This is a genomic window from Burkholderia sp. WTPI3 (assembly GCF_021483755.1).
Classification (GTDB): Bacteria; Pseudomonadota; Gammaproteobacteria; order Burkholderiales; family Burkholderiaceae; genus Burkholderia.
In genome coordinates this window covers 1-114,161 of the sequence record NZ_JAGIXF010000007.1, presented here as the reverse complement: position 1 = coordinate 114,161, position 114,161 = coordinate 1, and the positions used below count along the sequence as shown (strand labels likewise).

Annotated in this window: 103 protein-coding genes, 4 tRNA genes, 3 rRNA genes and 4 pseudogenes; 69 read left to right on the top strand and 45 right to left on the bottom strand. The window is 63.7% G+C overall.

Annotation, left to right across the window (positions count from 1 at the left end):
* Positions 1-93 precede the first annotated feature (93 nt).
* From tpiA to J7024_RS06270, 24 genes are all read left to right on the top strand, one after another.
* Positions 94-849: a triose-phosphate isomerase gene (gene tpiA, locus J7024_RS06385; protein WP_124827571.1), complete on the top strand. Its 756-nt coding sequence runs from the start codon at positions 94-96 to the stop codon at positions 847-849.
* Positions 850-921: 72 nt separating this feature from the next.
* On the top strand, positions 922-1,299 hold the full coding sequence (gene secG, locus J7024_RS06380) for a preprotein translocase subunit SecG (RefSeq protein WP_124827570.1): 378 nt from the start codon (positions 922-924) through the stop codon (positions 1,297-1,299).
* A gap of 111 nt (positions 1,300-1,410) precedes the next feature.
* Positions 1,411-1,495 (top strand) — tRNA-Leu (locus J7024_RS06375).
* Positions 1,496-1,650: 155 nt separating this feature from the next.
* Positions 1,651-2,010, top strand: a complete 360-nt coding sequence (locus tag J7024_RS06370) for an NADH-quinone oxidoreductase subunit A (RefSeq protein WP_096507621.1) — start codon at positions 1,651-1,653, stop codon at positions 2,008-2,010.
* Positions 2,011-2,072: 62 nt separating this feature from the next.
* Positions 2,073-2,552 carry a NuoB/complex I 20 kDa subunit family protein gene (locus J7024_RS06365; RefSeq protein WP_004186402.1) on the top strand — a complete coding sequence of 160 codons (480 nt, stop codon included), beginning with the start codon at positions 2,073-2,075 and terminating at the stop codon, positions 2,550-2,552.
* A 22-nt stretch (positions 2,553-2,574) separates the two neighbouring features.
* Entirely contained in the window at positions 2,575-3,177 is a 603-nt protein-coding gene (locus J7024_RS06360) for an NADH-quinone oxidoreductase subunit C (protein WP_124827569.1), read from the top strand.
* Positions 3,178-3,186: 9 nt separating this feature from the next.
* Positions 3,187-4,440: an NADH-quinone oxidoreductase subunit D gene (locus tag J7024_RS06355; protein ID WP_124827568.1), complete on the top strand. Its 1,254-nt coding sequence runs from the start codon at positions 3,187-3,189 to the stop codon at positions 4,438-4,440.
* Between the two features lie 168 nt (positions 4,441-4,608).
* Positions 4,609-5,094: an NADH-quinone oxidoreductase subunit NuoE gene (gene nuoE, locus J7024_RS06350; protein WP_096507617.1), complete on the top strand. Its 486-nt coding sequence runs from the start codon at positions 4,609-4,611 to the stop codon at positions 5,092-5,094.
* Complete coding sequence (gene nuoF / locus J7024_RS06345; protein WP_096507616.1) at positions 5,091-6,401, top strand: NADH-quinone oxidoreductase subunit NuoF; 1,311 nt, start codon at positions 5,091-5,093, stop codon at positions 6,399-6,401. Before nuoE ends, nuoF begins: the two co-directional genes overlap by 4 nt.
* 85 nt (positions 6,402-6,486) lie before the next feature.
* Positions 6,487-8,817 carry an NADH-quinone oxidoreductase subunit NuoG gene (gene nuoG, locus J7024_RS06340; protein ID WP_124827567.1) on the top strand — a complete coding sequence of 777 codons (2,331 nt, stop codon included), beginning with the start codon at positions 6,487-6,489 and terminating at the stop codon, positions 8,815-8,817.
* Positions 8,818-9,885 (top strand): NADH-quinone oxidoreductase subunit NuoH, encoded by a 1,068-nt coding sequence (nuoH, locus tag J7024_RS06335; protein WP_096507614.1) that lies wholly within the window; start codon positions 8,818-8,820, stop codon positions 9,883-9,885. It abuts the gene before it with no gap.
* A gap of 15 nt (positions 9,886-9,900) precedes the next feature.
* Positions 9,901-10,389, top strand: coding sequence for an NADH-quinone oxidoreductase subunit NuoI (nuoI, locus tag J7024_RS06330; protein WP_006398806.1), 489 nt, complete (start codon positions 9,901-9,903; stop codon positions 10,387-10,389).
* Between the two features lie 113 nt (positions 10,390-10,502).
* Positions 10,503-11,153, top strand: coding sequence for an NADH-quinone oxidoreductase subunit J (locus tag J7024_RS06325; RefSeq protein WP_096507613.1), 651 nt, complete (start codon positions 10,503-10,505; stop codon positions 11,151-11,153).
* A 19-nt stretch (positions 11,154-11,172) separates the two neighbouring features.
* A complete protein-coding gene (gene nuoK / locus J7024_RS06320) occupies positions 11,173-11,478 on the top strand; it encodes an NADH-quinone oxidoreductase subunit NuoK (RefSeq protein WP_004185739.1) in 306 nt (101 codons plus the stop codon).
* A gap of 17 nt (positions 11,479-11,495) precedes the next feature.
* Positions 11,496-13,550 carry an NADH-quinone oxidoreductase subunit L gene (nuoL, locus tag J7024_RS06315; RefSeq protein WP_124827566.1) on the top strand — a complete coding sequence of 685 codons (2,055 nt, stop codon included), beginning with the start codon at positions 11,496-11,498 and terminating at the stop codon, positions 13,548-13,550.
* 15 nt (positions 13,551-13,565) lie between these two features.
* Entirely contained in the window at positions 13,566-15,056 is a 1,491-nt protein-coding gene (locus J7024_RS06310; RefSeq protein ID WP_124827565.1) for an NADH-quinone oxidoreductase subunit M, read from the top strand.
* A gap of 36 nt (positions 15,057-15,092) precedes the next feature.
* A complete protein-coding gene (gene nuoN, locus J7024_RS06305; protein ID WP_175751225.1) occupies positions 15,093-16,547 on the top strand; it encodes an NADH-quinone oxidoreductase subunit NuoN in 1,455 nt (484 codons plus the stop codon).
* Entirely contained in the window at positions 16,547-16,843 is a 297-nt protein-coding gene (locus J7024_RS06300) for a DUF2818 family protein (RefSeq protein ID WP_124827564.1), read from the top strand. The genes nuoN and J7024_RS06300 overlap by 1 nt, the downstream gene beginning before the upstream one ends.
* Before the next feature lie 43 nt (positions 16,844-16,886).
* The gene (locus J7024_RS06295) at positions 16,887-17,477 is read left to right on the top strand and encodes an NUDIX domain-containing protein (RefSeq protein WP_124827563.1); all 591 of its coding nucleotides are present in this window, start codon (positions 16,887-16,889) and stop codon (positions 17,475-17,477) included.
* 135 nt (positions 17,478-17,612) lie between these two features.
* Positions 17,613-18,035: a DUF1178 family protein gene (locus J7024_RS06290; protein ID WP_124827562.1), complete on the top strand. Its 423-nt coding sequence runs from the start codon at positions 17,613-17,615 to the stop codon at positions 18,033-18,035.
* 54 nt (positions 18,036-18,089) lie between these two features.
* Positions 18,090-19,286: an acyl-CoA dehydrogenase family protein gene (locus J7024_RS06285; RefSeq protein ID WP_124827561.1), complete on the top strand. Its 1,197-nt coding sequence runs from the start codon at positions 18,090-18,092 to the stop codon at positions 19,284-19,286.
* A gap of 66 nt (positions 19,287-19,352) precedes the next feature.
* Positions 19,353-20,486: an acyl-CoA dehydrogenase family protein gene (locus tag J7024_RS06280; protein ID WP_199568480.1), complete on the top strand. Its 1,134-nt coding sequence runs from the start codon at positions 19,353-19,355 to the stop codon at positions 20,484-20,486.
* A 34-nt stretch (positions 20,487-20,520) separates the two neighbouring features.
* Positions 20,521-20,982 carry a MaoC family dehydratase gene (locus J7024_RS06275; protein ID WP_124827559.1) on the top strand — a complete coding sequence of 154 codons (462 nt, stop codon included), beginning with the start codon at positions 20,521-20,523 and terminating at the stop codon, positions 20,980-20,982.
* A complete protein-coding gene (locus tag J7024_RS06270) occupies positions 20,979-21,455 on the top strand; it encodes a MaoC family dehydratase (protein WP_124827558.1) in 477 nt (158 codons plus the stop codon). The genes J7024_RS06275 and J7024_RS06270 overlap by 4 nt, the downstream gene beginning before the upstream one ends.
* 51 nt (positions 21,456-21,506) lie before the next feature.
* Here the strand turns inward: J7024_RS06270 and J7024_RS06265 are convergent, their stop codons facing one another.
* The gene (locus J7024_RS06265) at positions 21,507-22,199 is read right to left on the bottom strand and encodes a glutathione binding-like protein (protein ID WP_124827557.1); all 693 of its coding nucleotides are present in this window, start codon (positions 22,197-22,199) and stop codon (positions 21,507-21,509) included.
* A 162-nt stretch (positions 22,200-22,361) separates the two neighbouring features.
* Complete coding sequence (locus J7024_RS06260) at positions 22,362-23,153, bottom strand: oxepin-CoA hydrolase, alternative type (RefSeq protein WP_175751207.1); 792 nt, start codon at positions 23,151-23,153, stop codon at positions 22,362-22,364.
* A 210-nt stretch (positions 23,154-23,363) separates the two neighbouring features.
* Between J7024_RS06260 and J7024_RS06255 the strand changes: the two genes are divergently transcribed.
* Positions 23,364-24,020 carry a glutathione S-transferase gene (locus J7024_RS06255; protein WP_175761466.1) on the top strand — a complete coding sequence of 219 codons (657 nt, stop codon included), beginning with the start codon at positions 23,364-23,366 and terminating at the stop codon, positions 24,018-24,020.
* A 30-nt stretch (positions 24,021-24,050) separates the two neighbouring features.
* Here the strand turns inward: J7024_RS06255 and J7024_RS06250 are convergent, their stop codons facing one another.
* Both J7024_RS06250 and J7024_RS06245 read right to left on the bottom strand, forming a co-directional pair.
* Positions 24,051-25,223, bottom strand: coding sequence for a pyridoxal phosphate-dependent aminotransferase (locus J7024_RS06250; RefSeq protein WP_124827554.1), 1,173 nt, complete (start codon positions 25,221-25,223; stop codon positions 24,051-24,053).
* A gap of 32 nt (positions 25,224-25,255) precedes the next feature.
* A complete protein-coding gene (locus J7024_RS06245; protein ID WP_175751206.1) occupies positions 25,256-25,753 on the bottom strand; it encodes a putative toxin-antitoxin system toxin component, PIN family in 498 nt (165 codons plus the stop codon).
* A 57-nt stretch (positions 25,754-25,810) separates the two neighbouring features.
* Between J7024_RS06245 and yaaA the strand changes: the two genes are divergently transcribed.
* Positions 25,811-26,593 (top strand): peroxide stress protein YaaA, encoded by a 783-nt coding sequence (gene yaaA, locus J7024_RS06240; RefSeq protein ID WP_124827552.1) that lies wholly within the window; start codon positions 25,811-25,813, stop codon positions 26,591-26,593.
* Positions 26,594-26,681: 88 nt separating this feature from the next.
* The gene (locus J7024_RS06235) at positions 26,682-27,836 is read left to right on the top strand and encodes a M14 family metallopeptidase (RefSeq protein ID WP_124827551.1); all 1,155 of its coding nucleotides are present in this window, start codon (positions 26,682-26,684) and stop codon (positions 27,834-27,836) included.
* Between the two features lie 83 nt (positions 27,837-27,919).
* Here the strand turns inward: J7024_RS06235 and J7024_RS06230 are convergent, their stop codons facing one another.
* The 4 genes from J7024_RS06230 to J7024_RS06215 form a co-directional block, all read right to left on the bottom strand.
* Entirely contained in the window at positions 27,920-28,564 is a 645-nt protein-coding gene (locus J7024_RS06230; protein WP_124827550.1) for a BspC domain-containing protein, read from the bottom strand.
* Between the two features lie 139 nt (positions 28,565-28,703).
* On the bottom strand, positions 28,704-29,378 hold the full coding sequence (locus tag J7024_RS06225) for an energy-coupling factor ABC transporter permease (protein WP_124827549.1): 675 nt from the start codon (positions 29,376-29,378) through the stop codon (positions 28,704-28,706).
* Positions 29,379-29,448: 70 nt separating this feature from the next.
* Positions 29,449-30,285, bottom strand: a complete 837-nt coding sequence (locus J7024_RS06220; protein WP_124827548.1) for a response regulator transcription factor — start codon at positions 30,283-30,285, stop codon at positions 29,449-29,451.
* A gap of 210 nt (positions 30,286-30,495) precedes the next feature.
* Positions 30,496-31,713 (bottom strand): DUF2863 family protein, encoded by a 1,218-nt coding sequence (locus tag J7024_RS06215; RefSeq protein ID WP_124827547.1) that lies wholly within the window; start codon positions 31,711-31,713, stop codon positions 30,496-30,498.
* Between the two features lie 562 nt (positions 31,714-32,275).
* Between J7024_RS06215 and J7024_RS06210 the strand changes: the two genes are divergently transcribed.
* The 8 genes from J7024_RS06210 (at position 32,276) to J7024_RS06175 (ending at position 38,988) form a co-directional block, all read left to right on the top strand.
* A 16S ribosomal RNA gene (locus J7024_RS06210) occupies positions 32,276-33,808 on the top strand.
* A gap of 62 nt (positions 33,809-33,870) precedes the next feature.
* A tRNA-Ile gene (locus tag J7024_RS06205) sits at positions 33,871-33,947 on the top strand.
* Positions 33,948-33,988: 41 nt separating this feature from the next.
* A tRNA-Ala gene (locus J7024_RS06200) sits at positions 33,989-34,064 on the top strand.
* Between the two features lie 289 nt (positions 34,065-34,353).
* Positions 34,354-37,235: ribosomal RNA gene (locus J7024_RS06195) — 23S ribosomal RNA — on the top strand.
* Between the two features lie 154 nt (positions 37,236-37,389).
* Positions 37,390-37,502 (top strand): 5S ribosomal RNA (gene rrf / locus J7024_RS06190).
* Together the 16S, 23S and 5S rRNA genes with 2 tRNA genes alongside form the textbook arrangement of a ribosomal RNA operon.
* 237 nt (positions 37,503-37,739) lie before the next feature.
* Positions 37,740-38,144 carry a Cu(I)-responsive transcriptional regulator gene (gene cueR, locus J7024_RS06185; RefSeq protein ID WP_124831023.1) on the top strand — a complete coding sequence of 135 codons (405 nt, stop codon included), beginning with the start codon at positions 37,740-37,742 and terminating at the stop codon, positions 38,142-38,144.
* A gap of 215 nt (positions 38,145-38,359) precedes the next feature.
* Positions 38,360-38,506, top strand: coding sequence for a DUF3563 family protein (locus J7024_RS06180; RefSeq protein WP_006478295.1), 147 nt, complete (start codon positions 38,360-38,362; stop codon positions 38,504-38,506).
* A 113-nt stretch (positions 38,507-38,619) separates the two neighbouring features.
* On the top strand, positions 38,620-38,988 hold the full coding sequence (locus J7024_RS06175; protein ID WP_124831026.1) for a hypothetical protein: 369 nt from the start codon (positions 38,620-38,622) through the stop codon (positions 38,986-38,988).
* 15 nt (positions 38,989-39,003) lie between these two features.
* On the opposite strand, the gene J7024_RS06170 is transcribed toward J7024_RS06175, so the two are convergent.
* Positions 39,004-39,849, bottom strand: a complete 846-nt coding sequence (locus J7024_RS06170) for a 23S rRNA (adenine(2030)-N(6))-methyltransferase RlmJ (protein ID WP_124831024.1) — start codon at positions 39,847-39,849, stop codon at positions 39,004-39,006.
* 112 nt (positions 39,850-39,961) lie between these two features.
* Entirely contained in the window at positions 39,962-40,933 is a 972-nt protein-coding gene (locus tag J7024_RS06165) for a potassium channel beta subunit family protein (protein ID WP_124831025.1), read from the bottom strand.
* A 161-nt stretch (positions 40,934-41,094) separates the two neighbouring features.
* Here J7024_RS06165 and J7024_RS06160 point away from each other — a divergent pair, with 161 nt between their 5' ends.
* Positions 41,095-41,883: a 3-hydroxybutyrate dehydrogenase gene (locus J7024_RS06160; RefSeq protein ID WP_121859176.1), complete on the top strand. Its 789-nt coding sequence runs from the start codon at positions 41,095-41,097 to the stop codon at positions 41,881-41,883.
* 102 nt (positions 41,884-41,985) lie between these two features.
* Here the strand turns inward: J7024_RS06160 and J7024_RS06155 are convergent, their stop codons facing one another.
* Positions 41,986-43,185 carry an amino acid aminotransferase gene (locus tag J7024_RS06155; protein WP_175762540.1) on the bottom strand — a complete coding sequence of 400 codons (1,200 nt, stop codon included), beginning with the start codon at positions 43,183-43,185 and terminating at the stop codon, positions 41,986-41,988.
* A gap of 249 nt (positions 43,186-43,434) precedes the next feature.
* Here J7024_RS06155 and uvrB point away from each other — a divergent pair, with 249 nt between their 5' ends.
* The 5 genes from uvrB to J7024_RS06130 all read left to right on the top strand — a co-directional run bounded on the left by uvrB (position 43,435) and on the right by J7024_RS06130 (position 48,979).
* Positions 43,435-45,525 carry an excinuclease ABC subunit UvrB gene (gene uvrB, locus J7024_RS06150; protein ID WP_175752657.1) on the top strand — a complete coding sequence of 697 codons (2,091 nt, stop codon included), beginning with the start codon at positions 43,435-43,437 and terminating at the stop codon, positions 45,523-45,525.
* A 219-nt stretch (positions 45,526-45,744) separates the two neighbouring features.
* The gene (locus J7024_RS06145; RefSeq protein WP_124830827.1) at positions 45,745-46,296 is read left to right on the top strand and encodes an iron transporter; all 552 of its coding nucleotides are present in this window, start codon (positions 45,745-45,747) and stop codon (positions 46,294-46,296) included.
* A gap of 55 nt (positions 46,297-46,351) precedes the next feature.
* Positions 46,352-46,684: a cupredoxin domain-containing protein gene (locus tag J7024_RS06140; RefSeq protein ID WP_124830828.1), complete on the top strand. Its 333-nt coding sequence runs from the start codon at positions 46,352-46,354 to the stop codon at positions 46,682-46,684.
* Between the two features lie 58 nt (positions 46,685-46,742).
* Positions 46,743-47,585, top strand: a complete 843-nt coding sequence (locus J7024_RS06135) for an FTR1 family iron permease (protein ID WP_175752655.1) — start codon at positions 46,743-46,745, stop codon at positions 47,583-47,585.
* Entirely contained in the window at positions 47,582-48,979 is a 1,398-nt protein-coding gene (locus J7024_RS06130; protein ID WP_124830830.1) for a 4Fe-4S binding protein, read from the top strand. The genes J7024_RS06135 and J7024_RS06130 overlap by 4 nt, the downstream gene beginning before the upstream one ends.
* Positions 48,980-49,301: 322 nt before the next feature.
* Here the strand turns inward: J7024_RS06130 and hemP are convergent, their stop codons facing one another.
* The 3 genes from hemP to J7024_RS06115 all read right to left on the bottom strand — a co-directional run bounded on the left by hemP (position 49,302) and on the right by J7024_RS06115 (position 51,139).
* Positions 49,302-49,547, bottom strand: a complete 246-nt coding sequence (hemP, locus tag J7024_RS06125; protein WP_096508968.1) for a hemin uptake protein HemP — start codon at positions 49,545-49,547, stop codon at positions 49,302-49,304.
* A 138-nt stretch (positions 49,548-49,685) separates the two neighbouring features.
* Positions 49,686-50,168: an SRPBCC family protein gene (locus J7024_RS06120; RefSeq protein WP_121859184.1), complete on the bottom strand. Its 483-nt coding sequence runs from the start codon at positions 50,166-50,168 to the stop codon at positions 49,686-49,688.
* Between the two features lie 98 nt (positions 50,169-50,266).
* Positions 50,267-51,139, bottom strand: coding sequence for a pirin family protein (locus tag J7024_RS06115; RefSeq protein WP_124830832.1), 873 nt, complete (start codon positions 51,137-51,139; stop codon positions 50,267-50,269).
* A gap of 122 nt (positions 51,140-51,261) precedes the next feature.
* On the opposite strand from J7024_RS06115, the gene J7024_RS06110 reads away from it, so the two are divergent.
* Entirely contained in the window at positions 51,262-52,239 is a 978-nt protein-coding gene (locus tag J7024_RS06110; protein ID WP_124830833.1) for a LysR family transcriptional regulator, read from the top strand.
* A gap of 396 nt (positions 52,240-52,635) precedes the next feature.
* Here J7024_RS06110 and J7024_RS06105 read toward each other — a convergent pair whose 3' ends face one another.
* The 9 genes from J7024_RS06105 to J7024_RS06065 form a co-directional block, all read right to left on the bottom strand.
* Complete coding sequence (locus J7024_RS06105; RefSeq protein WP_124830834.1) at positions 52,636-53,064, bottom strand: ExbD/TolR family protein; 429 nt, start codon at positions 53,062-53,064, stop codon at positions 52,636-52,638.
* Between the two features lie 12 nt (positions 53,065-53,076).
* Positions 53,077-53,808, bottom strand: coding sequence for a MotA/TolQ/ExbB proton channel family protein (locus tag J7024_RS06100; protein ID WP_124830835.1), 732 nt, complete (start codon positions 53,806-53,808; stop codon positions 53,077-53,079).
* Between the two features lie 36 nt (positions 53,809-53,844).
* Positions 53,845-54,573 (bottom strand): energy transducer TonB, encoded by a 729-nt coding sequence (locus J7024_RS06095; protein ID WP_124830836.1) that lies wholly within the window; start codon positions 54,571-54,573, stop codon positions 53,845-53,847.
* A gap of 218 nt (positions 54,574-54,791) precedes the next feature.
* A complete protein-coding gene (locus J7024_RS06090) occupies positions 54,792-55,028 on the bottom strand; it encodes a (2Fe-2S)-binding protein (protein WP_011885486.1) in 237 nt (78 codons plus the stop codon).
* Positions 55,029-55,178: 150 nt separating this feature from the next.
* On the bottom strand, positions 55,179-56,042 hold the full coding sequence (murI, locus tag J7024_RS06085) for a glutamate racemase (protein WP_390680709.1): 864 nt from the start codon (positions 56,040-56,042) through the stop codon (positions 55,179-55,181).
* 37 nt (positions 56,043-56,079) lie between these two features.
* A complete protein-coding gene (gene bfr, locus J7024_RS06080) occupies positions 56,080-56,556 on the bottom strand; it encodes a bacterioferritin (RefSeq protein ID WP_011352652.1) in 477 nt (158 codons plus the stop codon).
* Positions 56,557-56,749: 193 nt separating this feature from the next.
* Entirely contained in the window at positions 56,750-58,273 is a 1,524-nt protein-coding gene (locus tag J7024_RS06075; RefSeq protein ID WP_011657442.1) for a fumarate hydratase, read from the bottom strand.
* A 43-nt stretch (positions 58,274-58,316) separates the two neighbouring features.
* Positions 58,317-58,832: a TIGR00645 family protein gene (locus tag J7024_RS06070; RefSeq protein WP_234744862.1), complete on the bottom strand. Its 516-nt coding sequence runs from the start codon at positions 58,830-58,832 to the stop codon at positions 58,317-58,319.
* Positions 58,833-59,007: 175 nt separating this feature from the next.
* Positions 59,008-59,925: a DMT family transporter gene (locus J7024_RS06065; RefSeq protein WP_124830838.1), complete on the bottom strand. Its 918-nt coding sequence runs from the start codon at positions 59,923-59,925 to the stop codon at positions 59,008-59,010.
* A gap of 347 nt (positions 59,926-60,272) precedes the next feature.
* On the opposite strand from J7024_RS06065, the gene acs reads away from it, so the two are divergent.
* The 3 genes from acs to J7024_RS06050 all read left to right on the top strand — a co-directional run bounded on the left by acs (position 60,273) and on the right by J7024_RS06050 (position 64,701).
* A complete protein-coding gene (gene acs / locus J7024_RS06060; RefSeq protein ID WP_234744861.1) occupies positions 60,273-62,255 on the top strand; it encodes an acetate--CoA ligase in 1,983 nt (660 codons plus the stop codon).
* A gap of 76 nt (positions 62,256-62,331) precedes the next feature.
* Positions 62,332-62,682 carry a DUF4212 domain-containing protein gene (locus J7024_RS06055; protein ID WP_124830840.1) on the top strand — a complete coding sequence of 117 codons (351 nt, stop codon included), beginning with the start codon at positions 62,332-62,334 and terminating at the stop codon, positions 62,680-62,682.
* A gap of 3 nt (positions 62,683-62,685) precedes the next feature.
* Positions 62,686-64,701, top strand: a complete 2,016-nt coding sequence (locus J7024_RS06050; protein ID WP_124830841.1) for a sodium:solute symporter family protein — start codon at positions 62,686-62,688, stop codon at positions 64,699-64,701.
* 219 nt (positions 64,702-64,920) lie between these two features.
* Here J7024_RS06050 and J7024_RS06045 read toward each other — a convergent pair.
* From J7024_RS06045 to J7024_RS06000, 10 genes and pseudogenes are all read right to left on the bottom strand, one after another.
* A pseudogene (locus J7024_RS06045) lies at positions 64,921-65,139 on the bottom strand (integrase core domain-containing protein); the annotation flags it as partial.
* Positions 65,114-65,248, bottom strand: a pseudogene (locus J7024_RS06040) (transposase); the annotation flags it as partial. The pseudogenes J7024_RS06045 and J7024_RS06040, both read right to left, overlap by 26 nt.
* A gap of 1,422 nt (positions 65,249-66,670) precedes the next feature.
* Positions 66,671-68,980: a UvrD-helicase domain-containing protein gene (locus tag J7024_RS06035; protein WP_234744860.1), complete on the bottom strand. Its 2,310-nt coding sequence runs from the start codon at positions 68,978-68,980 to the stop codon at positions 66,671-66,673.
* A complete protein-coding gene (locus J7024_RS06030; RefSeq protein ID WP_234744859.1) occupies positions 68,977-69,813 on the bottom strand; it encodes a hypothetical protein in 837 nt (278 codons plus the stop codon). The genes J7024_RS06035 and J7024_RS06030 overlap by 4 nt, the downstream gene beginning before the upstream one ends.
* Before the next feature lie 165 nt (positions 69,814-69,978).
* Entirely contained in the window at positions 69,979-70,851 is an 873-nt protein-coding gene (locus J7024_RS06025; protein ID WP_234744858.1) for a hypothetical protein, read from the bottom strand.
* A 479-nt stretch (positions 70,852-71,330) separates the two neighbouring features.
* On the bottom strand, positions 71,331-72,170 hold the full coding sequence (gene mobV / locus J7024_RS06020) for a MobV family relaxase (RefSeq protein ID WP_234744857.1): 840 nt from the start codon (positions 72,168-72,170) through the stop codon (positions 71,331-71,333).
* 299 nt (positions 72,171-72,469) lie between these two features.
* Positions 72,470-72,658 carry a hypothetical protein gene (locus J7024_RS06015; RefSeq protein WP_234744856.1) on the bottom strand — a complete coding sequence of 63 codons (189 nt, stop codon included), beginning with the start codon at positions 72,656-72,658 and terminating at the stop codon, positions 72,470-72,472.
* 450 nt (positions 72,659-73,108) lie between these two features.
* A complete protein-coding gene (locus J7024_RS06010) occupies positions 73,109-75,025 on the bottom strand; it encodes a DUF6538 domain-containing protein (RefSeq protein WP_234744855.1) in 1,917 nt (638 codons plus the stop codon).
* Positions 75,026-75,088: 63 nt separating this feature from the next.
* A tRNA-Ser gene (locus J7024_RS06005) sits at positions 75,089-75,179 on the bottom strand.
* A 114-nt stretch (positions 75,180-75,293) separates the two neighbouring features.
* Positions 75,294-75,827 (bottom strand): annotated as a pseudogene (locus tag J7024_RS06000) (TonB-dependent receptor domain-containing protein); the annotation flags it as partial.
* A 359-nt stretch (positions 75,828-76,186) separates the two neighbouring features.
* Here J7024_RS06000 and J7024_RS05995 point away from each other — a divergent pair.
* From J7024_RS05995 to J7024_RS05970, 6 genes are all read left to right on the top strand, one after another.
* A complete protein-coding gene (locus tag J7024_RS05995) occupies positions 76,187-77,275 on the top strand; it encodes a toxic anion resistance protein (protein WP_124830715.1) in 1,089 nt (362 codons plus the stop codon).
* A gap of 10 nt (positions 77,276-77,285) precedes the next feature.
* Positions 77,286-78,023: a VWA domain-containing protein gene (locus tag J7024_RS05990; protein ID WP_175752307.1), complete on the top strand. Its 738-nt coding sequence runs from the start codon at positions 77,286-77,288 to the stop codon at positions 78,021-78,023.
* A gap of 44 nt (positions 78,024-78,067) precedes the next feature.
* The gene (locus tag J7024_RS05985; protein ID WP_124830713.1) at positions 78,068-79,084 is read left to right on the top strand and encodes a DUF475 domain-containing protein; all 1,017 of its coding nucleotides are present in this window, start codon (positions 78,068-78,070) and stop codon (positions 79,082-79,084) included.
* A gap of 90 nt (positions 79,085-79,174) precedes the next feature.
* Positions 79,175-79,831 (top strand): TerD family protein, encoded by a 657-nt coding sequence (locus tag J7024_RS05980; protein WP_124830712.1) that lies wholly within the window; start codon positions 79,175-79,177, stop codon positions 79,829-79,831.
* 51 nt (positions 79,832-79,882) lie between these two features.
* Positions 79,883-80,749, top strand: coding sequence for a hypothetical protein (locus J7024_RS05975; protein ID WP_175752309.1), 867 nt, complete (start codon positions 79,883-79,885; stop codon positions 80,747-80,749).
* Between the two features lie 137 nt (positions 80,750-80,886).
* A complete protein-coding gene (locus tag J7024_RS05970) occupies positions 80,887-81,507 on the top strand; it encodes an HAD family hydrolase (RefSeq protein WP_124830709.1) in 621 nt (206 codons plus the stop codon).
* A 30-nt stretch (positions 81,508-81,537) separates the two neighbouring features.
* On the opposite strand, the gene J7024_RS05965 is transcribed toward J7024_RS05970, so the two are convergent.
* Positions 81,538-82,650, bottom strand: a complete 1,113-nt coding sequence (locus J7024_RS05965) for a fatty acid desaturase (RefSeq protein WP_124830708.1) — start codon at positions 82,648-82,650, stop codon at positions 81,538-81,540.
* 226 nt (positions 82,651-82,876) lie between these two features.
* On the opposite strand from J7024_RS05965, the gene J7024_RS05960 reads away from it, so the two are divergent.
* Positions 82,877-83,914 (top strand): AraC family transcriptional regulator, encoded by a 1,038-nt coding sequence (locus J7024_RS05960; protein ID WP_124830707.1) that lies wholly within the window; start codon positions 82,877-82,879, stop codon positions 83,912-83,914.
* A gap of 67 nt (positions 83,915-83,981) precedes the next feature.
* On the opposite strand, the gene J7024_RS05955 is transcribed toward J7024_RS05960, so the two are convergent.
* From J7024_RS05955 to cysD, 5 genes and pseudogenes are all read right to left on the bottom strand, one after another.
* Positions 83,982-85,031, bottom strand: coding sequence for a lactonase family protein (locus J7024_RS05955; RefSeq protein WP_124830706.1), 1,050 nt, complete (start codon positions 85,029-85,031; stop codon positions 83,982-83,984).
* Positions 85,018-85,356, bottom strand: a pseudogene (locus tag J7024_RS05950) (MFS transporter); the annotation flags it as partial. The gene J7024_RS05955 and the pseudogene J7024_RS05950, both read right to left, overlap by 14 nt.
* Positions 85,357-85,758: 402 nt before the next feature.
* Positions 85,759-86,946 (bottom strand): helix-turn-helix transcriptional regulator, encoded by a 1,188-nt coding sequence (locus J7024_RS05945; RefSeq protein WP_175762317.1) that lies wholly within the window; start codon positions 86,944-86,946, stop codon positions 85,759-85,761.
* 121 nt (positions 86,947-87,067) lie between these two features.
* A complete protein-coding gene (gene cysN / locus J7024_RS05940) occupies positions 87,068-88,939 on the bottom strand; it encodes a sulfate adenylyltransferase subunit CysN (RefSeq protein WP_124830717.1) in 1,872 nt (623 codons plus the stop codon).
* Between the two features lie 59 nt (positions 88,940-88,998).
* Complete coding sequence (gene cysD, locus J7024_RS05935) at positions 88,999-89,964, bottom strand: sulfate adenylyltransferase subunit CysD (protein ID WP_265096072.1); 966 nt, start codon at positions 89,962-89,964, stop codon at positions 88,999-89,001.
* Between the two features lie 143 nt (positions 89,965-90,107).
* Between cysD and J7024_RS05930 the strand changes: the two genes are divergently transcribed.
* Genes J7024_RS05930 through J7024_RS05915 form a run of 4 tightly spaced genes read left to right on the top strand, consistent with a single transcriptional unit; the run spans position 90,108 to position 94,236 of the window.
* Positions 90,108-91,217, top strand: a complete 1,110-nt coding sequence (locus J7024_RS05930; protein ID WP_234744854.1) for a DUF1214 domain-containing protein — start codon at positions 90,108-90,110, stop codon at positions 91,215-91,217.
* Entirely contained in the window at positions 91,214-92,407 is a 1,194-nt protein-coding gene (locus tag J7024_RS05925; protein WP_234744853.1) for a sulfotransferase family protein, read from the top strand. Before J7024_RS05930 ends, J7024_RS05925 begins: the two co-directional genes overlap by 4 nt.
* 39 nt (positions 92,408-92,446) lie before the next feature.
* Positions 92,447-93,238, top strand: a complete 792-nt coding sequence (locus tag J7024_RS05920) for an SDR family oxidoreductase (RefSeq protein ID WP_124830701.1) — start codon at positions 92,447-92,449, stop codon at positions 93,236-93,238.
* 17 nt (positions 93,239-93,255) lie between these two features.
* Positions 93,256-94,236 carry an acetyltransferase gene (locus tag J7024_RS05915; protein WP_124830700.1) on the top strand — a complete coding sequence of 327 codons (981 nt, stop codon included), beginning with the start codon at positions 93,256-93,258 and terminating at the stop codon, positions 94,234-94,236.
* A gap of 65 nt (positions 94,237-94,301) precedes the next feature.
* Here J7024_RS05915 and J7024_RS05910 read toward each other — a convergent pair whose 3' ends face one another.
* The gene (locus J7024_RS05910; RefSeq protein WP_124830699.1) at positions 94,302-94,754 is read right to left on the bottom strand and encodes a nuclear transport factor 2 family protein; all 453 of its coding nucleotides are present in this window, start codon (positions 94,752-94,754) and stop codon (positions 94,302-94,304) included.
* 13 nt (positions 94,755-94,767) lie between these two features.
* The gene (locus tag J7024_RS05905; RefSeq protein WP_124830698.1) at positions 94,768-95,247 is read right to left on the bottom strand and encodes an SRPBCC domain-containing protein; all 480 of its coding nucleotides are present in this window, start codon (positions 95,245-95,247) and stop codon (positions 94,768-94,770) included.
* Between the two features lie 347 nt (positions 95,248-95,594).
* On the opposite strand from J7024_RS05905, the gene J7024_RS05900 reads away from it, so the two are divergent.
* The gene (locus J7024_RS05900; protein WP_124830697.1) at positions 95,595-97,073 is read left to right on the top strand and encodes a cryptochrome/photolyase family protein; all 1,479 of its coding nucleotides are present in this window, start codon (positions 95,595-95,597) and stop codon (positions 97,071-97,073) included.
* Between the two features lie 50 nt (positions 97,074-97,123).
* Here the strand turns inward: J7024_RS05900 and J7024_RS37110 are convergent, their stop codons facing one another.
* The 3 genes from J7024_RS37110 to J7024_RS05890 form a co-directional block, all read right to left on the bottom strand.
* Positions 97,124-97,246 carry a hypothetical protein gene (locus J7024_RS37110; RefSeq protein WP_260435143.1) on the bottom strand — a complete coding sequence of 41 codons (123 nt, stop codon included), beginning with the start codon at positions 97,244-97,246 and terminating at the stop codon, positions 97,124-97,126.
* Entirely contained in the window at positions 97,237-98,469 is a 1,233-nt protein-coding gene (locus tag J7024_RS05895) for an MFS transporter (protein WP_234744852.1), read from the bottom strand. The genes J7024_RS37110 and J7024_RS05895 overlap by 10 nt, the downstream gene beginning before the upstream one ends.
* Positions 98,470-98,753: 284 nt before the next feature.
* Positions 98,754-99,695, bottom strand: coding sequence for a LysR substrate-binding domain-containing protein (locus J7024_RS05890; RefSeq protein ID WP_124830696.1), 942 nt, complete (start codon positions 99,693-99,695; stop codon positions 98,754-98,756).
* Positions 99,696-99,815: 120 nt separating this feature from the next.
* Here J7024_RS05890 and J7024_RS05885 point away from each other — a divergent pair, with 120 nt between their 5' ends.
* Entirely contained in the window at positions 99,816-100,871 is a 1,056-nt protein-coding gene (locus tag J7024_RS05885; RefSeq protein WP_124830695.1) for an alpha/beta hydrolase family protein, read from the top strand.
* Between the two features lie 172 nt (positions 100,872-101,043).
* Positions 101,044-101,796 carry a 4'-phosphopantetheinyl transferase family protein gene (locus tag J7024_RS05880; protein WP_124830694.1) on the top strand — a complete coding sequence of 251 codons (753 nt, stop codon included), beginning with the start codon at positions 101,044-101,046 and terminating at the stop codon, positions 101,794-101,796.
* Positions 101,797-101,817: 21 nt separating this feature from the next.
* Here the strand turns inward: J7024_RS05880 and J7024_RS05875 are convergent, their stop codons facing one another.
* Positions 101,818-102,738 carry a glutamate/aspartate ABC transporter substrate-binding protein gene (locus J7024_RS05875; protein ID WP_124830693.1) on the bottom strand — a complete coding sequence of 307 codons (921 nt, stop codon included), beginning with the start codon at positions 102,736-102,738 and terminating at the stop codon, positions 101,818-101,820.
* Between the two features lie 226 nt (positions 102,739-102,964).
* Between J7024_RS05875 and hutH the strand changes: the two genes are divergently transcribed.
* The 10 genes from hutH to J7024_RS05825 all read left to right on the top strand — a co-directional run.
* The gene (gene hutH, locus J7024_RS05870; protein WP_124830692.1) at positions 102,965-104,488 is read left to right on the top strand and encodes a histidine ammonia-lyase; all 1,524 of its coding nucleotides are present in this window, start codon (positions 102,965-102,967) and stop codon (positions 104,486-104,488) included.
* Positions 104,489-104,492: 4 nt separating this feature from the next.
* Positions 104,493-105,188 (top strand): histidine utilization repressor, encoded by a 696-nt coding sequence (gene hutC, locus J7024_RS05865; RefSeq protein WP_124830691.1) that lies wholly within the window; start codon positions 104,493-104,495, stop codon positions 105,186-105,188.
* A gap of 39 nt (positions 105,189-105,227) precedes the next feature.
* Positions 105,228-106,916 carry a urocanate hydratase gene (gene hutU, locus J7024_RS05860; RefSeq protein ID WP_124830690.1) on the top strand — a complete coding sequence of 563 codons (1,689 nt, stop codon included), beginning with the start codon at positions 105,228-105,230 and terminating at the stop codon, positions 106,914-106,916.
* A 2-nt stretch (positions 106,917-106,918) separates the two neighbouring features.
* Positions 106,919-107,530, top strand: coding sequence for a HutD/Ves family protein (locus tag J7024_RS05855; RefSeq protein WP_124830689.1), 612 nt, complete (start codon positions 106,919-106,921; stop codon positions 107,528-107,530).
* Positions 107,531-107,534: 4 nt separating this feature from the next.
* A complete protein-coding gene (gene hutI / locus J7024_RS05850) occupies positions 107,535-108,758 on the top strand; it encodes an imidazolonepropionase (protein WP_124830688.1) in 1,224 nt (407 codons plus the stop codon).
* Between the two features lie 23 nt (positions 108,759-108,781).
* Positions 108,782-110,158, top strand: coding sequence for a formimidoylglutamate deiminase (locus tag J7024_RS05845; RefSeq protein ID WP_124830687.1), 1,377 nt, complete (start codon positions 108,782-108,784; stop codon positions 110,156-110,158).
* A gap of 60 nt (positions 110,159-110,218) precedes the next feature.
* Positions 110,219-111,016, top strand: coding sequence for an N-formylglutamate deformylase (gene hutG / locus J7024_RS05840; RefSeq protein ID WP_175752321.1), 798 nt, complete (start codon positions 110,219-110,221; stop codon positions 111,014-111,016).
* 723 nt (positions 111,017-111,739) lie between these two features.
* Positions 111,740-112,546, top strand: a complete 807-nt coding sequence (locus J7024_RS05835; RefSeq protein ID WP_175752323.1) for a gamma-glutamyl-gamma-aminobutyrate hydrolase family protein — start codon at positions 111,740-111,742, stop codon at positions 112,544-112,546.
* A 12-nt stretch (positions 112,547-112,558) separates the two neighbouring features.
* Positions 112,559-113,896 (top strand): glutamine synthetase family protein, encoded by a 1,338-nt coding sequence (locus J7024_RS05830; RefSeq protein WP_124830683.1) that lies wholly within the window; start codon positions 112,559-112,561, stop codon positions 113,894-113,896.
* A gap of 28 nt (positions 113,897-113,924) precedes the next feature.
* The coding region (locus tag J7024_RS05825) for an aminotransferase class III-fold pyridoxal phosphate-dependent enzyme (RefSeq protein ID WP_234744851.1) at positions 113,925-114,161 on the top strand (237 nt) is incomplete at its 3' end.

The window sequence follows — 114,161 nt, the reverse complement described above, 5'->3', positions numbered from 1 at the left end:
GCGCGCAGTAAAATCGCGGGTTTGCTTCGCCAGATCAAACCTGACGGCCGGTTACCGGCGCGTTAATGACAAGATAGTGACGAGACAGACACGATGTCGAAACAAAGAACGAAGCGAGTGATCGGTAACTGGAAGATGCACGGCCGACTGGCCGGCAACCAGGCATTGCTGAAGGAAGTGGTGCAGGGTGCGGGCGCGGTGGCGGCTGAAACGTCGATCGGCGTGTGCGTGCCGTTCCCTTACCTCGCGCAGGTTCAGGCGCAACTCGGCGATGGCCGTGTCGCGTTCGGCGCGCAGGACGTGTCCGCGCACGAGCAGGGCGCGTTCACGGGTGAAGTGGCGGCCGCCATGGTTGCGGAGTTCGGCGCGCATTATGCGATCGTCGGTCACTCGGAGCGTCGTGCGTATCACGGCGAACGCAACGAGACGGTTGCAGCAAAGACGCAGCGCGCGCTTGCGGCAGGCCTCACGCCCGTCGTGTGCGTCGGCGAAACGCTCGACGAGCGCGAGGCGGGTGCGACCGAGCAGGTGGTCGGTGCGCAGCTCGACGCCGTGCTGGCCGTGCTGACGGCTGACGAAGCGGCACGCATCGTCGTCGCGTACGAGCCGGTCTGGGCGATCGGCACGGGCAAGAGCGCGACGTCGGCGCAGGCGCAGGACGTACACGCATTCCTGCGTGCACGTCTCGCGACGAAGGGTGCGGCGGACGTGTCCGTGCTGTACGGCGGCAGCGTGAAGCCGGACAACGCGGAAGAGCTGTTCGCACAGCCGGACATCGACGGCGGCCTGATCGGCGGTGCGTCGCTGAAGGCTGAAGATTTCCTGGCGATCTGCCGGGCTGCACGTTGAGCGGCTCGGGGTCGAATTGAACCATGATGGTGGCCGGTCGGTCCGGTCGCCTGATCCAATCGGGTGGGTGTGATGCTGTTATTCAAGACGCTGATTATTGTCGTGCAGGTACTGTCTGCACTCGGTGTGATTGGTCTCGTGCTGCTCCAGCACGGCAAGGGCGCCGACATGGGTGCCGCATTCGGCAGCGGTGCGTCGGGCAGCCTGTTCGGTGCGACGGGCTCGGCGAACTTCCTGTCGCGCACGACGGCCGTGCTGGCGACGGTCTTCTTCGTTGCGACGCTCACGCTGACGTATCTCGGCTCGTACAAGTCGACGCCGTCGGCTGGCGTGCTGGGCGGGGTCGCGGCCGCACCCGCCTCGGCGCCTGTTGCGTCGGCGCCGGCTGTTGCCGCGTCCGCTGCTACGGCTTCGGCCGCGAGCGCGCCGGGCCAGGACGTCCCGAAATAAAAAACTGAAATATTTGCCGTTGTGCGTTGAACAATTTTGAAAGTCAGGTTAGAATTTAATTCTTGAAGCGATTCGCGGGAAACAGGCAGTACGACCCGAGTTGCATGCAGTGCCGACGTGGTGAAATTGGTAGACACGCTATCTTGAGGGGGTAGTGGCGAAAGCTGTGCGAGTTCGAGTCTCGCCGTCGGCACCAAAGTTACTCAATGCCAGCCGCTTCCGAGTGGCTGGCATTTTTCATTTCTGGGGCGTGTCTTGCGATTGTCTTGTGATTGCATGCACTCCGAAATGATTCCTTTCGCCGGAAGTGGTATTCTCCGGACGCTCAGAACTAACCGATAGAGGATTGCCTTGAACCTCGCAGCCTATTACCCCGTCTTGTTGTTCCTCCTCGTGGGCACTGGTTTAGGTATAGCGCTGATCAGCATCGGCAAGCTTCTTGGTCCCAACAAGCCGGACGTCGAGAAGAACGCACCGTACGAGTGCGGCTTCGAAGCCTTTGAAGACGCCCGGATGAAATTCGACGTCCGGTACTACCTCGTCGCCATCCTGTTCATCATCTTCGATCTCGAAACCGCATTTCTGTTTCCGTGGGGCGTCGCGCTGCGGGACATCGGCTGGCCTGGTTTCATCGCAATGATGATTTTCCTGCTCGAATTCCTGTTGGGCTTTGCCTACATCTGGAAGAAGGGCGGCCTCGACTGGGAGTGATGGGCTAATCGCCGGTTTGCATGGGCGGCCACGCTGGGTCGCCCGTCTGGAGTGGAAAGCAAATGAGTATCGAAGGGGTCTTGAAGGAAGGGTTTGTCACCACGACGGCTGACAAGCTGATCAACTGGACGCGTACCGGCTCGCTGTGGCCGATGACGTTCGGGCTCGCGTGTTGCGCCGTCGAGATGATGCATGCGGGCGCGGCCCGTTATGACCTGGACCGGTTCGGTGTCGTGTTCCGTCCGAGCCCGCGTCAGTCCGACGTGATGATCGTTGCCGGCACGCTCTGCAACAAGATGGCGCCGGCGCTGCGTCGCGTGTATGACCAGATGGCCGAGCCGCGCTGGGTGATCTCGATGGGGTCGTGTGCGAATGGCGGCGGCTACTACCACTACTCGTACTCGGTGGTCCGCGGCTGTGACAGGATCGTGCCGGTCGACGTCTACGTGCCGGGCTGTCCGCCCACCGCCGAGGCGCTCGTCTACGGCGTGATCCAGCTTCAGGCGAAGATCCGCCGCACCAGCACCATCGCCCGTCAATAAAGCCCCCGAGCGTCCCCTCAATATGGCAAGCAAAATCGAGACCCTCAAGGCAAACCTCGAAGCCGCGCTCGGCGCGCGCGTGGTGAGCCTCACCGAAGCGATCGGTGAACTGACGCTCGTCGTGAAGGCGAGCGATTACCTCGAAGTCGCAAAGACGCTGCGCGACGATCCGAAGCTCCGTTTCGAGCAGCTGATCGACCTCTGCGGCGTGGACTACCAGACCTACGGCGACGGCGCCTACGACGGCCCGCGTTTTGCTGCCGTGTCGCAGCTGCTGTCGGTCACGAACAATTGGCGCCTGCGCCTTCGCGTATTCGCGCCGGACGACGATCTGCCGATCCTGGCATCGGTCGTCGACATCTGGACCTCCGCAAACTGGTACGAGCGCGAAGCGTTCGACCTGTACGGCCTGGTGTTCGAAGGGCACCCCGATCTGCGCCGCATCCTTACCGACTACGGTTTCATCGGTCACCCGTTCCGCAAGGACTTTCCGGTATCGGGCTACGTCGAAATGCGCTACGACCCGGAAGAGAAGCGGGTGGTCTACCAGCCGGTGACGATCGAGCCGCGTGAAATCACGCCGCGCGTGATCCGCGAGGATCGCTATGGCGGTCTGAAACATTAAGGGGGCGTCATGGCAGAAATCAAGAACTACACCCTCAACTTCGGCCCGCAACACCCGGCAGCGCACGGTGTGCTGCGCTTGGTGCTCGAGCTCGACGGCGAAGTCATCCAGCGCGCCGATCCGCACATCGGCCTGCTGCATCGCGCGACTGAAAAGCTCGCGGAAAACAAGACTTTCATCCAGTCCGTGCCGTACATGGACCGTCTCGACTACGTGTCGATGATGATCAACGAGCACGGTTACGTGCTCGCGATCGAACGTCTGCTCGGTATCGACGTGCCGGAGCGTGCGCAGTACATCCGTGTGCTGTTCGACGAGATCACGCGCGTGCTGAACCATCTGATGTGGATCGGTGCTCACGGACTCGACGTCGGCGCGATGGCGGTGTTCCTGTACGCATTCCGCGAGCGCGAAGACCTGATGGACGTGTACGAAGCGGTGTCCGGCGCACGGATGCACGCGGCGTACTATCGTCCGGGCGGCGTCTACCGCGATCTGCCTGACGCAATGCCGCAATACAAGGCGTCGAAGATCCGCAACGAGAAGGCGCTCGCGAAGATGAACGAAGCGCGCAGTGGCTCGGTGCTCGACTTCATCGACGACTTCTTCACGCGCTTCCCGAAGTGCATCGACGAATACGAAACACTGCTGACCGACAACCGGATCTGGAAACAGCGTCTGGTCGGGATCGGTGTCGTCAGCCCGGAACGTGCGCTGCAGATGGGCATGACCGGACCGATGCTGCGCGGCTCGGGTATCGCGTGGGACCTGCGCAAGAAGCAGCCGTACGAAGTGTACGATCGCATGGACTTCGACGTGCCGGTCGGCGTGAACGGCGATTGTTACGACCGCTATCTGGTGCGCGTCGAAGAAATGCGCCAGTCTGTCCGTATCGCGAAACAGTGTATTGAGTGGCTCCGCAAGAATCCGGGCCCGGTGATGACCGACAATCACAAGATTGCGCCGCCGTCGCGCGTCGGCATGAAGACCAACATGGAAGACTTGATTCACCACTTCAAGCTCTTCACCGAAGGTTTTCACGTGCCGGAAGGCGAAGCGTACGCGGCAGTCGAGCATCCGAAGGGCGAATTCGGCATCTACCTCGTGTCGGATGGTGCCAACAAGCCGTATCGCCTCAAGATTCGCGCACCGGGCTTCGCGCATCTCGCGTCGCTCGACGAAATGGCGCGCGGTCACATGATTGCCGACGCCGTCACGATCATCGGTACGCAGGACATCGTGTTCGGCGAAATCGATCGCTAATGGTTGCGCCGCCTGCGCGAGCGGGCGGCGAGCAGTAAGTCACACGCGATGCGCGCTGAACCGGCGCGGCTTCGCAAGCTGTCAACAGTGAGCGCCAGGTCTGCCGTGCATGCACCGCAGTGCGGCAGGTTGTTCGTTCGGTAGGAATTGAAAGAGTCGTGTCTGAAAATGATCTCAGCTGAAGGCCTGAAAGAAATCGATCGAGCGTTGACGAAGTATCCCGCCGATCAGAAACAGTCCGCCGTGATGTCGGCGTTGGCCGTTGCTCAGGAAGAGCACGGCTGGCTGTCGCCCGAACTGATGCAGTTCGTCGCGAACTATCTCGGCATGCCGGCCGTCGCGGTGCAGGAGGTCGCGACGTTCTACACGATGTACGAGCTCAAACCGGTCGGCAAGCACAAGATCACGCTCTGCACGAACCTCCCGTGCCAGCTGGGCCCGCACGGTGGCGCCGAAGCGACGGCCGACTACCTGAAACAGAAGCTGGGCATCGACTTTGGCGAGACCACGCCCGATGGCAAGTTCACGCTGAAGGAAGGTGAATGCATGGGCTCGTGCGGCGATGCACCGGTGCTGTTGGTGAACAATCACAGAATGTGCAGCTTCATGAGCCGCGAGAAGATCGACCAGCTGCTTGAGGAGCTTTCGAAATGACGTCCCTCCACGACCGTCACATCAAACCGCTGATCCTCGCTGGTCTGAACGGCGAGAACTGGCACCTCGAAGACTACGTTGCGCGCGGCGGCTACAAGCAGCTGCGCCGCATTCTCGAAGAAAAGATCACTCCCGAGCAGGTCATTGCCGACGTGAAGGCGTCGGGCCTGCGCGGCCGTGGCGGTGCAGGCTTCCCGACCGGCCTGAAGTGGAGCTTCATGCCGCGTCAGTTCCCGGGGCAGAAGTATCTCGTCTGCAACTCGGACGAAGGCGAGCCGGGCACGTTCAAGGATCGCGACATCCTGCGCTGGAACCCGCATGCGCTGATCGAAGGCATGGCCATCGGCGCGTACGCGATGGGCATCACCGTCGGCTACAACTATATCCACGGCGAAATCTTCGAAGTGTATCGACGCTTCGAGGCGGCGCTCGAGGAAGCGCGCGCAGCGGGCTTCCTCGGCGACAACATCATGGGCTCGGAATTCTCGTTCCAGCTGCACGCGCACCACGGTTACGGCGCGTACATCTGCGGCGAGGAAACGGCGCTGCTCGAGTCGCTCGAAGGCAAGAAGGGCCAGCCGCGCTTCAAGCCGCCGTTCCCGGCGAGCTTCGGCGTGTACGGCAAGCCGACCACGATCAACAACACCGAGACGTTCGCCGCGGTGCCGTTCCTGCTGTCCATCGGGCCGCAGAATTACCTCGAGATCGGCAAGCCGAACAACGGCGGCACGAAGATCTTCTCGGTCTCGGGCGATGTCGAGCGTCCGGGCAACTACGAAGTGCCGCTCGGCACGCCGTTCGCGACGCTGATGGAGCTCGCCGGCGGGATGCGCGGCGGCCGCAAGATCAAGGCCGTGATTCCGGGCGGCTCGTCGGCGCCGGTGATTCCGGGCGAGATGATGATGCAGACCGATCTCGATTACGACTCGATCGCGAAGGCGGGCTCGATGCTCGGTTCCGGCGCGGTGATCGTGATGGACGAGACGCGCTGCATGGTGCGTTCGCTGCTGCGTCTGTCGTACTTCTACTACGAGGAATCGTGCGGCCAGTGCACGCCGTGCCGTGAAGGCACCGGCTGGTTGTATCGCGTCGTGAATCGTATCGAGCACGGCGAAGGTCGCCAGGAAGATCTGGACCTGCTGAATTCGGTTGCGGAGAACATCATGGGCCGCACGATCTGCGCGCTCGGCGACGCAGCGGCGATGCCGGTGCGCGGGATGCTCAAGCACTACTGGGACGAATTCGCATACCACGTCGAGCACAAGCATTGCATGGTCGGCGGTCACGCACACGCGGCAGCGGCCTGAAGCGAAGCACCGGGTTGCGGAATTTGAGCGCACGGTCGGGCCAAGGCGCGAGCGGGCGAAAATAGGTTAAGGACCATTCACCATCATGGTTGAACTTGAAATAGACGGCAAGAAGGTCGAGGTGCCCGAAGGCAGCATGGTGATCCAGGCTGCACACAAGGCTGATACGTACATTCCTCACTTCTGCTATCACAAGAAACTGTCGGTTGCGGCCAACTGCCGGATGTGTCTTGTCGAAGTCGAGAAGATGCCGAAGGCCGTGCCTGCCTGCGCGACGCCCGTGTCGGCCGGCATGATCGTTCGCACGCAGTCCGAGAAGGCCGTGAAGGGTCAGCAGGCGGTGATGGAATTCCTCCTCATCAACCACCCGCTCGACTGCCCGATTTGCGATCAGGGCGGTGAATGCCAACTGCAGGATCTGGCGGTCGGCTACGGCAAGTCGTCGTCGCGCTACTCGGAAGAAAAGCGCGTGGTGTTCCACAAGAACGTCGGCCCGCTGATCTCGATGGAAGAAATGTCGCGTTGCATCCACTGCACGCGCTGCGTCCGCTTCGGCCAGGAAATCGCCGGCGTGATGGAGCTCGGCATGCTGGGCCGCGGCGAACACTCGGAAATCACGACGTTCGTCGGCAAGACGGTCGACTCCGAGTTGTCGGGCAACATGATCGACCTGTGCCCGGTCGGCGCGCTGACCAGCAAGCCGTTCCGCTACAGTGCCCGTACGTGGGAACTGTCGCGTCGCAAGTCGGTGAGCTCGCACGACTCCGTCGGCGCGAACCTCGTTGTGCAGGTGAAGAACAACCGCGTGATGCGCGTGCTGCCGTTCGAGAACGAAGCAATCAACGAATGCTGGATCTCGGACAAGGATCGTTTCTCGTACGAAGGCCTGAACAGTGAGGAGCGCCTGACCAGGCCGATGCTGAAGCAGGGCGGCCAGTGGATCGAAACCGACTGGCAGACTGCGCTCGAATATGTCGCGAAGGGGCTGCAGGGTATCGCCGCGGATCACGGCGCGAATGCGCTGGCGATGCTCGCAAGCGCGCACAGCACCGCCGAAGAGCTGTTCCTCGTGAAGCAGCTCGCCAACGAACTGAAGACGCCGAACGTCGACTTCCGTCTGCGTCAGCAGGACTTCTCGGCGCCGGTCCAGGGCGCACCATGGCTCGGCATGCCGATCGCCGACCTGTCGAACGTGGATGCCGCGTTCATCGTCGGTTCGTTCCTGCGCCGCGATCATCCGCTGTTCGCCGCACGCCTGCGTCAGGCCGCGAAGAACGGCGCGAAGCTGCATTTCCTGCATGCGACCGCCGACGACTCGTTGATCCGTACCGCGAAGCGCATCGTCGCCGCACCGTCGGCATGGCTCGACGAACTGGCAGGCATCGCTGCAGCCGTTGCGCAACTGCGCGGCGTCGCGCTGCCCGACACGCTCGCGGGCGTCACGGCATCGCCGGCCGCCCAGGCTGTCGCTCAGTCGCTCGCGAACGGCGAACGCCGCGCAGTGCTGCTCGGCAACGTGGCCGTCCGTCATCCGGAATTCTCGAAGCTGCACGCCGTGGCACAGTGGATCGCCGAGAACACCGGCGCCACGTTCGGCTTCCTGACGGAAGCGGCGAACACGGTCGGCGCGCACGTCGTCAACGCACTGCCGGGCGAAGGCGGCCTGAACGCACGCGAAGCGTTCGCGCAGCCGCGCAAGGGCTACGTGCTGCTGAACGTCGAACCGGAATTCGACACGGCCGATCCGGCGCAGGCGCTTGCCGCGCTGAACCAGGCTGAGATGGTTGTCGTGATGTCGCCGTTCAAGCACGGCCTCGATTACGCGGACGTCTTGCTGCCGATCGCTCCGTTCACGGAAACGGCCGGTACGTACGTGAATGCCGAAGGCTCGGTGCAGAGCTTCAACGGCGTCGTGCGCCCGCTCGGCGACACGCGTCCGGCGTGGAAGGTGCTGCGCGTGCTCGGCAGTCTCCTCGACCTGCCGAACTTCGAATACGAGACCGCGGAAGACGTGCGTGTCGCGGCGCTCGGCGACGCAGGTGTCGCGAGCCGTCTGTCGAACAAGACGTCAATTGCGCCAGTGCGCGTTGCGGCGAATGCCGCGAACGGCAGCTTCGAGCGCCTCGCCGACGTGCCGATCTATCATGCCGACGCACTCGTGCGCCGCGCAGGTGCACTGCACCTGACGGCTGCCGCGAAGGCGGCGAACGTCGCAGCCCTGCCGGCCGCGCTGTTCGACAAGCTGGGCTTGAAGGAAGGCGACGCGGTGCGCGTGCGCCAAGGCGAGCGTGCGGTGCAGTTGCCGGCCGTGCGCGACGCGAATCTTGCGGAGACGGTCGTTCGCGTGTCGGCGGCAACGCCTGCCGGCGCAGCGCTCGGCAGCCTGTTCGGTGAACTGGTGGTGGAGAAGGCGTAAATGAGCTTGTTCGATACGATCAACGCGGGCGGGGCCCAGCTTCTCGGCTTCGCGTGGCCGACGGTGTGGGCACTCGTGCGCATCCTCGTCGTCGCCGTCGTCATCCTGCTGTGCGTCGCGTACCTGATTCTGTGGGAACGCAAGCTGATCGGCTGGATGCACGTGCGTCTCGGCCCGAACCGCGTCGGCCCCGGCGGCTTGTTGCAGCCGATCGCTGACGTGCTGAAGCTGCTGCTGAAGGAAGTCATTCAGCCGAGCGCCGCCAGCCGCTGGCTCTATCTGGTCGCGCCGATCATGACCGTCGTGCCGGCGTTTGCCGTGTGGGCAGTGATCCCGTTCCAGGCCGAAGCCGTGCTCGCGAATGTGAACGCCGGCCTGCTGTATGCGATGGCGATCTCGTCGATCGGCGTGTACGCGGTGATTCTCGCCGGCTGGGCGTCGAACTCGAAGTACGCGTTCCTCGGTGCGATGCGTGCGGCAGCCCAGATGGTTTCGTACGAAATCTCGATGGGCTTCGCACTGGTGCTCGTGCTGATGACGGCCGGCAGCCTGAACCTGTCGGAAATCGTCGGCTCGCAACAGCACGGCTTCTTCGCCGGTCACGGTGTGAACTTCCTGTCGTGGAACTGGCTGCCGCTGCTGCCGGCGTTCGTCGTCTACTTCGTGTCGGGCATCGCCGAAACGAACCGTCACCCGTTCGACGTGGTGGAAGGCGAGTCGGAAATCGTCGCGGGTCACATGATCGATTACTCGGGTATGGCGTTCGCGCTGTTCTTCCTCGCCGAGTACATCAACATGATCGTGATCTCGGCGCTGGCCGCGACGCTGTTCCTCGGCGGCTGGGATGCACCGTTCGAGTTCCTGTCGTTCATTCCGGGCATCTTCTGGCTGGTGCTGAAGGTATTCGCGCTGCTGTCGGTGTTCATCTGGGTTCGCGCGACGTTCCCGCGCTACCGTTACGACCAGATCATGCGCCTGGGCTGGAAGGTGTTCCTGCCCGTCACGGTGATCTGGGTGGTCGTGGTCGGCTTCTGGATGATGTCGCCGCTCAACATCTGGGTGAAGTAAAGATCGGACGAAATCATGACGGCAATCCAACACTTCTTTAAGACCTTCTTCCTGACGGAGCTGCTGAAGGGGCTCGCGCTGACCGGCCGTTACACGTTCCGGCGCAAGTTCACCGTGCAGTTCCCGGAAGAGAAGACCCCGATTTCGCCGCGTTTCCGCGGGCTGCATGCACTGCGCCGCTACGAGAACGGCGAAGAGCGCTGCATCGCGTGCAAGCTCTGCGAGGCCGTGTGCCCCGCCCTGGCGATCACGATCGAATCGGAAACGCGCGCGGACAATACGCGTCGCACGACGCGCTACGACATCGACCTGACGAAGTGCATCTTCTGCGGTTTCTGCGAAGAGAGCTGCCCGGTCGATTCGATCGTCGAGACGCAGATTCTCGAGTACCACGGCGAAAAGCGCGGCGACCTGTATTTCACGAAGGAAATGCTGCTCGCAGTGGGCGATCGTTACGAGAAGGACATCGCAGCGGCGAAGGCTGCCGACGCGCCGTATCGTTGATTGTGTTTGCAGTGCCGGCCCGGCATCAACGGGCCAGCCGCCGCGACGGGGGCGGCACGCGAGAGCGTTCCGCAAGCCGCGCCTGACTATGGCCTAACGATGAACCGGTAATCATGGAATTCACGACCGTACTGTTCTACATCTTCGCGCTGCTCCTGGTGGTATCAGGGCTGAAGGTGATCACTTCGCGCAACCCGGTGGCGTCTGCGCTTTTCCTTGTGCTGGCGTTCTTCAACGCCGCCGCGATCTGGATGTTGCTGGAAGCGGAGTTCCTTGCGATCCTGCTGGTGCTGGTGTACGTGGGCGCGGTGATGGTGCTGTTCCTGTTCGTCGTGATGATGCTGGACATCAACGTCGATTACCTGCGTCGCGACTTCAAGCGCTTCGTGCCGATGGCAACGGTGGTCGGCGCGATCATCGTGGTCGAGACCGCGCTGATCCTGTGGCGCGGCTACGGCGACACGCACTCGGCGCATGCGATGGCGACGGGCGCGATGGCCGACTGGTCGAACACGCGACTGATCGGCAAGGTGATCTATACCGACTACATCTTCGCGTTTGAAATCGCCGGCCTCGTGCTGCTGGTCGCGATCATTGCCGCGATCGGGCTGACCGAGCGCAAGGGCAAGGACAGCAAGCGCCAGCGCGTGTCGGATCAGGTCAAGGTGCGTCGCGCCGACCGCGTGCGCCTCGTGAAGATGGAAGCGGAAAAGCCGCAGCCGGAAACGGCGCAGAGCGAAGCCGGTACGAGCACCAACGGCTAAGCGGAGGAAAAAGAAAATCATGTTGACTCTTGCTCACTACCTCGTGCTCGGCGCGATCCTCTTTGCGATCGCGATCGTCGGGATCTTTCTCAACCGCCGCAACATCATCATCATCCTGATGGCGATCGAACTGATGCTGCTGGCGGTGAACACCAACTTCGTCGCGTTTTCTCACTACCTCGGCGATGTACACGGCCAGATCTTCGTGTTCTTCGTGCTGACCGTCGCAGCAGCGGAAGCGGCGATCGGTCTCGCGATTCTGGTGACCCTGTTCCGTAAGCTCGACACGATCAATGTCGAGGATCTCGATCAGCTCAAGGGCTAATTTCAGGTAACGCTGTTATGTCAACGACACTCAATGAAAACCTGCTGCTGGCGATTCCGCTCGCTCCGCTGGCCGGCTCGCTGATTGCGGGCCTGTTCGGGAACGCTGTAGGGCGTAAGGGCGCACACCGGATCACGATCCTCGGCGTATTGATCGCGTTTCTGCTGTCGGCGAAAGTCTTCCTCGACGTGATGGGGGGCGCGAGCTTCAACGCGACCGTCTATCAGTGGATGAACGTTGGTTCGCTGAAACTTGAAATCGGTTTCCTCGTCGATTCGCTGACCGCGATGATGATGGTCGTCGTGACCTTCGTCTCGCTGATGGTGCACATCTACACGATCGGCTACATGTCGGAAGAAGACGGCTACCAGCGCTTCTTCTCGTACATCTCGCTGTTCACGTTCTCGATGCTGATGCTCGTGATGAGCAACAACTTCCTGCAGCTGTTCTTCGGCTGGGAAGCGGTGGGTCTGGTGTCGTACCTGCTGATCGGCTTCTACTTCACGCGTGAAAGCGCGATCTACGCGAACATGAAGGCGTTCCTCGTGAACCGCGTGGGCGACTTCGGCTTCCTGCTGGGCATCGGCCTGCTGCTCGCGTTCGCGGGTTCGATGAACTACGGCGAAGTGTTCGCGAAGCGCGCGGAGCTCGCGAGCCTGCACTTCCCGGGCACCGACTGGGGCCTGCTGACCGTCGCCTGTATCTGCCTGTTCATCGGCGCGATGGGCAAGTCGGCACAGTTCCCGCTGCACGTGTGGCTGCCCGACTCGATGGAAGGCCCGACCCCGATCTCCGCGCTGATTCACGCGGCGACGATGGTGACGGCCGGCATCTTCATGGTGTCGCGCATGTCGCCGCTGTTCGAACTGTCGGACGCCGCGCTGTCGTTCATCACGGTGATCGGTGCGATCACGGCGCTGTTCATGGGCTTCCTCGGCATCGTGCAGAACGACATCAAGCGTGTCGTCGCGTACTCGACGCTGTCGCAGCTCGGTTACATGACGGTTGCGCTCGGCGTGTCGGCTTACCCGGTCGCCGTGTTCCACCTGATGACGCACGCGTTCTTCAAGGCGCTGCTGTTCCTTGGAGCCGGTTCGGTGATCATCGGCATGCACCACGACCAGGACATGCGCAATATGGGCGGTCTGCGCAAGTACATGCCGATCACGTGGATCACGTCGCTCGTCGGTTCGCTGGCGCTGATCGGTACGCCGTTCTTCTCGGGCTTTTACTCGAAGGACTCGATCATCGACGCGGTGAAGCTGTCGCACCTGCCGGGTTCGGGCTTCGCGTACTTCGCAGTGGTCGCGAGCGTGTTCGTCACGGCGCTGTACTCGTTCCGCATGTACTTCCTGGTGTTCCACGGAGAAGAGCGTTTCCGCAAGCCGAAGCATCCGGAATCGCCGATGGGCATGGCGGCCGCACACGGTCACGACGATCACGGCCATGGCCACGGTCATGACGACCACGCGCACGAGCCGCACGAGACCCCGTGGGTCGTGTGGGTGCCGCTGGTCCTGCTGGCGATCCCGTCGGTGATCATTGGTGCGATCGCGGTCGGCCCGATGCTGTTCGGCGATTTCTTCCAGCACGGCGTCGCGTTCGACAAGGTGATCTTCATCGGCGCGAACCATCCGGCACTGGCCGAAATGGCCGAGGAGTTCCACGGCTGGGTGGGCATGGGCCTGCACTCGGTGTCGGGCCTGCCGGTGTGGCTGGCGCTCGCCGGTGTGGTTGTCGCGTGGTTCCTGTATCTGAAGCGTCCGGAGCTGCCGGCGTCGATCCGCCGCGCGTTCGGCCCGATCTACACGCTGCTCGACAACAAGTACTACATGGACAAGATCAACGAGGTGGTGTTCGCCCGTGGTTCGGTGGCGATCGGCCGGGGCCTGTGGAAGGAGGGTGACGTCGTGGTGATCGACGGCCTCGTGAACGGCAGCGCCCGGTTCATCGGCTGGTTCGCCAGCGTGATCCGCTTCCTGCAATCCGGTTACATCTACCACTACGCGTTCGCCATGATCATCGGCATGCTGGGGCTCCTGACCCTGTTTGTGACGCTGGGCGGCAAATAAGACGGGGGACAACTAATGCACGCTTTTCCGATTCTCAGTACCGCGATCTGGCTGCCGATCGTTTTCGGCCTCCTCGTGCTCGTGGTGGGTAACGACAGAAAGCCGGGGGCGGCCCGCTGGGTCGCTCTGATCGGTTCGCTGCTCGGGCTCGCGGTCACGATTCCGCTGATCACGGGCTTCGACTCGAGCACGGCAGCGCTGCAGTTCGTCGAGCATTCGACCTGGATCGAACGCTTCGACATCTCGTATCACCTGGGGGTCGACGGCCTGTCGATGTGGTTCGTGGTGCTGACCGCGCTGATCACGGTAATCGTCGTGATCGCCGCGTGGGAAGTAATCACCGAGAACGTCGCGCAGTACCTCGCGGCGTTCCTGATCCTCTCGGGGATCATGATCGGCGTGTTCTCGTCGGCCGACGGCCTGCTGTTCTACGTTTTCTTCGAAGCGACCCTGATTCCGATGTACATCATCATCGGTGTGTGGGGCGGTCCGAATCGCGTGTACGCGGCATTCAAGTTCTTCCTGTACACGCTGGCCGGTTCGCTGCTGATGCTGGTCGCGCTGATTTACCTGTACACGCATACGCATTCGTTCGACCTCGCGACGTGGCAGGACGCGAAGATCGCAATGACGCCGCAGATCCTGCTGTTCATTGCATTCTTCCTCGCGTTCGCGGTGAAGGTGCCGATGTGGCCGGTGCACACGTGGCTGCCGGACGCGCACGTGGAAGCGCCGACGGGCGGCTCGGTCGTGCTGGCAGCGATCATGCTGAAGCTCGGCGCGTACGGTTTCCTGCGCTTCTCGCTGCCGATCACGCCTGACGCAAGCCACTTCCTGGCGCCGGTCGTGATCACGCTGTCGCTGATCGCGGTGATCTACATCGGCCTCGTCGCGATGGTGCAGGCCGACATGAAGAAGCTGGTCGCGTATTCGTCGATCGCGCACATGGGCTTCGTCACGCTCGGTTTCTTCATCTTCAATCAGCTCGGCGTCGAAGGCGCGATCATCCAGATGATCTCGCACGGCTTCGTGTCGGGTGCGATGTTCCTGTGTATCGGCGTGCTGTACGACCGCCTGCATTCGCGCCAGATCGCCGACTATGGCGGCGTCGTGAACGTGATGCCGAAGTTCGCGGCGTTCGCGATGTTGTTCTCGATGGCCAACTGCGGCCTGCCGGGCACCTCGGGTTTCGTCGGCGAGTTCATGGTGATTCTCGCAGCCGTCCAGTACAACTTCTGGATCGCGTTCGGCGCAGCGTTCACGCTGATCCTCGGCGCCGCCTACACGCTGTGGATGTACAAGCGCGTGTACTTCGGCGCGGTTGCGAACGATCACGTTGCCAAACTGAAGGACATCGGCAGTCGCGAGTTCCTGATGCTGGCCGTGCTTGCCGCGTTCACGCTGTTGATGGGCCTGTATCCGAAGCCTTTCACCGACGTGATGCACGTTTCCGTGGAAAACCTCCTCTCCCACGTCGCGCAGTCTAAGCTGCCGCTGGCGCAGTAATCGCGAGCGGAGGAAATCAAAATCATGAATGCTCCTATGAATGTCCTGTTGCCTGACGCGCTGGTGATGGTCGCCATCGTCGTCGCATGGCTGAACGACACCTTTACGGGTGCCGCTGGCCGCCGCCTCACCTATCTGATCGCGGTGGTTTCGTCGGTCGTCGCCGGCGTATGGTTCGCCGTGCAGGCGCTGGATCCGCAGCAGTACTACTTCTTCTCGCGGATGGTCGTCGTCGACTCGTTCGCGAGCATGATGAAGGCCGTCGTGTCGATCGGCTTCGCGGTCACGCTCGTCTATTCGCGCAAGTACCTCGAAGACCGTGACATGTTCCGCGGCGACGTGTTCCTGCTCGGCATGTTCTCGCTGCTCGGTCAGTTGGTGATGGTGTCGGGCAACAACTTCCTGACGCTGTACCTCGGCCTCGAACTGATGTCGCTGTCGCTGTACGCGATCATCGCGCTGCGTCCCGATGCAGCTCAGTCGAGCGAAGCCGCGATGAAGTACTACGTGCTGGGCGCGCTCGCGTCGGGCTTCGTGCTGTACGGCATCTCGATGCTCTACGGCGCGACCGGCTCGCTCGAGCTGGGCGAGGTGTACAAGGCGGTTGGCGGCAACACCGACGCTGCCGTGCTGATGTTCGGCGTGATCTTCATCGTCGCCGGTATCGCGTTCAAGCTCGGCGCCGTGCCGTTCCACATGTGGGTACCGGACGTCTACCAGGGCGCACCGACCGCGATGACGCTGTTCGTCGGCGGCGGCCCGAAGGTTGCCGCGTTTGCGTGGGGCCTGCGTTTCCTGGTGATGGGCCTGCTGCCGCTCGCACAGAACTGGCAGACCGCGCTCGTGATCCTCGCCGCGCTGTCGCTGATCGTCGGTAACATCACCGGTATCGTCCAGCGCAACGTCAAGCGGATGCTCGCGTACTCGGCGATCTCGAACATGGGCTTCGTGCTGCTCGGCCTGCTCGCAGGCATCGTGAAGGGCGACGCGGCCGCACCGGCGAGCGCGTACAGCTCGGCGATGTTCTACGCGATCGTCTACCTGATCACGACGCTCGGCTCGTTCGGCGTGGTGATGCTGCTCGCACGCCGCGATTTCGAAGCGGACACGATCGACGACTTCAAGGGCCTCAACAAGCGCAGCCCGGTGTTCGCGTTCGTGATGATGGTCATGATGTTCTCGCTGGCCGGCATTCCGCCGACCGTCGGCTTCTACGCGAAGCTCGCGGTGCTCGAGGCGACCGTCAACGCAGGTCTGACGTGGCTGGCCGTGCTGGCCGTGATCACGTCGCTGTTCGGCGCGTTCTACTACCTGCGTATCGTCAAGCTGATGTACTTCGATGCACCGCAGGACACGGCTCCGATCACCGGCGACTTCTGCAAGCGCACGCTGCTCGTGGTGAACGGCCTTGCGGTCGTCGTGCTCGGTCTGATCCCGAGCCCGCTGCTGACGGCCTGCCTGCAGGCGATCCGTCACACGCTGCCGCTGTAATGTCGGCAGCCGGCTGGTTCATTGTGCTGTTGGCGTTCGTATGCGCCAACGTGCCGTTCCTGAACCAACGCATCTTCGCCGTCGTGCCGACCGGCGCGACGAAGAAGAGCGCGTGGGTTCGGATCGGCGAGCTGATCGTGCTGTATTTCGTCGTCGGCGCACTCGGCTTCTGGCTCGAGTCGCGCGCCGGCAACCGCTTCGAACAAGGCTGGCAGTTTTACGCGATCACGTTCAGTCTGTTCGTCGTGTTCGCGTTCCCCGGCTTCACGTTCCAGTATCTAGTCAAACGACGCTGACGGGCCTTCGGCCGTCGCGTGCCCATTTCCCCGGAGCAACCCGATGGCCGAACTTCCCAATCACGATGCCGTACTGACCGAAACCTGCCTCGAGAGCGAGGCGATTTTCGAAGGCTCGTTCCTCAAGCTCAAGCGCGATACCGTCCGCCTGCCGGACGGCAAGCAAGCCACGCGCGAATACGTCCAGCACCCTGGCGCGGTGATGGTGATCCCGCTGTTCGACGACGGCCGCGTGCTGATGGAAAGCCAGTATCGCTATCCGATCGGCAAGGTCATGGCCGAATTTCCGGCCGGCAAGCTCGATCCGAACGAAGGTGCGCTCGCCTGTGCGGTGCGCGAGCTGCGTGAAGAAACAGGCTACACGGCACGCGAATACGTGTTCCTGGCCCGGATTCACCCGATCATTTCCTACTCGACCGAATTCATCGACCTGTACCTCGCACGTGGGCTGACCGCCGGCGAGCGTAAGCTCGACGAAGGCGAATTTCTCGAAACCTTCACGGCGACGCAGGCCGACCTGCAAGAATGGGTGCGCACCGGCCAGATCACCGACGTGAAGACGATCATCGGCACGATGTGGCTCGACAAGGTGCTGTCCGGCACGTGGCCGCTAGGCCCGGTCCAGACGCCCTGACGGCACGTCAGCGGCGGGCAGGGCGCCGCGTTACAATCGTGTGACGCGGCCGCTTCCGGTCGCGCGATTCTAGTTTAGCACGATCGTTCACAAAAGCGCTTTTTGCGCTACACTCGTCACACGCCCCGATTCAGCATGAAGGTCCTCGATTTACAGTGCCCGCACGGTCATCGGTTCGAAGGCTGGTTCGCTTCCGCCGATGAATTCGAAGCGCAGTTGTCTCGCAAGCTGGTCGAATGCCCGGTGTGCGGGACGACCGAGATCAACCGGATGCCGTCGGCGCCGCGCCTGAACCTGTCGGGCGCGACGCAGACCAAGCCGGCCGATCCGCGTGCGCTCCAGGCGCAGGCGATGCGCGCGCTGCGCGAGGTGCTGGAGAAGACCGAGAACGTGGGCGAGCGCTTCGCCGAGGAAGCGCGGCGCATCCATTACAACGAGGCGCCCGCGCGCAGCATTCGTGGCGTCACGACGCCGGAGGATGCGCAATCCCTCGCAGAAGAAGGCATCGAAGTGATGCCGTTGCCGATTCCTGCCGCGCTGAAAGAACCGCTGCAATGACATACGCAGCGTGTCCTCGCCGGGCCGGACGGCCGCGGCGAGGAGACACTGCGCATGGATCTGGATTATTCCCCCGCCGACGACGCATTCCGCGTTGACGTCCGCGCCTGGCTCGAGGCGAATCTGCCTCACGCACTGCGCGCCAAAGTACTCGATCACAAACGACTCGGCCGCGAGGACTTCGCGAGCTGGCACCGAATTCTCGGCCAGCGCGGCTGGTCCGCGCCTGCCTGGCCGACCGAATATGGCGGCCCGGGCTGGAACGCGACGCAGCGGCACATCTGGGACGAGGAGTGCGCGCGCATCGGCGCGCCGACCGTGCTGCCGTTCGGCGTGTCGATGGTCGCACCGGTGCTCATGAAATACGGCAGCGAAGCGCAGAAGCGCCATTATCTGCCGCGCATTCTCGACGGTACCGACTGGTGGTGCCAGGGCTACTCGGAGCCGGGTTCCGGGTCGGACCTTGCGTCGCTGCGCACGCGTGCCGAGCGCCACGGCGACTACTACGTCGTCAACGGTCAGAAGACCTGGACGACGCTCGGCCAGTATGCCGACATGATGTTCTGCCTCGTGCGTACCGACCCGGCGGCGAAGAAACAGGAGGGCATCTCGTTCCTGCTGATCGACATGAAGGCGCCCGGCATCACGGTGCGCCCGATCATCACACTCGACGAGGACCACGAGGTCAACGAGGTGTTCTTCGAGGACGTGAAGGTGCCCGTCGAAAACCTCGTCGGCGACGAAAACCGCGGCTGGACCTACGCGAAATACCTGCTGGGCCACGAGCGTACCGGCATCGCGCGCGTCGGCGCGTCCAAGCGCGAGCTCGTGTTCCTGAAGCGGGTGGCGTCGAACCAGCGCAAGAACGGCAAGCCGTTGCTCGCCGACCCCGTGTTTGCCGCGAAGGTCGCGGCGCTCGAAGTCGAGTTGATGGCGCTCGAGGTGACGGTGCTGCGCGTGGTGAGCCGCGAGACGAGCGGCAAGGGGCCGGGCCCCGAGGCGTCGATGCTGAAGATCAAGGGCACCGAAGTGCAGCAGGCGCTCACCGAATTGATGTTCGAGGCGATCGGTCCGCTTGCCGCACCGTTCGACGTGCCGTTCCTCGAAGGCGAGCGTGAGCACGGCATCGCGGGCGACGACGATGCGGCGCCGCTCGCCGCGTACTACTTCAACTATCGGAAGACCTCGATCTACGGCGGTTCGAACGAGATTCAGAAGAACATCATCGCGCAGATGATTCTGGGGCTGTGAGCCGGCCGCGACGCATGGGGCGAGAGTCGGGCGTCAAAGTGCCGCTCTGGCCAACAGGAGACAACGATGGATTTCAGCTTTACCGATGAGCAGCAGCAATTCGCCGACGCGCTGCGTCGTTATCTCGGCGAGCAATACGGGTTCGACGCACGTCAGGCCATCGTGCGCAGCGATGCGGGTGTGTCGGACGCGCAATGGCACGCGTTTGCGGAACTCGGGTTGACCGCGTTGCCGGTACCGGACGCGCAAGGCGGATTCGGCGGCGGCCCGGTCGACATGCTGGTCGCGATGCAGGAGCTCGGCCGCGCACTCGTCGTCGAGCCGTACTGGGCGACGGCGGTCGGCATCGAGGCGCTGCGAGTCGCGGGTTCCGGCACGGGCGACGACGCAGCGTTGCTGGAGGCTGTCGCGCAAGGGCAGAAGCGGCTGGCGGTCGCGTTCCACGAACCGCGGGCGCGCTACGATCTGTACGAACTCGATACGCACGCACATGAACAGGGCGGCACGTACCGGCTGACCGGCACCAAGTCGGTCGTTCAGCATGGCGCACAGGCGCATGCGTGGATCGTACCCGCGCGCGCCGATGGCGGCGGCATCGGTCTGTTCGTCGTCGAGCGCGATGCAGCGGGCGCGAAGGCGATCGACTACCGGACGATCGACGGGCAGCGCGCCGCGACCATCGAACTGAACGAAACGCCTGCGCGGCTGCTCGCGGGCGGTGCGCGCGATGCGGCCGCACTCGAGCAGATCGCCGACTATGCGACCTTCCTGCTGTGCGCGGAAGCGGTCGGCGCGCTCGACGAACTGAACCGGGCGACAGTCGAATACACGAAGACGCGCGAGCAGTTCGGCGTACCGATCGCGCGTTTCCAGGCACTGCAGCACCGGATGGTCGACATGCTGATCCATGCGGAGCAGGCGCGTTCGCTGACTTACCTGGCCGCGGTGCGCTACGCGGCCAGCGACGCCGATGCACGCCGCAAGGCGGTTTCGGCCGCGAAGGCGCGCGTCGGCGCAGCCGCGCGCTTCGTCGGCCAGCAGGCCGTGCAATTGCACGGCGGCATGGGCGTGACCAACGAAGTTGCCGCCGCGCATCTGTTCAAGCGGCTGTCGATCATCGAGACGACGCTCGGCGACACCGATCATCACCTTGCGCGCATCGCGGCACTGCCGGATTTCGCGCAAGCCGACGCGGCATGACGGCGACGCGCGAGCGCGCCACAGGAGACATACAGTGGGTATCAGTTACGAAGATCTGGCGGTAGGCAGCAACACGGAGATCGGCCGCTACACGTTCGAGGCCGACGACATCAAGGCGTTCGCGCAACGCTACGATCCACAGCCGTTCCACCTCGACGAGGAAGCCGGCAAGGCATCGCCGTTCGGCGGACTGGTCGCGAGCGGCTGGCATACGTGTTCGGTGTTCATGAGCCTGCTCATCAAGAAGCTGGGGCCGGATTCGACCAGCATGGGGTCGCCCGGCATCGACTCGATTCGCTGGCTCAAACCCGTGCGCGCGGGCGATACGATCACGATGTACCAGAAGGTCCACGACAAACGCGTGTCGGCGAGCAAGCCCGATCGCGGCATCGTGTCGACGGAGTGGGTCGGCATCAACGGCGACGGCGAGACCGTGATCACCGTGCATACCAAGGTGATCTTCGGGTTGCGTCATCCGGAAGGGGCGAACGCATGACGGACGTGACATTGCCGTTGATCGCGTCACCCGAGGCGCTGCATGCGCGGGTCGGTGCGGAGCCGCTCGCGAGCGGCTGGGTCGAGATCGACCAGCCGCGCGTGGACCGCTTCGCCGACGCGACGGGCGATCACCAGTGGATTCACGTCGATCCCGAGCGCGCACGCAAAGAGTCGCCGTTTGGCGGTCCGATCGCGCACGGGTTTCTGACGCTGTCGCTGATTCCGGCGCTGATGGTCGACGCGATGCGCTTCGAGCAGACGATGGGCGTGAACTATGGACTGAATCGCGTGCGGTTCCTGAAGCCGGTGCCGGTCGGCACACGCGTGCGTGCGTTGTTCGCGGCGAAGGAAACCTCGGAGGCCGCGCAGGGCGGCGTACAGGTGACGTGGTCGGTGTCGGTGCAGGCCGAGCGTCCCGACGCACCGCTGCTCGTTTGTGCGGCGGAGTTCATCACGCTGCATTACTTCTGACGCACGCGGCGGCATCCACGGATGCCGCCGCGTCGTTCTGCGCGGGTTCGTTCAGTGCTTCGCGTATTGCGTTGCGCCGAACAGCATCTCGCGCGCCTTGTCGTCCTGCAATGCCTTGCGCAACGAGGCGAGCACTTCGACGCCGCGCTGCACGGCCGGTCGCGCGGCGATCGCCTCGTGCCAGCGCTTCACGTTCGGCAGTTCGTCGAGCACGATGCCCTGGTTCTGCCATGAACGCGTCCACGGGAACGTCGCGATGTCCGCAATCGTGTACGCGTCGCCGGCGAGATATTCGGATTCGCCGAGGCGTTTTTCCATGACGTTGTACAGGCGCTTCGCCTCGTTCGTGTAGCGATTGACCGCATATTCGATCTTCTCCGGCGCGTACATGCGGAAGTGGTGCGCTTGTCCGAGCATCGGGCCGACGCCGCCCATCTGGAACATCAGCCATTCGAGTGTCGCGTAGCGCGCGGCCGGATCGGTCGGGAGGAACTTGCCGGTTTTTTCCGCGAGGTAGACGAGGATCGCACCTGATTCGAACAGCGAGATCGGCTTGCCGCCGGGGCCGTCCGGATCGACGATCGCGGGGATCTTGTTGTTCGGGCTGATTTTCAGGAATTCGGGCTTGAACTGGTCGCCGGCGCCGATATCGACCGGATGTGCACGATACGCGAGGCCGGTTTCCTCGAGCATGATGTGTACCTTGTGGCCGTTCGGGGTCGCCCAGCTGTAGACGTCGATCATCGTCAACTCCTTCATGGCATGCGCGAAAACGGCGCCGACAGGGCGCCGTGACAAGCGGACATTAGAGCATGGATCGACGCGGGCCGCAGACGGCGGGAACGCTGGGCCTGCGTGCCGTTGCGGCAGCGTCGACGCCGCTTGAACGGCGTCGACGCTGCCGGATCAGCGTTTGTAGCGAGGCTGACGCTTCTCGAGAAATGCGGTGATGCCTTCGAACGCGTCCGCATGATGCAGCGATGCGACGAAGTGATCGCGCTCGGTGCCGAGATGCGCTTCGAGCGGTTGCGCGGTTGCATCGTCGAGCAGTAACTTGATGCGTGTGAGTGCGTTAGGCGAGATGCCGGCGAGCGAGTCGGCCCACGCGAGCGCGTCGGACAGCGCCGCGCCGGGTAGGGCGAGGCGATTGACGACGCCGAGCGCATGCAGGCGTTCGGCGGCGACCGGCTTCCCCTCGAACAGGATTTCGGCCGCAAGCGCGCGCGGCAACGCGCGGGCGAGGAACCACGAACCGCCGCCATCGGGCGTGAGGCCGACGCGCGCATACGACATCACGAACTTCGCGTCATGCGCGGCAACGATCAAGTCGCAAGCGAGTGCGAGCGAGAAGCCCGCGCCGGCGGCCGCGCCTTCGACCGCTGCGATCACGGGTTTCGTCGATGCGCGGATCGCGCTGATCCACGCGGCGAGCTGATCGATGCTGTCGGCCTGATAGGACGGATCCTTCGAACGGTTGTCGAGCAGCCGGTTCAGGTTGCCGCCTGCGCAAAAGAAACGATCGGCCCCCGTGAGCACGACGGCGTGAATCGCGGGATCGCGCTCGGCGGTAGCGAGCGCTTCGACGCCGGCCGCGTACATGTCGGGATGCAGCGCGTTGCGCGCACCGGGATTGGACAGCGTGAGGACGAGCGTCGATTCGCTCTCGGGCGGACGTGAGGCCAGCAGTTCAGCGCTCATGCGAGTGTGTCTCCATCGGATGGTGCGGCTGCGGCGCCGTGCATTGCGCGCGTGCTGGCGCATGCACATGAGGGTGTTGTGGCAGCGGATGCAATGTTGTCATGACGGACGCGAAACTGCTTTAGACTAGCACGGACGTGCTTTTCAGCGCGACGCATCCCGATGCGGCCGGTATCGCAGCGGCCGCGCTTCGCAACGAAGGAGACTCCGATGCTACAGCTGTGCGGTATTCCGTTGTCCAACTACTACAACAAGGTGAAGTTCGTTTTGCTCGAGCACGACATCCCGTTCGAGGAAGTGACATGCGGTCTGCCGATCAGCGATCCGGCACTGCTCGTCGATTCGCCGCTCGGCAAGATTCCGTTCGTGAAGACCGAAGAGGGCGCGCTGTTCGAATCGCAGGTGATCGTCGAGTATCTGGCTGCGCGGTATCCCGAGAAAGCCATTTTCCCGTCGAGCCCGTTTGCTGCCGCAAAGGTGCGTGAACTCGTCGAGACGCTCGAACTGTATCTCGAATGGACCGCGCGCGAGGTCTATACGGAAGCGTTTTTCGGCGGCAAGGTGAGCGACGGCATGAAGGCGCATGTCGAGAAGCGCCTGCCGCGCGCGATCGATGCGTTCAAGCGGATGGCGCAGTTCTCGCCTTATGTGCTTGGCGATTCGTTCAGCCTTGCCGACATCGCCGCGTCGATTCATCTGCCGGTGATCGGGATGGCGACGAAGGCGATATATGGCCGCGATTTCCTGGTTGACGCGAGTATCGACTGGAAGGCGCACGCGAAGATGGTCGGCGAGCGGCCGGCCGCGCAGCGCGTGGCGGCCGATCGCAAGGTGTATATGGATGCGATGAACGCCGCGCGTTCGTAAGCGCGGCCCGGGGCGGCGCCGCTGCTGGACTTACAGGCGCGCGAGTCGTTCGAGTGCGGACGCGAGCGTGCTTTCCTGCTTGGCGAAGCAGAAGCGTACGACGCCCGATTCGTGCGGCTCGTGATAGAACGCCGACACCGGAATCGCGGCCACGCCGACCTCCGATGTGAGCCACTTCGAGAACTCGGCTTCCGGCAGGTCGCTGATTGCCGAATAGTCGACACACTGGAAATACGTGCCCGGGCACGGCAGCAGCTTGAAGCGCGTGCGCTCGAGACCGGCACGGAAGAAGTCGCGCTTCTTCTGGTAGAAGTCGGGCAGCGTCAGGTACGGCGCCGGGTCGCGCAGATAGTCGGCGAGCCCGATCTGCATCGGCGTGTTCACCGTGAACACGTTGAACTGATGGACCTTGCGAAACTCCGCGGTCAGTGCGGCTGGTGCCGCGACATAGCCGACCTTCCAGCCCGTCACGTGATAGGTCTTCCCGAAACTCGACACGATGAAACTGCGCGCGGCCAGTTCCGGGTAGCGCGCGACGCTCTCGTGCCGCGCGCCGTCATAGACCATGTGCTCGTAGACCTCGTCCGACAGGATCAGTACGTTGGTGCCGCGTACGATCTCCTCGAGCTTGCGCATGTCGGCCTCGCGCCACACGGTGCCGGTGGGGTTGTGCGGCGTGTTGATCATGATCATTCGCGTCCTCGGCGTGATCGCGGCGGCGAGCCGATCGAACGGGATCGCATAGTCGGGCGCTTCGAGCGTGACGAATACCGGTTTGCCGCCCGCGAGTTCGATCGACGGCAGGTAGCTGTCGTAGGTCGGTTCGACGACGATCACTTCGTCGCCCGGATGCACTGCGCACAGGATTGCCGTCAGCAGCGCCTGCGTCGCGCCGGCCGTCACCGTGATCTCGGTGGCCGGATCGTAGCGCCGGCCGTAGACCTGCGCGATCTTGTCCGCGATCGCGTCGCGCAACGGTGCGACCCCGGCCATCGGCGGATACTGGTTGTGGCCGTTGCGCATCGCGGTCGCGACTGCGTCGACTATGCGCGGATCGCAGTCGAAATCGGGGAAGCCCTGGCCGAGATTCACTGCGCCTTTTTCGGCGGCGAGCGCGCTCATGACCGTGAAGATCGTTGTGCCGACGTTTGGCAGGCGAGAGGGGAAAACGGGAGTCGTAGGCATGTCGGAAGGAGCGTTCATCGATACGGTCGCAATCGGTGGCGCCAGGCGCGTCAGGCCGGCGTGGTGGCGTTGGCCGGCGCGGCGTCGAGCGCGCAGGCTTCGGAAAACGGGGCGGGTTGCGCGATCCGGAAGCCGAAGTCGCGTGCGGTGCGCTTCGCGAGCTTGAGCAGCGCGCGGTCCTTCGACACGAGCCATTCGGCCTGTGCGGCGCGCGCAAGCTCGAGGAACTTCTGATCGTCGCGATCCTTGCACTTCGGCAGCGGCGGCGCGTCGGCGTCGACGGGCGGCGGCTCCACGAGGCTCGTCAGGCGGGCGACGGTCGCGAGCGCCGCGGCCTTGTCGATTGCGCGCGATTGGAACTGCGGATAGTCGAGCACGAGTTCGAGTTCGTTCAGGCAGCGGCTGTCGATCACGGCGGCCAGCGTGCCGCATTCGAGTGCCGCCCGGATCGGGCGTGTGGCAGGGTCGTCGAATACGAGTATGTCGATCCAGACGTTCGAGTCGAGTACGACGCGATGTGCGGCGTGTGGGGCGAGGGAGCGGGTCATTCGTTACAATCGGTGGTTTTCGTCTGACCGCAAGGCACGGCGTGCCAGCGAGCCTCTATGATAATCGTTCTCTCTCCAGCCAAATCCCTCGACTACGATACGCCCGCGCACGTGCCGTCTTACACGAAGCCTGCATTCGTCGACGACGCGTCGGAATTGATCGACGGCCTGCGCAAGCTGTCGCCGCAGGACATCGCGACGCTGATGGATATTTCCGATCCGCTCGCACGCCTGAACTTTCAGCGCTACGCGGACTGGTCGCCGGTCTTCACGCCGGCCAATGCGAAGCAGGCGGTGCTCGCATTCAATGGCGACGTGTACGAAGGGTTCGACGCGAAATCGCTGTCGGCCACCGATCTAGATTACGCGCAGCAGCACGTGCGCGTGCTGTCGGGCCTGTACGGGCTGCTGCGTCCGCTCGACCTGCTGCAGCCTTACCGGCTCGAAATGGGTACCCGTTTCGCGAACGCGCGCGGCAAGGATCTATATGCGTTCTGGGGCGACCGGATCACGCACGCGCTTAACGAACAACTCGAGACGCGCACCGGCGCGGCGCGCGTGCTGATCAACTGTGCGTCGACCGAGTACTTCAAGTCGGTCAAGCCGAAACTGCTGGCCGCACCCGTCGTGACGCCGGTATTCGAGGACTGGAAGGGCGGCCGCTACAAGATCATCAGCTTCCACGCGAAACGCGCACGCGGCCTGATGGCGCGCTATATCGTCGAGAATCGCATCGCCGATCCGGCGGCGCTGAAGGATTTCGCGGTGGAAGACTACGCGTTCGATGCCGCCGCATCGAACGATTCGACTTACGTATATCGCCGGCGAGTCGGCGAGTGACCCTGCCGGCCGTTCACGAGACAGCCGGTGCATGCATGTGGCCGGGCAGGCGGCAAACAGTCCGTTCCGGTCGCAACTGGAGAGACAGATGACCCTTTCGATCACCAGCAATTTCGACGCGGGCGCAATCGACGTCGTGTCGTGCGACAGCCCGGACGCGATCCGGCTGCGCGTGCGCGGCGACAGCCGCTCGGAATTTGCGCAGTGGTTCTACTATCGCCTGACGGGCGCGCGCGGCGAGCGGTGCGTGATGTCGTTCGAGAATGCGGCCGAGTGCGCGTATCCGTCCGGATGGCGCAACTACAGCGCGGTCGCGAGCTACGACCGGGTCGACTGGTTCCGCGTGCCGACGACGTTCGACGGCAAGACGATGACCATCGACCACACGCCCGAATTCGACAGCATCTACTACGCATATTTCGAGCCGTATTCGGAAGAGCGTCATGCGGCGTTTCTCGGTGCGGTCCAGCAGTTGCCGCAGGCGAGCGTCGTCGAGCTCGGGCGCACGGTCGAAGGCCGTCCGATGTCGCTGCTGACGCTCGGCACGCCCGAAGTCGACGACGCGCCGAAGAAGAAGGTGTGGATCATCGCGCGCCAGCATCCCGGAGAGACGATGGCCGAGTGGTTCGTCGAAGGGCTCGTCAAGCGCCTGGCCGGATGGGGCGACTGGGCGGGCGATCCGGTGGCGCGCAAGCTCTACGACCGCGCGACGTTCTACATCGTCCCGAACATGAATCCGGACGGTAGCGTGCACGGCAACCTGCGCACCAATGCGGCGGGCGCGAACCTGAACCGCGAGTGGATGGAGCCCGACGCCGAGCGCAGCCCCGAAGTGCTGGCCGTGCGCGATGCGCTCCATGCGATCGGCTGCGACATGTTCTTCGACATCCATGGCGACGAGGATCTGCCGTACGTGTTCGTCGCCGGTTCGGAGATGCTGCCGAGTTTCACCGAGCAGCAGGGCAACGAGCAGACCGCGTTCATCGAAGCGTTCAAGGTCGCGAGCCCGGATTTCCAGACCGAGCATGGTTATGCGGCGAGCAAGTACAAGGAAGATGCGCTCAAGCTTGCATCGAAGTACATCGGTCATCAGTTCGGCTGCCTGTCGCTGACGCTAGAGATGCCGTTCAAGGACAACGCGAACCTGCCCGACGAGCGGGTTGGCTGGAACGGCGAGCGTAGCGCGGCGCTGGGTGCGGCAATGCTGGCGGCGATCCTCGTGCACGTCGAAAAGTTCGCGTAAGCGCGCTTTCGTTGAAATGAAAAAGGTCGGGGCATCGCATGATGCCCCGGCCTTTTTGCTTCTGTCGTTGCCGCTCCGTCGTATCAGGACTTCTTCGCGGTTCTCTTTTTCACGGCTTTCTTCTGGCCGCCTGATTTCTTTGTTGCAACCGCCTTCTTGCCGGTGCGGCCCGTTGCCTTGACCTTACCGCGGTGCGATTTACCCTTGAATTTCTTCGTCGACGACGGGCGTTCAACGTGCGGCTTCAGCGGCGGAACGGGATCGTTCCAGCTGAATGCAAGCATTTGCTGACCCACATAGCCGCAGCGAAATTTCAACGGTGTCGGGTCGCTGCCGTCGCTATGGATGCCGAGGCCATTCACGGTAACGATGTTGTCGACCTTCACGCGCTGCTTGCCCTGATCGAACGAGTCGTTCCACGGCGTGATCGTGGCATTGCCGCTGTCGAATGCGTTCGGTGCGAAGTCGACACGATCGAAGGCCGACGACGTGCTGGCGATGAAGCTGCCGTGCGCCGCACAATCGGCGACGATCGGATCGGCGTGCATGTCGTTGACGAATTTGTTGATCAGTTCGGAGCGCTGGTCGAGGAGGTCGGCGAATACCGGTGCCGGAAGCGCAAGCGACAGGCCCGCGACACAGGCCGCCAGCTTGCCGAGCGCCCGGAAAAACCTGAGCGAGGCAGGAGAGCTGTCCATCTGGTTATTGGTGAGGAGCGAATGAGGCATCGGGCACGTATAGATGCCCGATGGAGAACAGGAGTTCAATCTTAGCGTAAAAAAGATGTGCGGCAGTAGGTGCCGCACTCTGCCGGGCCGCGGGTGATGGGGGCGGCATGCGTTGCCCGCACGGCAACACGAAGCGCATTCACGCGCGCGGACCGCCGAGACGATAGCGTCGAACGTCGAACGTCGTGACCCATGCCGGGCGATATACGGCGATAAGCGCAGTCGCCATGCCGGTGAACCATGCTTCGCCCAGCGCGAGCAGCGCGGTGTTCAGCAGATAGCCGGCGGGAATCACGACGGGCACGCCGTCCGCGAGCGCGAGCTGCACGCCGGCTGCGGCCGCGGCGACCGTGATGATCGCGATGGCCGGCGACAGAAATCCCTGGCCGGTAATGAACGACGCGAGGTTATGCGGCAGCCACGCGATCGCGGCGCGCTGCAGCAACGCGGACACGGCGACCGGTAGCGCGCCGTAGACCAGATAGGTGAGGCCGATGCCTTGCCACGGCGCGTCGAAGACGATCGCGGCAACGGCCGTGACGGCAGCCATCCCGATCAGCGCGAGCGTCCAGTCGAACAGTGTGACGAGCAGCGTCGCGCCGAGCAGATGCATGACGATGCCGTCCTCGAGCCATGCATTCGAGGCCCAGAGAACCGTGATCGCGGTGACAAGCGCGAGCCACACGTGCTGGAGCGTTGCGTCCTGTAGTCGGACGAAGGGACGCTTCCAGATCGCGAGCGCGAGCAGCGCCACGGCGGCGATCCAGCCACCGACGCCAACCCAGAACGGAAGCGGTGTGAAAAGAAAACCCATGTGTTCATATTACTCGTTGAGCATCAAAGGTGGGAATCCGCACATGCCGACCGTCGCAATATCGATACGGCTAGCGTTCGCGCCGAAACCGCGGCGTCGGCTCGGCCGCGAGCGGCAGATCCGGGGCGCCTGCGTTCGCGGCAGGCAACGGGTATGCACGGTTGTTCCGTTGCGCACGCAGCGGAACCGGCCCGCGTTCGCCGATGACGGGCTTGCGCACGCGATCGCGGTTCGCCAGCAATACCTCGAGGTGCGGCGACAGCCAGCCGTTGTAGATCGCAACCGCGGCGGCGCGATTTGCCGCGCCGAGCTGCTGGAAGATGCTGGCGAGGTGGATCTTCACCGTGCCTTCGCTGATGCCGAGCGTACGGGCGATCATCTTGTTGGTACTGCCCATATGAACGAATCGCATGATCTGCGCCTGTCTCGGTGACAGCAGGCCGGTTGGCGGGCGGCGCGGCAGCGATCCGGCGAGCGTCTGGAAATGGGGGGCGTGGCGTGCTGCTGCTGCGGACGGCAACAGGCTGAGCGCGATGGGCGGAATGTAATGACCGCCCAGCATCACCATTTCGAGTGCGCGCACGATCAGGTGCGGCCGGGTCGAGTGCGGGATTACGCCCGCGACGCCGTAGTTGAAGAAGCGCTGGATGGCTTCCGGCGTGGATTCGTCGATCAGCACCGCGGCAGGCGTCGGCGAGCAGGCGCTGCAGAGCGCCTGAAGTTCGCTGAGCCGGCCGACGTCCAGCCAGTCGATCGCAACGAGGTCGAAACGCTGGGTGCGCAGCAGTCGGCGCGCCTGGAAACCGTCGGGCGCATCGTTGATGCTGGCATGACGGTCGATCTGCCGTAGCAGGGCCTTCAGTCCATCACGCCGCTCGGCGTCTGAGTTCAGCACCAGGAACCGCATATTCAACCTCCGTAAGGTAATTCATTGGGCTGCCGTCTGCATGCCGTGGGCCCCGATAATGACAAATACCTTACACGATGTCTGCTTGGCTGAAAGGCTTAGGAAAAGTCTGAAATTTCCGGTGCCGGAAATGCGGACGAGAAAAAAGCCGCTCCGGCTGGAACCGGGAGCGGCTTCGTGCGGGCAGGCGCTGTGGGCCTGCAGTGCGGATCAGTGAAAGTGCGGCTGTGCGGGGGACGCGTCTTCCGGCATTTCCGCGTGGACGATTTCGCCGAGCGGATCGGCGTACAGGGGCACGCCGCAGTCGTCGCAGTACTCGGGTTCGAAGCGGCCCGCGTGCCGGCGGACGTCGGTTACACCGCACTCCTTCAGCAGACTCACGATTTCTTCGAGTGGCCCGTCGATTGGCGCTTCGCCTTCGAGCGTTGCGCTGTCGATCGACACGTCGCCGTTCTCGCGGCCGTAGAGCGGCCACACGACGCCGTAGATCACGTCGTTGCTGGCGCGGCGCGTGAAAGCGACGCGATACTCGTCGATCCTGCGTTCGCCGAAGCCGGCGACCACCGCACGCAGTTCCTGCGGCGCCGCACCAAGTGTGTCGAAAAGATAACGGATGGCCGTTCTGACGGTGTGCGGACGAATGCGTTCGTCTGCATCACGGCAGGCCGAATAGTACGCGTCCGGAAGCAGGCATTCGAACTCGCAGCCGGGGAGGGCAACCGACAGGTTCGGGCCGCCCTGGGCCGTCCATTGCTCGAGGCACTGGCCGCGTTCGATCCGGTCGCCGTGTTCTTCTTCCTGCCAGCGGAACAGTGGCGCGCCGGCCGGTGCAGCGACGACGGCGAGCAGAAAGCGCGGGTCGGCCAGAATCGGCGAAGTTTCGGGCAGGTCGCCGAAACTCAGCTTCGCGGCATGCTGACCGATTGCCGCATGGGCGAGTTGTTGCGCGAGCCGGTAAGTTTCGACATGGTGCCGCGGCAACTGGTCGATGCTGTACAGGAACGGTGCGAGCCCGACGAGCGTGCCGCTCGCGAGCACGTGTGCTTGCAGGTGCGTACGCAGCGCGTCGGCGACGTCACCCTTGAGCGGACCCGACGGAATCATGTAGCGCGTCCAGGCGAGAACGGGGACGGCGACCAGCAGCGCGTCATGCGGCTGGCCATCGTGCTCGATCACCATCGACTCGCTGTGCGTCTCGGCCATGTCGGCGAGCGCGCCATATGCATCGGGATGATTCTGCTGCAGATGGTCGAGTGCGGCGTCGAGCGTGGTCTGGTTGCCGTTGCGAACGATCTTGGCGAGCAGCACATCGAGCTTCGCTTCCCAGAAGCGATCCTCGATGCGGCTGCCCGAGGCGAAGAGCGCAAGCGACAGGCCGACCAGTTTGTCGGCGTCGGGGGGGAGGCGTTTGGCGATTCGCTGGCGCATATTAAATACGTATAGAAGGAGGCGAAGAACCTCACATTCTAGTCCGTTCTTTGCACCATAAGCGCTCTCGTGCTCGGGCAGGGCCGGAAGGCCGAAGCGAGGGGCATGCAAAAAAATGCATTGAAACATCTTGCGCGATCGGCGGCGGGTGCATAGAATCACGCCTCTTTCGCGCTAACGGAAACAAGGCGCGGGGGAAGAAGGGAAGCGGTGCGGTCGAGGTTGTTGCAAAGCCTTGGCGCACACGGAGTTGAACCCCAGCCGTCGCGACGAAGCAGTTAAAAAAGTTGTTGACGATCTGAAAAAAGCGGTTCATAATCTCGCTTCTCTGCTGCTGAAAACGCAGCGCTGCTGAGAAAGATAGATTTCTCGCGGAAATGCTCTTTAAAAATTAACAGCCGATAAGTGTGGGCGCTTGATGGCCGCGAGCTGATCTTCGGATCAGATAGCGAAAGTATCAAGAGTCTCACACTAAAGTAAGTCAGGTTTATGAAGCAATTCATATTCCTGTCAGCTTTGAGTGAGCGACCGGTTCGAAAGAACCGAAAACAGTAACAGGTTTAAACTGAAGAGTTTGATCCTGGCTCAGATTGAACGCTGGCGGCATGCCTTACACATGCAAGTCGAACGGCAGCACGGGTGCTTGCACCTGGTGGCGAGTGGCGAACGGGTGAGTAATACATCGGAACATGTCCTGTAGTGGGGGATAGCCCGGCGAAAGCCGGATTAATACCGCATACGATCTACGGATGAAAGCGGGGGACCTTCGGGCCTCGCGCTATAGGGTTGGCCGATGGCTGATTAGCTAGTTGGTGGGGTAAAGGCCTACCAAGGCGACGATCAGTAGCTGGTCTGAGAGGACGACCAGCCACACTGGGACTGAGACACGGCCCAGACTCCTACGGGAGGCAGCAGTGGGGAATTTTGGACAATGGGCGAAAGCCTGATCCAGCAATGCCGCGTGTGTGAAGAAGGCCTTCGGGTTGTAAAGCACTTTTGTCCGGAAAGAAATCCTTGGCTCTAATACAGCCGGGGGATGACGGTACCGGAAGAATAAGCACCGGCTAACTACGTGCCAGCAGCCGCGGTAATACGTAGGGTGCAAGCGTTAATCGGAATTACTGGGCGTAAAGCGTGCGCAGGCGGTTTGCTAAGACCGATGTGAAATCCCCGGGCTCAACCTGGGAACTGCATTGGTGACTGGCAGGCTAGAGTATGGCAGAGGGGGGTAGAATTCCACGTGTAGCAGTGAAATGCGTAGAGATGTGGAGGAATACCGATGGCGAAGGCAGCCCCCTGGGCCAATACTGACGCTCATGCACGAAAGCGTGGGGAGCAAACAGGATTAGATACCCTGGTAGTCCACGCCCTAAACGATGTCAACTAGTTGTTGGGGATTCATTTCCTTAGTAACGTAGCTAACGCGTGAAGTTGACCGCCTGGGGAGTACGGTCGCAAGATTAAAACTCAAAGGAATTGACGGGGACCCGCACAAGCGGTGGATGATGTGGATTAATTCGATGCAACGCGAAAAACCTTACCTACCCTTGACATGGTCGGAATCCTGCTGAGAGGTGGGAGTGCTCGAAAGAGAACCGGCGCACAGGTGCTGCATGGCTGTCGTCAGCTCGTGTCGTGAGATGTTGGGTTAAGTCCCGCAACGAGCGCAACCCTTGTCCTTAGTTGCTACGCAAGAGCACTCTAAGGAGACTGCCGGTGACAAACCGGAGGAAGGTGGGGATGACGTCAAGTCCTCATGGCCCTTATGGGTAGGGCTTCACACGTCATACAATGGTCGGAACAGAGGGTTGCCAACCCGCGAGGGGGAGCTAATCCCAGAAAACCGATCGTAGTCCGGATTGCACTCTGCAACTCGAGTGCATGAAGCTGGAATCGCTAGTAATCGCGGATCAGCATGCCGCGGTGAATACGTTCCCGGGTCTTGTACACACCGCCCGTCACACCATGGGAGTGGGTTTTACCAGAAGTGGCTAGTCTAACCGCAAGGAGGACGGTCACCACGGTAGGATTCATGACTGGGGTGAAGTCGTAACAAGGTAGCCGTATCGGAAGGTGCGGCTGGATCACCTCCTTTCCAGAGCTTCTCGCAAAGTTGAGCGCTCACGCTTATCGGCTGTAAATTAAAGACAGACTCAGGGGTCTGTAGCTCAGTCGGTTAGAGCACCGTCTTGATAAGGCGGGGGTCGTTGGTTCGAATCCAACCAGACCCACCATTGTCTGGCGGTAACACACCTGAGGGTATCTGTACTCAAATGGGGGCATAGCTCAGCTGGGAGAGCACCTGCTTTGCAAGCAGGGGGTCGTCGGTTCGATCCCGTCTGCCTCCACCAATCTTCAATGACAAGCATTCGAACGAAGCGTTGTTCGAGTCTTTGTCATTGGCGATTGAGCCAGTCAGAGTGATACGTCTTACGTATCGGCTGTCGTTCTTTAACAATCTGGAAGAAGTAAGTAATTTGGATAGCGGAAGCGTCTTGAGATGGACGTGGAAGTTATCCGGGTTGTGATTGTATCGATGTATCTCAAGATGATTCGAACTCTATGTTTGACTCAATTGGAATACGGCACAACGCGAGAACTCAACCTGTAACGACTGTCGATGAGACAGACTCGTTATAGGGTCAAGCGAACAAGTGCATGTGGTGGATGCCTTGGCGATCACAGGCGATGAAGGACGCGGTAGCCTGCGAAAAGCTACGGGGAGCTGGCAAACGAGCTTTGATCCGTAGATGTCCGAATGGGGAAACCCACTCCTTTTGGAGTATCCATGGCTGAATACATAGGCCATGCGAAGCGAACGCGGTGAACTGAAACATCTAAGTAACCGCAGGAAAAGAAATCAACCGAGATTCCCAAAGTAGTGGCGAGCGAAATGGGATGAGCCTTGCACTCTTTATTTGTATTGTTAGCCGAACGCTCTGGAAAGTGCGGCCATAGCAGGTGATAGCCCTGTAGGCGAAAACAGTATGAAAGAACTAGGTGTGCGACAAGTAGGGCGGGACACGTGAAATCCTGTCTGAAGATGGGGGGACCATCCTCCAAGGCTAAATACTCGTGATCGACCGATAGTGAACCAGTACCGTGAGGGAAAGGCGAAAAGAACCCCGGGAGGGGAGTGAAATAGATCCTGAAACCGCATGCATACAAACAGTCGGAGCCTCGCAAGGGGTGACGGCGTACCTTTTGTATAATGGGTCAGCGACTTACGTTCAGTAGCAAGCTTAACCGTATAGGGCAGGCGTAGCGAAAGCGAGTCCGAATAGGGCGTTCAGTTGCTGGGCGTAGACCCGAAACCAAGTGATCTATCCATGGCCAGGATGAAGGTGCGGTAACACGTACTGGAGGTCCGAACCCACTAACGTTGAAAAGTTAGGGGATGAGCTGTGGATAGGGGTGAAAGGCTAAACAAACTTGGAAATAGCTGGTTCTCTCCGAAAACTATTTAGGTAGTGCCTCGTGTCTCACCTTCGGGGGTAGAGCACTGTCATGGTTGGGGGGTCTATTGCAGATTACCCCGCCATAGCAAACTCCGAATACCGAAGAGTGCAATCACGGGAGACAGACATCGGGTGCTAACGTCCGGTGTCAAGAGGGAAACAACCCAGACCGCCAGCTAAGGTCCCCAAATATAGCTAAGTGGGAAACGAAGTGGGAAGGCTAAAACAGTCAGGAGGTTGGCTTAGAAGCAGCCACCCTTTAAAGAAAGCGTAATAGCTCACTGATCGAGTCGTCCTGCGCGGAAGATGTAACGGGGCTAAGCTATATACCGAAGCTGCGGATGCGAGCTTTGCTCGCATGGTAGGAGAGCGTTCCGTAAGCCTGCGAAGGTGCGTTGAAAAGCGTGCTGGAGGTATCGGAAGTGCGAATGCTGACATGAGTAGCGATAAAGGGGGTGAAAGGCCCCCTCGCCGTAAGCCCAAGGTTTCCTACGCAACGTTCATCGGCGTAGGGTGAGTCGGCCCCTAAGGCGAGGCAGAAATGCGTAGCTGATGGGAAGCAGGTCAATATTCCTGCACCATTGTTAGATGCGATGGGGGGACGGATCGCGGAAGGTTGTCCGGGTGTTGGAAGTCCCGGTCGCTGCATTGGAGAAGGCGCTTAGGCAAATCCGGGCGCAGGATTCAAGGGTGTGGCGCGAGCTCCTTAGGGAGCGAAGCAATTGGAAGTGGTTCCAAGAAAAGCCTCTAAGCTTCAGTCTAACGATGACCGTACCGCAAACCGACACAGGTGGGCGAGATGAGTATTCTAAGGCGCTTGAGAGAACTCGGGAGAAGGAACTCGGCAAATTGGTACCGTAACTTCGGGATAAGGTACGCCCTTGTAGCTTGATGCGCCTGCGCGCAAAGGGTGAAGGGGTTGCAATAAACTGGTGGCTGCGACTGTTTAATAAAAACACAGCACTCTGCAAACACGAAAGTGGACGTATAGGGTGTGACGCCTGCCCGGTGCCGGAAGATTAAATGATGGGGTGCAAGCTCTTGATTGAAGTCCCGGTAAACGGCGGCCGTAACTATAACGGTCCTAAGGTAGCGAAATTCCTTGTCGGGTAAGTTCCGACCTGCACGAATGGCGTAACGATGGCCACACTGTCTCCTCCCGAGACTCAGCGAAGTTGAAGTGTTTGTGATGATGCAATCTACCCGCGGCTAGACGGAAAGACCCCATGAACCTTTACTGTAGCTTTGCATTGGACTTTGAACCGATCTGTGTAGGATAGGTGGGAGGCTATGAAACCGGAACGCTAGTTTCGGTGGAGCCGTCCTTGAAATACCACCCTGGTTTGTTTGAGGTTCTAACCTTGGCCCGTGATCCGGGTCGGGGACAGTGCATGGTAGGCAGTTTGACTGGGGCGGTCTCCTCCCAAAGCGTAACGGAGGAGTACGAAGGTACGCTAGGTACGGTCGGAAATCGTGCTGATAGTGCAATGGCATAAGCGTGCTTAACTGCGAGACCGACAAGTCGAGCAGGTGCGAAAGCAGGTCATAGTGATCCGGTGGTTCTGTATGGAAGGGCCATCGCTCAACGGATAAAAGGTACTCTGGGGATAACAGGCTGATACCGCCCAAGAGTTCATATCGACGGCGGTGTTTGGCACCTCGATGTCGGCTCATCTCATCCTGGGGCTGTAGCCGGTCCCAAGGGTATGGCTGTTCGCCATTTAAAGAGGTACGTGAGCTGGGTTTAAAACGTCGTGAGACAGTTTGGTCCCTATCTGCCGTGGGCGTTGGATATTTGAAGGGGGCTGCTCCTAGTACGAGAGGACCGGAGTGGACGAACCTCTGGTGTACCGGTTGTCACGCCAGTGGCATCGCCGGGTAGCTATGTTCGGAAGAGATAACCGCTGAAAGCATCTAAGCGGGAAACTCGCCTTAAGATGAGATATCCCTGGGGACTAGATCCCCTTGAAGGGTCGTTCGAGACCAGGACGTTGATAGGTCAGGTGTGTAAGCGCAGTAATGCGTTCAGCTAACTGATACTAATTGCCCGTAAGGCTTGATCCTATAACAAGTCTGCCTTGTAGATCGGCGCCGTGCGCAAGCACCGGCTGCGATCCAGCGCGACATGTTGGATTCTCGTGTGTGATACACACAACCTAAATTACTGCTTCTTCCCAGATTGGTTCTGTTGGCCGTGCCAGCAGAACACCCCTCTTTGCCTGATGACCATAGCGAGTCGGTCCCACCCCTTCCCATCCCGAACAGGACCGTGAAACGACTCTACGCCGATGATAGTGCGGATTCCCGTGTGAAAGTAGGTAATCGTCAGGCTCCCTAAGCCAGAAACCCCCGCCCAACTAGGCGGGGGTTTTTGCATTGGCGCGACGGAAATGCAGGCGGGCGGAGATGGACAAGCCGCTTCGCAGACATGGCGACCTGAGGTTGATCTCGCCAACCAATGCCCATCCCGGAACGAAACGACGCGATTTGATACGATCGAAGTGTCGACGTCGGCACATCTGTACCGGCATTCGCGTTCGAAGCTGGGCTTGTGAAGAGGGTGGGGGAATGAATATCGGTGACGCGTCACGCGAATCCGGCGTCAGTGCAAAAATGATCCGGTACTACGAACAAGTCGGCCTGCTGGCGCCGAGCAAGCGTAGCGACGCTGGATATCGGATTTACGGTCCGGACGAAGTCCATATCCTGCGCTTCATCCGTCAGGCACGAAGACTCGGCTTCCTCGTCGAGGATATCCGCAAGCTGCTGATGCTCTGGCAAGACCGCTCCCGAGCGAGCGCCGAAGTGAAGTCGATAGCCCTCGAACACGTGGCCGAACTCGACAAGCGCATCGCGGAACTGAGCGACATGCGCAATACGCTGGCCGATCTGGCCGCGCACTGTCATGGTGACGAGCGCCCGGAATGCCCAATTTTGGCGCGCTTGGCGGATCGGGTCGGCGAACCAGATTAGTGCGCGTCCTCGAGTTCAAAATGGGCATCGAGCTAGTCTTATTAAAAATCAATAAGTTGGCGGAGATGCTTCAAGATCCATTCCGAATGGGAATGGTCTCCATGCAAGTATTTCACTGGCATCTTGGTGCGGCATCGCTATAATTCGGGATAACCCTATACGGGAAATCCCTGAATCTCGATTCGCCAGGGGTCCCCCCTTCCTTGGAGAACGTCATGATCGCCTACATCGTTGAAAAGCTGAGCAACTGGTTCGAATCCGCAGAGCGTGAGCGCCGTGAGGCTTACCTCGCCACGTCGTCGGACATCGTCCAGCTCGAGAGCCGTATCCGTTCGCTCGAAACCAACGGCTACTCGCTGTAATCGGAGTCACCGTCAGGTGCCATGTGGCACCGAACGAAAAGCAAGCCCCGTGTTGACGGGGCTTTGTTTTTTGTGCGCCGGATCTGGTGAAATCGGTGATGCAGCGCTATGGTATGGGCCTGCTTTTGGACAGGAAGAATACGATCATGCGCTTGCGTTTCGATGTGCGTTCTGTTCCCCGCACGCGCCTTGTTCTGGGTGTTGCGGTGCTCGTCCACTGCGTCGCGGCGGGCGCCGCGACCGCGTCCAGGCCGCTGATTCTTGACACGCAAAGCGGTATTCAGGACGGTAAGGGTGGCCTGGTGTTGCAAACTGCGCCGCTGTCGTCCGAGCCGATCGTCGAACCGGCGCGTATGCGAACGCCGGCCGGGCAGACGTCGAATTCGTCGGTTCCGCTGTTTGTCGCGCCGTATATCAATGTCCCCGGCTGGGGCACGTCACCGGCCAATCAACCACGGCCCATGCCGCGACAGCAGCCGTAACGGCGGCCGGCTCGCTCAGTTTCCGCGGTGCTCGATCTGGCACCGCGCGCCGCTATCCTGCCCGAGTCGTTCCACGAGGTAGGGCAGCGCTTCGTTCATGCTCTGCGCGAGGGTGTAGGGCGGATTCAGGATGAACATTCCGCTGCCGTAGAGGCCCAGTCCGTCTGCAGGCGGGTTCGATACCGTCAACGTCAGGTGTAGCCAGTTGTTCGGCTGCAGACGCTTCAGTTGTTCCGGAAAACGTTGCGACTCCACGCGCGCAACCTGCGGATACCAGATTGCGTAGCAACCCGTTGCGAACCGCTTCAGGCATTCCGTGACGCACGTGATGGTCCGTGCGTAGTCCTTCTTGTCCTCGTAGGACGGATCGATCAGAACGAGCGCGCGGCGCGGCGCCGGTGGCAGCAACGCCTTGATACCCTCGAAGCCATCGCCTGCGAAGATCATCGCGCGTCGCCCTGCATCGCGAAAGTTGTGACGCAGCACGTCGATTTCCGTCGTGTGCATTTCGAACAGGCGCATCCGGTCCTGCTCGCGCATCGATCGCCATGCGAGATATGGGGAGCCCGGATAGAATCGCAGCTCGCCGTCGTCGTTCAGCGCGCGGACTTCATCGATGTAATCGCCCAGCGCTTCAGGCAGGTTCTTGTCGTTCCACAGCGGGCCGATGCCGGTATCGAATTCCGCGGTCTTGGCGGCGTAGCCGTCGCGTAGAGAGTACACGCCGGCGCCCGCGTGCGTATCGATGTACCAGTACGACTTGTCCTTCTTGTTCAGGTAGCGCAGCAACTGGACGACGACGGCGTGCTTGAGCACGTCCGCGTGATTGCCTGCGTGAAAACCGTGACGATAGCTGAGCATGGCTGGCTGCCTGGAACGAAAAGATGAATCGATGAAAACGGGCGATCGCGCGCGGCTGACGAGCCGGGCGCCGATGCGGCCGCGTATTGTACGCGAGTGGCCGTAAGTCGCCTTACTCGTATGCGTCGCCGACTACCTCCTCGATGCGTTGCTTGACCTCCGGCGTCAGCTTCGCGGCGACGTCGAGCGCGCGCATGTTGTCGCCGATCTGTTCGAGCCGCGACGCGCCTGTAATCACCGAGCTCACGCGCGGATTCGCGAGCACCCATGCGATTGCGAGCTGGCCGGTGCTGCAGCCGAGTTCGGCCGCGATCTCGCCGAGCCGCTCGACGACATCGTTGCTGGCCGGATCCGTCAGCCGGTCGCGGAGCCAGTCGTAGCCGTGCAGTTGCGCGCGGCTGTCTGGCGGTACGCCGTTGCGGTACTTGCCGGTGAGCAACCCCGATGCCAGCGGGCTCCAGGTCGTGAGACCCATACCGTAGTCGTCGTAGAGCCGCGTATATTCCTGTTCGACCCGGGTACGGTGGAACAGGTTGTACTGCGGCTGCTCGACGACCGGCTTGTGCAGATGATGCCGCTCGGCGATTTCGTATGCGGCGCGGATCTCGTCGGCGCTCCATTCGGATGTGCCCCAGTACAGCGCCTTGCCGCGTACGATCATGTCGCTCATCGCCCAGACGGTTTCCTCGATCGGTGTGTTCGGGTCCGGGCGATGGCAATAGACGAGGTCGACGTAGTCGAGCTGCAGCCGATGCAGCGAGCCGTCGATGGCGTTCAGCAGATATTTCCGGTTGAGCGTGTGGTACTGGTTCGGCGCTTCCGCGAGACCCCAGAAGAACTTCGTCGATACCAGGTAGCTGATACGCGGCCAGCCGAGCGACTTCAGGGCCCGGCCCATGATTTCCTCCGACTTTCCACCCGCGTAGACCTCCGCGTTGTCGAAGAAGTTGACGCCCGCATCGCGGGCCGCCGCGAGGCACTCGCGGGCGACCCGCTGGTCGACCTGATTGCCGTACGTGACCCACGAACCGAGCGAAAGCGCGCTGACCTGCAGGCCGGAGCGGCCTAGTCGTCGATAGTGCATGCGAATCTCCCTCGATCCGAAACCGACCTTAAGCTTAGACGTTTTGGCCGCGAACGGCGGGGCCGATCGTGCACAATAGCGACTGGCCTGCGTGCACGGCCGCGCGACGAAAGCGGACGCACGGGCGCGCTTTTTGGATTCGATAACGGAAGGAGACGGACATGGCAGCAGATCTGAGCGGCAAGACCGCAGTCGTCACGGGCGCCGCAAGCGGCATCGGCAAGGAAATCGCACTCGAACTCGCGAAAGCGGGTGCGGCCGTCGCGATCGCCGACCTGAACCAGGACGGCGCAAACGCGGTTGCCGACGAGATCAACAAGGCAGGCGGCAAGGCGATCGGCGTCGCGATGGACGTGACCAACGAGGACGCGGTCAACAGCGGCATCGACAAGGTGGCCGAGGCGTTCGGCTCGGTCGACATCCTGGTGTCGAACGCAGGCATCCAGATCGTCAACCCGATCGAGAACTACTCGTTCGCCGACTGGAAGAAGATGCAGGCGATCCACGTTGACGGCGCGTTCCTGACGACCAAGGCCGCGCTCAAGCACATGTACAAGGACGATCGCGGCGGCGTCGTGATCTACATGGGTTCGGTGCACTCGCACGAAGCGTCGCCGCTGAAGTCGGCGTACGTGACGGCCAAGCACGGCCTGCTCGGACTGGCACGCGTGCTGGCGAAGGAAGGCGCGAAGCATAACGTGCGCTCGCACGTGGTGTGTCCGGGCTTCGTGCGCACGCCGCTGGTCGACAAGCAGATTCCGGAGCAGGCGAAGGAACTCGGGATCAGCGAAGAGGAAGTCATCAAGAAGGTGATGCTGGGCAACACGGTCGACGGCGTGTTCACGACGGTGCAGGACGTCGCGCAAACGGTGCTGTTCCTGTCGGCCTTCCCGAGCGCCGCGCTCACCGGCCAGTCGTTCGTCGTCAGCCACGGCTGGTTCATGCAGTAACGAATGCCGGCAAGCAGGCCGGCATAAAAAACGCGCTCCGGGGAGCGCGTTTTTCATTTCGGCGGGGCGGCCTGGTGACGGCTGCCGCCTTTCGATGCCGATTTACTTCAGCACCGCTGCGACGGCATTGGCGACTGCGTCGAGGTTGCGCGTGTTCAGCGCTGCGACGCAGATGCGGCCCGTGCCGACTGCGTAGATGCCGAATTCTTCGCGCAGGCGATCGACTTGCGCCGAGGTCAGGCCCGAATACGAGAACATCCCGCGCTGCGCGTTGATGAAGCTGAAGTCGCGATCGACGCCGCTCGCCTTCAGGCGCTCGACGAGGCCGTTGCGCATCGCGCGGATACGGTCGCGCATTTCGCCGAGTTCCTGCACCCACGAAGCGTGCAGTTCCGGCGATGCCAGCACTGCTGCGACGACTGCGCCACCGTGGGTCGGCGGGTTCGAGTAGTTCGTGCGGATCACGCGCTTCAGTTGCGACAGCACACGCGTCGCCTCTTCCTTGCTCGACGTGATGATCGACAGCGCGCCAACGCGTTCGCCATACAGCGAGAACGACTTCGAGAACGACGACGACACGAACGCATTCAGGTCGGCCGCGGCAAACAGGCGCACGGCAGCGGCATCAGCCTCGATGTTCTCGCCGAAGCCCTGATAGGCCATGTCGAGGAACGGCACGAGGTTGCGTGCCTTCACGACGTCGACGACTTGCTGCCATTGCGCTTCGGTCAGGTCCACGCCGGTCGGGTTGTGGCAGCACGCGTGCAGCACGACGATCGTGCCGGCTGCGTAGCCGTTCAGTGCCGACAGCATGCCTTCGAAGTTCACGCCGTTGGTGGCAGCGTCGTAATACGGGTAGGCGACGACTTCGAAGCCGGCCGCTTCGAACAGTGCGCGGTGGTTTTCCCAGCTCGGATCGCTGATCGCGACCTTCGCGTTCTGGTTCACGGTGCGCAGGAAATCGGCGCCGATCTTCAGCGCGCCCGTGCCGCCCAGTGCCTGCGCCGTGACCACGCGGCCTGCGGCGATCAGCGGCGAATCGTTGCCGAGCAGCAGCTTCTGCACGGCTGCATCGTAGGCGGCGATCCCGTCGATCGGCAGGTAGCCGCGCGGCAGGCCGGCGTCGACACGTGCCTTCTCCGCTTCGCGAACGGCGCGCAGCAGCGGGATCTTGCCTTCTTCGTTCGTGTACACGCCGACGCCGAGGTTGACCTTGGTCGGACGCGCATCGGCGTTGAAAGCTTCGTTCAGGCCCAGGATCGGGTCGCGGGGAGCAAGCTGGACAGCGGAGAAGAGCGACATGATGATTCGGCAGTAGTGAAAAGAGGGTCAGGCTTTCAGCCGGCGGGACGGGCGCAGCGGACCGCGCGCCAACGGCACGGCGCCGGAAAGCGCAGCAGCCTGATATTGTAGCGAATTCACGATGGCCGGGGCGGCGATTGCGCGGCAAATCGCGATTTCGGGCGACGGCCATGCGTCAGGAGTCGTCAGCGGTCCGTCCTGCCGCGAAGCGCTAGAATAGTTTTTTTGCCCTCGCTCTGGCCGCACTCCATGTCCGAACATCACGCCGAAGTCGGCGACGCGCTCGACGAATCGAAATTCGTGACCTTCGAAGGGTCGCCATTCCAGCTGTATCAACCGTATCCGCCTGCAGGCGACCAGCCGACCGCGATCGAAACGCTCGTCGAAGGCGTCGGCGACGGCCTTGCCTTCCAGACGCTGCTCGGCGTGACGGGCTCGGGCAAGACCTTCACGATGGCCAACACGATCGCGCGGCTCGGCCGCCCGGCGATCGTGTTCGCGCCGAACAAGACGCTCGCGGCGCAGCTCTACGCGGAATTCCGCGAGTTCTTCCCGCGCAACGCGGTCGAGTACTTCGTCTCGTACTACGACTATTACCAGCCGGAAGCGTACGTGCCGCAGCGCGACCTGTTCATCGAGAAGGACTCGTCGATCAACGAGCACATCGAGCAGATGCGGCTGTCGGCGACGAAGAGCCTGATGGAGCGCCGCGACGTGGTGATCGTCGCGACGGTGTCGGCGATCTACGGTATCGGCAATCCGTCCGAGTACCACCAGATGATCCTGACGCTGCGCACGGGCGACAAGCTCGGCCAGCGCGACGTGATCGCGCGGCTGATCGCGATGCAGTACTCGCGCAACGAACAGGACTTCCAGCGCGGGACGTTCCGCGTGCGCGGCGACACGATCGACATCTTCCCGGCCGAACACGCGGAGATGGCCGTGCGCGTCGAACTGTTCGACGACGAGGTCGAGACGCTGCAATTGTTCGATCCGCTGACCGGGCGCGTGCGGCAGAAGATTCCGCGCTTCACCGTCTATCCGTCGTCGCACTACGTGACGCCGCGCGACACCGTGATGCGTGCGGTCGAGACGATCAAGGACGAATTGCGCGAGCGCCTCGAATTCTTCCACCGCGACGGCAAGCTCGTTGAGGCGCAGCGCCTCGAGCAGCGTACGCGCTTCGACCTCGAGATGCTGCAGGAGCTCGGCTTCTGCAAGGGCATCGAGAACTATTCGCGGCATTTCTCCGGCGCCGCACCCGGCGAGCCGCCGCCGACCCTCGTCGACTATCTGCCGCCCGACGCGCTGATGCTGCTCGACGAATCGCACGTGCTGATCGGCCAGTTGAACGGGATGTACAACGGCGACCGCGCGCGCAAGGAGAACCTCGTCAACTACGGCTTCCGGCTGCCGTCCGCGCTGGACAACCGGCCGCTCAAGTTCCCGGAGTTCGAGCGCAAGATGCGCCAGGTGGTGTTCGTGTCGGCGACGCCGGCCGACTACGAACAGCGCGTGACGGGGCAGATCGCCGAGCAGGTGGTGCGGCCGACCGGGCTCGTCGATCCGGAAATCGAAGTGCGGCCAGCCAGTTCGCAGGTCGATGACGTGCTGACCGAGATCAACGCGCGCGTGAATGCCGGCGAGCGCGTACTGATCACCGTGCTGACGAAGCGGATGGCGGAGCAACTCACCGAGTTCCTGGCCGATCACGGCGTCAAGGTGCGCTACCTGCACAGCGACATCGACACGGTTGAGCGGGTCGAGATCATTCGCGACCTGCGGCTCGGCACGTTCGACGTGCTGGTCGGGATCAACCTGCTGCGCGAGGGCCTCGACATTCCCGAGGTGTCGCTGGTCGCGATTCTCGATGCGGACAAGGAAGGCTTCCTGCGCGCCGAGCGCTCGCTGATCCAGACGATAGGCCGCGCCGCGCGGAACGTGAACGGCAAGGCGATTCTCTATGCCGACACGATGACCGAATCGATGAAGCGTGCGATCGGCGAGACCGAGCGGCGTCGTGCGAAGCAGATCGCGCACAACGAGAAGATGGGGATCACGCCGCGCGGCGTGGTGAAGCGCATCAAGGACATCATCGACGGCGTCTACAACGCCGACGACGCGCGTGCGGAGCTGAAGGAGGCGCAACAGCGCGCGAAGTTCGAGGACATGTCGGAAAAGCAGATCGCGAAGGAAATCAAGCGCCTCGAAAAGCAGATGGCCGATTACGCGAAGAACCTGGAGTTCGAGAAGGCTGCGGCCACCCGCGACCAGCTCGCGCTGCTGCGCGAACGCGTATTTGGCGCGAACGTGGGCGACCACGTCAGCGGCGGCCGGTAAATCTTTCCAAACGTCACTGAGGCCTCTCGGTAACGGCGTTATAAGCCTTGTGGGATCAGGGGTTTACGCGGGGTCCCGTTTGTTCCGGAGGCCGTTCGGTGCTAAACTTTCCAAGTATTGAGAATAGTTCGCATTAACGTTCTTCGTTGCGTTAGTGTTTTCAGCGCGGCGTCCGGGAGGGCGGCGCGCGGGTCGTCAGACAAATAACAAGGAGTGTCCATGTTGGGTTCTTCGTTCATCCGCACGTCGGTTGCGGTAGCGGCGGCGCTTGCCGCGATGTCGGCTTCGGCTGCCGAATATCCGATCGGCAAGCAGCAGATCCAGGGCGGCATGGAAATCGGCGCGGTGTACCTGCAGCCGATCACGATGGATCCGGAAGGGATGATGCGCAAGGCGTCCGATTCCGACGTTCACCTCGAGGCCGATATCCACGCGGTCAAGAACAACCCGACGGGTTTCGCGGAAGGCGACTGGATGCCGTACCTGCAAGTCACGTACAAGCTGACGAAGCAGGGCGACACGAAGTGGAAGGCTGAAGGGGACCTGATGCCGATGGTGGCGAGCGACGGTCCGCACTATGGCGACAACGTGAAGCTGGCAGGCCCCGGCAAGTACCACCTGACAATGACCGTCAAGCCGCCGATGCAGTCGGGCCACATGGCGTTTGGCCGCCATGTCGACAAGGAAACGGGCGTGGGCCCGTGGTTCAAGCCCATCACCCTCGAATACGATTTCCCGTTCGCCGGCATCGGCAAGAAGGGCGGGTACTGATCGGTGGAATCACGGACGGCGCGCCTTGGCGCGCCGTCGGCGTAGAGAACCCAGAATGAAATATCCCCAGAAAATCGCTGTCGCAGCCGCCGCGCTGTGGCTCGCCGGCGCGGTGCATGCCGCCGATCTGCCGACGTTCAAGCTCGAGATGACGGACGGCAAGCTGAATCCCGCCCGCATCGAAGTGCCGGCTGGTCAGCGCTTCAAGATCGAGATCAAGAATACCGGCAAGGGTGCCGCCGAATTCGAGAGCGTGCAGTTGCGCAAGGAGAAGGTGCTTGCGCCGGGCGCCGATTCGTTCGTGGTCGTCGCTCCGCTGTCGCCGGGCGAATACAAGTTTTTCGACGATTTCCACCAGCAGGCGCAGGGCGTGATCGTCGCGAAGTAACGCGTTTTATCTGCATGCGGGCGCACGAGTGCCTTGCCTCGCACGTCAGGAGGATTCAATGGGTCAGATCTTGTTCATCGTCTGGCGGGAGAGCGTCGAAGCGCTGCTCGTCGTCGGCATCCTCTATGCATGGCTGAAGAACGGCGACGACGATGCGCGTCGCGGTCTGCCGTATCTGTGGACCGGTGTCGCGGCCGGCTTGCTGATGGCCGTCGGCCTTGGCGCCGCGCTCGTCGGCTTTACCGAAGTGCTGTCCGGCGACGCGCAGGACTATTTCCAGACCGCGATGGTGTTGATCGCGTGCGTGCTGATCGTGCAGATGGTGCTGTGGATGCGCCGGCACGGCCGCACGCTCAAGCGCGACATGGAGCACTCGCTGCAGCAGAGCACGCGCGATTCGAACTGGTGGGGCGTGGGGGTGCTGGTCGCTCTCGCGATCGCCCGCGAAGGCAGCGAGACGGTGATCTTCCTGTACGGTCTCGGGTTCGGCCAGTCAGGGCACGTGGACGGCAGCCAGATGCTCGCGGTCGTGATCGGTCTGGGCCTCGCGTTCCTCACGTTCTATTTGCTGCAACTTGGCGGCAAGTACTTCTCGTGGCGGCATTTCTTCCGCGTGACCGAAATCATGCTGTTGTTCCTGGGCGCGGGCCTGTTCCAGACGGGTGTCGACAAGCTGATCGACAAGGAAATCCTGCCGCTCGGCATTTCGCAGGTGTGGGACACGTCCGGGATCCTCGATGATTCGAGCACGTTCGGCTCGCTCGTTGCCACGCTGACGGGCTATCGCGCACATCCGGCGTTGACCAACCTGATCGCGTATGCGGTGTACTGGGCGGTCGTGTGGCTGCTGATGAAGTGCGCAAGCCGCCGTCCGGCCGTTACCGCGGGTCGCACGGCATGAGCGTTGTCGCCGCAGCCAAGCCGGGCTGGCTCGCACAGGCCGGCCAGTGGATGCAGCGCCACGGCGCGGTGATCCGCGGCATCCAGTGGGTCGTCGTCGGCGTCTACGCGTTCCTGATCATCGTACCGGCAGTGTTGCCGCTGCCGGACGATTCCGCGCATCTGTGGAGCAATCTCACGCTGATTGCGCAGTTCGTGTTCTGGGGCATCTGGTGGCCGTTCGTGCTGCTGTCGATGGTGATGCTCGGCCGCGTCTGGTGCGGCGTGCTGTGCCCGGAAGGCGCACTGACCGAATATGCGAGCAAGTTCGGCCGCGGCGGCGCGATTCCGCGCTGGATGCGGTGGGGCGGCTGGCCGTTCGTCGCGTTCGGGCTCACGACGATCTACGGACAGATGGTCAGCGTGTACCAGTACCCGCTCGCGGTACTGTTCGTGCTCGGCGGCTCGACCGTCGGCGCGATCGTGATCGGCTTGCTGTACGGACGCGAGAAGCGCGTGTGGTGCAAGTATCTGTGCCCGGTCAACGGCGTGTTCGGGCTGCTGTCGCGGCTCGCGCCGATGCGCTACAAGGTTGACGAGGAGGCGTGGCGCCGCTCGTACAAGAACGGCGAACATGGCCATCGCGTGATTCCGATCAACTGCGCGCCGCTCGTGCCGTTGCGCAGCATGAAGGGCGCGGCGTCGTGCCATATGTGCGGCCGCTGCAGCGGGCATCGCGATGCGATCTCGCTGTCGTTGCGCTCGCCGTCCGATGAAGTCGTGAACCTCGGCGCGCAGCAGGCGAATCCGTGGGACACGGCACTGATCCTGTACGGCCTGCTCGGTGTCGCGATCGGTGCATTTCACTGGACCGTCAGCCCGTGGTTCGTGCAGATCAAGCAATGGCTCGCGGGCTGGCTGATCGACCGCGACATCACGTGGCCGCTCGAGACCAATGCACCGTGGTTCCTGCTCACGCATTACCCGGATCGTAACGACGTGTTTTCGTGGCTCGACGGCGGCCTGATCGTCAGCTACATCGTCGGGACGGGGCTCGTGTACGGCACCGCGCTGCTCGTGCTGCTGGCCGGCGCGACGCTGATGCTCGGCCGCTTCGATCGCGTGCGTCTCCATCATCTCGCACAGGCATTGATCCCGATCGCCGGCGCGGGCGTGTTCCTCGGACTGTCGGCGACGACGCTGTCGCTGCTGCGGGCCGAGCACGTGCCGCTCGGTTGGGCGTCGGACGTGCGCATCGCGATTCTGGCCGGTGCCAATGCATGGAGCGCCTGGCTCGCATGGAAGGTGACGGGGCGCTATGCGGCGTGGCCGCGCCGATTGGCTGCATTCGCATGTTTTGCGGCCGGCCTCGCCGTCGTCGACAGTGCGTGGTGGCTGATGTTCTGGGGTTTCTGACGCAGCATCGACGGCTTCGCGGCCGTTGCGCTTCGCAACCCGGTGGACGAGGTTCCGTTATCGGCTCCGAAGCGCTCGAACAGCGGGGCGGGTGGGCCGGATACTTGTTCTTTCCGCGTCCGGCCGCCCAAATAAAAAAGCGACACGTCCTTCGACGTGTCGCTTTTTTTCTTCCTTGTGCGAGAACCAAAAAAATGGCTTGGCTTGCTGCAACGGCTGCTTGAGTGTGTTTGCACGAAGGGGTCTAGATCTCGCGTGCAAGCCGTTACGCTGGCTACTGCCCAACACCTCTCAGGGAGGTGGTCCCCACAATACTCTGTCGTTACTTCGTCAGGATCAGCTTGCCGAGCCGCGTGGCGCGCAGCTGATAAGTCTCCCCGTTGTGCGCGATGCTGATGTGGCTGTGGCCCTGCAGCAGCGCATCGCTGCTGACGACCCGTGTGCCTGCATCGCGGCTTGCGGCCGGCTTCGCCGGCGTCGTGACCGCTGCCGTCTTTTGACGGTTGCCGCCTGCGGTGCCGGTCGGGCGGCGCAAGGTCAGCGTGGTCGGGCGCGTGGTGTCGGTCATTCGGTTGATCGGTGACTGTCGATACGATGGAATGAATTCTAAATGATAACTATTCCCATTTACAAAAACTCTTTATCGATCGAAGTGGTCAACCCGATAGCCTGTATCAAAGGGGCGGCCCATAGACCGCCCGGCGCGTCAGTGCAGCGGATCCGGGTCCTTGCGGCCCTGCGCGTATTCACGGATCAGGCGCACGGTGTCGATGTCCGACGTGCGATACGCTTCCTTGACGATGCCGTGCGTCTGGCGCGCTTCCTCGCTGTCGTCCGTAACGGTCAGCGTCGTGCGGTATTCGAAGCGCAGGAACAGCTCATGGTCGTCGCGCTCCTCGATCGTCATCGTCAGAGAGCCACCGATTTCGCCGCCCGCTGCGTGGATGTCGTAGCGCACTTGCTGGTTCGGCGTGAACGTCACGCGATCGCGCACGGTCGCATGGCCATAATGCAGCTCGCGTTCGAGCGTCGTGTCCGTTCGTTCGTGGACGACACAGCTGTCGAGGCCGATCACGAACAGCTGCGGCTGTTCGGCGCGCAGCACGAGGCCTTCCCAGAGCTGCTCGCGGGTGAGGGACGGCACGGCCGGATCGTCGGAGTTGATCTGGATCAGATGTTCGAAGTTCAAGGGGACGGGTTCCTTCTGGTGGCGGACAGCCACATGGTTCAAGAACTCATTGTGACGCAAAACGAGTCATTTCGCGGCACCTGCGTCCCGATCGGGCGTCACGCCTCGATACTTCCCATGCGGCCGGTCTGGTAGTCGACGACGGCTTGCCGGATCTCTTCCTCGGTATTCATCACGAACGGCCCGTAGCGGACGATCGGCTCGTTGAGCGGCACGCCGCCGATCAGCAGCAGGTCGAGCGGCGTGTCGCCGGCTTCGAACGTCACTGCGTCGCCGTCATCGCCGTAGACCACCATGTGCCGTGCGTCGACAAGCTGTCTGTCGGGCCCGTAACGGCCCGCTCCATCGAGCGGATAGGCGAACACGCGATAGCCCGCCGGCACCGGCTGGGAGACCGATGCGCCCGGTTGCAGCGTGAAATGCTGGTAGAGGATCGGCGTGCGCGTCTCGATCGCCGCACGTACGCCGAATGCCTCGCCGGCGATCACGCGGACGTGCGCACGACCGTCCGGCGACGTGGCGCTCGGGATGCGGTCGGCCGAAATCTCCTGGTAGCGCGGCGCGATCAGCTTGTCGCGGCGCGGCAGGTTGACCCACAGCTGGAAGCCGTGCGAGCGTCCGCCTGCCTGCGCGAATGCCGGATCCGGCATCTCGCTGTGCACGACGCCGGCGCCGGCGGTCATCCACTGCACGTCGCCGGGCCCGAGCGTGCCGGCATGGCCGGCCGAGTCGCGATGGCGAAAGCGCCCGTCGAGCACGTACGTCACGGTCTCGAAGCCGCGATGCGGATGGTCGGGCGCGCCCTTGGCTTCGCCGGGCGCATAGTCGACGGGACCCATTTCATCGAGCAGCAGGAACGGATCGAAATCCATCAGCAGCCGGGTCGGAAACGGACGGTGAACCACGAAGCCGCCGCCTTCGGTCGTGCGAAGTGCGGGGTACGTGCGGTCAAGCGAGCGAGCGGTCGTCATGCAGAAGCCCTCGTTATCGTCGGAATAGCGTTATTTTTGAAACATAGCGCTATTATATTGGGCGTTTTACCGTCCGATTTGCGGCGCTTCGCAATGGATTGTTCTGAAATTGGAACGATGACATGAACATCGATGCACACAACCTGAACGACCTCATGTACTTTTCGCAGGTCGTCGAGCACGGCGGTTTCTCGGCAGCCGAGCGCGTGCTGGGTATCTCGAAATCGCGCCTGTCGCGGCGCCTGACCGAACTCGAGGCGGCGCTCGGCGTGCGCCTGCTGCAGCGCTCGACGCGCAAGCTTGCGCTGACCGAGGCGGGGGAACTGTTCTACCAGCATTGCCAGGCGATGCTCGCCGAAGCCCGGGCCGCGATGAACGCCGTGCAGCAACTGCGCGCGTCGCCGCGCGGTTCGGTGCGCGTCAGCGTTCCGGTCACGCTGTCGCAGACGATGCTGTCGCGCCTCCTCCCTGAATTCCTGCACCGCTATCCCGAGGTGAAGGTGCACATTCGTGTGACGAATCGCGTGATCGACCTGTTCGAGGATTCGATCGACGTCGCGTTGCGCGTGCGCTCGGAGCCGCCGCAGAACGCGAACATCGTCGTGCGGCCACTGTGGCGCACCGAGCAGATGCTGGTCGGTGCGCCGAGCCTGCTGAACCAGAACGCGCCGCCGCTGGTGCCGGACGATCTGGCGCACTTCGAGACGCTCGATACGCCGAGCGTCGACGGGCGGCACGTGTTCAACCTGATCGCACCGGACGGCACGCGTCATTTGCACGAGCACGATCCGCGCCTCGTGACGGCCGACCTGATGACGATCCGTGAAGCGGTGCTGGACGGGCTTGGCATCGCGGCGCTGCCCGAGATGATGTACGGCAATGCATTGCGCGCGGGCCAGTTGTCGCCGGTGATGCCGGGCTGGACGCTGCCGGTGCCGCAGCTCTACGCAGTGTTCGTCTCGCGGCAGGGGATGCCGCCGGCCGTGCGTGCGTTCGTCGACTATCTGGTCGAGAAGCTCGACCATGGCGAATACAAGCAGCCGGGGTGTCCCGAGCGCGCGAAGAAGGAAGCGGCGGCGGCCGATGCTTCGTCCACCTGAATGGAAAATGCGCGTCGTGGCAAATTTGTTTTGTCATTGAAGCGCCGTCTGCAATCGCAAGTTTCAATCGGCGGGGCCTTGAATGCGCGCACGCGCGAGCCTATATTGAAATCCCATTTCGTGAAGGAAGTTCTGAGCGGAATCAGGTGGCCGCATATATTGCGAGCCAGATAGGGCAGAACGCGCAATCCGTGCAGACCACGGTAGTCGCATTTGCGTTGCTCGAGGCGCAACCGATACCGCCGAAGAGCCCGCCGCCCGAAGGCGCCCGCGTGCGCATGAAAAAAGGCCTTCATCTGGCGATGAAGGCCTTTTACTTTGTGTGTGGCCGGCGAGGTGTGGCCGGCGAGGTGAGGCTGGCGAGACGCTACCAACGACGCGCGCAATGCGCGTGCGTTACTTCGTCTTCGCGGTCGGCTCCGTCACGAAGCCGAGTTTCGTCAGGCCGCCGGCCTGCGCATCCGACATCACTTCGGCGACGCGCTCATATGCAACCTTGCGGTCTGCACGCAGGTGCAACTCCGGTTGCGGCTGATGCTTTGCCGCTTCCGCAATGTGTGCCTGCAGTTGTTCGCGCGTGACCGTCTCGTCGTTCCACAGGAGCGTGCCATTGCCTTCGATCGCGACGTCGACCGTTTGCGGCTTCTCATCGACGGGTTGACTGCTTGCATGCGGCAGGTCGATCTTTACCGCGTGCTGCATCGCCGGGATCGTCACGAGGAAAATGATCAGGAGTACGAGCATGACGTCGACGAGCGGCGTCATGTTGATCTCGCTCATCACGCCATCGTCGTCATCGTCGCTGAAACCGGTGTTCATTGCCATGGTTCACCCCGCTCAGCTGGCGCGCGTCGCGAGACGCAGGCCGTCGCGGGTCGACGACGACGCGAGGCTCGCGCCCGTCACGAAGTACGCGTGCAGGCCGTGTGCGAAGCGGCGCAGCTTGCTGACTACACCCTTGTTGGCGCGGGTCAGTGCGTTGTAGCCGAGCACCGCGGGAATCGCGACGAACAGGCCGAAGGCCGTCATGATCAGCGATTCGCCGACCGGGCCCGCGACCTGGTCGATCGACGTCTGGCCGGTTGCGCCGATCGCGAGCAGCGCGTGATAGATGCCCCAGACCGTGCCGAACAGGCCGACGAACGGCGCCGTGCTGCCGATCGATGCGAGAATCGCGAGGCCGGCCTGCATGCGCGAGATGCCTTCGTCCATCGTGTCCTTCAGGCAGCGCGTGACCCAGTCCGACACGTCCATGCGGTCGTGCAGGTGCGGTTGCGTCTGATGGTGGTGATCGGCGGCTTCCTTGCCCGACAGCGCGAGCGCGAGGAACGGGTTCTCGCTCGGCGTCGATGCGGTGAGGCCGAGCTTCTTGATGCCGTCGTCGAAATTGTCCGAATGCCAGAAGGCCTGTTCGGCATTCTTCGTGAGACGGTTCAGGCGAACCACGTTCCAGCCCTTGACGATGATCACGATCCACGACAGGACCGACATCACGAGCAGCGTGATCGCAATGGCGCGCGTGACGAAATCACCTTGCGCCCAGACGTGCGCGATACCGTAGCTTTGCATTTTCTTGTTTCCTTTGAATCTACCGAATATGACGGGTTAGTCGTCGAGCGTGAAGTTGAAGGGCAGCGTATGGGCGGCGCGGATCGCTTGCCCGTTCTCGATGTACGGCGGGCACGTGCTGGCGCGCGTCGCCTCGAGTGCGGCTTCGTCGAGGCGCGGGTAGCCGCTGCTCTTCTGCAACTGGACGCTTTCGATCTTGCCCGTCACGCCAATGATGAAGTGAACATAAGCCGTGCCCGTTTCGCCGCGTCGCTTCGACATCGACGGATAGGCGGGTTTCACGAAATTGCAGGTGAGCGCCGATACGTTCTTCGGTGCGCCGACCTGCATCGTCTCGCGAGCCGGGCCGGGTGCCGCAGCCGGCGCAGCAGGAGCTGGTGCGGCGGGGGCCGGTGTCGGATCGACGGCTGCCGGCGCGGGCGTCGGCGACGGTGCCTGCGCAACCGGCCGAGGTGTCGGGATGGCTTTCTGCACCGGCTTGGGCTCGACCTTCGGCTTCACGCGAGGCGTGGGCTTGGGCGGCGCAGGCTGCTGGGCGGCCGACTGGACCGCCACCGGCTGGGCAGCCGGCGCCGGCGGAATGAGTTGCGCGGTGATCGACTGTACCGCGACTTCCTTCGGCGGTGGTGCGTTGCGATGGAGCCACGCGGCCGTCAGCATGATCGCGTGTGCGGCCAGCACACCGACCGCGACAGCGATGACCCGGGGATTCATACGTGGAGCAGCCGGCAAGACGCCGGCAGGAGCGGATTGCGAAGCCTGCATGTTAGCTTGAAAGAACGACGCCGCACCCGGGGGGCGACGGGTGAATCGGCATCACTTGCGGAAAATCAGCAGCGAGATGCAAACGGTGGTCACAAATCCGATCAGCAATTCCATGACAGGCTCCTTGGCAGGTAAGCCGTTGGCTCGCGCGGATGGTGGCTTGCTGACGGTCGAAACAAAAATTGCGGCCGGGGCCGCATGCGTAGGCCCCGCGCCGCTCAGGCGGCCTTGCGGTCGTAGAACGTCACCGGGATCGGATGAGCGTGGTGCTCGACACCGCACCGGCTCGCGCAGACACCTTGCTCGGCCATGAGGTCGCGTACGGACTCCTCGCACTTGCCGCAGCACGTGGCCACGCCAAGCTCGAACTGGAGCTCATCGAAAGAGCTGACGCCTTCGGCGAGGGACGCGCGAATCTTGCGATCGGAAACAGACTTGCACACGCAGACGATCATGATGAGTTGCGATAGCTAACGTTAATGCGAATTATTATCATTAAATTTGAGGGTGTTGACAAGCCTGAGGCGGGCTTTTTTTAAGGTCATCGGACCCTTGAAACGGAAGGTGCGGCGGGAGAGGGCGTACCGGCGGCGTGCCGGCCCGCGTCAGGCGGTCGCGCAGGCGCGCGCGTTCGGCGAGGAAATGGTAACGGATTCGACCGGCGCATCGAGGCCGAGCAGCGTCGACGCGAGCGCGCGCAGTTGCAGGCCATCGCTGGTCGAGCAGAAGCGCGGCGGCGCGGCACGCGTGCCGGCCGGCGCGCGCAGGCCGCGTTCGTCGAGAACGCGCGTGAGCTGGCGGGCGATGGCGTCGCTCGTGTCGACGATCGTCAGGCGGTCGCCAACAAGGTTGCGGATCGTTTCGGTGAAGAACGGGTAGTGCGTGCAACCGAGTACCAGCGTATCGGCACCGTCGTCGAGCATCGGCTGCAGGTAACGCGTAAGCAACGCGCGCAACGCGGGCGAGTCGGTGTCGCCGCGTTCGATCGCTTCGACGAGCCCGTGGCCGGGTTGGCAGATGAAGCGGCGGCCGGCGCCGTAGCGGTCGAGCAACGCCTGGAAGCGCGGGCTGTTCAGTGTCGATTGCGTGGCGAGAACGCCCGCGACGCCGGTCGACGACAGCGCGGCGGCCGGTTTGATGCCCGGCTCGACACCGACGAGCGGTATCGACAGGCATTCGCGGATGGCCGCGATCGCCCGCGCCGTTGCGGTGTTGCATGCAATGACGAGGGCTTTCGCGCCTTCGCGGGCGAGCCACTCGCCGATCGCCAGCGTACGTTCCGTAATGAATGCCTCGTCGCGCGGCCCGTACGGCGCATGCTGCGAATCGGCGACGTAGATGAACGACTCGCCGGGCAGGTGCGCGCGCACGGCGCGCAGCACCGACAGGCCGCCGAGCCCCGAGTCGAAGATACCGACGGGGGCTGCGGGGCGGACCCCGGAAGCGGCTGGCTGGTTCGTCATCGTCATCTGGGCGGCGCGGTGGCGATCGTGGCGGTTACCGCGCTTACTCGGGCGAGCCCATCATCGTTTGCTGGTAGTTCTGCAGGCCGACCTTGCCGATCAGGTCGATTTGCGTTTCCAGCCAGTCGATGTGCTCTTCGGTGTCGTCGAGGATCTTTTCGAAGATCTCGCGCGACACGTAGTCACGCACCGATTCGCAGTAGGCGATGGCTTCCTTGCAGGTGGACTGCGAAATCTGCTCGAGCTTCAGGTCGCACTTCAGGATCTCTTCGGTTTCCTCGCCGACGAGCAGCTTGTGCAGGTCCTGCAGGTTCGGCAGGCCGTCGAGCATGAACACACGCTCGATCAGCCAGTCGGCGTGCTTCATTTCGCCGATCGATTCGTCGTATTCGTGCTTGCCGAGCTTCTCGAGGCCCCAGTGCTTGTACATGCGCGCATGCAGGAAGTACTGGTTGATCGCCGTGAGTTCGTTCTTCAGTTGGGCGTTCAGATATTCGATGACTTTCTTGTCGCCTTGCATGGCTGTTCCTTGTTCAGTGGGGCTTCAGAAACCGAACGATAATCGCTCGAACGAGAAAAGCCAAGCCTCAAAGCCTTGTCGGGCCTGCCTTTTGCGTGTAATGAGAATCAGCCGTGAATAATGGGCCGAGCGCAATAATGAGAATGAGAAGTAAAAAGGCCGGACTTCCGTCCGGCCTTGAGTTCGATCGCGCTTAAGCGGTTGCGACCGGGATCTTGCCGATCTTTGCCTGCCACTCCTTCGGACCGGTCTGGTGCACCGACGTGCCCGACGAATCGACGGCCACCGTCACCGGCATGTCCTGCACGTCGAATTCGTAGATCGCTTCCATGCCGAGGTCTTCGAATGCGAGCACCTTCGCGCCGCGGATCGCCTTCGACACGAGGTATGCCGCGCCGCCGACCGCCATCAGGTATGCAGCCTTGTGCTTCTTGATCGCGTCGATCGCGACCGGGCCGCGTTCCGCCTTGCCGACCATCGAGATCAGGCCTGTCTGGGCGAGCATCGTCTCGGTGAACTTGTCCATCCGCGTTGCCGTCGTCGGGCCTGCCGGGCCGACCACTTCGTCGCGCACCGGGTCGACCGGGCCGACGTAGTAGATCACGCGGTTGGTGAAGTCGACCGGCAGCTTCTCACCCTTCGCAAGCATGTCGGCGATGCGCTTGTGCGCAGCGTCGCGGCCCGTGAGCATCTTGCCCGACAGCAGCAGCGTCTGGCCCGGGGCCCAGCTCGCGACTTCTTCCGGCGTCAGCGTGTTCAGGTCGACGCGCTTGCTCGTTTCCGTGTTCGGTTCCCACTGGACCTTCGGCCATGCGTCGAGCGACGGCGCTTCGAGCTTCGCGGGGCCCGAGCCGTCGAGCACGAAGTGCGCGTGGCGCGTTGCCGCGCAGTTCGGGATCAGCGCGACCGGCTTCGACGCCGCGTGCGTCGGGGCAGCCATGATCTTCACGTCGAGCACGGTTGCGAGGCCGCCGAGGCCCTGCGCGCCGATGCCCAGCGCGTTGACTTTCTCGTGCAGCTCGACGCGCAGTTCCTCGACCCAGTCCTTCGGGCCGCGCGCGATGATTTCCTGGATGTCGATCGGCTCCATCAGCGATTCCTTCGCCATCAGCATCGCCTTTTCAGCGGTGCCGCCGATGCCGATCCCGAGCATGCCGGGCGGGCACCAGCCCGCGCCCATCGTCGGGACCGTCTTCAGCACCCAGTCGACGATCGAGTCGGACGGGTTGAGCATCACGAACTTCGACTTGTTCTCCGAGCCGCCGCCCTTCGCCGCGACCTGCACGTCGACCTTGTCGCCGGGCACGATCTCGTAGTGGATCACGGCCGGCGTGTTGTCCTTCGTGTTCTTGCGGGCGCCTTCCGGCGGATTGACGATCGATGCGCGCAGCACGTTGTCCGGGTGCGTGTAGCCGCGGCGCACGCCTTCGTTGATCATGTCGGTGAGGCCCATCGTCGCGCCGTCCCAGCGCACGTCCATGCCGACCTTCACGAAGATCGTGACGATGCCGGTGTCCTGGCAGATCGGGCGGCGGCCTTCCGCGCACATGCGGCTGTTCGTGAGGATCTGCGCGATCGCGTCCTTCGCGGCCGGGCTCTCTTCCAGCTCGTACGCGCGGCCGAGTGCCTGGATGTAGTCGAGCGGATGGTAGTAGCTGATGTACTGCAGCGAATCCGCGATGCTCTGGATCAGGTCTTCCTGTTTGATGACGGTCATGGCTGAGACTCTGTGGGGCTTGTGGGGAATGCGTTGCGGCGGGTCAGGCCGCAGGTCGGGACGCCGCTGGCGCATGCGTCTCGTGGAAATGGGCCGGGTGCGTGTGCGTCGTCAGGCGGTCGACCCACGCCATCACGAGCGCCGACACGAGGAACGACACGTGGATGATCACCTGCCACATGATCGCGTGCGTCGTGTGCTGATCCGGGTTGATGAAGGTCTTCAGCAGGTGGATCGACGAAATGCTGATGAGCGCCATCGACAGCTTGACCTTCAGCACGCCCGCGTTCACATGGTCGAGCCACTCGGGCTCGTCGGGATGGCCGTCGATGCCGAGACGCGACACGAAAGTTTCGTAGCCGCCAACGATCACCATGATCAGCAGGTTCGAGATCATCACGACGTCGATCAGGCCGAGCACCGCGAGCATCACGCTGACTTCGTCGAGGCCGCTCGCGTGCGACAGCAGGTGCCAGACTTCTTTCAGGAACAGGAAGACGTAGACGGCTTGCGCGACGATCAGGCCCAGATAAAGCGGAACCTGGAGCCAGCGGCTCATGAAGATCAGCACGCGGGCGGGCGCGGCGGACGACAGGCGGGGCCGGGCAAATGCGGGGCGGACATGATTGAGGTGCAGGTGCGGTGCGCAGGTATCGGGGGTAATCTCGAAAAGGCGCTATTGTAACGCGTCGGCGGCGCGACTGCAGCGACGCGCCGGTACTGCGGGGGACGGATCAGGCGGCGGCCGCCGGCACGCGCTTGCCGCGCAGGCTGGCAAGCCCGATGCCGGCGACGACGCACGCGAGCGCGATGCCGTGCGCGAGCGTCGGGCGCTCGCCGAGGAACGCGATGCCATACGCGGCTGCCGCGATCGGCAGCACCGCGCTGAACACGCCGGCGAGACTGCCCGGCACGTGGCGGATCCCCTTCATCCACAGCCAGAACGAGAAGATGCTGGCCGACAGCCCGTACCAGACCACCAGGGCCCAGGTGCCGGCCGGCACGCTCGCGTAATCGAAATGCCACAGCGCCGTCGCGCCGAGCGGCAGCATCAGCAGCAGGCCGAACAGGTGCGTGTACGCACAGATGTCGATCGGCGCGAGCGTCTGCGTGAGACGGCGCGACAGGATTACGTAGATCGATTCGCAGCACACGGCGCCCAGGATCAGCAGGTTGCCGGTCAGCGAACTGGACGATGTGCCGCCGTTGCCGTGCGCGGATGCGCTGCCCGCGCCATTGCTGGCAAGGTTGATCGTCACGACGCCCGCGATCGCGAGTGCGATCGACACGAGCGCACGGCCGTTCGGTTTTTCACGCAGGATCAGCCACGCGAACAGCGCGACGATGGCCGGGATCGTGCTCGTGATCACGCCGGCCGCGACCGCACTGGTGTGCTGCACGCCGTTGAGCATCAGCAGCGTGAACATGAAGGTGCCGAAGAACGCCTGCAGGAACAGGTTCAGCCATTCCGCGCGCCGGACCGCCCGCATCTTCACCGGGCTGAACAGCGGCCACAGCACGGCGATCGCGATCACGAAGCGCAGCGTGGCGAGGATGGCGACCGGGACGAAGACGACGATGGATTTACCGATACCGACGTTGCTGCCGACGAACAGCATCGACAGGATGAGGAAGAGAGCGTAGCGATTCAAGCTGGAATCCGGGAGGCGAGTTCAGTTAGGATTGTAGAGTCGCGGTTGTAACAGCGTAAAGCTGACTGTAAAGCGGCTGACCGTAAAGCGGCTGACCGTAAAGCGGCGCGGCGCGGTGTGCGAAACGGCGCGGTCGCGTAAGTGACGGGTAAGTTCAGGCGCTTATCGTGGAAACCGCCGGGCCGTACGTCCACCGTCTCGTGACGTGGTGCGGCGCAGCATCGCGCGCAGCCTTCGGGCCGCGCGCGGGTGAGTGGGAGACAGCGGCGCGCATGCGCCGGCCAAGACGCGCGGCGCGCACGATCGCGCCGCCATGCAGAGGATTCATGTTCACCAAGGGGTAGTCGATGTCTGCGATTGAATCGGTTCTTCACGAAACCCGCCAGTTTGCGCCGCCCGAGGCGCTCGAGAAGGCGGCGACCATTTCCGGCATGCCGGCCTACCGGGCGCTGGCCGCCGAAGCCGAGCGCGATTACGAAGGCTTCTGGGCGCGTCTCGCACGCGAGGGCCTCAACTGGCACACGCCGTTCACCAAGGTGCTCGACGAGAGCGACGCGCCCTTCTACAAGTGGTTCGACGACGGCGAGCTCAACGCGTCGTACAACTGCCTCGACCGCCACGTCGAAGCCGGCAACGGCCAGCGCGTCGCGGTGATCTTCGAGGCCGACGACGGCACCGTCACGCGCGTCACCTATGCCGAACTCCTCGCACGCGTGTCGCGCTTCGCCAATGCGCTGAAGAAACGCGGGATCGCCAAGGGCGACCGCGTCGTCATCTACATGCCGATGTCGATCGAAGGCATCGTCGCGATGCAGGCCTGTGCGCGCATCGGCGCGACGCACTCGGTCGTGTTCGGCGGCTTCTCCGCGAAATCGCTGAACGAGCGGCTCGTCGACGTCGGCGCCGTCGCGCTCGTCACCGCCGACGAGCAGGCGCGCGGCGGCAAGACGCTGCCGCTCAAGAGCATCGCCGATGAAGCCGTCGCGATGGGCGGCTGCGAAGCCGTCAAGAGCGTGATCGTCTATCGCCGCACCGGCGGCAAGATCGACTGGCATGCCGGGCGCGACCTGTGGATGCATGAGCTGGCGGACGCCGAGTCCGACACGTGCGCGCCGGAATGGGTCGGCGCCGAGCATCCGCTGTTCATCCTCTATACGTCGGGCTCGACCGGCAAGCCGAAGGGCGTGCAGCACAGCACGGGCGGCTACCTGCTGTGGGCCGCGCAGACGATGAAGTGGACCTTCGACTGGAAACCCGACGACGTGTTCTGGTGCACGGCCGACATCGGCTGGGTCACCGGCCACACATACATCACGTACGGCCCACTCGCGTGCGGCGGCACGCAGGTGGTGTTCGAGGGTGTGCCGACCTGGCCGGACGCCGGCCGCTTCTGGAAGATGATCGGCGACCACAAGGTCACCGTGTTTTACACCGCGCCGACGGCGATCCGTTCGCTGATCAAGGCCGCCGAGGCCGACGACAAGGTCCACCCGAAGAGCTACGACCTGTCGAGCCTGCGCATCATCGGCACGGTCGGCGAGCCGATCAATCCGGAAGCGTGGATGTGGTACCACAAGCATGTCGGCCAGGAGCGCTGCCCGATCGTCGACACGTGGTGGCAGACCGAAACCGGCGGCCACATGATCACGCCGCTGCCGGGCGCGACGCCGACAGTGCCGGGTTCGTGCACGCTGCCGCTGCCGGGCATCATGGCGGCGGTGGTCGACGAGACGGGCCAGGACGTGCCGAACGGGCAGGGCGGCATTCTCGTGGTCAAGCGTCCGTGGCCGGCGATGATCCGCACGATCTGGGGCGATCCGGAGCGCTTCAGGAAGAGCTACTACCCCGAGGAACTCGGCGGGCGGCTGTACCTGGCCGGCGACGGCACCGTGCGCGACAAGGACACCGGCTACTTCACGATCATGGGCCGGATCGACGACGTGCTGAACGTGTCGGGCCACCGGCTCGGCACGATGGAGATCGAGTCGGCGCTGGTCTCGCACGAGCTGGTTGCCGAAGCGGCGGTAGTCGGCCGCCCGGACGACACGACGGGCGAGGCGGTGGTCGCGTTCGTGGTGCTCAAGCGTTCGCGTCCGGAGGGCGAGGAGGCCGCGGCGCTCGCGAAGACGCTGCGCGACTGGGTCGGCAAGCAGATCGGGCCGATCGCGAAGCCGAAGGACATCCGCTTCGGCGACAACCTGCCGAAGACGCGCTCGGGCAAGATCATGCGGCGCCTGCTGCGCTCGCTCGCGAAGGGCGAGGCGATCACGCAGGACACCTCCACGCTCGAGAACCCGGCGATCCTCGACCAGCTCGCGGAAGTGCGCTGATCGCGCGAGTTGCGCGTACGAGCCCCTGCGCGGCAATCCCGATTGCCCGCGCAGGGGCTTTTTGCTAAATAACGGCATGACCGTTTCGTCCCGTCCGCGTCCGGCGCGCGCCGTGCCGCCGCCCGTTCCCGAGCCGCTTGCGCGTGCCCATGCGCGCTATTGGCGCTTCAACGTCGCGCTGATAGCGGTGCTGATGGCGATCGGCTTTACGGTGTCGTTCGTCGTGCCGTTCTTCGCGCCCGCGCTCGCGGGCATTCGCTTCGCCGGTTTCAGCCTGCCGTTCTACGTCGGCGCGCAAGGCGCGATTCTCGTGTATCTCGTGCTGATCGTCGTCTACATCGGCCTGATGCAGCGCGCCGATCGCATGCTGCGCCGCGCGTACGACGACCATGCCATGCACGCGAGCGATGCGCACAATGCCCGCTGAGCCATGCTGACGCATCGACTGATACGCGCGTACGCGCTCTACACGCTCGGCTTTCTCGGCTTCATCGCGCTGCTGTGGCGGATCGAGCGCGCGACCGGCTCCGGCGTGTGGATCGGCTACGTGTTCCTGTTCGTGCCGATCGCCGTGTATGCGGTGATCGGGCTGTTGTCGCGCACGTCCGATCTCGTCGAATACTACGTGGCCGGGCGGCGCGTGCCGTCCGCGTTCAACGGGATGGCGACGGCGGCCGACTGGCTCTCGGCGGCGTCGTTCATCGGGCTAGCCGGCTCGCTTTACGCCACCGGCTACGATGCGCTCGCCTACGTGATGGGCTGGACCGGCGGCTTTTGCCTCGTCGCGTTTTTGCTTGCGCCGTATGTGCGCAAGCTCGCGCGCTACACGATTCCCGATTTTCTCGGCACGCGCTTTTCGAGCACCGCGGTGCGCGCGCTCGCGGCCGGCGCGGCGATCCTGTGCTCGTTCGTCTATCTGGTCGCGCAGATCCAGGGGATCGGGCTGATCGCGACGCGCTTCATCGGTGTCGATTTCGCGATCGGGATCTTTTGCGGGCTCGCAGGCATTCTCGTGTGCTCGTTTCTCGGCGGGATGCGCGCGGTCACGTGGACGCAGGTCGCGCAGTACATCATCCTGATCAGCGCGATCCTGATACCGGTGTCGCTGATCGCGATGAAGAACGGGCTCGGGCCCGTGCCGCAGTTCAATTACGGCAAGCTGATGGAGCGGGTGGCGGCGCGCGAGGCGCAGGTGCGCGACGCGGCGGAGGAGCAGCAGGTGCGCGATGCGTATCGGCGGCAGGCCGCAGTCATCCAGACGCAGCTCGACCGCTTGCCGGCATCGTATGCGGATGCGCGCCGGCAACTCGTCGACCAGCTTGCCGACCTGCGGCGCCACAACGGTCCGCTGCGCGAGATCAATCAGCGCGAGCGCGAGCTGGCCGATTTTCCGCGTGACCCGACGGCGGCGCGCGTCGCGTGGACACAGGCGCGCGACGACCTGCTTGCGCGCGCCGAGCCTCCGGTGCCGATGCACGAGCCGTTTCCCGCCGCGAACGACGACGAACGCAAGCCGCGCGAGCGGAATTTCCTCGCGCTGCTGTTGTGCCTGTCGCTCGGCACTGCGAGCCTGCCGCACATCCTGACGCGCTACAACACGACGACGTCGGTGGCGTCCGCGCGTCGCTCGGTCGGGTGGACGCTGTTCTTCATCGCGCTGTTCTATCTGAGCGTGCCGGTGCTCGCGGTGATGATCAAGTACGAGATTCTTGCGAACCTCGTCGGGCAGCCGATCGCCGAATTGCCGGCGTGGGTCACACAGTGGCATCACTTCGAACCCGACCTGATCAGTGTCGTCGAGGTGATTCGCGACGGCATCGTGCACTGGTCGGAAATCCAGATGCAGCCGGACATGGTCGTGCTGGCCGCGCCGGAGATCGCGGGGTTGCCATATGTCGTGTCGGGGTTGATCGCGGCCGGTGCGCTGGCGGCTGCGTTGTCGACCGCTGACGGGTTGTTGCTGACGATCGCGAATGCGTTGTCGCACGACGTCTATTACTGCATGGTCGCGCCGCATGCGTCGAGCCAGCGACGCGTGACGATCTCGAAGGTGCTGCTGCTCGGTGTCGCGCTGTTCGCGTCGTATGTCGCGTCGCTCAATACGGGGAAGATTCTGTTTCTGGTGGGGGCGGCGTTTTCACTCGCGGCGTCGAGTTTCTTTCCGGTGCTGGTGCTCGGGGTGTTCTGGAAACGGACGACGACGCGCGGCGCGATCGCCGGGATGGTGACGGGGCTCGCGGTGTGCGTGTACTACATCGTGTCGACGTATCCGTACTTCACGCAACTCACTGGATTTGCCGGGCGCACGTGGTTCGGGATCGAGCCGATCAGTTCGGGCGTGTTCGGCGTGCCGGCCGGGTTCGCGGTGGCGATTGCGGTGAGCTTGCTCGATCGGCCGCCGGATGAATATACGCGGGCGTTGGTGGATTACATCCGGCATCCGTGAGGGGGTGGCGGGCGCCAACTTGGCCTGTGGTTCGGGGACGGAGGCTTGCCCATAACGAAAATGCCCGCTGGCGCGGGCATTTGAATTCTGGTTGCCTCATAACGACGCTTTCGCCTCGTTTTTTCGAGGGTAATTGACCTGCCCCCTGCAAACCGGGCCAGCCGGAGTCTAGTAAAGTTCGTTTTTGAACGGTCTCGGTTTTCAGTGCCAAAGGCAATGTTAGTCTTCGGCGCTCTGTTGGTCCGTCAGTTGGGCCTGCAGGCCCAACTGACGGACGTATTCGGCAGGCGGCACTTCACCGAGAGCCCTGTGAGGCCGACTCTCGTTGTATTCGACCCGCCATCGTTCAATCTGCTCCCTGGCATCGGCCAGCGATGTGAACCAGTGTACGTTCAGGCATTCATCGCGTAGCGTACTTCGAACGCCATTTGTAGAACGTCGCCGTGCTGATTCCCAGCTGCCGGCACAGGTCCGGCACCGACAGCCCCGATTCCACGCGCTTGAGCGCGTCCATGATCTGGCTGTCCGTGAATCTCGATTTCTTCATTCCATAGAACTCCCTCAACAAGAAAATTCTACTTCTGATCACACCGGTTTCTCGGGGGGATTACCCAAGGAAGAAGGCGAATTAAAAATCTTAAAAACGGGGTGCATATTGAATTTTTTCCATCATGCTTCGATTGAACTCCCCCGAAGCTCAAACGGTTTGATTGAATCAGACAAGAAATTACAGGCAGAATTTTGGGATTGCGTTGATGGTGAGGTGGAGGAAGGTTTGTCCGGTGCGATAGGTTGTTATATATTTTCAATTAGAGCCGGAAAGGGGATATTGCCGTGGTACGTTGGTCTTGCAGTCAAGCAATCATTTCGGAAGGAATGTTTCACCAGCCACAAGCTTTTGCATTACAACAATGCCATAGCTGGTTGAAGAGGTACGCCGTTGCTGACCGTGGTTCCGAAATACACGCCAAGTGGGAAGCTTGTTGGTCCGACTGGTAGTTCGCATCGCGATATAGAGTTTCTGGAAGCAATGCTTATTTCAAACTGCTTGCGTAGAAATAAAGACTTGCGTAACAAAAAAGATACTAAGCTTCTGAGGGAAATGGTTGTGCCGGGGTTGCTTAACACACCCCAAGGGAAAGAACCGCTATCGACCGCAAGCTTTCGCCTCTTGATTGGAGCGTGATGTAGTAACGAGGCTGCTGTTGTCAGAATCAACGCGCAACACTACGGGTTGAGGATTTCGCGCGGGGCTTCATAGCGATCGTGAACGCTGGTTTGGCGTATGTCAGTTGTTCGCGAGTAGTCGCTGAGTTGCGCAGCGCACCGCACCTGTCGGTGAATCGTCCTTTATTGTGCGTGGCGTGGCGTGGCGTTGCGTTGCGTGGCGTGGCGTGCCGGGAACGGAACGCCTCCGCGTGGTGCCGATGTCACCGACATTTCGTGACGACATGGAGGCGCAGCGAAATTCAGCGGCGCTGGCGAATTTCTGCTTGATGATGGGTTGTATGATGGGTCGAAAAACAAAAAACCCCGCAAGTCATTGACTTTGCGGGGTTTTTTGCCATTGTCTGGCGGAGAGAGGGGGAGTCTGGCCCATGAAAATAAAAACGTTTAAAAACAAAGACGTAGCAAAGACGTGGATTGGACGCTTTCTTGCGATTGTACCTGCGGTGACATCGAATACTGTACTAACTACGCCGGGCTAGCAACGCCCGTTAAACGTTCCAGGAGCGACGTGAGCGGACAATGCAGCGCGCCGATACCGGCCCACTTCTGGAACTCCATTTGTCATTCACCGCAACGCGTAACGGCAATGAGCTTGAGTCAGCGAAGCGGCGGTTTCCGTCTCTCCAGCTCGCCTCGCTTCCTTTCCTCAACACGAATCCAGATATGGGATGGCCCCTGTCCCCCGCAAAAACCTGCGGTCGCTCCTAGTGGGGCCCTCTGCTACCGTCCCCCTTGAACCTTAGGCAGTTGGGGAGCACTCAGCTAATAAGTTCGTTTCAATTGCGCGACGCAATATCTCACTAACTCCACGATTCTTATTGACAATAAATTCGGCGCGGTATTTCGCTCGCGTAATGGAAACATAAAGATTGTTGTGAGCTCGATAATTTAAATAAGCGCGCCCAAAATCGGAGGTTCCGCCGCCTTGAGGGAGTCGACCTTTCTCGCATCCAATCAATATAACGCCGGCAAACTCCAATCCTCCAACAAACTCGGGAGCACTAATAACCACGCATCCCGCCTTATTTGCTTCCTCGACCGCACTAAAGTCACCACGCCTATCCAATAGCTTAAATGCCTTATTTGATTTCTTCCAGTTATCGACAATCGCCAACAAAAGCTGTTCGTCGAATGCAACAACAAGAACGCTGCTTTTACTCACTTGCAGCGCCCGCGCCATCTGGTCGACTTGCTTGTATGTTACGGACGCAATATCCTGGTCATCGACAATATAAGTGATGCACGGCTTGGTGGATTTTCGCTCCTCTTCAGCCGTGAATGTCTCTGTGGCCGAAATTAAAGGATTCTCAAAATTAGTGAAAAGATTTGCTCCTGATGCGGTAACGCAGAAGGCAAGTTCAATTATCTGGGTTGAGCTCCTGAAGATCGCGGAGACAGAATTTTTTGCCACATCATCCTTCGCCGCGCCACCTCCAATTGCATCTTGAAAATCCCTGTCGTTCCATCCTATATCACCGACCGCCTGGGAGCGGTCAATGCCATAAGAAATTGGCACCAGTACTGAGCTTTTCGTCAAATAATGAAGGCTGGATATCTCATTAAGATTGAAGTGATGAACCTCATCAATGAAAATTGAATCAAATCCAAGCTGTTGACGCCGCCTGCGCCAGATGGGAGTGTCCAACTGGCCGATGGCAGATATCACAATATCATCGATATCGTATTGATTCGATTGCTCCAGTAAGTTCTGGTAAATCTGATATTTGCTGAAAATATATTCTTTATCTTGCTGCGATTTCGTTGGCAGCCCGTATTCAAGTGGCGGAATTGATTTGTAGACATCAAGTTGACCGTTAGCCCTTCCTTTAATGACGACGCTCACCTCATGCCGAAGAAGATGGGCTATCGCCCATGCATCTTCTGAATTCAAAAAATCATAAAACTCAGAAGAAAGGTATTGCGATACAACTTGCAGGTCATTTGATTTTATATCAGAGACTATTTGGTCAAGATAAAGTAGCTGCGTATTTTTAGACTCTACAGAGTCTCTATCAAGAAACTCCGAATCGGAAATCTCATAATTTAGAAGTTGCGCGCACAATCTCTGCAGTGTTATCACGGTAACACTTTGCGACTTATTTGAGTATTCTCCGATGGAGTCGACTACGTATTCCCCGTACCCATTTCCGAAAAAACGGTCCTTGATTGATGCGGCCAATTCGTCGCTAGGGACGACGAATAGTGACTTATGCTCAGTTTTATTCGCAATGCAGCCCTGAAGTACATTAATTGCCTTTAATACGAGACACAACGTCTTGCCGGTTCCCGCCGGGCCTTCAAGACGATGGGGGACAGACCAGTCGGACTTAACGAAATTCTTTTGCTCGTCAGTCAGCAGGTGCATCCATCTCTCGAATCCTTGCTCGGGTAATATGGCGGGATTTGACGACTGCAACGTTGTGACGTTAAGTGAGGCGAGCGCAACCTGGTTGTGACTGGTGGCTGCCAAATTCTTTGAGTTGCCAATTATCTGTGAAAAATCTTCATAGGCCTTTTTGAAGTTCGTGAGACTAGCCTCTTCGCTTACGCCATCCCCCTCTGTTCGCCCACTTTTGTACGCCAACAGGTATCGGCCACTCGTTCTCTTTGAAAGACGCTTGGCATTGGGTTCGCGCTCTATTGTGACGCGGAACGAACTTCCATTTGCAATGAACGGAAGCGGGAATATAACCGCTTTCGTTGAGCCTTTAACAAATAATTCGCTGCTGCTAAGAGCCAAGCCATCCCAATATTTTACGCAGAACCGCAGCGTCTTTTGAAAAGCAACGAGCACCTCATTGTCGTTAAGTGCATCCGTTAGGCGCAGTGTTTCCAAGTCAAAGACAACCGCATCTTCGCTTGGAATCTCATTCTCTTTCGTGATGATAACCCCAGCCGCGTTGTTCGTCACAGTGAGGCCAGGAAGCGCGCCCCGTTTGCCGTTAAGCAACGAAATCAGTTCGCGCGCAGGCGGGAAGCCGGCATTCTGCAAAAAGCGATTCTGAACGATTTCCTGGCAGGCCGATTTATCGAGTAGAATATAGCTCAATTTTCACCCTTCACTAATTTTTGGATGGCTTCTGAATAATGAGGCGGTATGTCTTTCGTGCCGATTCTGCCGAACACAAGCGAGAAATTTTGCATCAACTGCTCGATATATGGCGACGACAGTTCGCCTGTTGGGGAAATTATAATATCATCATTGGCGTAAAGGTGGTGTAGAGAAAAATCGGCCTCAGATAAGTTGCGCAATCTTTCTGCATCAATGCCTTTAAGTATTTCCAGTGCGCCAACGCGGCTTATTGCTCGAATATCTCTGAAGTTAACAACGAAGCCATCGCTCGGCTTCGGCTCATCGGTGCCGTAAGGAGCCTCGACGTCATCAATGAAATGGAAATCCTGAATCTTACCGGAAAGAAGTAACCCTCCCTCCGCTGCAACTTTTTTTGCTATCGATTCTGGGACCTGCTTCCATTGATATGGATTAAGACTTTCGGATAAAATAGCTTCGTCATAAAAAGTTCGCTGCTTTTGAATTCCTTTGTCGTTTTTGTCTGTGGAATTAAAAGCCTCTGCGACACCAAATGCGTCGAGGATAGCGGCGGTGCCAGTTCGCTGAATCAAATGGCTTCGTAACGCGCCTAAAGCTGCCTTTTTTTGGTCCGCTATTGCCTTGGGCAACGCCTCCGCCCATAGCCAACAATGCAATGGAACGACGGGTAGGAACGTTAGGCTCGGCGCCTTGAAATCGCGAGCCGTATCGCAACGCGCAGTAATGCAAATGCCATGACAATACTCCAAGTGCGGATAGGGTGATTTTGCACCACAGAAAATTGTGCCTTGGGTGATTCTGTTTTGTGGAAGGCTTACAGAATTTCTCATAATGATGACTCTAGGCCCGCGCTCTGATTGTTATATCAATTGACGATTTAATTGGCATTGGTGCATATTTGCATTTATTTTACACGGAATTTGCAAAAGTCATTCACTTTATATCCCCTTCGCTTGCTTTATTTTCGTTTGCATATGGCTGGACTCATCATCCATTCAGCCAGAAGCCTCATCGGTAGTTAATTTCGGTCGGAGCGCACCTTTCTTCACTACCACCTTACCGGCGGACGGGCCTGATTTTGCGAGTTCGCATTGCGGCCACCTCGTGGCAGCACCGACCTTTGCAAGAGCGAGTTCGAGCACGCGCAGCCATTTGCTGTCCTGCTTCATCGATTCTCTTCCCATTAGCCCCTTAAGTGTGTCGGGCCATACGTCGAACACTTTTTTGTTCGACGCGAAATGGACATGAAGCCCCTTTGCGAGCGGATCGCTTGCGAGCGTCTTCCGCACCTGTCCGGATAGCGCGAGCCAAGCGTTTCCCCTCAGCAGCGTCGCAACACCCCCGGCAATTGTGACACGGTAGTCGTACGGTGCGGATTTGTCGGCAGGACAGTCAACTTTAGACAGGAGCCGAGTTTGAGCTAATGGTTGCATCTCCCCGGTAGCAGCATCGCGCTGTTCAAAATTGAATTCTGCCAAGCAGAGGCGCTGCAACGAGTCATTAAGCAACGCGTCCGTCTTACCGCCACGACTACGCCCCAGCGCTGCTAGCGCCTCTGCACGTTTGAAGAATACCGTCGCGCTGTCTTTCGGAGCGCCATCACGATAGGCCCGTGCCAGGAGCCAGAACAGGAGGTCGGCGTCGCTCTGGGACAGACGAGGCCCCTCAAGCTGCTCGACGCGATACTGCGACATCGCATCAAGCTGCATTGGTTCACTCACGACAATCGTCGGTCGCTGGGCGGCTCCAGCATATTCCAGCGTGCTGAATACCGCACTCCGAACAAGGATATGCGGAGCAATACGCGTATCCTCTTTCACACCGTGCGGTAAGTTGAGTTCCGGCCACTCAGGCTTTACAGCTAACACTACTCACCTCCTGAAAGTGGCGACAAGTATACCGAATCCATGGACTGGCGGATATCGCGAAAGTGGACTGATGGATGAACTCCATGGACTGAAAGCGTTGTAATATTTAAAATATCGGCTCTTTTATCGGTATTCTCCGATTTCGGAAGCAGGCAATTCATTTTTTAATATCAGACATCTACATAATAATTCAGGGGGGCGAAGCCCCCTCAGCGGGACCGAGCGACCAAGCAATGAGCTGCGCGCCGCTGAGCCTCCCCCGATACCCAGGTAGACCTCTACTTAAAGGACCGCTACGCGGTCGGGCAGCCAGGGCGGCTGGTGACTGACGCGATGGCGTGGATACCTGCCGCGCCTACACATAGGCTCGGGGGAGGCTCGCGCAGGCGCTATGCAAAGATAGAACCATCGAACGCGAGGGGGCGGAGCCCCTTCCGGACACGGCGACTTTGTTTCGACTCTACAAAAGACGGAATAGCTCATTCACGCGCCATGACTCGCTCGTGTCGAGGAGAGGGAGCCGTCAGGCCAAGCTCGCGGGCAAGTTCCGGAGCCTTTTCCGCCACTTTTCGACTGAGCACCGTGACGCCTTTAAGCAATCTGTCTGCACGCTGTTCCGCCGCTGCCAACCTTGAATCTCGGGCGGCCTGCTCTCCATACCAGTGCTTGATAGTCTGATGATCCGCGCGTGAGCCCTCCACGCCACGCACAAGCCCGTGACGAGCCCCGACTGATGCAGCAAAATCACTCTGCATATCCCTCATTTTCGCTGGAGTCCCTTGGTAATATGCTGCCGAGAGGCGGATACATGCGGTCTGAACATACTCGCGAAGTTCACGCTGCTTGCTGCCGTCTGCGTTCGTGCCTGTAATGACGGAGCGACGCCGCGTTCTGCCGGCGACCTCGACCAGCGGAACGACGTAAGCGACCAAGTGCGGAGCAGTCTCGTCGCGCTGGATATTCACTGCGACAACATTCGCCGCACCGTGACGCTTCTCAAGCCATGCAAGTGCGTCCCGGAAATACGCATCCGAATCTACCTTGCCACCGTGCTCAATAAACGCGGCGGCATTTGCCGCAATGAGATATTCGATGCAAAGGACTGGCTCTTTCGCTTTCTCGGTCGCCAGCCCAACCCGTCGCGCCACGGCATCCGCGAGTTCGTCTGCGCTTCTGACCGGACGCCAGTCGCTGTTGGCACTGGTCCGGGAAGGATCCGCGTTCGGCGTAACGCTCTCGCGCCATGTGTGACGTCCGCTGCCCTTCACGGCGGCGAGGCTGGCAAGCTTGGTCGTTCTGATAACGGTCGGGTAGCTCATACGCTTGTATAGCTCCCGTTCGGGCGCGAGAGCACCGTACAAGGTATGTACTCACTACGGAGGTTGTACGTTGCTGCGCAACTACAACCTCCTACGTTCGGCCCGTCGGGCGGCGGCGGAGCACTCGCCCGCCCTGGACAACCTGCCCGCCCACAGCTCATGGCTGTGGACGGCCGCCGTGCGGTTCGCAGGTTGCCCACCGCTCCCCGGCGTGCGGCCTGCGGCGCGGACGCCCTCCGGGCGCCCCAAGTCGTACTTACGTGCCATGAGGCATGCGTCGCACGCTCCATCGCCCGACGTCACCTCGTCGGCACGGTCAGCGCGATAAGAAAGTTTCCTGGCAGGGCGACGGCAAGTAGAGGCAGGCTGACAGCTTGAACAGGCGGAAACAGCAAGCTGTAGATGCCGATTTCAAATGCGGTCATTAAGACGGCGGCGCTCAGACTCAGGCTCGCGCGTCGGATGGTTTCGTGTGTGCGTGGTGACATTGTTGTGAGCTCCGTAAATAGCGATGCGCCTGTCACGTATAGCTCGCTGACACTCAATGGCCGGTGCGCGGGCGGCGTAGAAATCTAGGCTTTCGACGATTCGTCACGTTGGCACTTTCATGCGCCGTGACGCAGCCTATACTCTGCATGCGAGACAAATACGACCACGTCACACTCGACCTGTTTTCAGACGCTGGAACAGCCTCCGAACTGACTTGCGCCCCAAAAGCTAAGCCCGGCCGACTGAAGAAGGAAGGCGCGCTCAGTGACGCCGAACGCGCCAAACGCTACCGCGCCAGAAGGAAGGCTCGTTTGGCTGAACTACGAGACGGGACCGTTCCAGTAAGTTCGGCAGTAATTGACCTGTCCACACTCCCGGCCTGGAAACGTAAGTAACCGTCGCACTGGGACTTGCTCGGCCGAATCGCCGCAGGCGATCCGGCCACACCCCTATGCGTCTCCTGCTTTTCTCAACCTCTTGGTCTGGGCTTGGTCACGGATAGCAGGATCGCGCTCCGACGACGCGACGATTTTTGCCGGAACAGGTGCGGGTAACGTTACGCCGTAGTCGAGTTTCGCCAACCGGGCGGCCATCTCATACAAGGGTACTAAGACAGTTTCGTCTTCGTATCCATCGGCGACGGCGTTGTCTGTCGATTCTTTATGCCCGCTGATGCAGCGCAGATTCACACCTTTCTTCCGGCCGTGGGTGAGCAATGTATGTCGAAATGAGTGCGAGCCACGCACCGCGTTGCCTAGCTCATTCTCAACGCCGTGCAGCCCAATGCTGCGCAAATAGTTCGCCACGAACTTGCCGGGTGCCGCTCCCGCGTTACCTTTTGTCGGCCTCCATTGCGGAAACAACCGTCGAACTCCGGCCCGCTTCGTTCGTTCAAGGTGCTCCGGCAAACCGAGACGGACCAATTCGGCGTGCATCGGAATCGTGCGAGGTCTGCCGGTTTTCACGGACTTCTTTACTTGCGGGTCGGGGTTATCGCCGGGCTCGTTCGTGAGTCGAAGCCACCAGATTCCATCCCGACACCCCCAATCCGACTGCGGATTAATCTGACAGATTTCCCGAACACGAGCGCCTGTGTACAGCTCTATCGCCAGCAACCAGAACTGATGCACATGAGTCGGTCGGGCGACAATTTTCTTCATCCGTTCGCTGGAGAAAATCAGCTCAATCTCATGCGGCCGAAGCGCACGCTGTTTGCGTTCGGTCTTCGTGCGCGATCCGAGATAGGAGATATTGGTCGTCAGCGTCGTCGGGAACCCGACGTCCTGCCAATCTGCGACGGCGCGCTCGATGAACGTGCGCAGCGATGCGAGATACGAACCCTCATACGTCTTGAGGGCCAGCGTCTGGTTCCATTCTCGGCTGGCCATATCACGGATACCGACGCCGTCTTTGCGCCGCAAAGCCGACCAATGAGGCGGCAGCTTCTGGACCGTGAGCAGGAAGTCTTTGACGTGGGACTGCCGTAGCTCGGTGACCGGCATGTCTCCGACCACTTCGAGGAAGGCCGGGAGAATGAAGCCATGCTTTTGGTTCATCGGCCCCTGCGAAGGAGGGAGCTGCTCAAGGAACTGGCTGATGGCCGTTGACAATCGCATGGTGTCCGCTCGTGACACTGGCTCCAGACGCTTCAGAGGCTCGCCAGCCAGCCGGATAGGCAACGGCTTGCCCGAGTATTCAGCTTCCAGAATATCTAGGCCTTCGTTATACGCACTAGCGTATTCAACGAGGAGAGTGCGCTCTTGGAACGAACCGCGCAGGTCAGCGGCCAGACGGTATCCGTTTCGGCTGAGTGTGCCCGCCAGCATGTCTCGCCAGCCATGGGCCGCAGTCTCGTCACCGAATTGTGCGAGCTTGGCCCAGCTTCGCACCCGTTCGATTTCCTGGAGCTTCTGGACAGGATTGACCGCTACACGGGCGCGGCAACGCTGCTCCCTGTCGCCGCGCTGGACTTGCTCGACGACTGTGGCGCGCAAGTGCGCAATGAAATCGGGGGTAACTGCGGTGATGTCCGCGAGCGGCGGTGAAATCTGCGGGATCGTGGGCACATATTCGCCGCTCGGCCCTGGCTGCGATGTTGCTGAAGAGCGCGCGTCTTCAATTTGACGGTCCGTCTCGACAGCAAGTTCGCGGCAACGCTGGCTAGCGCTACGATAGTCTCCGCCGAGGGTGTACTTGAATTCCCGCTTGCCGATGACAGGACGTACATCGGCAGGAACCGCGCGCCGGAACAGGTAGCCTGTCCCACTCGGATTCTTTGACATGTATTGCGGCATCGTATGGTCCTCGATGACCTTACTCGCGCCGCTCTTCGTCTGTGCCGGTTTTTGTACCTGCTTCTGTACCATACAAAAAACTTAACCCCTTGAACTGTCTAGGCATTCTGACGTTTCAAGGGGTTACTGGCAACCTGGCGGAGAGAGGGGGATTCGAACCCCCGATAGGCGATTAACCTATACACGCTTTCCAGGCGTGCGACTTAAACCACTCATCCATCTCTCCGGAAGACCGAGAGTATAGCAAACTCTGGCGCCCCCTCGCCACCCCCTTTCAACGACCCGTCGAGGCCGCGTGGAATCCGCCCGCCGCGGTCCGCGCGGCGGGCCTTCGCCCGCGTCAGAAGTCTGTCGTCATCGACAGCCACGCCGAGCGCGGATTGCCCTGCGTCAGATACCCGCCGATCGTCGACGACCGGTGCGACTTGCTCGCCAAGTTGCGCATGGTCGCGCGGAACGTGGTCTTCTTGCCGAACAGTTCGGTCGCATAGCGCGCGCCGAGGTCGAAGCGGTCCCGGGCCGGAATCGACATCGTGTTCGTGATATCGAGATACTGCAGCCCCGTGTGGATCCTGCGCGCGCTCAGCGTGAGGCCATGCACCGCCGCTATGTCGTATTCGGCGCGGGGTTCAACAGGAACGACGGCACGCTGATCGGCCGGTTGCCGTCGTTGGTGCCGCTGGCCGTGTTCCGCAGCGTCGCGTTGAGGTAGGTCGCACCCGCGATCAAGCGCACACCCTTCCACGGTTCGCCGTTTTACGGCCGTCTCGATGCCGCGATGGCGCTGCGTGCCGTCGGCGCCGAACGCGCTCGACGGCGGATCGGTGTACGCCATCGGCTTCTCGATCTGGAGCAGCGCAAGCGATGCGCCGTATTCAATGACCCGCGGTCGATCGGCGCGGGCGCCGGTCGGCGGCATCCAGGTCGTCCGTAATCCCGAAAATCCGATTATTTCATCTTCATTTCGCATTGATCTGACATGTAAGCTTCGGGCGCGCCGGAATCCCGCGCGGTAGCCATACATGGCCACGGGAGCAGCGTTGTGGGGCCGAGGCATCAGCGTGTTTTATTACAAAATGAATGGAATGTGAAAGAATTCGATCGCTTGACGCAATGTGTCCACGGCATTTATTGTCCGTCTGCCGCCCGTGAGAGAGCACGACGGCAATCGGATGCGCGTCTCGCGCACACGACAACACGCTGCAAAAGTAAAAAAGGAAACGTGATAGCCACATGAAGCCGCTATTCGACGACAAGAAATCCGATGCGGTCAGCGATCGTCCTTCCACCCAGTCTTCGTCACACGTCGCGGTGCCTGCTGCCGCCGTCGCGCCGGCCGTGCGGCCGACGGAGCACGCGCGCCTGATCACCGTCGACGAGATCGACCAGCTTGGTGCGAAGCAAGGCACGCGAATCGCCGCTTTCTCGCAGCAGATTCTCACGAATGTGCGCGCGTCGGATGCCGACCAGTTCGGCGACAAGCTCAACGAACTGATTGCGACCGCGAAGGGGCTCGACCCGCGCGGCGCCGACAAGGGCGGGCTGCTCACGCAGGTCACGCGGCTGTTCCGTTCGACCAAGGAGAAGCTGCTGTCGCAATACGAGTCGGTGAGCAAGCGGATGGATACGCTCGTCGTCGAACTCGAGACGCATGCGCAACGCCAGAAAGCCGGCATCGACGAGCTCGAGCGCATGTACAACGACAACTACGCGCTGCACCAGGAGCTCGCGCAGGCGAAGGCGCACGGCGAAACGGCGCTCGCGGCGCTGCGTGCGCACCTCGCGGCCGGCCAGCAGCCGGCGGACGATGCATTCGCCGCTCAGCGCCTGCTCGACGTGAAGCGCAAGGTCGACGCGCTCGAAAGCAAGCTCGACGATCTCGATCGCGCGATGCTGATGTCGAAGCAGCTCGCGCCGCAGATCCGGATGGAGCAGGACCAGAAACGCACGCTGACGTCGAAGTTCATGACGATCAAGACCGTGCTGATTCCCGCATGGACCAATGCGTTCGCGCTCTACCTCGAGCAGCTCAGCACGAAACGCGCAGCGGCGCTCGCGAACGCGACCTACGACGCGGCCGACGAGGCGATCCGCGCGCAAGCCGATCTGAATCGGCAGAACGCGCAGGAAGTCGCGAAGCTCGGCCAGCGCCCGGTGATCTCGACCGACACGTTCGAATACGCGCAACAGCAACTGTTCGGCGCGTTCGACGACATCACGCAGATCATCGCCGACGGCAAGCGCCTGCGCGAGCAGGACGCGCCGCGCCTGCGCCAGCTCGAGCAAGACCTGATCACCCGATTCGCTCCGAAGCACAATTGAGGAACACCGCATGATTACGCTTGAGAAACGCGCGGCGAAGGTCGCGATCGTCCTCGAAAAACGCCAGATCCTGAAGCCGCCAGTCGTGCGCGTCGGCGCGGCGCTCGACATCTCGGGTTCCGCGAAGCCGCTTTACCAGTCGGGCGTGATCCAGGAGACGCACGACCGGATCCTTGGCATTGCACTGAAGTTCGACGACAACGGCGAAGTCGACACGTGGACCTTCACCGAAGGCTACGACCGCCTGCCGACCGCGACGCCGGAAAACTACGGCTCGTACATTTCGGATTACGTGCTCGAGGCGCGGATCGACAAGTGGGGCGGCACGCAGTATGCGCCGGTGATGAACGACATCGTCGACTTTTTCTTCCGCGCGCCGGAGCCCAGGCGCGAAGAAAAGCGCGGCTTCCTGAGCCGGCTGTTCGGCGGTGCCGAAACCGCCGCCCCGCCCGCGCCCGCGCCGGTGAACGGCGATCTGCCCGCATGGGTGCTGTTCGTCACCGATGGCCAGAACCCGAAGAACGACCGCAAGCGCGTGCGCCAGCTGCTGGCCGAGTCGCAGCACTTTCCGCTGTACTGGTCGCTCGTCGGTGTAGGCGATCCGAGCGAATTCGGCTTTCTCGCGGAAGTCGCGGACGAGATGCCGAACGTCGGCTTCCTGCATCTCGAATCGCTCGACGTGAGCGACGAACACATTTACGAACAACTGATCACGCAAGAATTCTGCGACTGGGTGCGCGCGAAGTAAGCGCAGCGCGGACGCCCATTTTCCTGAACTTCCATACCCCAATCATGTTGAAAGACTTCAAGATTCCGCTGTCGCTCACGGTGATCGCGCTGGTCGCCGCCTATCTGCTCGGCGGCGTGAAGGACATGCTGATCGTCGCGGTCCTGTCGGTACTCGAGATCTCGTTGTCGCTCGACAACGCGGTCGTGAACGCTTCCGTGCTGAAGAACTGGTCGGAGAAGTGGCGCAACCGTTTCATGGTGTTCGGCCTGCCGGTCGCCGTGTTTGGCATGCGGCTCGTGTTCCCGCTGCTGATCGTCGCGGTGATCGGCCACATCGGCCTGTGGGACGCGCTGACGCTCGCGATCGAATCGCCCGAGAAGTACGCGGCGGTGCTGACCTCCGCGCATCACGAGGTGTCGGCGTTCGGCGGCGCGTTCCTGCTGATGGTGTTCTTCAAGTTCATGCTCGACACCGAGAAGGACGAACACTGGATCGGTTTTCTCGAAGGCCCGATGCGCCATCTCGGTCGCATCACGGCGCTGGAAGTGGCGCTGACGCTCGCGATCGTGATCGTCGCGTCGTTCTACGTGCCGGCCGCGGAGCAGGTGAGCTTCCTGCTCGCGGGCGCGTTCGGCGTGATCGGCTTCGTGATCGCGCACGGCGTGGGCGACCTGGTCGGCGGCGAGGACACGGGCACGCGGGTGGTGCGCGAAGGTGTTGCGGGTTTCCTGTACCTCGAAGTGCTCGATTCGTCGTTCAGCTTCGACGGCGTGATCGGCGCGTTCGCGCTGTCGAACAACATCTTCCTGATCGCGCTCGGTCTCGGCGTCGGCGCGGCCTACATCCGGGAGATGACGCTCGTGCTGCTGAAGAAGGGCACGCTTGCGCAGTATCGCTATCTCGAACACGGCGCGTTCTGGGCGATCGGCGCGCTCGCGACGATCATGTTCCTCGGCGTGAAGTTCGACGTGCCCGAAGTCATCACGGGCCTGATCGGCGCGGCGATGATCGCTGCGGCGGTGTGGTCGTCGATCATCGTGCAGCGCAAGGAAGACCGGACTGCGGTGGCAGGCGAGTAACGCGGCACACGCATCACATCAACAAGGGGCCGCGCGGTGCGGCCCGGCATTGCCGCCTGCGCAACGGCGGTTCCAGCAGAAGAGGTTCAGATGATCAATTTGTCGAAAGGCGGTCGCGTCAACCTGTCGAAGGAGGCGCCCGGCACGCAGAAATTCCGCATCGGTCTCGGTTGGGACGCGAACGCGACGGACACGGGTTCGGATTTCGATCTCGACGTGTCGGTGTTCCTGTGCAAGTACGATGCGCAGAGCAATCCGAAGCTGATCTCGGATCAGCACTTCGTGTTCTACAACAGCGAAGTGCGGACGATGGACCGCAAGGAAACCTTCATCCAGCCGGGCGACGATTTCCCGAAGCGCGGGATGCCCGCATCGAAGTGCATGGGCGTCGTGCATAGCGGCGACAACCGCACGGGCAGCGGCGATGGCGACGACGAGGTGATCTTCATCGACGTGACGAAGCTCGCGGCCGACGTCGAGGAAATCTCGGTGGTGGTGACGATCGACCAGGCCGAAGCGCGTCGCCAGAATTTCGGGCAGGTTCGCAACAGCTACATCCAGATCGCCGACGAGGTGTCGGGCGCGGTGATCGCGAAGTATGCGCTCGAGGAAGACTTCTCGATGGAGACGTCGGTGCAGGTGGGCAGCTTCTATCGTCGCGACGGCCACTTCATGTTCAAGGCGGTCGGCGCCGGCTACAACCGTGGCCTCGGCGATTTCGTGCGCGCGTACGGCGGCGCGGTCTGACTGGCGGCAGCCCGGCTGGCGCGACTGCGCGGCGCCTGGCAGCAAGCATCGATGGCGAATCCGTCCGACGAGCCGAAGCGGCTCGAGTTCGATACGACGCCCGAGCGCACGCCCGGGCGTCTTGCGTTCGACACGCCGGCGGCGGCCGGTGTGCCGGCCGCGCGTGCGCCCGAGCGGCCGGCGCCGCAGGCGCTCGACCTGGGGCCGGCGCCCGTGCACGCCACGCGTGCGGCGCCTGCCGACGCGCTGGGCCGCGCGCTGTTCGGCGGATCGAACCATCCGCAGCTCGAAGCGTGCTTTAGGGCCGCGCAGGCCAGCTTCCCGCATCTCTATCCCGATTACGCGCCGCGCATCGAGCGGCACATCCGGCAACTGGTGCCGCTCAAGCTCGCGACGGTCGCAACGATCGGCGACGGGGCGCTGGAGGCGGCCGGCAATCTCGTCGAAGCCGTCGCGGCGACGACGCGCGAATTCAACGAGCTCGGCGCGGCCGACATGATGGCAGGGATGCTCGCGCAGGCGACGCGCAAGGCGGGCATGTTCGACCGCTGGTTCGGCGCGGCGTCGGCGCACGTCGACTATCGTGCGGCGCTCGGCGCGCTCAAGCAGTCGCTCGGCTTTTTCCCGCGCCGCACCGAGGAGCTCTCCGCGAAGGTCCGCCATGCGGAAGAAAACCTCGTGGTCGTCCTCGCGGCGCTGAGTGCGGTGTCGGACGTCGTGCGCGCACCGGATGACGCCGGTATCGAGCGCACGCTGTTCGACCGCCGCAACATCGTCGGGCAGGCCGTCCAGCAGATCCGGATGCAGCCCGCGCAACTGCGCGGACTCGACGAGCGCGTGACCGATCTGCTGTCGCGCGCCGATCACCTGATGAACGTCGTGCTGCCTGCGGCGCATGCGGCGCGGCCGCAGCGCTGAGCGAACCGCACGAACCGCACGACTGCGCGCTCCGGCGCGCGCGGTCGCTGCGCGAGCCATACGGCAGCACGCCGTTTCGCGTGGACCGGCGCGATTCTGCTATCTTCCGGGGCATCTCACTGCTTTCCCGTCTCTCCATGACCGACCGCATCGTTGCCGCCTTCGATTTCGACGGCACCATCACGACTACCGACAGCTTCCGTCATTTCGTCCGCTACGCGGTCGGCACGCCTCGTTTCGCGTGGGCTGGCCTGCGCGCGCTGCCGTGGATCGTCGCGATGAAAGCGGGGCTGCTGTCGCGCGGCGACGCGAAGGCGAAGTTCGCCGGGTTTGCGTTCGGGCCGATGCGCGAGGACGCGCTCGACGCGTTGGCGTGCCGGTTCGTCGACGGCTATCTGCCGAACTTCGTGCGTCCGGAAATGCTCGAGCGGATTCGCGAGCATCAGGTGCGCGGGCACGAAGTCGTATTGGTCAGCGCGTCGCCGTCGCTGTATCTGGAGAAGTGGGCGAAGACGGTCGGCATCGACACGGTGCTCGCGACGCACCTCGCGTTCGAGCGTGGCGTGTTCACCGGACGGCTGAATGGCGAGAATTGCTGGGGGCCGCAGAAGGTCGTGCGCTTGCGCGGCTGGTGGGGGAGTCAGCCGCCCGCGAAACTGTTCGCGTACGGCGACAGCCGCGGCGACAAGGAAATGTCCGAACTGGCGAATTGGGCGTGGATCCGTGGGCACGGACCGATGCCGGCGATCGGCGATTGATCCGGTGAAGGGAGTCGCGGCCGTATGCGTTCATGCGTCGGCCTGCTGCGCGCCACGCCTACCGCGATACGGCTGATAAGCGCCCCAGCGATTCGCGCGCTTGAATGTGCCGACGTCGTTGAACCGAACGCCGACTTCACGCAGTGCCGCATGCGCGGTTCGCGCGGTCAACTGGCGGATGTAGAACGGATCGCGCACCACGAAGTGATGGATTGCGTGCGTGCTGCCGAAGTTGAAGCAGAACAGCTGGAACGGCAGCATCCACCACGGGTTGAGCACCTGCGTCTGCTGGATCACGTTGCGTGAATCGATGTCGCCGAAGTAATGCATGTTCGAGCTGACGAGGTTGATGCAGAAGCTGCGCACGAAGTTCGGCCCGAGCCACACGACCGCGAGAAAATCGACGATGCTCATCACGCGCTCGACGATCGCCGGCACGCTCGGCGCATGGCCGAATGCATGCAGCGCGAACAGGCCGGCATGATAGACGATGAACGCGTGCCACAGCGCGTAGTACGCGTGACCGATCGGCATGTAAGACGACACCTGTTCGACGCGCAACTGCGCGCGCTCGGCCGCATCCTGCACCGGCTGCGCGGCGACGTACCGCTTGACCTTGCGGCGCATCGCGTCCGGCCGCAGCACGACGGCGAGCATTCCGTCCGCGATCATCAGCAGCCGCTTCACGCCCCAGCGTTCGCCGTTGGTGATGCCGAATTCCTCGAGATCCGATTCCCCGCCCGACTCCTTGTGGTGATGCAGGTGCATGCGCCGCCGCGTCCATGGGTTGATCGTGCCCGGCCGCGTAAGCCAGCACAGCGCCATCATCAGGTGATAGGCCCACGGGGTCTTCTTGAAGTACATCAGGTGGATCAGGTCGTGCTCGAGCTCGTGGATCAGCGACGTGACGAACGCGGCAAGCGGCAGCGCGACGTACCACGCGATCGTGCCGCGCGCATACAGCCACGCGATCGCGAGCATCGCGCTCACCGACACGGCCATCACGGTCGCACCGACGACATTCTGGCGGTCGAGCAGCGGAAAACGCGCGCGAATCGCATCGCTCGCGGCGTTGACCTCGCGGCGGACATACGCGACCTTGTCTGCGTCGTTGCGAAAGACGGTTCGTGCGGGTTGGCTCATCGAGCGGAATCCAGGCGGAAAGAGTGGGGCGCAATGCCGATGTGACAAGCATAGGCGCGCACCGGAGCGCACGCGAGGGCCGCCGGTGCCAATGATGGTGTCATTTCGGGACACCTTGGCCGGCGCACCGGCGTCCGGGCCCGCACCGCGCGGCTAGAGTGTCGTGGGGGTGTCATTGCGGGCCAGCGACGCTACAATCCGCCGAAACCGCTCCGGAGTCCGCCGCATGGCCCTGTCCGTTCCTGATGCCGCGCGCCAGTTGAACAAGGCGACGGTATCGTCCGCGTATGCGCTGTTCATGCTGATGCTCGCCGAGGAGCGTGGCATCGATTCGGGCCGCATTCTCGCCGGCTCTGGCGTCGAGCGCGACCGGCTCGCGCAGCCCGATGCGCGCATCACGCCGCTGCAGCAGGCGGCGATCGTATTCAACCTGCTCGATGCGACGGGCGATCCGTCGATCGCGATCGAGATCGGCCTGCGCAGCAGCCTCACGAAATCCGGGCTGATCGGCTTCGGGCTGATGAGCTGTGCCACGCTCGGCGAGGCGATCGCGCTCGGCATCCGTTACCTGCCGACCCGCGTGCCGTTCTTTTCGGTGCGGCTCGCACAGCTCGACGGGATCGTCGACATCGACGTGCTCGAGGCGTTTCCGCTCGGCCGACTGCGCCAGTTCGCGATGGAGAACTTCCTGGTCGAGACGGCGATCCTGTTCAATTCGCTGCTCGATCCGGCGCCCGGGCGCACGCTGCAGTCGCGTGCCGAACTGCACTTCGAGTGGCCGGAGCCGCCGTGGTTCGAGCGCTATCGCGCACGGCTGCCGCGCTGTCATTTCGACGCGAGCGCGAACCGCATCCGCTGCGACGCCGCGCTGCTCGACGAGCCGATCGGCACCGCGAACGCGCAGACCGCGCAGATGATCGTCCAGCAGTGCGAGGCCGAGCTCGCACGGCTCGGCTATGCGGAAAGCATCGTCGAGCGGGTGCGCAACCTGCTGATCTGCGGGGAGGCCGGTTATCCGTCGGTCGACGGCGTCGCGCGCGAACTGCACGTGTCGGCGCGCACGTTGAAGCGCAAGCTCGCGGAATTCGGCGCGACCTATTCGGCATTGCTCGACGAGATCCGGTTGCGCGACGCGCTCCGGTTGCTCGAGGGCACGCGCCTGCCGGTCGACGAGATCGCGGCAAGGGTCGGCTATACCGACCGTGCGAATTTCACGCGTGCGTTCAAGCGCTGGACAGGCGTGGCGCCGAGCGAGCGGCGCTGAAGGCGGGCGGGTCGATATCGCTCGCGAGGCCGGCGCCGATCAATCGATCAAGCAGCCAGCCAATCGATCAGACGATCGCAACCCAGTTCGCACCGCGACCGCCCGGCACGCGCGCATGCGGCCTCAGCGTGCCGTCGTCCGGCGCGATCGCGTACACCGACACGTATTCCGATTGCTCGCCGCACGCGACGAGCCAGCGTCCCGACGGATCGATCGCGAAGCCGCGCGGCTGCGTTTCGGTGGTCGTCGCGTGCGCGGGTTCGAACGTGCCGTCCGCATCGCGGCGATAGCAGAGCAACTGGCTCGACGTGCGTTCGCTGACGTACGCGAAGCGCTCGTCGGGCGTCAGGTGGACGTCGGCGGCCCAGACGGAAGGTTCGACCGGTGCGGGCGGGCGCGCATGACCTTGTACGAGGCCGGCCACGGCAGGGTGGCGCGCGCTCACGTGTGCATCGCCGAGGCGGCCGCTGTCGGCGTCGCGCGGGAACGTGGCGAGCGTCGCGAGGAATTCGCTGACCACGACGAGCGTGCGGCCGTCGTGCGCGAGGCGCAGGTGACGCGGACCGAAGCCTCCCGGCACGCGCGTTTCGCCGTGTTCGAGCGCACGCACGCCGCCGGCATCCTCGACCAGCGCGAACGTGAAGATCCGGTCCGAGCCGAGCGAGCTCACGTAGGCAAAGCGATTGTCCGGCGACACGACGACCGCATGCGCGTTCGCGATGCCGTCCGCGATCTGCAGCGGCGCACCGTCGCCGTCGCGCATGCGCGCGGCGTCGTAGAGGCTCAGCGAACTGCCGCCGTACGACGCGCCGAGCAGCCACCGGCCGCTGCGATCGAGCGACAGGTACGCATGGCTCGCGTCGATCGCGGTCGTGCCGATGCGCGCGAGCGCACCGGTCGCGGCCGCGACGCGGAACGCGACGATCGTCGGCTGCTCGCCGCGCGTCGCGACGTAGAGCCGCGCGCGATCGGGCTGCACGGCGATCGGCATCGCGACGTCGCCGGACGGGTAGCGGGCGAGCGGCGCGAGCGCGCCGTTGGGCGTGAGCGAGAACGTGGAGAGGTCGCCATCGGCGGCATTCGAGACGACGACGGTCAGGCGGTCAGTGTTCGGCATGGCGGAGCATTACGGTGTTCGTGAAGGATTCGTCGGCCGGCAAGCTGCGCGGCGGATCGCTGCGCCGGTGCGTGCGCGCGAACAGCGTGGCGACCGCGGCGGCGACGGACGCGATCGCGCGCGCATGCAGGCCGCCCGTGATCGAACCCGTATGTTGCTTCAGATAGCCGAAGGCCGTCGGTGCGACGAAGCCGCCCAGGTTGCCGATCGAGTTGATCAGCGCGATCACGGCCGCGGCCACGCGTGTGTCGAGGTAGCCCTGCGGAATCGGCCAGAACAGCGACGACGCGGCCTTGAAGCCGAGCGCGGCGAAGCAGATCGACGCTTCGAGATGACGGTCGACGAAGCCGACGTTCACGCGGTCGATGTAGTTCGCGATGAACATGATCATCACGAGGGCAGCACATGCCATTTCACTTTCGAGACGGCGGACGCGAGCGGGTCGAGGCCGGACAGGGCAGGCGAGGTCAACGGAGTCTCCGGTCGGGCGGCGATCGGGGCGGCGGCCCGCGTCGGCGTCGAGGTGATGAATGAAGTAGTATGTTGTCGTATAACATGGTACGCCGGAGGTAGACGCAAGAGATCGCGGGTTTACCCGTGGGAATCTCCAGATTTTTGGGAATACCATGAGACCGTGCAGGGGATGAATCACATCCAATGACGTATGACATCAGGTGCGGACGTCCGGTCGCCGCCGGGAGACGCGGGCCCGGCGGCGTGTCGACCGTTACGCCATCGACACGACGCTGTTCAGCAGCGTCTTCACGAGTACGGCCTGCCGCGTTGCGCCCGTTTTCGCGAAGATCCCGCGCAGGTGTGCGCGGGCGGTGTTCTTCGTGATGCCGGTCGCGGCGGCCGCCTCGTCGAGCGTCAGGCCGTCGACGAGCAGCAGCGCGATCTCGGTTTCCATCGGCGTCAGCCGGAACAGCCGGTGCAGCATGTCGCGCGACGTTTGCGGCGACGCCGCCGGATCGCGGATGAAGACCGCGACGGCAGGCCGGTGCTGGCGGTCCTCGGCGCCGCGATAGGGCGCGAGCGGGCGCAGCAGCACGTTCAACGGCATCGCGCCGCCGGGGCGCGACAGCGTGGTGGCCTCGATGCGCGCGAGCGCACCCGCGCGGAAATGCTCGAGCGCGGCCTGCAGTGCCTTCTGCAGCCGGCGCTCGTCAAGCGGACACGACGCATGGAGCCGTTCGTGGCGCAGGCACAGGCCGTCCTGTTGCTCGATCAGGCGCTCGGCAATACGGTTGCGCTTGATCACGCGACCGTCCTCGTCGACGATCGCGGTGCCGACATCGAGCCGGTCGACGGTGCCGGCGTACAGCGCGCGTTCGGCATCGAGCACGTCGAGTGCCGCGTGCAGTTCGACCGCGCGCTGCAGGTGCGGCAGCAGCGTTGCGACCTGGGCGCGCTCGGCCGGGTCGAACTCGCGGCCGCCATGCGCGCGGCTCACGAAGAATGCGCATTCGACGCCGCGCTCGACGCGCAGGTTCGCGCCGAGGATGTAGCGCAGGTCGAGCGGTTGCAGGTACTGCCGGTAGAAATCGTGCGCGCGCCAGCGGGTTTCGCCGAACAGCGCATCGGCCGTGAAGACCTGGCCGGCCGGCTGATCGAGAAACGGGCAGAGCGCATAGAACTGCTCGCTGTACGAGGGTTCGCCGGGCAGCAGCGGGCCGTGGCTCGACGCGTTGATGATGAGTCCGCGCCGCGTGCCGCCGGGATTGCGCAGCACGAGCGTCGTGAAGCTTGCGTCGAGCCGCACGCGGATCGCTTCGAGAAAGCCGGCCCACGGTGTGGTTTCGGACGGGCCCTGGTAGACGAGCCCGAGCCACGCGCTCAGCTCGCGGGCGGTCCAGGCGGCGGCGTCGAAATCGTCGTGCGCGGCCGTGTCGCCAGGTGCCAGCGCGGTCAGCATGCTCGTGTTCTCCTCGGTCGGGTGAATGCTCCCGACCCAGCATACCGACCGGCCAGCGGCCCGCGTCATCCGAACGGAGTAGACGACGCGGGCCGTGCCCGCCCGATGCCGCCGAAGCGGCTTATGCGGCGCGTTCGCGCAGCAGGTAGGCGACGATCCGGTCGGCCGCGGCTTCCGGCGATTCGGCCACCGTATCGATGCGCAATTCCGGCTGTGCGGGCGGCTCGTACGGCGAGTCGATGCCGGTGAAGTGCTTCAGCTCGCCCTTGCGCGCCTTCTTGTACAGGCCCTTCGGATCGCGTTCCTCGGCGACCGCGAGCGGCGTGTCGACGAACACTTCGACGAACTCGTCCGGGCCGACCATCGCACGCGCCATGTCGCGCTCCGAGCGGAACGGCGATATGAACGACACGAGCGTGACGAGCCCCGCATCGAGCATCAGCCGCGCGACTTCGGCCACGCGCCGGATGTTCTCGACGCGATCGGCCTCGGTGAAGCCGAGATCGCGATTGAGGCCGTGCCGCACGTTGTCGCCGTCGAGCAGGTACGTGTGCTTGCCGAGCGCATGCAGCCGCCGTTCGACGAGGTTCGCGATCGTCGACTTGCCGGCGCCGGACAGGCCGGTCAGCCACACGATGCGCGGCGTCTGCGCCTTCTGCAGCGCACGCGCGTCGCGGTCGACGTCGACGGCCTGCCAGTGCACGTTGTGCGCGCGGCGCAGCGCGAAGTGCAGCATTCCAGCGCCGACCGTGTCGTTGGTGAAGCGATCGATCACGATGAAGCCGCCGGTGTGGTGGTTGCGGTCGTACGGATCGAAGGCGACGGGCCGGTCGAAGCTCAGGTTGCACACGCCGATCTCGTTCAGCGCGAGCGTGCGTGCGGCGAGATGCTCGCGCGTGTTCACGTCGATCTTGTGTTTCGGCGTCGCGCAGGTTGCACTGACGGTCTGCGTGCCGAGCTTCACGAGATAAGGACGGCCCGGCAGCAGCGGTTCGTCGTGCATCCACACGAGCGTCGCCTCGAACTGGTCGGCCACTTCCGGCGGCGCATCGGCGCGCGCGATCAGGTCGCCGCGGCTGATGTCGATCTCGTCGGCGAGCGTGAGCGTCACCGCTTCGCCGGCGCGCGCGACGTCGGCTTCACCGGCCGGCGTGATCACCGACACGACGCGGCTCTCCTTGCCGGACGGCAGCACGCGCACGCGTTCGCCTACGCGGACTTCGCCGGACGCGATACTGCCGGCGTAACCGCGGAAGTTCAGGTGCGGGCGATTGACCCATTGCACTGGCAGCCGGAACGGTTCGTCGCGCGTCACGCGCTCGACGAGCGGCAGCGTGTCGAGATGCTGCATCAGCGTCGCGCCCGTGTACCAAGGCATCCGAGAACTCGGCGCGATCACGTTGTCGCCGCGCAGCGCGGACATCGGAATGCTGACGATCTCCTCGAGGCCGAGCTCGGCCGCGAACGCGCGATAGTCGGCGTCGATGCGCTCGAACACCGCGCGGTCGTGGTCGACCAGGTCCATCTTGTTGATCGCGAGCACGACGCGCTTGATGCCGATCAGCGCGACGAGATGGCTGTGGCGGCGCGTCTGCGTGAGCACGCCCTTGCGCGCGTCGATCAGGATGACTGCAAGGTCGGCGGTCGACGCGCCGGTGATCATGTTGCGCGTGTACTGCTCGTGGCCGGGCGTGTCGGCGACGATGAACTTGCGCCGCGCGGTCGCGAAGAAGCGATACGCGACGTCGATCGTGATCCCTTGCTCGCGCTCGGCCGACAGACCGTCGACGAGCAGCGCGAAATCGAGTTCGCCGCCTTGCGTGCCAACTTTCTTCGAATCGGCTTCGAGCTGGGTCAGCTGGTCGTCGAACAGCATGTTCGATTCGTAGAGCAGGCGGCCGATCAGCGTGCTCTTGCCGTCGTCGACGCTGCCGCAGGTAATGAAGCGCAGCAGGTCCTTCGTCTGCGCATCGTCGGCGTGCATGACGGGCATATTGTGCAGATCGGACGCCGGGCGCACGAGCGTGTCGTGTGAGGTGAGAGCGTGTGCCATCAGAAATATCCCTCCTGTTTCTTCTTTTCCATCGAGCCGGCCGAATCGCTGTCGATCAGCCGTCCCTGGCGCTCGGACGTGCGCGTGTCGCGCATCTCCTGCAGGATGTCGTCGAGCGATGCCGCATCGCTGTCGATCGCGCCCGTCAGCGGATAGCAGCCGAGCGTGCGAAAGCGCACCTTGCGCATCTGCGGCACTTCGCCGTCGCGCAGCGGCAGGCGTTCGTCGTCGACCATGATCAGCGCGCCGTCGCGTTCCACGACGGGCCGCTCCTTCGCGAAGTAGAGCGGCACGATCGGAATGTCGTGAAGCTGGATGTACTGCCAGATGTCGAGCTCGGTCCAGTTGGAAATCGGGAATACGCGCAGGCTTTCGCCCTTGCGCTTGCGTGCGTTGTACAGTGACCAGAGTTCGGGCCGCTGACGTTTCGGATCCCAGCGGTGCTGCTCCGAGCGCAGCGACACGATGCGTTCCTTCGCGCGGGATTTCTCTTCGTCGCGGCGCGCACCGCCGAACGCGGCGTCGAAGCCGTAGTGGTCGAGCGCCTGCTTGAGCCCCTGCGTCTTCCACACGTCGGTGTGCACGGCCGAGCCGTGCGTGAACGGATTGATGTCGTTCGACAGGCCGTCGGGATTCACGTGCACGCGCAGGTCGAGGCCGAGGCGCTCGGCTGTCTCGTCGCGAAACGCGATCATCTCGCGGAACTTCCACGTCGTATCGACGTGCAGCAGCGGAAAGGGCGGCTTCGCCGGGTAGAACGCCTTCATCGCGAGATGCAGCATGACCGAGCTGTCCTTGCCGATCGAGTAGAGCATCACCGGGTTTTCGCTTTCGGCGACCACCTCGCGCATGATGTGGATGCTCTCGGCCTCCAGCCGCTCCAAGTGGGTCAACATCGTTCGTCTCCTTGTTTCATGCCGGCGCCGCGCGACATGTGCGGCGTTTCGTGCATGGCACCACGGTATCGAGCACGGGCGGTGCCGCTCTTCGTCCGGGTGGACTAACCTCCGCGCTGCCGGGCAGAGGATCTTTCCTTAGTCCACCCGGACGAAGTGGCGCGCCGGACGCTCGCTTAAGGTGGGCGCTCGACCATCGGCGGAGACGACACATGACGGACGACACACGTGCCACGCAATTGCTTTCGGGCCAGACCTGGACCGATTTCTGTGACACCCTGAAGCGCAGCGGGCAGCAGATCCTGCGCAGCGAGGCGCCAGACGATCCGCTTACGCGGGCGGAAGGTTTCCGCTACCTGAGCCGGCTGATGCGCATCGCGCTCGAAATGCACGTCGAGTTCGCGGACGGCGCGTGGCCCGGCTTCTTCTCGCCGTCGCACGAGACCGCGAAGATCGGTGCCGACAATCCCGACAACCTGTACCAGTACGCACGCATCGACGGCCGCTGCGAATATCGCGTGACGGGGCGGCGCGGCACGGTCGCGTACCTGAGCTTCGGCACGCAGAAGGGCGGATACGAGACCGACGGCAAGATGCTGCAGACGGGCTTTCTCGATGCGAAGCAGCTCGAGGTCGCGGCGGACGGCAGCTTCGAGATCGTGCTGAGCGAGACGCCGCACGCCGGCAACTGGGTACGCATGGAGCCCGGCACGAACGCGCTGCTGGTGCGCCAGACCTTCCTCGACCGGCGCGCGGAGACGCCCGCGCAACTGAAGATCGAGCGCATCGGCGCGCATGAGCGGCCGGCGCCGCTCGATCCGCTCGTGCTGCAAGGCGGCCTCACGCGCGCTGCGCAGTTCGTCGAGCAGACGTCGAAGCTGTTCGCGGACTGGGCCGCGAGCTACGGGGCGCACGTGAACGCGCTGCCGCCCGCGGACCAGGCGCTGTGCCAGTCGGTCGGCGGCGACCCGAACATCTACTACTACCACTCGTGCTGGTCGCTGGCCGAGGACGAAGCGCTCGTGATCGAGGTCGATACGGTGCCGGACTGCGATTTCTGGAACGTGCAGCTCAACAATTACTGGATGGAGTCGCTCGATTACCGGCACTTCGACATCTGCGTGAACAAGCACAGCGCGCGGCTGAATGCCGACGGCGGCGTGACGGTGGTAGTCGCCGCGTCGCGGCCGGGCGACGCGAACTGGCTCGATACGGCCGGGCATCGCACGGGCACGATCTGCTGGCGCTGGGTGGGCGCCGCGCAGCCGGTGCATCCGCGCACGCGCGTCGTGAAGCTCGCCACGCTGAAGGAGGCCGCATGAGCGCGCTGCCCGACCCGATCCGCGCGCAGCTCGACGCCGACGGACTGATCGCCGAGGCCGTGTCGCGCACGGGCGGACTCGCCGCGTTCGGCGACGGCCCGTATCGAGAGGCGCTCGACGAGATGTGCGCATCGCTGATCGACGAAGCGAAGCTGTCCGGACGCGGCGCGCAGATGATGCGCGAGAAGCTCGTCGGCCAGCTCGTGAACCGGCTTGTCGTCGAGGATTACTTCCGTCGTCATCCTGAGATCGCCGACATCGAGATCGACGATCCGCTCGTGATCGTCGGCCTGCCACGTACCGGTACGACGCTGTTGCAACGGCTGCTTGCCGTCGACGCGCGGTTTCATTCGGCCGCATGGTGGGAAACTCGCTATCCGGCGCCGCTCGCCGGCGAGACGCTCGCCGCGCCGACCGTGCGCATTGCGCGTGCGCAGGCGGAAGTCGCGATGATGATCGATTGCATTCCGCAGATCCTGACGATCCATCCGCTCGACGCGATGCTCGCCGACGAAGAATTCATGCTGATGGAGCACTCGTTCGTGTGCGCGATGGATTCGTACGCGAACGTGCCGCGCTACACGGCGTGGCTCGCGAAGCAGGACCTGGCGCCGGTCTATACGTACCTGAAGCGGATGCTGCAGTTCCTGCAGTGGCAGAAGGTGCAGCGCGGCGTCGCGTCGGCCGGGCGCTGGCTCTTGAAGACGCCGCAGCACCTGCACGCGCTCGACGTGCTGTGCCGCGTGTTTCCGCGTGCGCAGATCGTGCTCACGCATCGCGATCCGGCGCAGACGATTCCGTCGATGGCGAGCATGGCGCACACGCTGTGGCAGATGTATGCGGACGACCCGGACCCGCTCGCGGTCGGCGCGCAGTGGAACGCGGGGATGGCGCGCGCGATAAGTGCCGCGATGACCGCGCGCGACGCGCTGCCCGCCGACCGGTTCCTCGACGTGCGTTTCGAGGACACCGTATCGAACCCGCTCGGTGTCGCCGAAGCCGTGTACCGCTTCGCGGGGATGCCGCTCGATGCGGCACAGCGCGCGGCGATGACGGACTGGATGGCGCGCAACGGCCGCGACAAGCGCGCCGCACACGATTATTCGATCGCGCGCTTCGGCTTCACCGACGCGCAGCTTGCGCACGACTTCGCCGCGTATCGCGCGCGGCACCTGCAGGCGGCCGGCTGACGGCACGCCGCGGGACGAACGACAACCAGGAGACAATCCATGTTGCTGAAGGACAAGATCGTCGTGATTTCCGGGATCGGGCCGGGACTCGGTGTGAAGCTCGCGGTCGAGGCGGCGCGCGAGGGCGCGCGCGGCGTGGTCGTCGCGGCACGCACGATGGAAAAGCTCGACGATGCGGAAGCCCGGATCCGCGAGCTGGGCGTCGCGTGCGACGTGCTGAAGGTGCGCACCGACATCGCCGAGCGTGCGCAGTGCCGGCAGCTCGCGACGCAGGCGATGGAGCGTTTCGGCCGGATCGACGCGCTCGTAAACAGCGCGTTCGTACACGGCACGTTTCCGGAGTCGGTCGAGGAGGCCGACCTGGACGGCTGGCGCGCGGTGTTCGACACCAACGTGTTCGGGACGATGACGCTCACGCAGGAGGTCGTGCCGCACATGAAGCGGCAGAAGCGCGGCGCGATCGTGATGATCAACACGCAGGCGACCCGCAAGCCATTTGCAGGGGAATCGGGCTACGCTGTGTCGAAGGGCGCGCTCGCGGTTGCGGCAAAATACCTGGCGCGCGAGCTCGGCGTACACGGCATCCGCGCGAACAGCATCCACATGGGCTGGATGTGGGGGGTGCCGACGCAGACGTATTTCCGGCAGGCCGCGGCCGAATACGGGATGACGGAAGACGAGATCATCGCGCCGATCGCGTCGAACATCGCGCTCGCGAAGCTGCCGACCGACGACGATTGCGCGCGCGCGGCGCTGTTCCTTGCGTCGGATTACGCGAACGCGGTGACCGGTGCGACGCTCGATGCGAACGGCGGCGATTTCATGCCCTGAGGAGGGAGTATCGGATCATGCAGGAAAACCATCAGGGACGGCATTTCTTCGCGTTCAACGGCGACGCGGATGGCCTGTGCGCGCTGCAGCAGCTGCGGCTCGTGGAAGGGGCGCCAGGCACGCTCGTGACGGGCGTGAAGCGCGACATCAGGCTGCTCGAGCGGATCGACGCGCGCGCGGGCGATCGCGTGACCGTGCTCGACGTGTCGCACGACCAGAATCGCGACGCGTGCGCACGGCTGCTGCGCGACGGCGTGGCGGTCCGCTATTTCGATCATCACTTCGCGGGCGATCTGCCGGGCGATGCGCATTTCGACGCGTATATCGACACGGCGGCCGACGTCTGTACGAGCGCGCTCGTGAACCGCTATCTCGACGGCCGGCACGTGCGCTGGGCGATCGTCGCGACGTTCGGCGACGAATTGCCGGCGCTCGGCGACGCGCTGGCGCGCGAGCACGGGATCGACGAAGCCGAGCGGCGCACGCTTGCCGAGCTCGGGCTTTATCTGAACTACAACGCATACGGCGAGTGCGTCGGCGATCTGCATTTCGATCCTGCCGTGCTTGCCGACGCGATGCTGCCATGCGTCGATCCGCTCGATTTCGTGCGCGGCACGCCGGTATTCGCCGCGCTGCGCGACGGCTACCGCGACGACATGGCGCTGGCGTGCGCGCTTGCACCGCTGCGCGACGTGCCGGGCGCGACGCTGATCAGGATGCCGGATCATCCGTGGGCGCGGCGCGCGACGGGCATGCTCGCGAACGAGCGGATGCGCAACGCGCCGCATGCGGCGCTCGCGGTGCTGTCGCCGCGTGCGCAGGGCGGGTTGGTCGTCAGCGTGCGCGTGCCCGACGGCCGGCCGCTCGGCGCCGACGAATTCTGCCGCGGGTTCCCGACCGGCGGCGGACGCAAGCGCGCGGGCGGCATCAACCATTTGCCGGAAACCGAGTTCGACACGTTCGCCGCGCGTTTCGAAGCGGCGTTCCGTCTCGACTGACCCGAGGGCCCGGGCCGCGTGCCGTGCAGCGATGCCACGGCGCGCGCGTCATGCGGCGTGCGGGTTCAACCGGTCGCGTCCGCCAGCACGGCCGGCACGTTGTGGCCGTAGCAACGTTCCTCGACACGCTCGGCGATGCGCCAGCCCCGGGCCGTACGCACGAACCGGTCGACGTACCAGAGCCCTAAAAACATCATCTGCGTGCCGCCGTCCGGCAGCACGACTTCCATCGGATTGAAGCAGATCGTGCGGCCGCGCGCGATGTCGCCGTCGAGCGTGATCGATGTGTTAGCCACCATGTGCTGGTACTGCGGAAACCGCGGCAGCACGGTGCGCAGCCACGCCTTCACGTCCGGATACGCGCCGGCGATGCCGCCCATCGCGCGATAGTCGATTGCGGCGTCGCGCGTGAACACGGCATCGAGCGCATCGAAGTCGCGCGAGTCGATCGCGCTCGAATACGCGACGATCAGCTCGCGGATGTCGTGATGATCGGAAAGGGTCTGCAAATCGGGCATCGATCGTACTCCGTCACGCGCGCTTGCGCCGGCGTGCCGCATGCAGTGCTTCCGCACGCTGCTTCACGTCGCGCGCGCACTGGTCGAACCCCTGTTTCACCCAGCCACCGTGCTCGCGCATGATCGTTTCCGCATTGATGCCGAGGAACTGGTCGGTCGTGAAGTAGCGGCAGCGTTCGGCGCCGTCGGCTTCGACGTATTGATCGCGGCGCGCGGCGTCCTTGTTGTCGTCGGTCGGACGCTGTTCCCATGACAGCAGGCGTTCGGACTCGCACGCGACGAGGATCTCGTTGACCGGAATCACCGTGTCCGTGCCCGGAATGCGCACCTGCATGTACACGAAGTCGCCGATCCGGCCGGTCGTTTCGAGGCCGACGCAGAACGTGTTCCATTCGCCGTAGCGCGGGAAATCGGTCAGCACTTCCCAGACGACGGAAGCGGGCGCGTCGATGTCGACGGTGATCGAGGTGACGAGGTTGGCTGGTTTGGTCATTGCGGGTATCGGATGAAATTGAGGGGCGGGCGGGACCGCGGGTGCGCGCCGTAGTCGCCGGCACGTGCGGGCATGGCGGATGCGCCGTGCGGTGCGCGGAACCCGTCGGCGGCCGGCGCGCGGCGCGCATCGCGGCGAACCCGACATCGAGCGTAGGCCGGTGCATGCGGGGAGGAATCGTCGGAATGGACTAAGGCGTTTCACCGGGCCGGCGATTCGGCGATTGGACGGTGGCATCGTCGGTCAGCGGCGCCTGGGCGCGCGAGGCATGCAATCCGGACATCGACATCGCCCGACCCTGCCGCGACAATACGGGTCACGTTTCCGTTTCCTGCCGCGAGGTGCCTGTGCCAGCCAAGTCGTTCGTTGCCCCGGCGATCGTGTGGTTCCGCGACGATCTGCGCGTGACCGATCAGCCCGCGCTGACGCGCGCGGTCGCGTCGGGCCGGCCGCTCGTGTGCGTGTTCGTCGACGATACGGGCGAAGGCGCGGGGCGTGTACCTGGCGGTGCGGCGCGCTGGTGGCTGCACGGGTCGCTCGCCGCGCTCGACGCAGCGCTCGCGCGTCATGGCGGCCGCCTGCTGCTGTTGCGCGGCGATGCGCAGCGCGAGATCGAGCGCGTCGTGCACGACACGGGTGCGGCGGCCGTGTACTGGAACCGCCGCTATGCGCAGCCGCAGCGCGATGCCGATGCGGCGTTGAAGGCATTGCTGAAGGCGCGCGGCCTCGATGTCGAAAGCAGCAACGGCAGCCTGTTGAACGAGCCGTGGGAAGTGCTGACGGGCGCGGGCACGCCGTTCCAGGTGTTCACCGCGTACTGGCGCGCGGTGCGGCGCGATCGTCCGGTGGCGGTGCCGCTGCCGGAGCCGGAGCGAATCGTGTTTCATCCGTGGCCGACCGGTGTACGCGAACGTGCGCTGGCGCTCGATGCGCTCGCGTTGCGTCCATACGCGCCGGACTGGGCGGGCGGCCTGCGCGACGCGTGGCCGGCGCCCGACGAAGGCGGCGCGCACGCGCGGCTCGACGCGTTCGCGGACGCGTCGCTGGCCGGCTATGCCGACACGCGCGATCGGCCCGACCAGCCCGCGACGAGCCGGCTGTCGCCGTACCTGCGCTTCGGCAACGTGTCGCCGCGCCAGGTGTGGCATGCGGTGCAGGGCGCCGCGCAGGCGGGCGGCGCGGCGTGCGCGGCCGGCGCCGAGAAATTCCTGAGCGAGCTTGGCTGGCGCGAATTCAGCCACGTGCTGCTCTATCACTTCCCGGCGCTCGCGACCGACAACTTCCGCGCGCAGTTCGACGCGATGCCGTGGCGCGACGATCCCGCCGCGCTTCGCGCCTGGCAGCGCGGCCTGACCGGCTATCCGCTCGTCGATGCGGGCATGCGCGAGCTGTGGACGACCGGCTGGATGCACAACCGCGTGCGGATGGTCGTCGCGTCATTCCTCGTCAAGCATCTGCTGATCGACTGGCGGGCCGGCGAGCGCTGGTTTTACGACACGCTCGTCGACGCGGACCCCGCGAACAATCCGGCGAACTGGCAATGGGTGGCCGGCTGCGGCGCCGACGCCGCGCCGTATTTCCGCATCTTCAATCCGGTGACGCAGGGCCGGAAGTTCGACCCGCAGGGCGCATACGTGCGCCGCTGGGTGCCGGAACTCGCGGGCCTCGACGCGGCGGCGATCCACGCGCCCTGGGCGGCGTCGCCGGAGCAGCTCGCGGCGGCTAGCGTGCGGCTCGACGTCGACTATCCGGCGCCGATCGTCGATCACGACGGCGCGCGCCGTCGCGCGCTCGATGCGCTGGCCACGTTGCCGAAGCGTCGTTAGCGGCGCGTTGCGCCGCCGATCGTCCTTGGCGGGCGGCACGGCTCGCCGCGTCACTCGCAGAACGCCGCGCGCTCGAGCAGCGCAAGCGCGACACCCGAACCGAAGTAGGTCGCGCCGCACCACGCGACGAACGCGAGCACGCCGGCGGCGAGCACCGTGCGGATCAGGCCCATGCGGCCTTGCCCGGTGCCGGGCGTGCGACGCGGGCGTCGTCGATCGGCAGGTGCAGCAGCGCCGCCAGCACGCCGAGCCCGATCGAGCCGATCCACAGCGGCAGGTACGAATGCGTCGCGTCGTACACGAGCGCGCCGAGCCACACGCCGAAGAAGCTGCCGAGCTGGTGGCCGAAGAACACGAAGCCGAACAGCGTCGCGATGTAGCGCACGCCGAACACCTGCGAGATCACGCCGTTGGTCAGCGGCACCGTGCCGAGCCACGTGAAGCCCATCACGGCAGCGAACACGTAGACGCTCGCGGGCGACAGCGGCGCCGCGACGAACGCGGTCATCGTCAGCGCGCGCACGAGATACAGCACCGACAGCACGTACTTGCGCCGCAACAGGCCGCCGAGATGGCCGCATGCATAGGTGCCGGCCACGTTGGTCAGCGCGATCAGCGCGAGCGCGATGCTGGCATGGCGCGCCGGCAGGCCGTGATCGAGCAGATAGGCGGGCAGATGGGTCGCGATGAACGCGAGCTGGAATCCGCATGCGAAGAAACCGGCGTTCAGCAGCCAGAAGCCGCGATGCGCGAACGCTTCGCGCACGGCCGCGCCGATCGACTGGTCGGGGCTGTCCGCATGGCCGGCGGTCTGCGCGGGCCGGTCGTGCACGAACGCGGCGAGCGGCGCGAGCAAGGCCGCGACGAGCGCCAGCGCGACGAACGCATGCTGCCAGCCGATGCCGCCGATCAGCACCTGTGCGACCGGCACCATGCAGAACTGGCCGAGCCCGCCGATCGCACCGGCGACGCCGAGCGCCCAGCCGCGCTGGTCGGGCGGAAACAGGCGGCTCAGCGCGCCGTAGATCGACGCGAAGGCCGAACCCGACAGCGCGATGCCGATCACGAGCCCCGCGCCGACCGTGAACGCGCCGGTCGATGCCGCCAGCGCCATCATGACGAGCCCGGCCGTGTACAGCAGCATGCCGGCCACGATCACGCGTAGCGACCCGAAGCGGTCCGCGATCATCCCCGTGAACGGCTGCGCGATTCCCCAGATCAGGTTCTGCAGCGCGAGCGCGAGGCCGAACGCCTCGCGCGACCAGCCGTGGCCGAGCGTGACGGGGGCGAGAAACAGTCCCTGCACGTGGCGGATGCCGAGCGCGGCGCCCATGATCAGGCCGCCGGCGAGCACCGGCAGCCAGCGGCGCCGGACGTCTTTTTCGATCGGGGTCATGCGTGTCTCCGGATGAATGCGTGCGGCGCGACGGCCGCGTTCGATCCGATTAGACGATCCGGTCGCGATGTCGCTCAAGCGATCATTCGGTCGGGTTCGCATGCGTGGGGGGAATGCGACGGGACTGGCAGCGATGCCGGATGGAGCGGGGCCGCTGAGGTGCGCGTATCGGGACGACGGCGGCGGCGGAACCGGCGCGCGTCCGGATCGCTTGCCGAGACCGATCCAGCCTGCAAGTCGCGCCGGCGTCACCGTCCGGCCTGATGCGGAAAATCGCGTCCGACTTATGGCTGCGGCGCGTCGTACACGTGCATCGCCGCATCGCACGCAACGGCTTCCGCGACGATCCAGTCGCACACGTCGGCGACTTCGCGCCGCGGGGCCGGATCATGCCGGAACAGCCAGTAGCCGTATGCATCCGACATTGCCTGCGAGTGCGGGCCGAGCACCGCGAGCCGCCCGTCCGCGAGCATCGGCGCGACGAGCGCGAGCCGTCCGAGCGCAACGCCCTGGCCGGCGATCGCGGCCTGGATCACCTGGTCGTACTGGTTGAAGCGCAGCACGCCCTTCGGGCGCGCATCGCCGAGCCCGGCCGCGTGCAGATGCGCGCGCCACTGCAGTTGCGTTTGCGGCGGCCCGTCGAATTCGAGCAGCACGTGATCGGCGATCGCGGCCGCGTCGGTGACGGGCCGTGCGGCGAGCGCCGGGTGCGCGACCGGCATCACGATCTCGTCGAACAGCCGCAGTGCGCCGGCCGGCGCGCGGTCGCGCGGGCAGTAGCGGATCCCCAGGTCGATGCCTTCCGCTCGCAAATCGAGTACCTTGTCGTTCGCGGCGACACGCAAGTCGATGTCGGGCAGGCGCGCCTGCAGGCGCCCGAGTCGCGGCAGCAGCCACAGCGCGGTGACGCCGATGCTGGCGGTGATCGTGACGGGCTGACGCTCGCGCACGGCGGCGAGCGATGCGACGGTGTCCTGCAGGTTGAGCAATGCCGCATCCGCGGCGCGGAACAGCCGTTCGCCTTCCGGCGTGAACGCGATCTTGCGATAGCCGCGCTGCAGCAGCGCGACGCCGAGATGCGCCTCGAGCGCGTGCACCTGGCGGCTGACCGCCGATTGCGTGACGCACAGATCCTGCGCGGCGAGCGTGATGCTCATGCGGCGGCCGACGGCGACGAAGCCGCGCACGAGGTCCAGAGACGGGAGACGGACGAGCGGCGTTGACATGCGTTTGGCTCATGCGAACGGAGCAGCAAGATTGGTTGAGAACGCGGGGCGCGTCAAGTTCAATGGAGGCTGGCCGACGATCGCGGGCGCCGGGTCATGCGGGGCGGCACAGGAGACAGGATGACGATTTCGAACGAAGCAGGCGGTACCGTGCAGGACGCGCGTCCGACGGAGCGCGTGGCCGGTGCGTTGCCGCCCGAGCCTGTGAGGCTGAGCGCGGCCGACGGCTACACGCTGCGCGGCTACGTGTGGCGGCATCGCGGGGGCGGCGGGGCCGCGCGGCCCGTGACGGTCGTCAATTGCGCGACCTCGGTACGTTGCGACTATTACTTCCGCTTCGCGGCGTGGCTGTTCGCGCAGGGGCGCGACGTGCTCGTGTACGACTATCGCGGGATCGGCGGATCGCGCCCCGCGCAACTCGCGAAGCTGCGCGCGAACTGGCTCGACTGGGGGCGGCTCGATTGCGAGGCCGCGCTGCGCTACGCGCTCGATGCGTTTCCCGGCCAGCCGCTCGACGTCGTCGCGCACAGCATCGGCGGGTGTGTGCTCGGGCTCGCGGCGTCGAACGCGCATGTGCGTCATGCCGTGACCGTCGGCGCGCAATATGCGTACTGGCGCGACTATCGCCCGGAAGAGCGGCGGCGCATGTGGTGGAAGTGGCACGTCGCGATGCCGGCGCTCGCGGCCGTGTTCGGCTACGTGCCCGCGAAACGGCTCGGCTGGATGGAAGATACGCCGCGCGGCGTCGCGCTGTCGTGGGTGCGATCGCAGCCGCGCTTTGAGGATACCTACACGCACGGCCTGCTCGCCGAAAGCGCCGCGAGCCGCGCGGCGTTGCCGGACCGTTTCGCGCGGCTGTCGGCGCCGATGCTCGCGATCGGTCTCGACGACGACGGGTTCGGCACCGTCGATGCGATCGAGCGGCTGGTCGGCTACTACACGGGCAGCGACGTCACGCACCTGCGGATCGCACCGCGCGATATCGGCGTCGACGCGATCGGCCACTTCGCGTTCTTCCACAGCCGCTTCACCGACACGCTGTGGCCGGTCGCGCTGTACTGGCTGCAGCACGGCGCGCTGCCGGCCGACGCGCCGGGCAGCATTCACGCGCGCCATCCGGCGCAACGTGCGCGCCGGGCGGCAAGCGGCGTGCCGGGCGTCGTCGCGAACGGGTGAGCGTGCACGGCGCGCGGCCGTGCGCGGCTCGTCGATGAAGAAGGTGAGGGCGGTGACGGAGGCATGCACGGTCCCGCCGCGCATGCACTCGATCGCACCGCATCGGCTCCCGATCGACGCGATCGATTAACATCGGACGTTTCGTTCTACTGCCACTGGCTGCTGCATGCCGATGTCCATTCCGTCCGATTCCGGTTTCCCTGCCGACGCGCCCCGCGCGTGGCGCCTGCGCATGCTCGACGTGCCGCCGGCCGCGTTACGCGCCGGCGTGCAGGTCGCGCGCATCGATTTCGATTGGCACGTGCCGCTCGCGTCGCCCGCGTATGCGGCACTGAGCGATGCCGAGCGCGCGCGCGCCGGACGGTACTTCAGGCACAAGGATGCGGTACGCAGCGCCGGCACGCGTGCCGCGCTGCGCGACGTGCTGGGTGCCGCGCTCGGCGTTGCGCCGAACCGCATCGCGATTGTCGTCGACGCATCGGGACGTCCGTCGCTGGACCCGGCGTATCGCACGTCGCTCGATTTCAACGTATCGCACGCGGGCGATCATGCGCTGATCGCATGGGCGGCTGCTGCACGCGTCGGCGTCGACATCGAATGCTGCGACCGGCCGACCGACTGGCGTGCGCTGACGAGCGAAGTGTGCGCTCCCGCCGAGGCCGCGTATTTCGACGGTCTGCCGCCCGCTGCCCGCGCGGACGCGTTCATGCGCGTGTGGTCCGCGAAGGAGGCGCTGCTGAAGGCGCTCGGCACCGGCATCGTCGGCGGGCTGCGTGCGTTCGCGGTGGTGCCGCCGCGCGATGCGGCGACACCGGCGACGACGATCGTCGAGCCGGCCGCGCCGGCCGCCGGCGTGGCCGCGTTCGACGCGGGCTGGCTCGATGCCGCGCCCGGCTACGCGGCGTGCGTCGCGTGGACGCGCTGAGCGGCCGTCCACCCGCGGCCGTTACTCGAGCGGTGCGTCGTTCGGCGCCGCATAGCGCGCCTTGATCACGTCGCTCATCGGGAAGTCGAACGCGAGCCCCTTCGGCGGCACCGGCTTGATGAACCACTTGTCGTACAGCGCGTTGATCTCGCCGCTCTTCATCAGCTGCACGAGCGCGCCGTCCACGAGCGCCTTGAACTGCGGATCGTCCTTGCGCAACATGAACCCGTACGCTTCCGACGATTGCGGCGTGCCGACGATCGCCCAGTCGGCCGGTTTCGCCGCGAGCTGGCGCACCCCGGCGAGCAGCACGTCGTCCATCATGTAAGCGGCCGCGCGGCCCGATTCGAGCGTGAGGCGTCCTTCGCCGTAATCCTTCGCGCTGATGATCTGCATGTTCATCTTCTTTTCCTCGTTCATCTTGCGCAGCAGGCGCTCGGACGTCGTGCCCTGGTTCGTCGCGACCGTCTTGCCGGCGAGATCGGGGAAGTCGCGGATGCCCGAATTCGTGCGTGTGAGCAGGCGCGTGGTCGCGACGAAGAAGGTGGTCGAGAACGCGACCTGGGCGTGCCGTGCGGCGAGGTTGGTGGTCACCCCGCATTCGAGATCGACGGTGCCGTTCTGCACGAGCGGGATACGGTTCTGCGACGTGACCGGGATGAAGCGCACCTGCAGGTCGGGCTTGCCGGTGCGCGCCTTCACGGCGGCGATCACGCGATCGCACAGGTCCTGCGAGAAACCGATGACCTTGCCGCTCGTGTCGACATAGGAGAACGGCACCGACGTCTCGCGATGGCCGATCGAGATCAGGTTGTTCTGCCGGATCTTTTCCAGCGTGCCGGACAGCGGCTCGGCTGCGACCGACGCGCCGCACGCGAGCGCGCACGCGGCGACGAGCAGGCTGCGGCCAAAAAGGGCGGTCAACCGGGGCGGGATGTTCATGACGAGTCTCCGTAGGCGGATTGCAGGCGAGTGAGGATTCGTATGTTGCCAAAAACAAAATAATTGCAACATATGTTAAACGCGAATGGCGTCAGGCCGGCCTGGCGGGCCGCGCCGGACATCAGGGAAACTCCCAAGTCGAAATCGTGAAAAACGGGGTTGTCTAGACAAGTTCCGATGGCTAAACTGCAAGCCATCCCGAACTTGTCTAGACAGGATTGCTCACATGATTACGTTGACCCCCGGCCACCTGACCCTCCCGCAACTGCGCAAGATCGCTCGCGAATCCGTGCAGCTCACGCTCGACCCGGCGAGCTTCGCGAAGATCGACGCCGGCGCGAAGGCCGTCGCCGACATCGCCGCGAAGGGCGAGCCGGCATACGGCATCAACACGGGCTTCGGCCGCCTGGCCAGCACGCACATCCCGCACGACCAGCTCGAGCTGCTGCAGAAGAACCTGGTGCTGTCCCACGCCGTCGGCGTGGGCGAGCCGATGGCGCGCTCGTCGGTGCGCCTGCTGATGGCGCTGAAGCTGTCGAGCCTCGGCCGCGGCCACTCGGGTATCCGTCGCGAAGTGATGGACGCGCTGATCACGCTGTTCAACGCCGACGTGCTGCCGCTGATCCCGGTGAAGGGCTCGGTCGGCGCATCGGGCGATCTCGCGCCGCTCGCGCACATGTCGGCCGTGCTGCTCGGCGTCGGTGAAGTGTTCATCCGCGGCGAGCGCGCCAGCGCGCTCGACGGTCTGCGTGTCGCTGGCCTCGCGCCGCTGACGCTGCAGGCGAAGGAAGGCCTCGCGCTGCTGAACGGCACGCAGGCATCGACCGCACTGGCGCTCGACAACATGTTCGCGATTGAAGACCTGTACCGCACCGCGCTCGTCGCCGGTGCGCTGTCGGTCGACGCGGCAGCCGGCTCGGTGAAGCCGTTCGACGCACGCATCCACGAACTGCGCGGCCATCGAGGCCAGATCGATGCGGCAGCGGCGTACCGCGACCTGCTCGAAGGCTCGCCGATCAACCAGTCGCATCGCGACTGCGACAAGGTGCAGGATCCGTACAGCCTGCGCTGCCAGCCGCAGGTGATGGGGGCGTGTCTGGACCAGATGCGTCACGCGGCCGCCGTGCTGCTCGTCGAAGCGAACGCCGTGTCGGACAACCCGCTGATCTTCCCGGATACCGGCGAAGTGCTGTCGGGCGGCAACTTCCACGCTGAACCCGTTGCGTTCGCGGCCGACAACCTCGCGCTCGCCGCCTCGGAAATCGGCGCGCTGGCCGAACGCCGCATCGCGCTGCTGATCGATGCGACGCTGTCGGGCCTGCCCCCGTTCCTCGTGAAGGACGGCGGCGTGAACTCGGGCTTCATGATCGCCCACGTGACGGCTGCCGCACTGGCATCGGAAAACAAGACGCTCGCCCATCCCGCCTCGGTCGACTCGCTGCCGACCTCGGCGAACCAGGAAGACCACGTGTCGATGGCGACGTTCGCCGCGCGCAAGCTCGCCGACATCGCGGACAACACGAAGCACATCCTCGCGATCGAACTGCTGGCCGCGGCCCAGGGTGTCGACCTGCGCGCGCCATATCACACGAGCCCGAAGCTCGCGCCGGTGATGGAGACGATCCGCGGCAAGGTTGCGCACTACGAACTCGACCACTACTTCGCACCGGACATCGCCGCGATCGCGAAGCTCGTCGGCGAGCGCGCGTTCGCGAAGGTCGCGCCGTTCTCGTTCGCATCGGAACAGTAAGCCCATGAGTGCGCCGGTCTACCAGGAGATCAAGGATTTCATCCTGGGCCGCATTCACGCCGGCGAGTGGGCGGAGGGCGACCAGGTGCCCTCCGAGAACGAACTGGCCCGCGAGTTCAAGGTCGCGCGCATGACCGTCAACCGCGCGTTGCGCGAGTTGACGGCCGAGCAGGTGCTGACGCGCATGAAGGGCGCCGGCACCTACGTCGCGCGGCCGAAGTACGAGTCGACGCTGGTTGCGATCCGCAGCATTTCGGAGGAGGTCGGCGCGCGCGGGCATGCGTATCACGCCAGCGTGCTGGGCCTCGAGACGATCCGCGCCGACGAGGCGCTCGCCGACGAGATGCAGGTGGCCGTGCGCGCGAAGCTGTTTCATTCGCAGGTGTTGCACTTCGAGAACGACGAACCCGTCCAGCTCGAAGAACGGTGGGTGAATCCGGCGGTCGCGCCGGATTATGCCGAGCAGGATTTCACGAATACGACGCCGAACCTGTACCTGATGCGCGCGGCACCGCTGCAGCGCGTCGAGTACCGGATCGAAGCGGCGGCTCCGGCGCCCGAGCGGCGCGAGCAGTTGCGGATGGACGACGTCGAACCGTGTCTGGTTTTACATCGGCGTACCTGGTCGCAGGGCGTCGTCGCCTCGGTGGCGAATTTGTGGCATCCCGGCAGCCGTTATCGCTTCACCGGGCATTTCTGATTCCTTATTGATATTCACTTTCCCTCGGGAGCAGTCGTCATGAACCATCCGAAACACATCGATCCCCGTCTCGATCCGACGCGCACGATCCGCGCACCGCGCGGCAGCGAGAAGGTCTGCAAGACCTGGCTGGCCGAAGCGGCCTACCGGATGATCCAGAACAACCTCGACGCGGAAGTCGCAGAGCACCCGCACGCACTCGTCGTGTACGGCGGGATCGGCCGCGCGGCGCGCAACTGGGAGTGCTACGACCAGATCCTCGCGTCGCTGAAGGATCTCGAAGAGAACGAAACGCTGCTGATTCAGTCGGGCAAGCCGGTCGGCGTGTTCCGCACGCACAAGGATGCGCCGCGCGTGCTGCTCGCGAACTCGAACCTCGTGCCGCACTGGGCGACCTGGGATCACTTCCACGAACTCGACCGCAAGGGCCTGATGATGTACGGTCAGATGACGGCCGGCAGCTGGATCTACATCGGTAGCCAGGGCATCGTGCAGGGCACCTATGAAACGTTCTTCTCGGTCGCGAACCAGCACTTCAACGGCGATCCGTCCGGCCGCTGGATCCTGACGGGCGGTCTCGGCGGCATGGGCGGCGCGCAGCCGCTGGCAGCGACGATGGCCGGCTTCTCGATGATCGCGGTCGAATGCGACGAGACGCGCATCGACTTCCGTCTGAAGACGCGCTACGTCGACAAGAAGGCGACGACGCTCGACGAGGCGCTCGGCATGATCGAGGAAGCGAAGCGCACCGGCAAGCCGGTGTCGGTCGGTCTGCTCGGCAACGCGGCCGACGTGTTCCCGGAACTCGTCAAGCGCGGCATCACGCCGGATTGCGTGACCGACCAGACGAGCGCGCACGACCCGATCAACGGCTACCTGCCGCAAGGCTGGACCGTCGCGCAATGGCGCGAGGCGCAGAAGGTCGATCCGCAGAGCATCGTGAAGGTCGCGAAGCAGTCGATGGCCGTCCAGGTGCAGGCGATGCTGGATCTGCAGGAGCGTGGCGCGGCGACGCTCGACTACGGCAACAACATCCGCCAGATGGCGCTGGAAATGGGCGTCGAGAACGCGTTCGACTTCCCGGGCTTCGTGCCGGCGTACATCCGCCCGCTGTTCTGCGAAGGCAAGGGTCCGTTCCGCTGGGTCGCGCTGTCGGGCGATCCGGAAGACATCTACAAGACCGACCAGAAGGTGAAGGAGCTGATCCCCGACGATCCGCACCTGCACAACTGGCTCGACATGGCACGCGAGCGCATCGCGTTCCAGGGCCTGCCGGCACGCATCTGCTGGGTTGGCGTGAAGGATCGCTATCGCCTCGGCCAGGCGTTCAACGAGATGGTGAAGAACGGCGAACTGAAGGCCCCGATCGTGATCGGCCGCGACCACCTCGACACGGGTTCGGTCGCGAGCCCGAACCGCGAGACGGAATCGATGAAGGACGGTTCGGACGCCGTGAGCGACTGGCCGCTGCTGAACGCACTGCTGAACACCGCAGGCGGCGCATCGTGGGTGTCGCTGCACCATGGCGGCGGCGTCGGCATGGGCTTTTCGCAGCACTCGGGCGTCGTGATCGTCGCCGATGGCACCGCCGATGCGCACGAGCGTCTCGGTCGCGTGCTGCTGAACGATCCGGCGACGGGCGTGATGCGCCATGCGGATGCCGGCTACGAACTCGCGCAGCAGACGGCCCGCGAAGCCGGCCTGAAGTTGCCGATGCTCGGCCGCTGAGCATGACGGCGCTCGACCAGGCGCCGGTGAACGCGACGATGATCCGCGCGGCGGATCTCGTCGCGTCGCCGTGGAAGAACGGCGGCGGCGTGACGCGCGAAATCGGCGCGTTCCCACCGGGCGCCGCGCTCGATACGTTCGCATGGCGCGTGAGCGTCGCTGACGTCGGCGCGGCCGGGCCGTTCTCGCGTTTCGACGGCATCGACCGCACGCTCGTGCTGCTGTCCGGCGCGGGCATGACGCTCGCGGAAGCGGGCGGTGTGAAGCACGTGCTCGACGTGCCGCTCGCGCGCGCGGATTTCGCGGGCGAAGCGGCGATCGACGCGACGCTGCACGACGGCGCGACGCGCGACTTCAACCTGATGACGCGCCGTTCGGCTGCGCGCGGGTCGGTCGACGTGTGGCCCGAAGGCACACACCGTGTCGAGCGTGCCGATACCGTGCTGCTGTTTTGCGCGACCGGTGCGGTCGGCGTCGAGATCGACGGCGCGCACTACGCGCTGCAAGAAATGGACACGCTGCGGCTCGACGAGCCGCGGCGTGCGCTTGACGTCGTCGTGAGCGGAGGCGGCGCGCTGCTCGTCGTGTCGCTCACCGTCGGCGAACGAGACTGAACGCATGAAACCGACTGTCTGGCATCACCTGAGGCTGTGTCCGCACGGCCATCCCGACGAGACGATCGACGACGCGGCGATGGCCGTCGACGAAACCGGTACGATCGCGTGGCTCGGTGCGCTCTCCGCGCTGCCGCACGGTTATGCGCACTGGCAGCGCGAGGATTTGCACGGCGCGTGGGTGACGCCGGGCCTCGTCGACTGCCACACGCACCTCGTGTACGGCGGCACGCGCGCCGACGAGTTCGCGCAGCGCCTCGCGGGCGTCAGCTACGAGGAGATCGCGCGGCAGGGCGGCGGGATCGTATCGACGGTGCGCGCGACGCGCGCGGCCGACGAGACGACGCTGTTCGTGCAGGCCGCCGCACGCCTGCAGCCGCTGCTCGCCGAAGGCGTGACCGCGATCGAGATCAAGTCGGGCTACGGGCTCGACCTCGCGAGCGAACGCAAGATGCTGCGCGTCGCGCGCCAGCTGGGCGAGCGCTTCCCGGTCGCGGTCTACACCACGTTCCTCGGCGCGCACGCGCTGCCGCCGGAATATGCGGGCCGCGCGGACGAATACATCGACGAAGTGTGCGAACGCATGCTGCCGGCGCTGGCCGACGAAGGGCTCGTCGACGCGGTCGACGTGTTCTGCGAACGCATCGGCTTTTCGCTCGCGCAAACCGAGCGCGTATTCGAGGCCGCGACGCGGCGCGGCTTGCCGGTGAAGCTGCATGCGGAACAGCTGTCGAACGCGGGTGGCACCGCACTGGCCGCGCGTTACCGCGCGCTGTCCGCCGATCACCTTGAATTTCTCGACGAAGCCGGCATCGAGGCCATGAAGGCGGCCGGCACGGTCGCCGTGCTGTTGCCCGGCGCGTACTACTTCATCCGCGAAACGCAATTGCCGCCGATCGACCTGCTGCGCAAGCACGGTGTGCCGATCGCGCTCGCGACCGATCACAATCCCGGCACGTCACCGCTCGAATCGCTGCTGCTGACGATGAACATGGGCTGCACGCTGTTCCGCATGACGGTGCCCGAGGTACTGCAGGGCGTGACGGGCCATGCGGCCGCGGCGCTCGGCCGCGCGGATCGCCATGGCGTGCTCGAAGCCGGTCGCCAGGCAGACTTCGCGGTCTGGTCGGCCGGCTCGCTGTCGGAGCTCGCTTACTGGATCGGCCGACCGCTGTGCGAGCAGGTCGTGCGCGGCGGTACGACCGTGTTTCGCCGAACGAACGGCTAGCCCTGGACGAATCGAGACTGACGATGACCGAAATGACGTTGTTCGCGGATCACGCATACCTTCCCGATGGCTGGCGCCGCAACGTGCTGCTGCGCTGGGACGCGGCCGGCACGCTGACCGGCGTGACGCCCGACACCGACGCGCCGGCAGGCGTCGCGCGCGCGGCCGGGCCGGTGCTGCCCGGCATGCCGAACCTGCATTCGCACGCGTTCCAGCGCGCGATGGCGGGGCTCACCGAATACCGCGCGAATCCCGCCGACAGTTTCTGGAGCTGGCGCGACCTGATGTACCGCTTCGCGCTGAAGATCACGCCCGATGCACTCGCGGCGATCGCGCGCTGGCTGTACGTCGAGATGCTCAAGTGCGGCTACACGTCGGTGTGCGAGTTCCACTACGTGCACCACACGCAGGACGGCTCGCGCTATCCGCAGATCGCGGAACTCGGCACGCGCGTGATCGACGCGGCGCGCTCGGCCGGCATCGGCATCACGATGCTGCCGGTGTCGTACCAGTTCGCCGGCTTCGGCAACAAGCCGCCGCGTGACGACCAGCGCCGCTTCATTAACACGCCGGACGGGCTGCTCGAGCTGCTCGATGCGATGCGCCGAGTCGCGCCCGAGCATGGCGGGCTGCGCTACGGCGTCGCGCCGCACTCGCTGCGCGCGGTGTCCCAGAACGGGCTGCGCGCGCTGCTCGAAGGCTTGCCCGACGACGCGCCGGTGCACATCCATATCGCCGAGCAGACGGCCGAAGTGGACGACTGCGTGCGCGCCTACGGCGCACGTCCCGTGCAATGGCTGCTCGATCGCTTCGACGTCGATGCGCGCTGGTGCCTCGTGCACGCGACGCACGTCGATGCGGCCGAAACGGCGGCGCTCGCGAAGCGCCGTGCGGTGGCGGGCCTGTGCCTGACGACCGAAGCGAACCTCGGCGACGGCGTGTTCCCGGCCGTCGACTATCTCGCACAGGGCGGCGTGATCGGCGTCGGTTCCGACAGCCATGCGTCGGTTGATTGGCGCTCGGAGCTGCGCCTGCTCGAATACGGGCAGCGGCTCGTGCATCGCGCGCGCAACGTGCTGGCGAGCGACACGCAGGCGCATGTCGCTGACCGTCTGTTCGATGCGTCGCTCGCGGGCGGTGCGCAGGCAAGCGGGCGGCGCATCGGCGCGCTGCGCGAAGGCGCTCGCGCCGACTGGCTCGTGCTCGATCCCGATCATCCGGCGATCGCCGAACACGACAGCGCGTCCTGGTTGTCGGGCGCGGTGTTCGCCGAGCACGGCGACACGCCGGTGCGCGACGTCTACACGGGCGGCGAGTGCGTCGTGAGCGGCCGCCGCCATCGCGACGAAGCCGTTGCGTACGCCGACTATCGCGCCGCGCTGGCGCAACTGCTGCGCTGAACGTGCAACATCCGGCGTACGCCGTCCGCGTGCGCCGGCAGACTTTTACGGTGAAGCGACATGACTGAACAACCGGCTGTATTCACGCTGAAGCAGGGCACGCTGCCGCTGCTGATCTCGATTCCGCACGCTGGCACGCATATTCCCGACGACATTGCCGCGACGATGACGCCCGACGCGCGCTTCGTCGACGATTGCGACTGGCATCTCGAGCGGCTGTACGGGTTCGCGGCGAAGCTCGGCGCATCGATCCTCGTGCCGTCGCACGCGCGTTACGTCGTCGACCTGAACCGTCCGCCCGACAACGAGAACCTGTATCCGGGGCAGGACACGACCGGGCTCGTGCCGGTCGACACGTTCGACAAGGTGCCGCTGTATCTGGCGAACGCGCTGCCCGGCAACGACGAGATCATGCGCCGTCGCGATCGCTACTGGCGTCCGTATCACGACGCGCTGCAAGGCGAGATCGCGCGCCTGAAGCGCGAGTACGGGCGCGTGCTCGTGTGGGAAGCGCATTCGATCCGCTCGCATGTGCCGCGTTTCTTCGACGGGCGCCTGCCGGACTTCAACTTCGGCACGTCGAGCGGCGCGAGCGCGGCGCCCGGCCTGGCCGAGGCGCTGGCTGCGTGCGTGAGCGCGCATGGCGGCTATACGGCCGTCGCGAACGGGCGCTTCAAGGGCGGCTACATCACGCGTCACTACGGCGTGCCCGAGACCGGCGTCGAAGCCGTGCAGCTCGAACTGTCGCAGATCACGTACATGGAAGAGGTGCGTCCGTACACATACGACGAAGCGCGCGCCGCGCAAATCGTGCCGCTGCTGCAGACGCTCGTCGAAACCGCGCTCGCGCATCGTTGAGCCATCGGCACGCGTGCGGCGGCGCGAGGCAGCCTCGCGGCGTGTCCCGCCGGCGCAGGCTGCACGCGCCGACGCAGCGCACAAAACGGCATCGACCCGCCCGGTCGATGCCGTTTTTTTTCGTCTGATCGATGTCGGATTCGACACCTGAAAATTTGACGCAATTTTCAGGTGATATAAGCTGAATGTCAGGAAGTCGTCGCGCACACACTGGTGCAGACGGCGTCGATCATCGCCGTACCGTGCCGGAATCCGTTGCGAGACATCTTGCCGACGTGTCGCCGTGCGGCATTGCCGCTCCCGTTTCATCGCGACACGTGTCCTGCCTTCATCAGTCAGTCGAGTACGATCGTGAAAGCCGCCAGCCCTACGATACGTCGGACCCGAAGTCCGTCGGCGGGCGCGCCGCATCAAGCCGGGCCCATCCGGCCTGCAGATCGCGGCACGCGCACCGCCCTTCCATGCGAGCCTCGTTTCTTCGCTGTGTTCCATCGCGGCCTGCGCCGCTTCAACCTCGTGACCGCGTACGTGTTCAGTGCCGTGCAGTGCGACGGCAGCGCGTCGTTGTTACCCTAGCGTCGTTTCACGCTTGCGCTTCGGGCCGCACCGCACGTTGCCGTACCGATCGCACGGCAGCATCGCGCATGGGCGCGTGCCGCGCCGGCGCGGGTTTTCCTCGTCCTGCGCGCAGGCATACGTCGCGCGCTTACCGCGGAGGCGACGATGCGCGCGCGCCCGATCGTAGCCGTCACCGCCGATCGCATCATGCGCGGCGCCCATCCGAACCACACGGCAGGCGAGAAGTACCTCGTCGCGCTCGTCGACGGCGCCGGCGCGCTGGCGTTCGTGCTGCCCGCGCTCGGCGCGCGGCAGCCCGCCGATGCGATCGTCGCGTCGATCGACGGGCTGCTGCTGACCGGCAGCTATTCGAACGTCGAGCCGCATCATTACGGCGGTCCGGCCAGCACGCCCGACACGCTGCACGATCCCGCGCGCGATGCGACCGCGTTGCCGCTTATCCGCGCGTCGATCGACGCGGGCGTGCCCGTGCTCGCGATCTGCCGCGGCATGCAGGAGCTGAACGTCGCCTATGGCGGCACGCTGCATCAGCGGCTGCATGCGAGCCCGGGTTTCGACGATCACCGCGAGGGCATGGGCGCCCCCCTCGAGCGGCAGTACGGCCCCGCACACCGTGTGCAGCTTGCGCCGGGCGGGCTGTTGCAACGCGTGGCGCGCGGTGCGCACGACGCGATGGTCAATTCGCTGCACGACCAGGGCATCGCGCGGCTCGGTGCGGGCCTCGCGATCGAGGCGAGCGCCCCCGATGGCCTGATCGAGGCCGTCAGCGTGCGCGGCGCGCGCGCGTTCGTGCTCGGCGTGCAGTGGCATCCCGAATGGCGTTTCGCGGAGCAACCGCTGTCGCGCGACATCTTCGCGGCATTCGGTGCGGCGTGCCGCGCGCGCATGACGCATCGCATTCATGCGGCAGGCGGCGCCATGCCGTCGCCGGCCGCATCCGACATCGACTGAACGAGGCCGATCATGCAACCCGAACTGAGCGAGTTCCTGCGTCAGCACCGCATCACGGAAGTCGAGGCGATCATTCCCGACATGGCGGGCATCGCGCGCGGCAAGATCATTCCGCGCAACAAATTCGAGTCTGGCGAATCGATGCGCCTGCCGCAGGCCGTGATGGTGCAGACCGTCACCGGCGACTATCCGGAGGACGGCACGCTGACCGGCGTGACCGATCCCGACATGGTGTGCGTGCCCGATCCGTCGACGATCTGCCTGATCCCGTGGGCCGTCGATCCGACCGCGCAGGTGATTCACGATTGCGTGCACTTCGACGGCTCGCCCGTCGAAATCTCGCCGCGCTACGTGCTGCGCCGCGTGCTGGATCTGTACAAGGCGAAGGGCTGGAGGCCGGTGGTCGCGCCCGAGCTCGAGTTCTACCTGGTCGACATGAACGCCGATCCCGATTTGCCGTTGCGTCCGCCGATCGGGCGCACTGGCCGTGCGGAAACCGGCCGCCAGTCGTATTCGATCGAGGCCGTCAACGAATTCGATCCGCTGTTCGAGGACATCTACGAATACTGCGAGATGCAGGGCCTCGATATCGAGACGCTGATTCACGAAGTCGGCGCCGCGCAGATGGAGATCAATTTCGTGCATGGCGACGCGCTGTCGCTGGCCGACCAGGTGTTCCTGTTCAAGCGCACGGTGCGCGAGGCGGCGCTGCGTCACAACATGTACGCGACGTTTATGGCCAAGCCGATGGAAAACGAGCCGGGCTCCGCGATGCATATCCACCAGAGCCTGGCCGATGCACGCACGGGGCATAACCTGTTCGCCGACGAAGGCGGTGCCGTGTCGCCGATGTTCCACAGCTATCTCGCGGGGCTGCAGAAATACACGCCCGCGCTGATGCCGATCTTCGCGCCGTACATCAACTCGTACCGCCGGCTGTCGCGCTTCATGGCCGCGCCGATCAACGTGCAGTGGGGCTACGACAACCGTACGGTCGGTTTTCGCATCCCGCAGTCGGCGCCGGTCGCGCGGCGCATCGAGAACCGGATTCCGGGTGTCGACTGCAATCCGTATCTGGCGTTCGCGGCGACGCTCGCCGCCGGCTATCTCGGCCTCACGCAGAACCTCGCACCCACCGAGCCGATCGCGTCGGACGGCTACGACCTGCCGTATCAGTTGCCGCGCAATCTGGAGGAGGGCATCTCGCTGATGGCAGCGTGCACGCCGCTCGCCGGCATTCTCGGCGACAAGTTCGTGAAGGCGTATCTGGCGTTGAAGGATACCGAGTACGAAGCGTTCTTCCGCGTGATCAGTTCGTGGGAGCGCAGGCATCTTTTGCTGCACGTATGAGCGTGCCGCATCGTCTTGCGGAGGGAACATGACCGAACGAAACGAATCCGTCGCCGCTCGGCCGACCGCCGAATACCGCGCGCTCGACGCCGCGCATCACATCCACCCGTTTTCCGACATGGGTGCGCTGAACCGCGCGGGCAGCCGCGTGATCGTGAAGGCCGACGGCGTCTACCTGTGGGACTCGGACGGCAACAAGGTGATCGACGGGATGGCCGGCCTCTGGTGCGTGAACGTCGGCTACGGCCGCAAGGAACTGGCCGAT

Excerpts from the sequence above, each read along its gene's own strand:
- J7024_RS06300 (WP_124827564.1), top strand. The coding sequence starts at position 16,547 with ATGTCGGCAGCCGGCTGGTTCATTGTGCTGTTGGCGTTCGTATGCGCC.
- nuoG (WP_124827567.1), top strand. The coding sequence starts at position 6,487 with ATGGTTGAACTTGAAATAGACGGCAAGAAGGTCGAGGTGCCCGAAGGC.
- J7024_RS06160 (WP_121859176.1), top strand. The coding sequence starts at position 41,095 with ATGGCAGCAGATCTGAGCGGCAAGACCGCAGTCGTCACGGGCGCCGCA.
- hutG (WP_175752321.1), top strand. The coding sequence starts at position 110,219 with ATGACTGAACAACCGGCTGTATTCACGCTGAAGCAGGGCACGCTGCCG.
- J7024_RS06295 (WP_124827563.1), top strand. The coding sequence starts at position 16,887 with ATGGCCGAACTTCCCAATCACGATGCCGTACTGACCGAAACCTGCCTC.
- J7024_RS05895 (WP_234744852.1), bottom strand. The coding sequence starts at position 98,469 with ATGACCCCGATCGAAAAAGACGTCCGGCGCCGCTGGCTGCCGGTGCTC.
- J7024_RS06110 (WP_124830833.1), top strand. The coding sequence starts at position 51,262 with ATGAACATCGATGCACACAACCTGAACGACCTCATGTACTTTTCGCAG.
- nuoF (WP_096507616.1), top strand. The coding sequence starts at position 5,091 with ATGACGTCCCTCCACGACCGTCACATCAAACCGCTGATCCTCGCTGGT.
- J7024_RS06055 (WP_124830840.1), top strand. The coding sequence starts at position 62,332 with ATGACCGTTTCGTCCCGTCCGCGTCCGGCGCGCGCCGTGCCGCCGCCC.
- J7024_RS06260 (WP_175751207.1), bottom strand. The coding sequence starts at position 23,153 with ATGAGCGCTGAACTGCTGGCCTCACGTCCGCCCGAGAGCGAATCGACG.
- J7024_RS06280 (WP_199568480.1), top strand. The coding sequence starts at position 19,353 with ATGGATTTCAGCTTTACCGATGAGCAGCAGCAATTCGCCGACGCGCTG.
- J7024_RS06290 (WP_124827562.1), top strand. The coding sequence starts at position 17,613 with ATGAAGGTCCTCGATTTACAGTGCCCGCACGGTCATCGGTTCGAAGGC.
- J7024_RS06325 (WP_096507613.1), top strand. The coding sequence starts at position 10,503 with ATGGAATTCACGACCGTACTGTTCTACATCTTCGCGCTGCTCCTGGTG.
- J7024_RS05855 (WP_124830689.1), top strand. The coding sequence starts at position 106,919 with ATGACGGCGCTCGACCAGGCGCCGGTGAACGCGACGATGATCCGCGCG.
- J7024_RS05920 (WP_124830701.1), top strand. The coding sequence starts at position 92,447 with ATGTTGCTGAAGGACAAGATCGTCGTGATTTCCGGGATCGGGCCGGGA.
- J7024_RS05910 (WP_124830699.1), bottom strand. The coding sequence starts at position 94,754 with ATGCCCGATTTGCAGACCCTTTCCGATCATCACGACATCCGCGAGCTG.
- J7024_RS06050 (WP_124830841.1), top strand. The coding sequence starts at position 62,686 with ATGCTGACGCATCGACTGATACGCGCGTACGCGCTCTACACGCTCGGC.
- J7024_RS06165 (WP_124831025.1), bottom strand. The coding sequence starts at position 40,933 with ATGCACTATCGACGACTAGGCCGCTCCGGCCTGCAGGTCAGCGCGCTT.
- nuoE (WP_096507617.1), top strand. The coding sequence starts at position 4,609 with ATGATCTCAGCTGAAGGCCTGAAAGAAATCGATCGAGCGTTGACGAAG.
- murI (WP_390680709.1), bottom strand. The coding sequence starts at position 56,042 with ATGACGATGACGAACCAGCCAGCCGCTTCCGGGGTCCGCCCCGCAGCC.
- J7024_RS06070 (WP_234744862.1), bottom strand. The coding sequence starts at position 58,832 with ATGAGCCGCTGGCTCCAGGTTCCGCTTTATCTGGGCCTGATCGTCGCG.
- J7024_RS05880 (WP_124830694.1), top strand. The coding sequence starts at position 101,044 with ATGTCCATTCCGTCCGATTCCGGTTTCCCTGCCGACGCGCCCCGCGCG.
- J7024_RS05985 (WP_124830713.1), top strand. The coding sequence starts at position 78,068 with ATGTTGAAAGACTTCAAGATTCCGCTGTCGCTCACGGTGATCGCGCTG.
- nuoL (WP_124827566.1), top strand. The coding sequence starts at position 11,496 with ATGTCAACGACACTCAATGAAAACCTGCTGCTGGCGATTCCGCTCGCT.
- J7024_RS06090 (WP_011885486.1), bottom strand. The coding sequence starts at position 55,028 with ATGATCGTCTGCGTGTGCAAGTCTGTTTCCGATCGCAAGATTCGCGCG.
- J7024_RS06155 (WP_175762540.1), bottom strand. The coding sequence starts at position 43,185 with ATGTCGCTCTTCTCCGCTGTCCAGCTTGCTCCCCGCGACCCGATCCTG.
- bfr (WP_011352652.1), bottom strand. The coding sequence starts at position 56,556 with ATGCAAGGCGACAAGAAAGTCATCGAATATCTGAACGCCCAACTGAAG.
- J7024_RS05955 (WP_124830706.1), bottom strand. The coding sequence starts at position 85,031 with ATGCCGAACACTGACCGCCTGACCGTCGTCGTCTCGAATGCCGCCGAT.
- J7024_RS06310 (WP_124827565.1), top strand. The coding sequence starts at position 13,566 with ATGCACGCTTTTCCGATTCTCAGTACCGCGATCTGGCTGCCGATCGTT.
- J7024_RS05975 (WP_175752309.1), top strand. The coding sequence starts at position 79,883 with ATGGCGAATCCGTCCGACGAGCCGAAGCGGCTCGAGTTCGATACGACG.
- J7024_RS06145 (WP_124830827.1), top strand. The coding sequence starts at position 45,745 with ATGTTGGGTTCTTCGTTCATCCGCACGTCGGTTGCGGTAGCGGCGGCG.
- J7024_RS06115 (WP_124830832.1), bottom strand. The coding sequence starts at position 51,139 with ATGACGACCGCTCGCTCGCTTGACCGCACGTACCCCGCACTTCGCACG.
- J7024_RS05915 (WP_124830700.1), top strand. The coding sequence starts at position 93,256 with ATGCAGGAAAACCATCAGGGACGGCATTTCTTCGCGTTCAACGGCGAC.
- yaaA (WP_124827552.1), top strand. The coding sequence starts at position 25,811 with ATGATAATCGTTCTCTCTCCAGCCAAATCCCTCGACTACGATACGCCC.
- J7024_RS05970 (WP_124830709.1), top strand. The coding sequence starts at position 80,887 with ATGACCGACCGCATCGTTGCCGCCTTCGATTTCGACGGCACCATCACG.
- J7024_RS05875 (WP_124830693.1), bottom strand. The coding sequence starts at position 102,738 with ATGAACATCCCGCCCCGGTTGACCGCCCTTTTTGGCCGCAGCCTGCTC.
- J7024_RS06130 (WP_124830830.1), top strand. The coding sequence starts at position 47,582 with ATGAGCGTTGTCGCCGCAGCCAAGCCGGGCTGGCTCGCACAGGCCGGC.
- hutU (WP_124830690.1), top strand. The coding sequence starts at position 105,228 with ATGAACCATCCGAAACACATCGATCCCCGTCTCGATCCGACGCGCACG.
- J7024_RS06220 (WP_124827548.1), bottom strand. The coding sequence starts at position 30,285 with ATGCGGTTCCTGGTGCTGAACTCAGACGCCGAGCGGCGTGATGGACTG.
- J7024_RS06075 (WP_011657442.1), bottom strand. The coding sequence starts at position 58,273 with ATGACCGTCATCAAACAGGAAGACCTGATCCAGAGCATCGCGGATTCG.
- J7024_RS06255 (WP_175761466.1), top strand. The coding sequence starts at position 23,364 with ATGCTACAGCTGTGCGGTATTCCGTTGTCCAACTACTACAACAAGGTG.
- J7024_RS05845 (WP_124830687.1), top strand. The coding sequence starts at position 108,782 with ATGACCGAAATGACGTTGTTCGCGGATCACGCATACCTTCCCGATGGC.
- J7024_RS05945 (WP_175762317.1), bottom strand. The coding sequence starts at position 86,946 with ATGCTGACCGCGCTGGCACCTGGCGACACGGCCGCGCACGACGATTTC.
- J7024_RS06355 (WP_124827568.1), top strand. The coding sequence starts at position 3,187 with ATGGCAGAAATCAAGAACTACACCCTCAACTTCGGCCCGCAACACCCG.
- J7024_RS05960 (WP_124830707.1), top strand. The coding sequence starts at position 82,877 with ATGGCCCTGTCCGTTCCTGATGCCGCGCGCCAGTTGAACAAGGCGACG.
- J7024_RS05995 (WP_124830715.1), top strand. The coding sequence starts at position 76,187 with ATGAAGCCGCTATTCGACGACAAGAAATCCGATGCGGTCAGCGATCGT.
- hutC (WP_124830691.1), top strand. The coding sequence starts at position 104,493 with ATGAGTGCGCCGGTCTACCAGGAGATCAAGGATTTCATCCTGGGCCGC.
- J7024_RS05965 (WP_124830708.1), bottom strand. The coding sequence starts at position 82,650 with ATGAGCCAACCCGCACGAACCGTCTTTCGCAACGACGCAGACAAGGTC.
- J7024_RS06170 (WP_124831024.1), bottom strand. The coding sequence starts at position 39,849 with ATGCTCAGCTATCGTCACGGTTTTCACGCAGGCAATCACGCGGACGTG.
- nuoN (WP_175751225.1), top strand. The coding sequence starts at position 15,093 with ATGAATGTCCTGTTGCCTGACGCGCTGGTGATGGTCGCCATCGTCGTC.
- nuoH (WP_096507614.1), top strand. The coding sequence starts at position 8,818 with ATGAGCTTGTTCGATACGATCAACGCGGGCGGGGCCCAGCTTCTCGGC.
- J7024_RS05830 (WP_124830683.1), top strand. The coding sequence starts at position 112,559 with ATGCAACCCGAACTGAGCGAGTTCCTGCGTCAGCACCGCATCACGGAA.
- J7024_RS06250 (WP_124827554.1), bottom strand. The coding sequence starts at position 25,223 with ATGAACGCTCCTTCCGACATGCCTACGACTCCCGTTTTCCCCTCTCGC.
- J7024_RS06285 (WP_124827561.1), top strand. The coding sequence starts at position 18,090 with ATGGATCTGGATTATTCCCCCGCCGACGACGCATTCCGCGTTGACGTC.
- J7024_RS06015 (WP_234744856.1), bottom strand. The coding sequence starts at position 72,658 with ATGTCACCACGCACACACGAAACCATCCGACGCGCGAGCCTGAGTCTG.
- J7024_RS37110 (WP_260435143.1), bottom strand. The coding sequence starts at position 97,246 with ATGGGCCTGATCCGCACGGTGCTCGCCGCCGGCGTGCTCGCGTTCGTC.
- J7024_RS06360 (WP_124827569.1), top strand. The coding sequence starts at position 2,575 with ATGGCAAGCAAAATCGAGACCCTCAAGGCAAACCTCGAAGCCGCGCTC.
- J7024_RS06030 (WP_234744859.1), bottom strand. The coding sequence starts at position 69,813 with ATGAGAAATTCTGTAAGCCTTCCACAAAACAGAATCACCCAAGGCACA.
- J7024_RS05990 (WP_175752307.1), top strand. The coding sequence starts at position 77,286 with ATGATTACGCTTGAGAAACGCGCGGCGAAGGTCGCGATCGTCCTCGAA.
- nuoK (WP_004185739.1), top strand. The coding sequence starts at position 11,173 with ATGTTGACTCTTGCTCACTACCTCGTGCTCGGCGCGATCCTCTTTGCG.
- cysN (WP_124830717.1), bottom strand. The coding sequence starts at position 88,939 with ATGCCCGTCATGCACGCCGACGATGCGCAGACGAAGGACCTGCTGCGC.
- hemP (WP_096508968.1), bottom strand. The coding sequence starts at position 49,547 with ATGACCGACACCACGCGCCCGACCACGCTGACCTTGCGCCGCCCGACC.
- J7024_RS05925 (WP_234744853.1), top strand. The coding sequence starts at position 91,214 with ATGAGCGCGCTGCCCGACCCGATCCGCGCGCAGCTCGACGCCGACGGA.
- J7024_RS06105 (WP_124830834.1), bottom strand. The coding sequence starts at position 53,064 with ATGGCAATGAACACCGGTTTCAGCGACGATGACGACGATGGCGTGATG.
- J7024_RS06135 (WP_175752655.1), top strand. The coding sequence starts at position 46,743 with ATGGGTCAGATCTTGTTCATCGTCTGGCGGGAGAGCGTCGAAGCGCTG.
- hutI (WP_124830688.1), top strand. The coding sequence starts at position 107,535 with ATGAAACCGACTGTCTGGCATCACCTGAGGCTGTGTCCGCACGGCCAT.
- J7024_RS06215 (WP_124827547.1), bottom strand. The coding sequence starts at position 31,713 with ATGCGCCAGCGAATCGCCAAACGCCTCCCCCCCGACGCCGACAAACTG.
- J7024_RS05930 (WP_234744854.1), top strand. The coding sequence starts at position 90,108 with ATGACGGACGACACACGTGCCACGCAATTGCTTTCGGGCCAGACCTGG.
- J7024_RS05890 (WP_124830696.1), bottom strand. The coding sequence starts at position 99,695 with ATGTCAACGCCGCTCGTCCGTCTCCCGTCTCTGGACCTCGTGCGCGGC.
- J7024_RS06270 (WP_124827558.1), top strand. The coding sequence starts at position 20,979 with ATGACGGACGTGACATTGCCGTTGATCGCGTCACCCGAGGCGCTGCAT.
- J7024_RS06230 (WP_124827550.1), bottom strand. The coding sequence starts at position 28,564 with ATGCCTCATTCGCTCCTCACCAATAACCAGATGGACAGCTCTCCTGCC.
- J7024_RS05885 (WP_124830695.1), top strand. The coding sequence starts at position 99,816 with ATGACGATTTCGAACGAAGCAGGCGGTACCGTGCAGGACGCGCGTCCG.
- J7024_RS06100 (WP_124830835.1), bottom strand. The coding sequence starts at position 53,808 with ATGCAAAGCTACGGTATCGCGCACGTCTGGGCGCAAGGTGATTTCGTC.
- nuoI (WP_006398806.1), top strand. The coding sequence starts at position 9,901 with ATGACGGCAATCCAACACTTCTTTAAGACCTTCTTCCTGACGGAGCTG.
- mobV (WP_234744857.1), bottom strand. The coding sequence starts at position 72,170 with ATGAGCTACCCGACCGTTATCAGAACGACCAAGCTTGCCAGCCTCGCC.
- cueR (WP_124831023.1), top strand. The coding sequence starts at position 37,740 with ATGAATATCGGTGACGCGTCACGCGAATCCGGCGTCAGTGCAAAAATG.
- J7024_RS06225 (WP_124827549.1), bottom strand. The coding sequence starts at position 29,378 with ATGGGTTTTCTTTTCACACCGCTTCCGTTCTGGGTTGGCGTCGGTGGC.
- J7024_RS06235 (WP_124827551.1), top strand. The coding sequence starts at position 26,682 with ATGACCCTTTCGATCACCAGCAATTTCGACGCGGGCGCAATCGACGTC.
- J7024_RS05905 (WP_124830698.1), bottom strand. The coding sequence starts at position 95,247 with ATGACCAAACCAGCCAACCTCGTCACCTCGATCACCGTCGACATCGAC.
- acs (WP_234744861.1), top strand. The coding sequence starts at position 60,273 with ATGTCTGCGATTGAATCGGTTCTTCACGAAACCCGCCAGTTTGCGCCG.
- secG (WP_124827570.1), top strand. The coding sequence starts at position 922 with ATGCTGTTATTCAAGACGCTGATTATTGTCGTGCAGGTACTGTCTGCA.
- J7024_RS06140 (WP_124830828.1), top strand. The coding sequence starts at position 46,352 with ATGAAATATCCCCAGAAAATCGCTGTCGCAGCCGCCGCGCTGTGGCTC.
- J7024_RS06175 (WP_124831026.1), top strand. The coding sequence starts at position 38,620 with ATGGGCCTGCTTTTGGACAGGAAGAATACGATCATGCGCTTGCGTTTC.
- J7024_RS06245 (WP_175751206.1), bottom strand. The coding sequence starts at position 25,753 with ATGACCCGCTCCCTCGCCCCACACGCCGCACATCGCGTCGTACTCGAC.
- uvrB (WP_175752657.1), top strand. The coding sequence starts at position 43,435 with ATGTCCGAACATCACGCCGAAGTCGGCGACGCGCTCGACGAATCGAAA.
- J7024_RS05980 (WP_124830712.1), top strand. The coding sequence starts at position 79,175 with ATGATCAATTTGTCGAAAGGCGGTCGCGTCAACCTGTCGAAGGAGGCG.
- J7024_RS06095 (WP_124830836.1), bottom strand. The coding sequence starts at position 54,573 with ATGCAGGCTTCGCAATCCGCTCCTGCCGGCGTCTTGCCGGCTGCTCCA.
- J7024_RS06265 (WP_124827557.1), bottom strand. The coding sequence starts at position 22,199 with ATGATCGACGTCTACAGCTGGGCGACCCCGAACGGCCACAAGGTACAC.
- J7024_RS05835 (WP_175752323.1), top strand. The coding sequence starts at position 111,740 with ATGCGCGCGCGCCCGATCGTAGCCGTCACCGCCGATCGCATCATGCGC.
- hutH (WP_124830692.1), top strand. The coding sequence starts at position 102,965 with ATGATTACGTTGACCCCCGGCCACCTGACCCTCCCGCAACTGCGCAAG.
- J7024_RS06010 (WP_234744855.1), bottom strand. The coding sequence starts at position 75,025 with ATGGTACAGAAGCAGGTACAAAAACCGGCACAGACGAAGAGCGGCGCG.
- tpiA (WP_124827571.1), top strand. The coding sequence starts at position 94 with ATGTCGAAACAAAGAACGAAGCGAGTGATCGGTAACTGGAAGATGCAC.
- J7024_RS06365 (WP_004186402.1), top strand. The coding sequence starts at position 2,073 with ATGAGTATCGAAGGGGTCTTGAAGGAAGGGTTTGTCACCACGACGGCT.
- J7024_RS06180 (WP_006478295.1), top strand. The coding sequence starts at position 38,360 with ATGATCGCCTACATCGTTGAAAAGCTGAGCAACTGGTTCGAATCCGCA.